Source organism: Candidatus Thiodiazotropha endolucinida, assembly GCF_001715975.1.
Taxonomy (GTDB): domain Bacteria; phylum Pseudomonadota; class Gammaproteobacteria; order Chromatiales; family Chromatiaceae; genus Thiodiazotropha; species Thiodiazotropha endolucinida.
In genome coordinates this window covers 115,344-230,686 of the sequence record NZ_MARB01000001.1, presented here as the reverse complement: position 1 = coordinate 230,686, position 115,343 = coordinate 115,344, and the positions used below count along the sequence as shown (strand labels likewise).

At 52.6% G+C, this 115,343-nt stretch carries 102 protein-coding genes and 1 pseudogene (2 of these 103 cut by a window edge); 44 read left to right on the top strand and 59 right to left on the bottom strand.

From position 1 onward, the window contains the following. The 8 genes from CODIS_RS01035 to CODIS_RS01000 all read left to right on the top strand — a co-directional run. Nucleotides 1-768, top strand: partial view of a c-type cytochrome gene (locus CODIS_RS01035; RefSeq protein ID WP_069120653.1) — the 3' portion only. It extends 66 nt beyond the left edge of the window; 768 of the gene's 834 nt are visible here — the last part of the coding sequence; the start codon falls outside the window, past its left edge; its stop codon occupies nucleotides 766-768. Further along, nucleotides 768-3,179, top strand: a complete 2,412-nt coding sequence (locus tag CODIS_RS01030) for a c-type cytochrome (RefSeq protein WP_083220471.1) — start codon at nucleotides 768-770, stop codon at nucleotides 3,177-3,179. Before CODIS_RS01035 ends, CODIS_RS01030 begins: the two co-directional genes overlap by 1 nt. 37 nt (nucleotides 3,180-3,216) lie before the next feature. After that, nucleotides 3,217-3,810 (top strand): SCO family protein, encoded by a 594-nt coding sequence (locus CODIS_RS01025; protein ID WP_069120645.1) that lies wholly within the window; start codon nucleotides 3,217-3,219, stop codon nucleotides 3,808-3,810. Nucleotides 3,811-4,163: 353 nt separating this feature from the next. After that, nucleotides 4,164-5,270, top strand: coding sequence for a cytochrome-c peroxidase (locus CODIS_RS01020; RefSeq protein ID WP_069120642.1), 1,107 nt, complete (start codon nucleotides 4,164-4,166; stop codon nucleotides 5,268-5,270). Between the two features lie 14 nt (nucleotides 5,271-5,284). Beyond that, nucleotides 5,285-6,529 carry a cytochrome-c peroxidase gene (locus CODIS_RS01015; RefSeq protein WP_069120924.1) on the top strand — a complete coding sequence of 415 codons (1,245 nt, stop codon included), beginning with the start codon at nucleotides 5,285-5,287 and terminating at the stop codon, nucleotides 6,527-6,529. After that, nucleotides 6,529-7,104, top strand: a complete 576-nt coding sequence (locus CODIS_RS01010) for an arsenate reductase (azurin) small subunit (RefSeq protein ID WP_069120640.1) — start codon at nucleotides 6,529-6,531, stop codon at nucleotides 7,102-7,104. The genes CODIS_RS01015 and CODIS_RS01010 overlap by 1 nt, the downstream gene beginning before the upstream one ends. 13 nt (nucleotides 7,105-7,117) lie before the next feature. After that, a complete protein-coding gene (locus tag CODIS_RS01005; RefSeq protein ID WP_069120639.1) occupies nucleotides 7,118-9,811 on the top strand; it encodes an arsenate reductase (azurin) large subunit in 2,694 nt (897 codons plus the stop codon). Nucleotides 9,812-10,151: 340 nt separating this feature from the next. Then, on the top strand, nucleotides 10,152-11,156 hold the full coding sequence (locus CODIS_RS01000) for a GGDEF domain-containing protein (protein ID WP_083220470.1): 1,005 nt from the start codon (nucleotides 10,152-10,154) through the stop codon (nucleotides 11,154-11,156). Nucleotides 11,157-11,406: 250 nt separating this feature from the next. Here CODIS_RS01000 and CODIS_RS00995 read toward each other — a convergent pair whose 3' ends face one another. The 3 genes from CODIS_RS00995 to CODIS_RS00985 form a co-directional block, all read right to left on the bottom strand. Further along, nucleotides 11,407-13,233, bottom strand: a complete 1,827-nt coding sequence (locus tag CODIS_RS00995) for an adenosylcobalamin-dependent ribonucleoside-diphosphate reductase (RefSeq protein WP_069120923.1) — start codon at nucleotides 13,231-13,233, stop codon at nucleotides 11,407-11,409. 68 nt (nucleotides 13,234-13,301) lie between these two features. Continuing rightward, on the bottom strand, nucleotides 13,302-13,979 hold the full coding sequence (locus CODIS_RS00990; RefSeq protein WP_069120632.1) for a protein-L-isoaspartate(D-aspartate) O-methyltransferase: 678 nt from the start codon (nucleotides 13,977-13,979) through the stop codon (nucleotides 13,302-13,304). Between the two features lie 67 nt (nucleotides 13,980-14,046). Beyond that, complete coding sequence (locus tag CODIS_RS00985) at nucleotides 14,047-14,547, bottom strand: BCAM0308 family protein (protein WP_069120629.1); 501 nt, start codon at nucleotides 14,545-14,547, stop codon at nucleotides 14,047-14,049. A 245-nt stretch (nucleotides 14,548-14,792) separates the two neighbouring features. Here CODIS_RS00985 and CODIS_RS00980 point away from each other — a divergent pair, with 245 nt between their 5' ends. Continuing rightward, complete coding sequence (locus CODIS_RS00980) at nucleotides 14,793-17,219, top strand: Lon protease family protein (protein ID WP_069120625.1); 2,427 nt, start codon at nucleotides 14,793-14,795, stop codon at nucleotides 17,217-17,219. Beyond that, nucleotides 17,216-18,010, top strand: coding sequence for a hypothetical protein (locus CODIS_RS00975; RefSeq protein WP_069120619.1), 795 nt, complete (start codon nucleotides 17,216-17,218; stop codon nucleotides 18,008-18,010). Before CODIS_RS00980 ends, CODIS_RS00975 begins: the two co-directional genes overlap by 4 nt. 41 nt (nucleotides 18,011-18,051) lie before the next feature. Here CODIS_RS00975 and CODIS_RS00970 read toward each other — a convergent pair whose 3' ends face one another. The 3 genes from CODIS_RS00970 to dsbB form a co-directional block, all read right to left on the bottom strand. After that, complete coding sequence (locus CODIS_RS00970) at nucleotides 18,052-18,837, bottom strand: DUF2189 domain-containing protein (protein WP_069120615.1); 786 nt, start codon at nucleotides 18,835-18,837, stop codon at nucleotides 18,052-18,054. 384 nt (nucleotides 18,838-19,221) lie between these two features. Further along, complete coding sequence (locus CODIS_RS00965) at nucleotides 19,222-20,169, bottom strand: acetoin utilization protein AcuC (RefSeq protein ID WP_069120611.1); 948 nt, start codon at nucleotides 20,167-20,169, stop codon at nucleotides 19,222-19,224. 257 nt (nucleotides 20,170-20,426) lie between these two features. Then, nucleotides 20,427-20,933: a disulfide bond formation protein DsbB gene (gene dsbB / locus CODIS_RS00960; RefSeq protein ID WP_069120608.1), complete on the bottom strand. Its 507-nt coding sequence runs from the start codon at nucleotides 20,931-20,933 to the stop codon at nucleotides 20,427-20,429. Between the two features lie 133 nt (nucleotides 20,934-21,066). On the opposite strand from dsbB, the gene CODIS_RS00955 reads away from it, so the two are divergent. Further along, nucleotides 21,067-21,438 (top strand): NifB/NifX family molybdenum-iron cluster-binding protein, encoded by a 372-nt coding sequence (locus tag CODIS_RS00955; RefSeq protein WP_069120605.1) that lies wholly within the window; start codon nucleotides 21,067-21,069, stop codon nucleotides 21,436-21,438. Nucleotides 21,439-21,461: 23 nt separating this feature from the next. Here the strand turns inward: CODIS_RS00955 and CODIS_RS00950 are convergent, their stop codons facing one another. The 10 genes from CODIS_RS00950 to CODIS_RS00900 form a co-directional block, all read right to left on the bottom strand. Further along, nucleotides 21,462-22,715: an OprD family outer membrane porin gene (locus CODIS_RS00950; protein WP_083220469.1), complete on the bottom strand. Its 1,254-nt coding sequence runs from the start codon at nucleotides 22,713-22,715 to the stop codon at nucleotides 21,462-21,464. Between the two features lie 878 nt (nucleotides 22,716-23,593). Beyond that, entirely contained in the window at nucleotides 23,594-23,791 is a 198-nt protein-coding gene (locus CODIS_RS20755) for a hypothetical protein (protein WP_154722958.1), read from the bottom strand. Between the two features lie 13 nt (nucleotides 23,792-23,804). Further along, complete coding sequence (sixA, locus tag CODIS_RS00940; protein ID WP_069120599.1) at nucleotides 23,805-24,269, bottom strand: phosphohistidine phosphatase SixA; 465 nt, start codon at nucleotides 24,267-24,269, stop codon at nucleotides 23,805-23,807. Nucleotides 24,270-24,351: 82 nt separating this feature from the next. Then, the gene (gene modC, locus CODIS_RS00935; RefSeq protein ID WP_201258995.1) at nucleotides 24,352-25,425 is read right to left on the bottom strand and encodes a molybdenum ABC transporter ATP-binding protein; all 1,074 of its coding nucleotides are present in this window, start codon (nucleotides 25,423-25,425) and stop codon (nucleotides 24,352-24,354) included. Further along, nucleotides 25,422-26,039 (bottom strand): molybdate ABC transporter permease subunit, encoded by a 618-nt coding sequence (gene modB, locus CODIS_RS00930; protein WP_235615101.1) that lies wholly within the window; start codon nucleotides 26,037-26,039, stop codon nucleotides 25,422-25,424. The genes modC and modB overlap by 4 nt, the downstream gene beginning before the upstream one ends. A gap of 145 nt (nucleotides 26,040-26,184) precedes the next feature. Then, nucleotides 26,185-26,943 carry a molybdate ABC transporter substrate-binding protein gene (gene modA / locus CODIS_RS00925; RefSeq protein ID WP_083220467.1) on the bottom strand — a complete coding sequence of 253 codons (759 nt, stop codon included), beginning with the start codon at nucleotides 26,941-26,943 and terminating at the stop codon, nucleotides 26,185-26,187. A 292-nt stretch (nucleotides 26,944-27,235) separates the two neighbouring features. Next, complete coding sequence (aac(6'), locus tag CODIS_RS00920; protein WP_069120593.1) at nucleotides 27,236-27,688, bottom strand: aminoglycoside 6'-N-acetyltransferase; 453 nt, start codon at nucleotides 27,686-27,688, stop codon at nucleotides 27,236-27,238. 186 nt (nucleotides 27,689-27,874) lie between these two features. After that, nucleotides 27,875-29,056, bottom strand: coding sequence for a C-GCAxxG-C-C family (seleno)protein (locus tag CODIS_RS21565; RefSeq protein WP_162420070.1), 1,182 nt, complete (start codon nucleotides 29,054-29,056; stop codon nucleotides 27,875-27,877). A 55-nt stretch (nucleotides 29,057-29,111) separates the two neighbouring features. Further along, nucleotides 29,112-30,092: a quinone oxidoreductase family protein gene (locus CODIS_RS00910; RefSeq protein ID WP_069120591.1), complete on the bottom strand. Its 981-nt coding sequence runs from the start codon at nucleotides 30,090-30,092 to the stop codon at nucleotides 29,112-29,114. Nucleotides 30,093-30,623: 531 nt separating this feature from the next. Then, nucleotides 30,624-31,283, bottom strand: a complete 660-nt coding sequence (locus CODIS_RS00900) for an ArsR/SmtB family transcription factor (protein ID WP_069120585.1) — start codon at nucleotides 31,281-31,283, stop codon at nucleotides 30,624-30,626. A 94-nt stretch (nucleotides 31,284-31,377) separates the two neighbouring features. On the opposite strand from CODIS_RS00900, the gene CODIS_RS00895 reads away from it, so the two are divergent. From CODIS_RS00895 to CODIS_RS00860, 8 genes are read left to right on the top strand one after another with little or no spacing between them, the layout of a single operon-like run. Continuing rightward, nucleotides 31,378-32,220, top strand: a complete 843-nt coding sequence (locus CODIS_RS00895) for a sterol desaturase family protein (RefSeq protein WP_069120578.1) — start codon at nucleotides 31,378-31,380, stop codon at nucleotides 32,218-32,220. Beyond that, nucleotides 32,192-32,569, top strand: a complete 378-nt coding sequence (locus CODIS_RS00890) for a DsrE/DsrF/TusD sulfur relay family protein (protein ID WP_305782069.1) — start codon at nucleotides 32,192-32,194, stop codon at nucleotides 32,567-32,569. Before CODIS_RS00895 ends, CODIS_RS00890 begins: the two co-directional genes overlap by 29 nt. A 35-nt stretch (nucleotides 32,570-32,604) precedes the next feature. Continuing rightward, nucleotides 32,605-33,474: a hypothetical protein gene (locus CODIS_RS21260; protein ID WP_069120567.1), complete on the top strand. Its 870-nt coding sequence runs from the start codon at nucleotides 32,605-32,607 to the stop codon at nucleotides 33,472-33,474. Further along, nucleotides 33,383-34,930 (top strand): FAD-dependent oxidoreductase, encoded by a 1,548-nt coding sequence (locus tag CODIS_RS00880; RefSeq protein ID WP_154722956.1) that lies wholly within the window; start codon nucleotides 33,383-33,385, stop codon nucleotides 34,928-34,930. The genes CODIS_RS21260 and CODIS_RS00880 overlap by 92 nt, the downstream gene beginning before the upstream one ends. After that, entirely contained in the window at nucleotides 34,927-35,460 is a 534-nt protein-coding gene (locus tag CODIS_RS00875) for a hypothetical protein (protein WP_235615095.1), read from the top strand. The genes CODIS_RS00880 and CODIS_RS00875 overlap by 4 nt, the downstream gene beginning before the upstream one ends. Beyond that, nucleotides 35,412-36,782, top strand: a complete 1,371-nt coding sequence (locus CODIS_RS00870) for a multiheme c-type cytochrome (protein ID WP_235615094.1) — start codon at nucleotides 35,412-35,414, stop codon at nucleotides 36,780-36,782. The genes CODIS_RS00875 and CODIS_RS00870 overlap by 49 nt, the downstream gene beginning before the upstream one ends. Continuing rightward, nucleotides 36,782-37,585 carry a multiheme c-type cytochrome gene (locus CODIS_RS00865; protein ID WP_069120556.1) on the top strand — a complete coding sequence of 268 codons (804 nt, stop codon included), beginning with the start codon at nucleotides 36,782-36,784 and terminating at the stop codon, nucleotides 37,583-37,585. The genes CODIS_RS00870 and CODIS_RS00865 overlap by 1 nt, the downstream gene beginning before the upstream one ends. Before the next feature lie 5 nt (nucleotides 37,586-37,590). Then, nucleotides 37,591-37,956 (top strand): carboxypeptidase-like regulatory domain-containing protein, encoded by a 366-nt coding sequence (locus tag CODIS_RS00860; protein ID WP_069120551.1) that lies wholly within the window; start codon nucleotides 37,591-37,593, stop codon nucleotides 37,954-37,956. A gap of 121 nt (nucleotides 37,957-38,077) precedes the next feature. Here CODIS_RS00860 and CODIS_RS00855 read toward each other — a convergent pair whose 3' ends face one another. The 7 genes from CODIS_RS00855 to CODIS_RS00825 form a co-directional block, all read right to left on the bottom strand. Next, on the bottom strand, nucleotides 38,078-38,659 hold the full coding sequence (locus CODIS_RS00855; protein WP_305782068.1) for a hypothetical protein: 582 nt from the start codon (nucleotides 38,657-38,659) through the stop codon (nucleotides 38,078-38,080). Nucleotides 38,660-39,020: 361 nt separating this feature from the next. Continuing rightward, nucleotides 39,021-40,796, bottom strand: a complete 1,776-nt coding sequence (soxB, locus tag CODIS_RS00850; RefSeq protein ID WP_069120539.1) for a thiosulfohydrolase SoxB — start codon at nucleotides 40,794-40,796, stop codon at nucleotides 39,021-39,023. Between the two features lie 319 nt (nucleotides 40,797-41,115). After that, entirely contained in the window at nucleotides 41,116-41,730 is a 615-nt protein-coding gene (locus CODIS_RS00845) for a response regulator transcription factor (protein ID WP_069120534.1), read from the bottom strand. Beyond that, nucleotides 41,730-43,892, bottom strand: a complete 2,163-nt coding sequence (locus tag CODIS_RS00840) for a PhnD/SsuA/transferrin family substrate-binding protein (protein WP_235615093.1) — start codon at nucleotides 43,890-43,892, stop codon at nucleotides 41,730-41,732. Before CODIS_RS00840 ends, CODIS_RS00845 begins: the two co-directional genes overlap by 1 nt. 55 nt (nucleotides 43,893-43,947) lie before the next feature. Further along, the gene (gene nfo / locus CODIS_RS00835) at nucleotides 43,948-44,784 is read right to left on the bottom strand and encodes a deoxyribonuclease IV (protein ID WP_069120530.1); all 837 of its coding nucleotides are present in this window, start codon (nucleotides 44,782-44,784) and stop codon (nucleotides 43,948-43,950) included. A 100-nt stretch (nucleotides 44,785-44,884) separates the two neighbouring features. Beyond that, the gene (locus CODIS_RS00830; protein WP_154722955.1) at nucleotides 44,885-45,508 is read right to left on the bottom strand and encodes a LysE family translocator; all 624 of its coding nucleotides are present in this window, start codon (nucleotides 45,506-45,508) and stop codon (nucleotides 44,885-44,887) included. Nucleotides 45,509-45,596: 88 nt separating this feature from the next. Then, a complete protein-coding gene (locus tag CODIS_RS00825; RefSeq protein ID WP_083220464.1) occupies nucleotides 45,597-46,835 on the bottom strand; it encodes a glycerophosphodiester phosphodiesterase family protein in 1,239 nt (412 codons plus the stop codon). Between the two features lie 113 nt (nucleotides 46,836-46,948). On the opposite strand from CODIS_RS00825, the gene cysZ reads away from it, so the two are divergent. Beyond that, nucleotides 46,949-47,689: a sulfate transporter CysZ gene (gene cysZ, locus CODIS_RS00820; RefSeq protein ID WP_069120522.1), complete on the top strand. Its 741-nt coding sequence runs from the start codon at nucleotides 46,949-46,951 to the stop codon at nucleotides 47,687-47,689. 233 nt (nucleotides 47,690-47,922) lie between these two features. On the opposite strand, the gene CODIS_RS00815 is transcribed toward cysZ, so the two are convergent. Together CODIS_RS00815 and CODIS_RS00810 are read right to left on the bottom strand one after the other, a co-directional pair. After that, nucleotides 47,923-49,083, bottom strand: a complete 1,161-nt coding sequence (locus tag CODIS_RS00815) for a pyridoxal phosphate-dependent aminotransferase (RefSeq protein WP_069120518.1) — start codon at nucleotides 49,081-49,083, stop codon at nucleotides 47,923-47,925. Beyond that, nucleotides 49,080-49,853: an HAD family hydrolase gene (locus tag CODIS_RS00810; RefSeq protein ID WP_069120513.1), complete on the bottom strand. Its 774-nt coding sequence runs from the start codon at nucleotides 49,851-49,853 to the stop codon at nucleotides 49,080-49,082. The genes CODIS_RS00815 and CODIS_RS00810 overlap by 4 nt, the downstream gene beginning before the upstream one ends. A gap of 283 nt (nucleotides 49,854-50,136) precedes the next feature. Between CODIS_RS00810 and dksA the strand changes: the two genes are divergently transcribed. Together dksA and gluQRS are read left to right on the top strand one after the other, a co-directional pair. Continuing rightward, on the top strand, nucleotides 50,137-50,577 hold the full coding sequence (gene dksA, locus CODIS_RS00805; protein ID WP_069120508.1) for an RNA polymerase-binding protein DksA: 441 nt from the start codon (nucleotides 50,137-50,139) through the stop codon (nucleotides 50,575-50,577). 101 nt (nucleotides 50,578-50,678) lie between these two features. Further along, a complete protein-coding gene (gene gluQRS / locus CODIS_RS00800; RefSeq protein ID WP_069120503.1) occupies nucleotides 50,679-51,614 on the top strand; it encodes a tRNA glutamyl-Q(34) synthetase GluQRS in 936 nt (311 codons plus the stop codon). On the opposite strand, the gene yjgA is transcribed toward gluQRS, so the two are convergent. Continuing rightward, a complete protein-coding gene (gene yjgA / locus CODIS_RS00795; RefSeq protein WP_083220463.1) occupies nucleotides 51,569-52,012 on the bottom strand; it encodes a ribosome biogenesis factor YjgA in 444 nt (147 codons plus the stop codon). The two genes, gluQRS and yjgA, sit on opposite strands and share 46 nt — an antisense overlap. Before the next feature lie 53 nt (nucleotides 52,013-52,065). Next, nucleotides 52,066-53,787, bottom strand: a complete 1,722-nt coding sequence (recJ, locus tag CODIS_RS00790; protein ID WP_235615092.1) for a single-stranded-DNA-specific exonuclease RecJ — start codon at nucleotides 53,785-53,787, stop codon at nucleotides 52,066-52,068. Nucleotides 53,788-53,872: 85 nt separating this feature from the next. On the opposite strand from recJ, the gene CODIS_RS00785 reads away from it, so the two are divergent. Beyond that, complete coding sequence (locus CODIS_RS00785; RefSeq protein WP_162420066.1) at nucleotides 53,873-55,660, top strand: BatD family protein; 1,788 nt, start codon at nucleotides 53,873-53,875, stop codon at nucleotides 55,658-55,660. 67 nt (nucleotides 55,661-55,727) lie between these two features. Here the strand turns inward: CODIS_RS00785 and CODIS_RS00780 are convergent, their stop codons facing one another. Both CODIS_RS00780 and CODIS_RS20320 read right to left on the bottom strand, forming a co-directional pair. Further along, complete coding sequence (locus tag CODIS_RS00780) at nucleotides 55,728-56,063, bottom strand: SET domain-containing protein (RefSeq protein ID WP_069120914.1); 336 nt, start codon at nucleotides 56,061-56,063, stop codon at nucleotides 55,728-55,730. Next, nucleotides 56,032-56,298: a hypothetical protein gene (locus CODIS_RS20320; RefSeq protein ID WP_201258994.1), complete on the bottom strand. Its 267-nt coding sequence runs from the start codon at nucleotides 56,296-56,298 to the stop codon at nucleotides 56,032-56,034. Before CODIS_RS20320 ends, CODIS_RS00780 begins: the two co-directional genes overlap by 32 nt. Nucleotides 56,299-56,587: 289 nt before the next feature. Between CODIS_RS20320 and CODIS_RS00775 the strand changes: the two genes are divergently transcribed. Next, nucleotides 56,588-57,211 carry a thiol:disulfide interchange protein DsbA/DsbL gene (locus CODIS_RS00775; RefSeq protein ID WP_069120481.1) on the top strand — a complete coding sequence of 208 codons (624 nt, stop codon included), beginning with the start codon at nucleotides 56,588-56,590 and terminating at the stop codon, nucleotides 57,209-57,211. Here the strand turns inward: CODIS_RS00775 and CODIS_RS00770 are convergent. Beyond that, on the bottom strand, nucleotides 57,208-57,867 hold the full coding sequence (locus CODIS_RS00770) for a glutathione S-transferase family protein (RefSeq protein ID WP_069120913.1): 660 nt from the start codon (nucleotides 57,865-57,867) through the stop codon (nucleotides 57,208-57,210). The genes CODIS_RS00775 and CODIS_RS00770 overlap by 4 nt on opposite strands. A gap of 532 nt (nucleotides 57,868-58,399) precedes the next feature. Here CODIS_RS00770 and CODIS_RS00765 point away from each other — a divergent pair. Continuing rightward, entirely contained in the window at nucleotides 58,400-60,232 is a 1,833-nt protein-coding gene (locus CODIS_RS00765; protein WP_069120468.1) for a hypothetical protein, read from the top strand. A 48-nt stretch (nucleotides 60,233-60,280) separates the two neighbouring features. Here CODIS_RS00765 and CODIS_RS00760 read toward each other — a convergent pair whose 3' ends face one another. Together CODIS_RS00760 and CODIS_RS00755 are read right to left on the bottom strand one after the other, a co-directional pair. Beyond that, on the bottom strand, nucleotides 60,281-60,715 hold the full coding sequence (locus tag CODIS_RS00760; protein WP_069120448.1) for a tetratricopeptide repeat protein: 435 nt from the start codon (nucleotides 60,713-60,715) through the stop codon (nucleotides 60,281-60,283). Nucleotides 60,716-60,816: 101 nt separating this feature from the next. Then, nucleotides 60,817-61,263, bottom strand: coding sequence for a PaaI family thioesterase (locus CODIS_RS00755; RefSeq protein WP_069120443.1), 447 nt, complete (start codon nucleotides 61,261-61,263; stop codon nucleotides 60,817-60,819). 143 nt (nucleotides 61,264-61,406) lie between these two features. On the opposite strand from CODIS_RS00755, the gene glcF reads away from it, so the two are divergent. Both glcF and CODIS_RS00745 read left to right on the top strand, forming a co-directional pair. Continuing rightward, entirely contained in the window at nucleotides 61,407-62,675 is a 1,269-nt protein-coding gene (gene glcF / locus CODIS_RS00750) for a glycolate oxidase subunit GlcF (protein ID WP_069120439.1), read from the top strand. Between the two features lie 323 nt (nucleotides 62,676-62,998). After that, nucleotides 62,999-64,984 carry a transglycosylase SLT domain-containing protein gene (locus tag CODIS_RS00745; RefSeq protein WP_069120434.1) on the top strand — a complete coding sequence of 662 codons (1,986 nt, stop codon included), beginning with the start codon at nucleotides 62,999-63,001 and terminating at the stop codon, nucleotides 64,982-64,984. Here the strand turns inward: CODIS_RS00745 and CODIS_RS00740 are convergent. Then, nucleotides 64,973-67,333 (bottom strand): hypothetical protein, encoded by a 2,361-nt coding sequence (locus CODIS_RS00740; RefSeq protein ID WP_069120430.1) that lies wholly within the window; start codon nucleotides 67,331-67,333, stop codon nucleotides 64,973-64,975. The two genes, CODIS_RS00745 and CODIS_RS00740, sit on opposite strands and share 12 nt — an antisense overlap. Before the next feature lie 220 nt (nucleotides 67,334-67,553). Beyond that, nucleotides 67,554-67,979: pseudogene (locus tag CODIS_RS00735) on the bottom strand (Rsd/AlgQ family anti-sigma factor); the annotation flags it as partial. A 252-nt stretch (nucleotides 67,980-68,231) separates the two neighbouring features. Between CODIS_RS00735 and CODIS_RS00730 the strand changes: the two are divergent. After that, a complete protein-coding gene (locus tag CODIS_RS00730) occupies nucleotides 68,232-68,900 on the top strand; it encodes a hypothetical protein (protein WP_069120420.1) in 669 nt (222 codons plus the stop codon). On the opposite strand, the gene CODIS_RS00725 is transcribed toward CODIS_RS00730, so the two are convergent. After that, nucleotides 68,889-69,704 carry a sulfite exporter TauE/SafE family protein gene (locus CODIS_RS00725; protein ID WP_069120414.1) on the bottom strand — a complete coding sequence of 272 codons (816 nt, stop codon included), beginning with the start codon at nucleotides 69,702-69,704 and terminating at the stop codon, nucleotides 68,889-68,891. The genes CODIS_RS00730 and CODIS_RS00725 overlap by 12 nt on opposite strands. 443 nt (nucleotides 69,705-70,147) lie before the next feature. Here CODIS_RS00725 and CODIS_RS00720 point away from each other — a divergent pair, with 443 nt between their 5' ends. Next, a complete protein-coding gene (locus tag CODIS_RS00720; RefSeq protein ID WP_069120410.1) occupies nucleotides 70,148-70,606 on the top strand; it encodes a thioredoxin family protein in 459 nt (152 codons plus the stop codon). Nucleotides 70,607-70,645: 39 nt separating this feature from the next. After that, nucleotides 70,646-71,155, top strand: coding sequence for a thioredoxin family protein (locus tag CODIS_RS00715; RefSeq protein WP_083220460.1), 510 nt, complete (start codon nucleotides 70,646-70,648; stop codon nucleotides 71,153-71,155). A 127-nt stretch (nucleotides 71,156-71,282) separates the two neighbouring features. Here the strand turns inward: CODIS_RS00715 and CODIS_RS00710 are convergent, their stop codons facing one another. Continuing rightward, nucleotides 71,283-72,488, bottom strand: a complete 1,206-nt coding sequence (locus tag CODIS_RS00710) for a class I SAM-dependent methyltransferase (protein WP_069120897.1) — start codon at nucleotides 72,486-72,488, stop codon at nucleotides 71,283-71,285. A gap of 62 nt (nucleotides 72,489-72,550) precedes the next feature. Between CODIS_RS00710 and CODIS_RS00705 the strand changes: the two genes are divergently transcribed. The 3 genes from CODIS_RS00705 to CODIS_RS00695 all read left to right on the top strand — a co-directional run bounded on the left by CODIS_RS00705 (nucleotide 72,551) and on the right by CODIS_RS00695 (nucleotide 75,657). Then, nucleotides 72,551-73,306, top strand: a complete 756-nt coding sequence (locus CODIS_RS00705; RefSeq protein ID WP_069120406.1) for a pteridine reductase — start codon at nucleotides 72,551-72,553, stop codon at nucleotides 73,304-73,306. Nucleotides 73,307-73,432: 126 nt separating this feature from the next. Then, entirely contained in the window at nucleotides 73,433-74,851 is a 1,419-nt protein-coding gene (locus CODIS_RS00700) for a Glu/Leu/Phe/Val family dehydrogenase (protein WP_069120403.1), read from the top strand. 410 nt (nucleotides 74,852-75,261) lie between these two features. Further along, the gene (locus tag CODIS_RS00695) at nucleotides 75,262-75,657 is read left to right on the top strand and encodes a bacteriohemerythrin (protein ID WP_069120393.1); all 396 of its coding nucleotides are present in this window, start codon (nucleotides 75,262-75,264) and stop codon (nucleotides 75,655-75,657) included. Nucleotides 75,658-75,743: 86 nt separating this feature from the next. Here the strand turns inward: CODIS_RS00695 and CODIS_RS00690 are convergent, their stop codons facing one another. The 5 genes from CODIS_RS00690 to mrcB all read right to left on the bottom strand — a co-directional run bounded on the left by CODIS_RS00690 (nucleotide 75,744) and on the right by mrcB (nucleotide 85,495). Then, nucleotides 75,744-77,660 carry a DNA repair helicase YoaA gene (locus CODIS_RS00690; protein WP_069120385.1) on the bottom strand — a complete coding sequence of 639 codons (1,917 nt, stop codon included), beginning with the start codon at nucleotides 77,658-77,660 and terminating at the stop codon, nucleotides 75,744-75,746. A gap of 298 nt (nucleotides 77,661-77,958) precedes the next feature. Beyond that, nucleotides 77,959-78,456 carry a hypothetical protein gene (locus CODIS_RS00685; protein ID WP_069120381.1) on the bottom strand — a complete coding sequence of 166 codons (498 nt, stop codon included), beginning with the start codon at nucleotides 78,454-78,456 and terminating at the stop codon, nucleotides 77,959-77,961. Between the two features lie 250 nt (nucleotides 78,457-78,706). Then, complete coding sequence (locus CODIS_RS00680) at nucleotides 78,707-81,946, bottom strand: DUF1631 family protein (RefSeq protein WP_083220459.1); 3,240 nt, start codon at nucleotides 81,944-81,946, stop codon at nucleotides 78,707-78,709. 28 nt (nucleotides 81,947-81,974) lie between these two features. Beyond that, nucleotides 81,975-82,388 (bottom strand): PilZ domain-containing protein, encoded by a 414-nt coding sequence (locus tag CODIS_RS00675; RefSeq protein WP_069120376.1) that lies wholly within the window; start codon nucleotides 82,386-82,388, stop codon nucleotides 81,975-81,977. Between the two features lie 782 nt (nucleotides 82,389-83,170). Further along, a complete protein-coding gene (mrcB, locus tag CODIS_RS00670; protein ID WP_069120365.1) occupies nucleotides 83,171-85,495 on the bottom strand; it encodes a penicillin-binding protein 1B in 2,325 nt (774 codons plus the stop codon). Nucleotides 85,496-85,704: 209 nt separating this feature from the next. Between mrcB and CODIS_RS00665 the strand changes: the two genes are divergently transcribed. Beyond that, the gene (locus CODIS_RS00665; protein WP_069120362.1) at nucleotides 85,705-86,388 is read left to right on the top strand and encodes a c-type cytochrome; all 684 of its coding nucleotides are present in this window, start codon (nucleotides 85,705-85,707) and stop codon (nucleotides 86,386-86,388) included. A 42-nt stretch (nucleotides 86,389-86,430) separates the two neighbouring features. Here the strand turns inward: CODIS_RS00665 and CODIS_RS00660 are convergent, their stop codons facing one another. The 5 genes from CODIS_RS00660 to CODIS_RS00640 form a co-directional block, all read right to left on the bottom strand. Continuing rightward, a complete protein-coding gene (locus CODIS_RS00660) occupies nucleotides 86,431-87,144 on the bottom strand; it encodes a L,D-transpeptidase family protein (protein WP_083220458.1) in 714 nt (237 codons plus the stop codon). Next, on the bottom strand, nucleotides 87,141-87,860 hold the full coding sequence (locus CODIS_RS00655) for a type 1 glutamine amidotransferase (RefSeq protein ID WP_069120350.1): 720 nt from the start codon (nucleotides 87,858-87,860) through the stop codon (nucleotides 87,141-87,143). Before CODIS_RS00655 ends, CODIS_RS00660 begins: the two co-directional genes overlap by 4 nt. Continuing rightward, nucleotides 87,802-88,500, bottom strand: a complete 699-nt coding sequence (locus tag CODIS_RS00650) for a class GN sortase (protein ID WP_069120346.1) — start codon at nucleotides 88,498-88,500, stop codon at nucleotides 87,802-87,804. Before CODIS_RS00650 ends, CODIS_RS00655 begins: the two co-directional genes overlap by 59 nt. Beyond that, nucleotides 88,497-90,659 carry a marine proteobacterial sortase target protein gene (locus tag CODIS_RS00645; protein WP_083220457.1) on the bottom strand — a complete coding sequence of 721 codons (2,163 nt, stop codon included), beginning with the start codon at nucleotides 90,657-90,659 and terminating at the stop codon, nucleotides 88,497-88,499. The genes CODIS_RS00650 and CODIS_RS00645 overlap by 4 nt, the downstream gene beginning before the upstream one ends. A gap of 135 nt (nucleotides 90,660-90,794) precedes the next feature. Then, nucleotides 90,795-91,487 (bottom strand): DUF456 family protein, encoded by a 693-nt coding sequence (locus tag CODIS_RS00640; protein WP_083220456.1) that lies wholly within the window; start codon nucleotides 91,485-91,487, stop codon nucleotides 90,795-90,797. Between the two features lie 292 nt (nucleotides 91,488-91,779). On the opposite strand from CODIS_RS00640, the gene CODIS_RS00635 reads away from it, so the two are divergent. The 6 genes from CODIS_RS00635 to CODIS_RS00610 all read left to right on the top strand — a co-directional run bounded on the left by CODIS_RS00635 (nucleotide 91,780) and on the right by CODIS_RS00610 (nucleotide 99,680). Further along, nucleotides 91,780-92,202: a substrate-binding domain-containing protein gene (locus CODIS_RS00635; protein ID WP_235615091.1), complete on the top strand. Its 423-nt coding sequence runs from the start codon at nucleotides 91,780-91,782 to the stop codon at nucleotides 92,200-92,202. Further along, nucleotides 92,168-93,373, top strand: coding sequence for a TonB-dependent receptor domain-containing protein (locus CODIS_RS00630; protein WP_235615090.1), 1,206 nt, complete (start codon nucleotides 92,168-92,170; stop codon nucleotides 93,371-93,373). The genes CODIS_RS00635 and CODIS_RS00630 overlap by 35 nt, the downstream gene beginning before the upstream one ends. Before the next feature lie 9 nt (nucleotides 93,374-93,382). Then, nucleotides 93,383-96,301 (top strand): bifunctional diguanylate cyclase/phosphodiesterase, encoded by a 2,919-nt coding sequence (locus CODIS_RS00625; protein ID WP_069120334.1) that lies wholly within the window; start codon nucleotides 93,383-93,385, stop codon nucleotides 96,299-96,301. A 153-nt stretch (nucleotides 96,302-96,454) separates the two neighbouring features. Further along, nucleotides 96,455-97,147: a proteobacterial dedicated sortase system response regulator gene (gene pdsR / locus CODIS_RS00620; RefSeq protein ID WP_069120884.1), complete on the top strand. Its 693-nt coding sequence runs from the start codon at nucleotides 96,455-96,457 to the stop codon at nucleotides 97,145-97,147. An 88-nt stretch (nucleotides 97,148-97,235) separates the two neighbouring features. Further along, the gene (locus CODIS_RS00615; protein ID WP_083220455.1) at nucleotides 97,236-99,305 is read left to right on the top strand and encodes an ATP-binding protein; all 2,070 of its coding nucleotides are present in this window, start codon (nucleotides 97,236-97,238) and stop codon (nucleotides 99,303-99,305) included. A gap of 132 nt (nucleotides 99,306-99,437) precedes the next feature. After that, nucleotides 99,438-99,680, top strand: coding sequence for a DUF6868 family protein (locus CODIS_RS00610; protein ID WP_069120325.1), 243 nt, complete (start codon nucleotides 99,438-99,440; stop codon nucleotides 99,678-99,680). A 72-nt stretch (nucleotides 99,681-99,752) separates the two neighbouring features. Here CODIS_RS00610 and CODIS_RS00605 read toward each other — a convergent pair whose 3' ends face one another. Further along, complete coding sequence (locus CODIS_RS00605; RefSeq protein ID WP_083220454.1) at nucleotides 99,753-101,834, bottom strand: EAL domain-containing protein; 2,082 nt, start codon at nucleotides 101,832-101,834, stop codon at nucleotides 99,753-99,755. 484 nt (nucleotides 101,835-102,318) lie between these two features. Here CODIS_RS00605 and CODIS_RS00600 point away from each other — a divergent pair, with 484 nt between their 5' ends. Continuing rightward, on the top strand, nucleotides 102,319-103,107 hold the full coding sequence (locus tag CODIS_RS00600; RefSeq protein ID WP_069120322.1) for a toll/interleukin-1 receptor domain-containing protein: 789 nt from the start codon (nucleotides 102,319-102,321) through the stop codon (nucleotides 103,105-103,107). Between the two features lie 296 nt (nucleotides 103,108-103,403). Continuing rightward, nucleotides 103,404-104,615, top strand: a complete 1,212-nt coding sequence (locus tag CODIS_RS00595; RefSeq protein ID WP_069120318.1) for a PEP-CTERM sorting domain-containing protein — start codon at nucleotides 103,404-103,406, stop codon at nucleotides 104,613-104,615. 102 nt (nucleotides 104,616-104,717) lie between these two features. Here the strand turns inward: CODIS_RS00595 and iscX are convergent, their stop codons facing one another. The 10 genes from iscX to CODIS_RS00545 form a co-directional block, all read right to left on the bottom strand. Then, on the bottom strand, nucleotides 104,718-104,912 hold the full coding sequence (gene iscX / locus CODIS_RS00590; RefSeq protein WP_069120878.1) for a Fe-S cluster assembly protein IscX: 195 nt from the start codon (nucleotides 104,910-104,912) through the stop codon (nucleotides 104,718-104,720). 21 nt (nucleotides 104,913-104,933) lie between these two features. Next, nucleotides 104,934-105,272 (bottom strand): ISC system 2Fe-2S type ferredoxin, encoded by a 339-nt coding sequence (gene fdx, locus CODIS_RS00585; protein ID WP_069120313.1) that lies wholly within the window; start codon nucleotides 105,270-105,272, stop codon nucleotides 104,934-104,936. 8 nt (nucleotides 105,273-105,280) lie between these two features. After that, a complete protein-coding gene (gene hscA, locus CODIS_RS00580) occupies nucleotides 105,281-107,152 on the bottom strand; it encodes a Fe-S protein assembly chaperone HscA (protein WP_069120310.1) in 1,872 nt (623 codons plus the stop codon). Between the two features lie 23 nt (nucleotides 107,153-107,175). Then, complete coding sequence (gene hscB / locus CODIS_RS00575; RefSeq protein WP_069120306.1) at nucleotides 107,176-107,724, bottom strand: co-chaperone HscB; 549 nt, start codon at nucleotides 107,722-107,724, stop codon at nucleotides 107,176-107,178. Nucleotides 107,725-107,780: 56 nt separating this feature from the next. Then, the gene (gene iscA, locus CODIS_RS00570; RefSeq protein WP_069120284.1) at nucleotides 107,781-108,104 is read right to left on the bottom strand and encodes an iron-sulfur cluster assembly protein IscA; all 324 of its coding nucleotides are present in this window, start codon (nucleotides 108,102-108,104) and stop codon (nucleotides 107,781-107,783) included. Between the two features lie 35 nt (nucleotides 108,105-108,139). Beyond that, nucleotides 108,140-108,523, bottom strand: a complete 384-nt coding sequence (gene iscU / locus CODIS_RS00565; protein WP_069120280.1) for a Fe-S cluster assembly scaffold IscU — start codon at nucleotides 108,521-108,523, stop codon at nucleotides 108,140-108,142. A gap of 33 nt (nucleotides 108,524-108,556) precedes the next feature. Then, entirely contained in the window at nucleotides 108,557-109,771 is a 1,215-nt protein-coding gene (locus tag CODIS_RS00560; protein WP_162420064.1) for an IscS subfamily cysteine desulfurase, read from the bottom strand. Between the two features lie 24 nt (nucleotides 109,772-109,795). After that, entirely contained in the window at nucleotides 109,796-110,299 is a 504-nt protein-coding gene (iscR, locus tag CODIS_RS00555; protein WP_069120271.1) for a Fe-S cluster assembly transcriptional regulator IscR, read from the bottom strand. A gap of 75 nt (nucleotides 110,300-110,374) precedes the next feature. After that, entirely contained in the window at nucleotides 110,375-111,199 is an 825-nt protein-coding gene (cysE, locus tag CODIS_RS00550; protein ID WP_069120268.1) for a serine O-acetyltransferase, read from the bottom strand. 143 nt (nucleotides 111,200-111,342) lie between these two features. Next, the gene (locus CODIS_RS00545; RefSeq protein WP_069120264.1) at nucleotides 111,343-112,068 is read right to left on the bottom strand and encodes an RNA methyltransferase; all 726 of its coding nucleotides are present in this window, start codon (nucleotides 112,066-112,068) and stop codon (nucleotides 111,343-111,345) included. Between the two features lie 443 nt (nucleotides 112,069-112,511). Between CODIS_RS00545 and CODIS_RS00540 the strand changes: the two genes are divergently transcribed. Further along, nucleotides 112,512-113,309: an inositol monophosphatase family protein gene (locus CODIS_RS00540; RefSeq protein ID WP_069120259.1), complete on the top strand. Its 798-nt coding sequence runs from the start codon at nucleotides 112,512-112,514 to the stop codon at nucleotides 113,307-113,309. Nucleotides 113,310-113,619: 310 nt separating this feature from the next. Next, nucleotides 113,620-113,814 carry a hypothetical protein gene (locus CODIS_RS00535; RefSeq protein WP_069120249.1) on the top strand — a complete coding sequence of 65 codons (195 nt, stop codon included), beginning with the start codon at nucleotides 113,620-113,622 and terminating at the stop codon, nucleotides 113,812-113,814. 23 nt (nucleotides 113,815-113,837) lie between these two features. Here CODIS_RS00535 and secF read toward each other — a convergent pair whose 3' ends face one another. Further along, nucleotides 113,838-114,776 carry a protein translocase subunit SecF gene (gene secF, locus CODIS_RS00530; RefSeq protein WP_069120246.1) on the bottom strand — a complete coding sequence of 313 codons (939 nt, stop codon included), beginning with the start codon at nucleotides 114,774-114,776 and terminating at the stop codon, nucleotides 113,838-113,840. An 11-nt stretch (nucleotides 114,777-114,787) separates the two neighbouring features. Then, nucleotides 114,788-115,343: the 3' portion of a protein translocase subunit SecD gene (secD, locus tag CODIS_RS00525; protein ID WP_069120243.1), read on the bottom strand. 1,298 nt of this gene lie beyond the right edge of the window; only the last 556 of its 1,854 coding nucleotides appear in the window; the start codon falls outside the window, past its right edge — the gene reads right to left on this strand; it ends in the stop codon at nucleotides 114,788-114,790.

Sequence of the window (115,343 nt, the reverse complement as noted above, 5' to 3'; positions counted from 1 at the left end):
TATATCCTGCCCCAGGTCGAGGGTGAGGCGCCGGTTGAAAAGGCAGTCGACCTCAGCGCACTGACCATGGATGACTTCATCGCCCTGGGCGAAGATCTGTTCAACAACAAAGGCACCTGCACCCTCTGCCACAAACCGGCGCCGCTGGGACGGGCACCCGATATTCAAGGGGCCGATATGGTCTCCCTGATCAATGAACGTCTCGCCGATGCGAACTATCAGGGAGAGGCAAAAGACGCTGCCGGCTATATCCTCGAATCGATGATCGAGCCCGGCCGTTACGTGGTCCCCACCTGGGGCAAGAAAGGCACCAACGACACCGAATCCCCGATGCCGGCTGTCGATAAGGCGCCAATTGAACTCTCCTCCATCGAAATGGACGCCATCATCGCCTATCTGCAAGCCAAGGATGGCAATGAAGTGACCGTCTCTCTGCCTTCGCCGGAGGAGGCAGAGTCTGTTGCAGGTGCAGAGGCGATAGCCTCGGGTTCTGCAGCACTTCCCACGCCGGCTGCAACCGCAGAAGAGGCGCTTGGAAAATTCGCCTGTAGCTCTTGCCATGCCCTGGACAGCGCAGACACCCTGGTGGGACCGGGTCTGGTCGATATCGGCGCCCGCCTCAGCAAAGAGGAGATCAGACAGAGCATCATCGATCCCAACGCGGTGATTGCCGAGGGTTTCCCGGCGGCCATGCCTGCTGATCTTGCAGAGAAGATGACAGTGAAAGAGCTGGAGTTGCTCGTCACCTATCTGGCGGAGAAAAAATAATGAAAGGGTTCAGGGTTACGGCATTCTGGCAGGCGGTGATTGTCGCTCTTGTCGCTTATCTGCTGTTCAAGTATGCCTTTCCGCCGGTACTGCCCAAGACACTGATGGTGCAGTACATGGTGATCACCCTGATCGGTATCCTGCTCTACTTCGCCTTCGACGATGAGAAGTGGGAGGAGTTCAAAGCCCCCCTGCTCGCCGCCCTGCGCGATGACAATAAGGCAGTCGTACGCTGGGCCCTGCTCATCGCCACGCCGCTGATCGTCGGCTATACCAGCTACGATATCGTGAAGCCCACCAACGATGCGCCGGTTGAGTTGAGGCAGGTCCATCCGGCACCGCCGGCTTCGCTGAAGGTCTTCGGCAGCAACCATGACCTGGCGACGCTGGAAAATCCGATCCGGGAGGAGATTCTCACCACGCTTGCCGGAGATGAGCAGGCGGGCTGGGATAAGTATGATGAGGTGGTACTCGCCGGCAGGGACATCTACTACCAGAACTGTTTCTACTGCCACGGGGACCTGCTGGACGGCCAGGGACACTATGGACATGGCTTCAATCCGCAACCGATCGATTTCCAGGATCCCACCATCATCCCACAACTCCAGGAGGCCTTCCTGTTCTGGCGTATCGCGACCGGCGGTCCCGGCCTGCCGAAAGAGGGGACACCCTGGAACTCCGCCATGCCTGTCTGGCATGAGATGCTCTCCGAAGAGGAGATCTGGCAGGTCATCACTTTTATTTTCGACTACAACGGCCAGGTGCCCCGTATCTGGGACCCGGAGATTTCCAAACAGGTCACCGGCATGAAGGATCGGGTGTTGGCAAAGCGCAACGACATGATGGGCAAGCAGCTCTATCAACTCCGCTGCGAGGTCTGCCATGGAGAAAGCGGTGCCGGCGACGGCATTGCGGCTGACCTCATGTATCCCAAACCGCGGGATTTTTCCCTCGGGTTGTTCAAATACAAGACCTCTCCGGGCACGCTGCTGCCCCGCGATGAGGATCTGTTCAATACCATCAAATTCGGGCTGCCCGGCACTGCGATGCCCGGCTGGGGTATGAAAGGTCGGGCGCTGTTGAGCGATGCGCAGATCGAGTCGCTGATTCCCGTCATCAAGGGCTTTGACATCACCGTGGCCTGGCCGCCCGAGGAGGCTGAAGATGAGGATTTCGACGATGACGGTTTCTATACCAAGACCGACTTCCAACAGATCACCGAGAAAGAACCCTTGACCGGACAGATTGCCTACAGCGAGGAATCCATCGCCATAGGTAAAGAGGCCTTCATCAAATCTTGCAAGGAGTGTCACGGCGAAGCGGGCCGGGGCAATATCACCTCCGGCAAGAAGCTGGAAGACGACTGGGGCAATCGCATCTGGCCGCGGGACCTGACCAAACCCTGGACCTGGCGCGCCAGCCAATCCCAATCATCCGAGGAGACAGAACGCGACGAGACCGTCAAGGCGATCTACACCCGCTTGTCGATCGGCATCCCCGGCACCCCCATGCCGGCACACCGGGCCATTGAAGAGGGCAATAAGGATCCCGTCAGCCTCGAGGATCGCTGGCATATCGCCAACTATGTCTACAGCCTTCGCTTCAATGGGGTACAACCGGAAGACGGTCCGGTGGTTACCGGGCTGAAACTGGAAGGCGCTCTGCCCGATTCGGTCAACGACGACCGCTGGCAGCAGGCGCCGGCCGCCACACTCCACCTGGTACCCAACATCATCAAAGAAGAGCGGCTGTTCACCCCTTTGAATGATGCCGTGACGGTACGTACGCTCTACAACCAAAAGGAGATCGCCTTCCTGCTGGAAGTGAATGACCGTACCGAAAGCCGTCCCGGCATCGACTACTTTACCGATCTGCAGGATGAGAATCTCGAAATGCACCCTGATGCGGTTGCGATTCAGTTTCCCCATGAAACGGCCTATGTGTCGACGCCGATGGTGGAGAAGCCGCTCTATCGGCATGGCGACAAGACCCACAACACCACCATCTGGTACTGGAACACAGGCAGTATCGATCCGCCTCGTGAGCCTGCAGGCATGCTGCTGGATGGTAAAGGGCCCAATCAAAAACTCGCGATGCGGCAAGATGACAAGAGCCTCGCTGCCAGCGGGAGCTGGAAAGACGGTCAGTGGAGAGTACTCATGAAGCGACCCCGCGATGCGGGCAATGGGGACCTGGTCTTCAACGAAGGCACTTTCATCCCGGTCTCTTTCGCCAACTGGGATGGCAGCAACGGCGAGATCGGCGCCAAACATACGCTGACCACCTGGTACTGGCTTGTGCTGCCGCCAGAACTCGATACCGCTAAGGTCTATGGGTTGCCCTCAGGCATCGCCGTACTCGTTTTCTGTGCCGGTTTGCTGTTGGTGAGAAGTCAACGAAAATCCGCCTGATAACGATTCACCCGATATCAGGAAAAAAAGCACCTCTATGTATAGACTTCCCCTCTCCAAACTTATTCTGCTGGTCGCTATCGTCTCATCAATGAGCGGACAGGCCGCTCAACAGGATAAAGTGCTAGATATCGGTGATATGCCGTTAGGCGGCGACTTCACACTGCACTCGAGCCAGGGGGAGTTTTCGCTGGAACAGTTGAGAGGACAGGTGGTTTTGCTTTTTTTCGGTTACACCAAGTGTCCCGATGTCTGTCCAACCTCACTCGCCTTTCTGACTCAGGCACTGAATGAACTGACCGACGATGAGTTGAAGTCAGTACAAGGAGTCTTTATCAGTGTCGACCCGAAGCGGGATAGTTACGAAGTTCTGGATGAATACGTCAATTACTTTCATACCAAGCTGATCGGCGTTACCGGCAGCGAAACAGAAATTGCCGCGGTGGCAAAGCTATATGGCGCCCAATACTATGAAGTGGCACTCGAGGATTCCGCTTTCGGTTATGTAGTCAACCACTCTGCAGTAACCTATCTGATCACACCTGAGGGAATACTTCGTTTTGTCTTTCCCCACGAAACACCTCCATCCATTATCCTTGAAGCGATTCGGCACGTGCTGTCGGGAAACTAGCCCGTCGGCTAAAGCGACATTTATATTACCCTAACCGGCCTGGCGCTGACTTAAGGTGGTCTGATAACTGACCAAAAGAGTTCACCGGAAACTGAACAAGCTGAGCAAATTGGGCGGCGAAACAAAGTACCAGTGGAACGAACCATTCAATCGATTCAACCCGGTCAGTTGACTCAGATCAGCAAACCACAAGTAACTTACGGTTTTTTAAAAGAATAAAAAAACGAAAAAAAACTGGCCTGCTTCATGCAATAAATACAAGCGGCTCAGACCGCTTCTGAAGAGAAAAGTTTCAGCGATCTGAATCATCTTTCGGAACACCGATTAAGTAAAACTGACCTGGAGGAAATCCAATGGGTGTACGAGTCACTACAGGGCGCACCCTCCTAGCCGCCGTGATGGGGTTTGGAGTCGCGCTTAGCGCTCAGGCTGCCGAGTATCCGGATATCGGACCACTGCCGCAGCTGAAAATAAATAATGCAAAAGCCGAACTGGGTAAACGCCTGTTCTTCGACAAGCGTCTTTCCGGTGATGCCGCCGTTTCATGCGCCACATGCCATGTACCGGAAAAGGGATACGCCAGCGAAGAGGCGCTCTCTCCCGGTTATCCAGGCAATGGCCATTTCCGCAACGCCTCCTCACTGATCAATGCTGCGCACCGAAAAGTGTGGAACTGGGATGGCCGTATCGGCACCAACCTGAACGATATGACCCGTGAAATGCTCACTGAAGACTATACCATGAACATGGATATGCGGATTATGCAGGAGCGGGTGAAACAGGATCCTGTCTATGTACAGATGTTCAAGGATGCCGGCTACGGCGAACCCTCCAATGGTTCCGTGCGTAAGGCGATCCCCGAATATCTCAAGACATTGACTTCGACCAATGCGCCTTTCGATTCAGGCAAGATGTCCGCCTCGGCCAAACGGGGCATGAAACTCTTCAAGGGTAAGGCGGGATGTATCCAGTGCCACAACGGCCCGATGATGACCGATCAAACAGCACATAACACCGGTGTACCCGAAAATTTCGATGTATTCATGGACCCGATGAATCATCAGGCCTTTATCGCCTTCACCATGTTTCAGGGGATCCCCAACTATATGAACCTGAAACGCGATCCCGGCTATTTCAATGTCACATTGCTTGAGGAAGATATGGGTAAATTTGTCACTCCTTCCCTGCGTGAACTGAAAGACTCCGCACCCTATATGCACAACGGCATGATCAAGACCCTGGCCGGTGTTGTTGATTTCTACAATCAGGGTGGTGGCAAAGACAGCAGAAAAAGCGACCTCCTGAAACCACTGAAATTGAGCGGCAAGGAGAAAAAAGACCTGGTGGCATTCCTGGAAGCGCTTTCCGGTGATCCGTTGACGAGCGACAAGCATGTCTGGAAGCAACCCTATCCGTCAGAGTATGAAGCCATCGCAAACTGGACGGAAGTCCGTAACTAATGGAGGTAATGACCATGCATATCAAGAAAGTTACGCTTAGCCTGGTTGCCACCGCCGTTGCGGCTGTATTTATGGGTTGTCAGGCGACTGCCGGAAAACAGGCTAACGCCGCAGCACCTGATAAGATGCCTGCCGCCAAAATGGCCATGAAGTCTTCTGCGCCTCCCGCATTGGCGCCACTGGGCAAAGCCCCGATCCCACCGGACAACAAATTGACCTCCGCCAAAGTGGAACTCGGCAAACTTTTGTTTTTCGATCCACGTGTAGGCGGTGACGCCTCAACCGGGTGCTCCACATGTCATGAGCCTGAACAGGGCTGGGCCTGGGCGGAAGACTTCTCCCGCGGCTATCCCGGCACGGTTCATTGGCGCAACAGTCAATCCATCATCAACAGTGCCTACTTCCCCAGACAATTCTGGGCCGGCTCTGCCTCATCGAATGAGAAGCAGGCCAAATCGGCTGCCAAGGGTGGTGTCGCGGGTAATGGCGAGGATGACATCATGGAAGCCCGCCTGGCACTCATTCCAGAGTACAGGAAACGCTTCAAAGAGGTGTTCGGCACCGAATGGCCGATCATCGATGATGTCTGGCATGCCATCTCCGCATTCGAACGCACCATGAACACCACCGGTGACTATGAAGTGCCTCTCGATAAGTATCTCAAGGGAGACAAGAGCGCCTTGAGTGAAGAGCAGGTGCGCGGTATGGCACTGTTCAACGGCAAGGCGGGATGCATCAACTGCCACAACGGTGAACTGACCACCGATTCCGATTTTCACAACATCGGCGTGCCTCCGAACAAGCGTTGGGAAGAGGACGGTCTGGCCCAGATCACCTTCCGCTTTGAGCAGTACGCCAAAGGTCAGACTGAAGAGGGTTATCGCACCGCCAAGTCTGACTGGGGATTCTACTACCGCTCGAAGAACAAGTGGGATAAAGGTAAGTTCCGTACCGCACCACTGCGTTACATCGCCTACACCGCGCCCTACATGCACAACGGCGTTTTCTACACCCTGGAAGAGGTCATCGATTTCTATAATCGTGGCGGCGTTGATGAAGAGGGTCGCACAACACTGTTTCCGGAAACCAAAACCAAGCTGATCAAACCCCTTGGTCTAACCGACCAGGAGAAGGAAGATCTGTTGGCGTTCCTGGAGGCCTTCTCCGGTCCTGAGATCGAGATGGAGAAGCCGGAACAACCACCCTATGCTCCTCTGTTCACCCTGGCTGAACTGAAAGCCGCACAGGAGGCAAAATAATGACTGATCTGAAGAAAAAAGATGAGACTGCGGCCGAGCATGGCAAATGCATGTTGAATCGTCGCCAGTTCCTGATGTATTCAGGTTCTGCCGCGGCAGCCGCAAGCACGATCTCAATCAGCCTGTTCCCGGGCCAGGCCCAGGCAAAGGCACGCGTCGTCGGCTACCCACGCAAGCTGGTCGCGAAGCTGAGTCAACTGAAGGACAACCAGCCGTTGGACTTCAACTATCCCGATGACGGTCCCAACACCAGTTGTTTCGTGGTCAAGATGGATGGCGCAAAAGCGGGCGGCGGTATCGGTCCGAAACGGGATGTTGTTGGATTCAGTTACCTCTGCACACATCAGGGCGGCTATCTCACGGGTAAGTATCATGCTGTGGGAGAACACCGAGTTTTAGGCCAGTGCCCATTGCATCTGTCCACATACGATCTGACTCGTCATGGCATCATCGTTTCGGGTCAAGCCTACCAGAGTATCCCTCAGGTCCTGCTTGAACTGGACGGCGATGACATCTATGCCGTCGGCATGATGGGCCTAATTTTCGGCCGTAACGACAACCTGATGGAAGGCTAGGAGGAGATAAACAATGGCAACTAAATATTACCTTCCCGAAGACAAGACACCGCTGCCGCCGAAAAGCGCTGAAGTCCTCACCACCTGCTGCGACTACTGTATCGTCGCTTGTGGTTACAAGGTCTATCGCTGGCCGGTGGGTGTGCCGAACGGGGGCATGAAGGCGTCTGAAAACGCCTTTGGTGTCGACTTTCCCAGTGGTCCGCTGCAGGCATGGGTCGCACCGACGCAACACAATGTCGTGATGCACAAGGGGCGCCCCCATAATGTGGTGGTTATTCCGGATAAAGACGCCAAGGTTGTTAACATTAGTGGTGACTCCTCCATCCGTGGCGGCACGATCGCGCAGAAATGCTACAACCCGGACAAGCCCACCAATGACCGTCTGATGTCACCGATGATCCGCATCAACGGAACCCTGCAACCGGTTTCCTGGGATATGGCATTGGATGTGGCAACGGATCTGATGAAGTACACCGTCAAGCAGTATGGCGCCAACGCTTACGGCATGAAGATCTACTCTTATCAGTTTGTTGAAAACACCTATGCCGGTTCCAAGTTTGCACGTCGTTCCATGAAGACGGCCAACTGGACTATGCACGACACACCGGCCAACGTAACTTCGACACCAGGATTCCGGGATGCCGGTTTCGATAACTTCGGTCCCGCCTATAAAGATTGGGGTGATGCCGAGGTCCTGATGATCTGCGGTACCGATCCCTACGAAACCAAGACAATGATCTTCAACCAGTTCATGAAACCTGCCATCGACGGTGGCCAGAAGACGATCTGGGTGAATGTGCGTGAGACTGCAGGCATCGCGTATGCCAAGAGCCGAGGTAATGCCCTGTTCATCCAACTCGATCCTGGCACCGACACGCCCGTCTTGGGCGCGATCGCCCGGGTCATTATGGAAAATGGCTGGGAGGATAGCGAGTGGATCAAGAAATGGGTCAACAACAAGTGGGAATCCAGCTCAGGCTTCGGCCAGGGTACCCGCAACACCCCATGGCAGTGGCGGACCACCTGGGGCAAATTCCAGACCAAGGGTTTTGAGGATTACAAAAAGTGGAATTTCGCTCAGGATGAGTTCGATCCCAAGAACGCCGCCAAGATCGCCAATATTCCGGTTGAGCAGATATACCAGGCTGCTGAGTGGATGGCCAAGCCCAAGGCCGACGGCACCCGACCGAAGACCTCACTGGGTATCGAAAAGGGCTTCTACTGGTCCAACAATACCGGTAACACCAATGCCGTAAGCTCGCTGGCCACAATCTGTGGCGCAGGCGGTCGTCCCGGTCAGGTGGTCGGTCGTTTCGGCGGACATCAACGTGGCGGCACCAGCGGTGGCGGTTACCCCCGCAACAAGTCGGCCCAGAAACGACCCGGACGTCGTCGCCAGGCATTGGATTGCGATCGTTACTTCTATTCAGGCAACACCCGCTTTGCCCATGTGGTCGGCACCACCTGGATTCAATCCATGTGTGGATCAGGGGGCTTGAACGCCAAGTTCGAAGAGTTGGTCAGCAACAACCCGCATCAGGTACGATCCTTCGACAAGGAGGAGATCGTCGAGACCTTGAAGAAGCGTATGGACAGTGGCGGTACCGTGGTGCTCAATCAGGAGATTTACCTGCACGACCCCATCGGCTCCCGTTTTGCCGATATTGTGTTGCCGGCCGCCACCTGGGGTGAAGAGGACTTTGTCCGCGCCAACGGTGAACGTCGTATCCGTCTCTACTCCAAGTTCTACGACGCACCCGGCGATGCCAAACCTGACTGGTGGATCTTTGCCCAACTGGGTAAGAAGATGGGCTTCGACGGTTTTGACTGGAAGAATTCGAATGAGGTCTGTGAAGAGTCATCCCGTTTCAGCCGCGGTAACCGCAAGGCCTATCACATGATCAAGGTCGCCGCCCACAAAGAGGGCAAGACCTTGCATGAAAAGCTGCGAGAACTGGGAACCGAGGGTATCCAGGGACCGACCTTCTTCAACTACAAGACCGGTGAACTGCTTGGCACCGTACGTCTCCACGACACCACCATGACAGAAGAACAGATGGTGGCGGAGGGCCGTACCCAGGGCGCCAACATGGTCAACAAAAAGAGTACCCACTTCAATTCCCAGACCGGTAAGGTGAATATCCAGAAACATCCCTGGAGCCTGTTCTCCGACTACTGGGCGTGGATGAAACCCAAGGATGACGAGCTGTGGCACACTAACGGCCGCATCAACGAAATCTGGCAGTCCGGTTTCGACGATGTGGACCGTCGCGCCTACATCTCGCAACGCTGGCCCGAGAACTGGACCGAGATCCATCCCGATGACGCCGCCAAACGGGGTATCGAATCGGGTGACCAGGTCCTGCTCTATTCCGACCGTGTTCCCAACTTCAAGCAGACCATCAAGGGTGTACACGGCAAGGACTTCAACTTCGCAGAGTTGTTGCAGAACGGCTGGATCAAGTTGGACAAGGCGGCGGTTACGGCCGTGGCGATCGTCACGCCGCACGTGAAGAAGGGAACCATGTACTCCTACTTCATCAATACCGCCCAGCCCTCCAATGCCCTGCAGGGCCGGGTGCCGGATCAGATCAGTGGTAACTACAACTACAAGATGGGTGTGGCGCGGGTCAAGAAGATCGGCGAATCGAAATACAAGGGCGAATTCCGTTCCATGTCTTTCGCACCGCGCAACGTGGTTTGATACCTTAACAGGCTTATATTGAGGAATCGGGGGGTGGCTTCGGCCATCCCCTTTTTTTGATGTTGATTTCCAGTCCTCAGGCAGTGAATATCTGGACAACAGGAGCATTACGGATTGTATCAATCTCACATGCCTACATCGTAAGACTGATTGATATGTTTTCAAACCCCTAGTGAAAAACATAAGCCCATTCCAATCCACAACGCATAGTTGGATCATCTTGAGAAGGCCATTCCTTATTTTTGTGAAAAACAAGAGTTTTGTTGATGATATTAAGTATAATGATCCGTATTAGATATTATCATGTAGTTCTTCGAATAAGACGCAAGTGGATCAGGTGATGTTAAACGACATTTGCCGAAGTCTATTGAAGAAGGGATTCCAGACAGACCTAGAAAACACTCGCATCGAGTATAACGAACTCGGCACTCTATTTCTTCTTGGTATCGGCGTGATCGGTGCAACTTCCATGTTGCTGTTGCCTTGGTTCGAACTCAAATGGATGGTATATCTGTTTGTCGGTTATGCATTCATAATACCTGCAATAAATCTGTTTATCTCATCCGGCCTGGTATTGTGGTTTTCAATGCTGCAATCCCCGGTGAGTTATGCATTGCTGCTTGCATTGCAATGGATACTACCAACTGACATGGTCTATTTAACGGGCTTTATTTACCCCATTTCTTTCGTTTTCACCTTCCACTTTTATCGCCCTGCTTACTATTTAACAAATTTGATTGTCGTGTTCGGATTGACCGCCTGGGTACTCTTTCTACGTCAAGTACCCTACTGGGATGTATTCGTAATTACCACGTTTGGAGGTACACTGACAATTGGACTGGTTGTAAACAACCTGGTCACCAAGATCCTTAAACTGGCCAACTATGATGCACTGACGGGATTGGCAAACCGCCGCCATTGGGAAGCGATAGTTGCCCACCTGATTGCCCTGGCAAGACGCGAGGAGCATCCGTTAAGTATTGTGTTTTTCGATCTTGATGACTTTAAAAAAATCAACGATAAATTGGGCCGTATGGCCGGAGATAAAGTATTGATAAAAGTCTCCAGGCAGCTAATCAGAATTTCTCGTGATGCCGATATGGTGGCGCGTTGGGGAGGCGATGAATTTGCCTTGGCCCTGCCGAACACGGATAAACAGCAAGCCGAGGCAATGATGTCACGATTAACGACAGAACTCGGTGACATCAGCGTCTCACACGGAATCGTTCTGCTTCAAGCTGACGATACACTTGCAACACTGCTCGCCCGCGCCGATAAGTCCATGTACTCGGCCAAGCTCGAAAAGCACAATGGTAACAGGCAAGTACAACTGTTTGGAATATAGCGTTGCTTCTGTATCCTGTTTAAGTCGCATTCTTAAACAGCCATCACAGCAGTCCCGCCTGGTGAGCTTGCAGTGAGTCCGGCCGCGTTCTTACTGGCGTATGAACGGATCATGGACGAATCACCCCTACCCCATCTGAATACCGGTTGTCGGGATTGTGAGTTCAACCGCTTTTATCCTCTCACCAGTGTACTACTGGTTGTGATAAGACAACCTTACAGACCGACGGCAGTCACAAAGCGTAAGGTATCTAGCCGGCTTCCCGCTCGATAGAACAGCAATGATGACTGATATCAGGTTCGACCGAGAGGATTTCACCGGTCACCGGGTTGGGCCAAAAAGTCGTACATCCTTTCAGGCCCAGCACATAGGCCCGTTTGTAGAGTGACTTGAACTGTTCAAAGGGATAATCGGCAGGCACGTTGATGGTCTTTGAGATCGCATTATCCACATAGGGCTGTAGTGCCGCCTGCATCAGCAAATGATCGTCTGGCGTCAAGGTGTTGCAGTCGACAAAATAATCCGGCCGTGGTTTACCGGGACATACTGTCTGCCATAGCCGCCAGGCATAATCGGTTAATGTATATGTCTGATACTTTCCATCCGGCTGCAGAATCTTTCGCCGGTAATAGAAGTCGAATACCGGCTCCAGGCCACTGCTGGTCGTGTTTGCAAACAGACTGATCGTACCGGTGGGCGCGACAGCAGTCAGATGACTGTTACGAATACCATGCTTCTCTATACCCTGTTGTATCTCATCAGGTAGGGCACGGATAAACGGACTGTGCAGATAGTCAGCCTGATTAAAATAGGGAAATGCACCCTTCTCTTTCGCCAACTCGATGGAAGCCCGGTAAGCCGTATGACAGATTTGGGCCATAACCTTCGCGGCCTGATGTCTGGCCTCCTCATGCCCATAGTTTAAACCCAGCATCATCAAGGCATCCGCCAATCCGGTCATACCCAGACCAATCCGCCTTGTACCCTGCGCCTGCTGTCGTTGCGCCTCTAAAGGAAATCGCGACAAGTCGACCACATTATCCAGAAACCGGACGGCATCGGTAGTGGTCTCATCCAATGTGTGGAGATCCAGTTGTGCTCTTTGAGTGAAGGGTTGCTTGACGAAAGTTGTCAGATTCAGCGAACCCAGATTACAGGCGCCATATGTCGGCAGGGGAACCTCCCCGCAAGGGTTGGTCGCACTGATCCGTTCGCGGTAGGCGAGGTTGTTCATTCGATTGATGGAGTCGATGAACAGCACACCGGGCTCGGCGTACTCATAGGTAGCACGCATGATCCTCTCCCACAAATCACGCGCACGAACACGACGCAATATCCGACAGGGCTCGGTTTGGTGACGATCGGACCAAACGCGCTGTACGACATCATCACTGCATTGATCATTGCCCTGCAATGCCCTGACTGGAAACACAAGAGGCCATGCATCATCCCGGTCGACTGCCTGCATAAAATCGTCGTTGACCTGTACAGATAAATTAAAATGGCGCAGTTCGCCGGGATGCCGCTTGGCATCGATAAAGCGCTCAATATCGGGATGATCGCAACGCAGGCTCGCCATCATGGCACCACGCCGTGCTCCGGTCGATATCAGGGTATCACACGCGGCATCCCATATACGCATGAACGACACAGGTCCGGATGCAATGCTGCCGACACGCCGCGCGGGGAACCCCCGTGGACGAAGGGTCGAAAAGTCATAGCCGACCCCGCCACCCTGCTGCATGGTCAATGCCCCTTCCTTGAGGGCATCGAAGATTGCCTCAAGGGTATCTTCGATACGCCCCATTACAAAACAGTTAAACAGTGTGACATCGTAGGGCACACCTGTACCCGCCAGGATGCGCCCACCAGGCAGAAAGCGAAAACCTCTCAGGATATTCAAAAACCGGTTGGTCCAATCGGATTGCCGATGCGGTTCGATACCGGCAATCCCTCTCGCCACGCGATGCCAGGTATCATCTAGGGTTTCGTCAACAGGCCCTTCATCATCACAATAGCGATATTTGCTATTCCAGATATATTGGGAGACGTCTGATTGAAAAGGGTCGGGTGGCATTTGCTTCACCCCTGTCGAGTCATGGTTGTCATCGTTTCCGGTCAATCAGGATCTAGGTCTTGTCTGATTCATTCCGGATACTGTGAAAAATGGTTGTTGCTGCGTGTCAGTGGCACAAAGGCCACACCTAGGATCGTTTTTTCACTGACCTCCCCAGTCTGACTCTTTTCCACCACAATGAGATCCTGATAGCCATAGGGTTGTCCCACCGGAATCACCAGACGGGCACCCGGTTTTAACTGATCAACGAGCGGTGCTGGCACATCCACTGCGGCCGCGGTGACAAGGATACCGTCGTAGGGCGCATGCTCAGGCCATCCGTGATAACCGTCCGCGTGGCGACAGGAGACATTTTCGTAAGCCAATTTTTGCAATGTTTCCGTAGCCTGCAACGACAGTGTTTCGATTACCTCGACACTATAGACCCGCTTAACCACTCTGGAGAGTACCGCGGCCTGATAACCTGAACCTGTACCCACCTCCAGAACCACCGCGTCCTCACCGACCTCCAGCAGATCGGTCATCAAGGCAACAATATAGGGTTGAGAAATCGTCTGTCCGCAACCGATCGGCAGCGGGCCGTTGTCATAGGCAAAACGGCGTTCTGCTGCCGGCACGAAGGCCTCCCTGGGCACTTCACGAATCGCTTGCATGACCGCCCCACTCAATGCGGAACGGCCAATCATGTGCTGCGTGTAGGCAACTTCCCGTTCGATATCACTGATCATCTGGAGCTGATTTGACATTACTGCAACCCTTAGCCCTCCATAAAGCATCCCTGTTCACCGTACGACCCGGTCATCACTCAGCACCTCAACGCGACCAACTGGCACGCACCTGCCCGGATGCTTCCGGAAAATGAATCTGGAGTTCTCCCTGGTAGGCATTTTTAACTGCCTCGCCAACCCCTTTCGGCAGATGAAACTCCGTGAATGAGATCTCCATATCGCCGGATTCCTTGATATGTGTATCGATGATGCGCTGCAGTGGATGACGGGTCCGCTGTCTTTCAACATGATTGTGAATCAGCCGCATGATCTCCTTTCTGTGTTCATTGAAAAAGGTGCCACTGAGGGTTAGATATCCGGCAGGCACCCTGTCATGGATGCGCTGGCAGGCAGGACAGCGGGTCTCTTTGGCCTCTATGGGGAGGGCCTCACACCACTGCCAACGTCCACCTGTAAACACCGCACCGCATATCTGGCATAGCGTGGGATCTGGCAGTTTGCGTTCACTTCGGTAGGCATCAATACTTCGTTCCTTGATTAGTCTGTCCCTTCTCTTGACTGATGTGTAGCTTGTATTTTGAGACATTATGGCGACCTCCTGGTGAGATGGCGTGAATGTGCTCTTTTTTTTATTGTTCTATCTTAATTGTAGCTCGTGGCCGGCGATCAACCTCCCTATCAATGTCAATGTGACCGGTAAGGTTGAACTGCGCCAGGTCATGTTGCCACCTCAGCATGGGTCTACAATTTTTATAGGGACTGGAATTCCAGACTGGTTGTGAACCGTCTCGTTCTCGCCAAAGATGATTGTGTGCCACAAGGAGTCTTGTCATGACCACTCGCGCACTGCCCCCCGAAGCCCTGTGCCGCCATTGCGACCCGGATCAGTTCAACTTCGACACCACCGATGAACTGGAGGATCTGGAGGGCTTTATCGGCCAGGAACGGGCCACCGAATCACTCCATTTCGGCCTCGGGGTGGAACATAAAGGCTACAACCTCTATGCACTGGGTCCTGCCGGGGCGGGAAAATCCGCCATGGTCAGGAAATTTCTCAAGGCCCTGGCAGCGGAACGTCCCATCCCGTCCGATTGGTTTTATGTCAACAATTTCAGTGATGCCCGTAAACCGCATGCAGTCGCCCTGCCCGCCGGTCAAGGGGTGATGTTCAAGGAGGACATGGAACAGCTTGTCATCGACCTGCAGGAAGCGATCCCCCTGGTATTCGAAAGCGATGAATACCATACCCGCAGACAGGCCAAGGAAGACCGGCTCGAAGAACGCCAGGAAAATGCCATGGCTGCAATGCAGAAAAAGGCGGAGGAGAAACACATCGCCCTGATCAATACCCCGACAGGCTTTACCCTCGGGCCAAAACAGAATGACAAGATCCTCGGTCCGGAACAGTTCCATAAACTCCCGGAGAAGGAGCAGGAGGCGATCGAACAGGATGTCAAAGCGCTACAGGAGGAGCTGCGCAGAACCCTGCACGCCATCCCCCAGTGGCAGAAAGAGGCGCGGGAGGAGATCAGCAAACTGAACAGGGAAATGACCACTTCGGCGGTACACCATCTGATCGATGCAGTGCGGGAGAAATACCGGGATAACGAGGCAGTCATCGCCTTTCTGGACCGGGTAGAGGATGACGTGATCAATAACTATCAGCAGTTCCTCCCCCATGATGAACGCAAACCCACGCTGTTCGGCCTCCCCTTGAGCCAACAGGAGGAAGGGCCGCCCTGGCACTACCGCTACCGGGTCAACCTGCTATTGGCTCACGAGGCCAATGGCGGCGCACCAATCGTCTATGAAGACCTGCCAGGCTACAACAATCTGGTGGGCCGCATCGAGCATCGCGCTCACCTGGGTGCGCTGGAGACCGATTTCACCATGATCAGGCCAGGAGCCCTGCATCGGGCCAATGGCGGTTATCTGATTCTCGACGCGCTCAAGCTGCTGTTCCAACCCTTTGCCTGGGAGACACTGAAACGGGTTTTGCAATCGGGTGAAATCCGTATTGAATCCCTGGCCCAGATCACCAGCCTGATCAGTACCCAATCCCTCGAACCCGAACCGATTCCACTGCATGTCAAGGTTGTGCTGCTGGGGGAACGGCATATCTATTATCTGCTGCAGGCCCTCGATCCGGAGTTCGACGAGCTGTTCAAGGTCGCGGTGGATTTCGACGATGACCTGGTGCGCGACAGTCACAACGAGCACCACTATGGGCAACTGGTCGCCACCCTCGCGCGACAGCACAAACTGCGCCCGTTGGACAGGTACGCGGTGGCGCGGGTGATCGACCGCAGCATGCGGCTGGCAGACGACAACGAACGCCTCAGCAGCCACATGCGCTCCCTCACCGACCTGATCCAGCAGGCCGATTTCTGGGCCGGCGAACAAGGGCATAAACTGATCTCCAGGGACGATGTACAACAGGCCATCGAGGCCCAGATCCACCGCGCAGACAGGGTACAGCAGCGACTGCAGGATGAGGTTGTCCGAGGCACCTTGATGATAGCCACCGACGGTGAAGTCGTGGGTCAGATCAACGGTCTCTCTGTGGTGCTGCTGGGTGATCAGCGCTTCGGCCACCCCAACCGCATCACCGCCCGCGCCCGACTCGCCAAAGGCCAGGTCGTGGACATCGAGCGGGAAGTGGAACTGGGCGGTCCGATCCACTCCAAGGGTGTCTATATCCTTTCAGGCTTCATCGCCGGACGCTATGTGCCGGATTACCCGCTGTCACTCTCCGCCAGTCTGGTCTTCGAGCAGTCCTACGGCGGGGTCGAGGGCGACAGTGCCTCGTCCGCCGAACTCTACGCCTTGCTCTCGGCACTCTCAGGCCTTCCCATTAAACAGCAGTTTGCCATCACCGGGTCAGTCAATCAAATGGGAGAGGTTCAGGCCATCGGTGGGGTCAATGAAAAGATCGAGGGTTTCTTCGACATCTGCCGGACGCGGGGTTTGAGTGGTCACCAGGGGGTGTTGATCCCCTCTGCCAACACCAAACACCTGATACTGCGCGAGGATGTGGTGCAGGCGGTGAAAGCGGGCGAGTTCGCCGTCTATCCCATCGAGAACATCGACCAGGGCATTGCGTTGCTGACCGGCACCCCCGCCGGCACGCGGGACGAAAATGGCGAGTTTCCCGAGGACAGCGTCAACGGCCGCGTGGAGGCGAGTCTGATCCGCTTCTCGGAACGCATGCAGTCAACGGATGAAATGGCCGTCATGGTAACCGGAGAAGATCAATGAACTCCCCTGCCCGTCGCCGCATCACCGTTGTGTTGCTCGATAAACCACAGAGCAGGGAGTTGCTGTCGCTCGGTACAACCATCGCCTCCTTGCTGCAGGCAGAGCTGGAAGGGGTATTCGTTGAAGACGATGCGCTGTTCCGGATCACCGGCCTTCCCTTTCTGCGCGAACTGCGGATAGACAGCCGGAATGAGGCGCGCCTCGACCCCGCCAGGCTGATCCAGGAATGGCGGGCGATTGCGAAACATGCCCGCGAAGACCTGGAGGAATCAGCCAGACGTGCCGGATTGAACTGGAGCTTTCGGGTCTGGCGTGGTGAGTACGACAGCGATCTGCAACAGCTGGCAACAGACTCCGAGATGCTGTTGATGGGCAACCAGGGCGCCCTCGCTTCACGCCGCCTTTCCACCCAGCCGCGACAGACCTTTTCGGTATCCAAGCCCCTCAGGGTTGGGGCCATACTCGATACCGGCATGGCCAGTCAAAAGTTGCTGGAAACGATCACCGAACTTGGGAAGAGTCCCGATATTGGATTAACCCTGTTTCTCACTCCGGATGAAGAGACACCCCAGAAAGCAGCCCTGCAGAGTTACCTGTCGCAACAAGATCCACATCAACTCATCAACGTTGTGTATATCAATGACCTGGAGCCTGCAGCCCTGGCCAATCAACTGAAGAGATCCGCATGCGACTTATTGATGATCAGCGAACAGAGTCCATTGCTGCAGGGACCCACCATCAAGCAAATACTTGAGCGTTTGCCCTACCCCACAGTGGTGGTACGCAAATAACCGATGCACAGATCAAACCATCTAGGGCCTGCCTGTTAACACTAATCCGATGGTACCAAAGAACGATAGGCATGCCAGCTTGCGTGTCCGACCCAGGGTAATGCAATAAGCAATCCCACGAAGTAGGTCATCAGCCCCAATCCTACAATCACTACAATTATAAATGCCCAGAGCATCATGGCAGGCATGTTTTGCAGAACGGATTTGACACTGAGGCGAATCGCGGTGAATCCGTCAATCTTGCGGTCGATAAGTATAGGCACCGTTATTACGCTGATCATATAGGCCCACCAGGCAAAGAAAAAACCGACCATAATGCTTGCTATGGTAAAGTTCCTTCCTTTTTCGGAAAGAAAAACATTACTGAAGAAATTGTCCAGTGGCGGCGAAAGACCCTCATAGAGCAGGGAAAAAAGAACATAGTTCAAGGCTATCCATAGCTGCATCATGATGAAAAAACCTGCGGTGATCATGCTGATCTGGGTATGATTGCTTTTCCACGCCTCCAGTGCGTTACAGGTTTTAAGTGGCTCCCCTTTTTCCAGGTGGGCACTCATCTGATATAGACCGATACCCAGGAATGGAGCAACCAGAAAAAAACCGGCAACGAGAAATGGCAACAGAAACATGCTGTCTGTTGAAAACAGCACAAATGTGAGCAGACCGCTGATCAGTACAATAACGGCACCATAGGTAAGACTGTATCGTGCCGCGTCAATCATATCCCTCCAACCTTTCGCCAACCACTCGAAAGGTTCGGAAAATTTTATTTTATTGACAACGAGTTCGTGCCACCGGGTACTGCCTGTATATGCTGTGGTCTCCATCTTGTAGCCTCCGAGAAAAGCGCTAATGCTTAAATTTTTATTAAATACAGGCATCGACAACGTGCCTAAAAAAAGCCTACAAGGCTTAATATTAGTAATTGATTATGCTGATCCGTAAAAAAACCACGTGACTGAATGGTATTTAACGAAGCTATTATCTTTATTGGTCGTGCGTCTAGTTTAGCTTGTTGTTTGTAGGTTGTGTAATTATATCTCGGCAAGGGTGATTTCAGTTGGCTGCCCTGAGTATAACCAATCGATTATTACCTTTTAACAAGAGACAGATATAAGACATTCTTGTTATACAAAATGTATAAGGCTCAGCAACCATCCACACTCCACTCGCTGACTGATCCGGTATCCAAATGGGATTCAATGTAGGCTTCATGTCAACATTGCCTTGACAACGCCATTCCATCCCAACGCCAGATTGGAACGGTTATACCCCCCTCCTCCCAGTGCAATCATACGACCGTTACAGTATTCATCGGCAAGTTTACTCAGCCGGGCTGCGGCATATTCATGCGCGGCAGGCGTAAACTCCATATGCGTGATCGGATCACCCTGAATGCTGTCGGCGCCCGCCTGAAGTATGATCAGCTCCGGTTTCCCCTGTCGAATAAATGCTTCGACAGAGGGCCAAACACGATGAAAATGGGCGTCATTGGCCAAGGGCGGTAAGGGGACGTTCAGCTTTTTACCTTTGGCTTCCCCCTTGCCGGTCTCTTCCACCGCCCCAGTGCCTGGATAGAGATAACGGCCATCTTCATGGATATCGGCAAAGATCAAATCGGGGTCTGATTCGAAGGCGTAAAACACGCCATCGCCATGATGGGCATCGATATCGATATAGGCGATACGACGAATGCCATGGTTGATCCTCAGGTTTTCGATCAACACCCCGGCATCGTTAAAGACACAAAAACCGGCAGCCGAATCCCGCCGGGCGTGGTGCAGGCCTGCGATGGGAACAAACACCTTTGGGTGTCTCCCGGAAAGGATGGCTTGCATACCATCCAATACGGACCCAACCACAGTACAGGCAGCCTCGTACACGCCTTCAAAGGCAGGGGTGTCACCGGCATCGAGGTAACCGTGGCCGCTCTCCGACTGGATCTTCACCCGATTGATATAGGCCTGGGTATGGAATGGGAGTAACGCCTGCTCACTGCACAGTTGTGGCGTAGCGATAGATACCTGTTTGTCCAATCCCTGCTTGAGCGTCTCTTTCCAGAAGGCCTGAATACGGTCGGGCCCAAAGGGATGCCCGTCACCAAAACCGTAGCGACCCAGGGTCTCACCAAAATAGATAGTGACCGGTTTATCGCTCATAGAAACCACCCACTTTGAGATTCAGCCTCCTATGACGGTCTGCCTATTTCAAGTATAGGCAAGATAACAAATGACTGGCTCAAGCAATGGATGAATTGAAATAACTCATATCAATCCCGCATGCTTTAATCCACCTCATAAATACTCTTTCGATGCCAATATATTATGTAAATGGGCAGCGATCCAAGGATCACCCATGTAACGGGCTGCACGATATGTGGCCATCCAGTTAGAAGTGAAAACCAAACATGATTAGTTTATCTGTTCAGCATAGCTCGCAATTCAATGAACACCACCACCCCCAAAACAATCAATTGCAACACCATGATAACAACCATCCATAGCGGCATGCTCAAACCGAGAAACTGCCATTGAATATCGCCACAGAAACCTGTCGGCTGAAACACCGCTGGCAGCCATCGATCCAGCTTGAACCAAGCCGGAAACTTGGCATTGACATCGCAGCTCAGCGAAGGTTGAACAATACCCAGTTGCAACCCGGACAGTTCCAGTGCCAGATAGAGACACCAGCCGGCCGCCACACCCCAGCCGATATAGCCGATCCATCTGGCGATCGACGAAGTCGGGGCACTCATACCGATAAGCGCCGAGACGAAGATCCCCATCACCGCAGCCCGTTGATAGATACAGAGGACACAGGGATCGAGATCCAAGCCGTATTGAAAATAGAGCGCCGCAGCCTCCAGGATAAGTGCGCTTACCGCCAGTAACAGCCATGGCAGGCGTTTTTGAATGACCAACATATACTTTTCAAAACAGTGAGTGGTGTGCTTATCTTAGCCCATCCAAAGTACTATCCATATATCAATCCCAGAAACCGACGATTGATCATTTTCAATGCCAGGGAGATCGAACAGGCAGTATGTTGATTGTCATATGAAAATTGCAGTCACCAGTCAAAACTTCCGCACCATCACTCAACACGCCGGCAAGACAAGACGCTTCCTGATCTATGAACAGGACCCGGAAACAGGCCAGGCCCATGAACTGGCCCGCCTCAATCTGCCGAAGCAGATGTCGATGCATGAGTTCAGGGGGGATGACCATCCAATCTTCAAGATGAACTACCTGATAACCGGCGGTAGCGGACAGGGATTTGTCCGACGCATGAGGGGTGCTGGTGTCGTAGTCATTGTCACCAGCGAACAGGACCCTCTGACTGCAGTCACGGCGGTGATTGAAGGCAAACCCCTGCCGCCAACTGAAGCGCATGCCCACGGCCAGCCCCATCCGCCAATCATGCCTTGAACAGGATAGGCGGCGGAGCGAATTCAGAAGCCGTAGTTGGCCATCAGCCTGACGAAGTCACCGTCCTCGTGCATGTCGGTGTAGATCAGTTCGAGACCCAGATGATCGTTCAAATCGTATACCGCGTAGTAGTCGGTTTCGTTTGCTCCCTGATCGAAATCCACATGTAGCACACCCACTGCCAGCGCCTCGACACCCGCATACTCGATACCGAATGCCGTTGCCTCCTGATCCTCGATACCGTCAATGGTATGGTCGTCTGCCGATGTAAAATAGGGACCGCCACCGAAACCATTGGTCACCCTACCCGATACATCGTTGTACGCGGCGGTGATTGTGAAATCCGCCAGATTATAGCTGCCGGTGATACCCCAGACATCACCGTCAGGCCCTGACTCACCGCCGGAATCATCCGATTGGGAGCCGATCTGCAGACCGATACTGAAGGCATCGGTCTCATACATGCCTTCCAGGTAGAACAGCTCGGCAAAATCGCTACCCTGGTAGTACCATCCCTGCAGCGTCAGTTGTTCGATGCCCTCGAACACAGCACCGACCGCAGTCAGGCCGTCGTCGCCGTTCAACTCCCGGAATCTTTCCGGAATATCGGCATCGACACCGGCCCATTTATCGAGATGGGTCAGATAGAGTGTGGTACCGGCAATATCGTTATTGCTCAGTAACAGCCCCTGAAATGTATTCGGCACCATGCGAATATCATCGGTATCGGCGTGGGGTGTATCCAGCTCGAAGCGACCGACACGTAGCGCGGTGTTGCTGTATTCTGCCTGGATGTAGGCCTCGCCCAGAATGGCGTAGCTGGCGTTTTCCGATGAGAAAAAATCGCCGTTCTCATCATCGAACAGCTCCCCGGTGGTATAGAAGGTTGCGCCGGCGCTCAATCCCTTCCAGGTCGGACTGATATAGCCGAGCTTACCGCCAATGGCTGAACCGTCCGTTTCATTGCCGGTTTCATCCTCGGCATGGATAACGCCTAGCCTGAGGTTGCCGAAGACACCCTCTTCGGCCAGTGCGGCGGTCACCCCCGAGTGACCAAACAGCACTCCGGCCAGCAATCCAGCCTGGACCATCCTCTTTAGTAACGATCTTTCACTATCAGGCAATAAGGTATTGCGGTGACAGCTCACAGGTTGGGTCACTCTATTCTGGCTGCCAACCACCCGCAAAAGGGGATTAACATCCCGTTTCCGTTCAACAAAGGAGATCCCTGCCGGCACTCTCTCTGCACCGAACGTAGTCAGTCTTGCTTTTTGCATAACTCAATTCCCACTCAGAGTTTAAATTAAGGCTGGCTGGCGTCTGCTGGCAGGCCGAACGGCTTAATGTAAATAAAGAACTGTTTGTCTAGCGATGCTCGAGGTGTCTTATGAAGCCTAAGGATGTACGCAGTTTCATCCCTTTCTCATACCACCGTGAACAGCTATACTCAATAATCGGAATCTTAATACGAATGATTATCGTTTGCAATATGTTTCGCGCTGCTTACTACACACTGATCAGTGCTATCCTTTACATGATCTGTAATACTCGACACCTAAGGCCGAGCACCGCATGGCAAGCCGCTCCCCATGGAAACTTACGATGACCAGTACCAACTATGAATAAACCGCTTGTCTTCCTTGTCCCTATATTGTGGCTCTTTGGCTGTTCCAATAGCAGTGAAGAAGATACTCGTGCAGGTCCAGGTACTGACGAGCGGAAATACAGTGTCTGCGAATGTGTAAACGAGCCCATCAGATCGGGCAAAAAAGCCCAAGCCTGCGGAAAACTTGCGCAGACCCTGCCCGACCACGTGAATCGGGTGATGGCATGTAAAGGCGAAACAGTAAAGGATAAACAACAATAAAAATGATATTTGTTACTGTTTCAGTATTGTTCGCACTTACCACTCCGGTATCGGCAGCCGACCTTGTCTAGCCGTTTTCCGGGAGTATCCCGATCGGCGAATAAAAAGCCGACTTCGTAAAGTACCCTTACCTATCTTCCGCCGCGAGATGCCAAACCGGCGACCGTTGACGGCCGGATCAATATTCGCCTGTATAAGAAGCCGGATGAAAAAAGCAACTTCGAGGTGATCGCGCGTCCTTACTCCGGCAATAGCGGTAAGACCGGGGTCGGCACTGTCGTACAGATCTCAACCCAGGCATAGGAATACCTTGTCGCATGCAAGACGATCGACCAGACCGGTGTGTTGATTGCCGTCTTTACGAGCCGTAGCGGTGGTTATGCGATTGAACAGATTGAATTCGCGGTGATGGAACAGGGCACAGTGTCTCTGAATCTCGATGCGATCCGCAACAAGATGGCAAACTAGGGACGTGTCGCGGCTCAAGTAACCCGCCGGTCTACCCAAGCAACTCCGGTCTTAACATCCAATTGACCCGCCAACTCTCATTATTCACGCGTTCCAAACAGACGACGCTGCCTGGCTTGTAGGCAATGACCGGCTTGTCTCTATCCCCGAGAAGCAAATGCGAAACCAACTTCGCCATAAATGGCAGATGACCGACAACCATTATCTCTTTACCTCCGCCTTTCTTATGCGAATCAAACGCCTTGGGATCGTCATTTAGGTTAATGCCGCCATTTGCTTCCAGCGTTAATCCCGGCGCAATCGCATCGGTCAAACGCCCAGCTGTTTGCATAGCGCGCAGTTTTCCACTGTGGATCACCCTGTCTGGGCGAATGCCGGCCTGTTTAAGAAAAGCGGCGAGCCGATCAATATCCTCCCTGCCCTGGTCGGTCAGGGGTCGATCGGGATCGACCTCTTTTTTGCATGCCTCACCGTGCTGTACGAGATATAGTTTCATGACACCCCCAACCCATAGGCCTCGTGTGATTCGATCAACACCCATCCATCCGATATTCCTTGTTCATTTTTTCAAAACCATTTCAGGTCAGCAATGCCACACTCTTGACCTGCGCATAGAGCTGCATCCCCTCACGAATCCCCATGCCCATGGCGGAGCGGCGGGTGATGCGTGACAGCAGGGTCTGGCCATCCTCCAGTTCCAAGCGCACCAGCACCTGGGTGGGGCTGATGTCGCGGGTGTCGATGACCCGCACCGGCAGGATGTTGAGGATACTGGTATCGCTATGGGCCCGCAGCGACAGACTGACATCCCTGGCCTGTATCTGTACCCTGGCATGCCGGCCTACCGGCAGATCCTCCCGGGGTACGGCAATCCTGTTGCCCTGCAAAGTTATCCAGGTCAGATGATAGCTGTGGTCGTGGGAAGTAACCTTGCCCACCAGCAGCGCGGAGGCGTCATCGTAGCCGGACAGGGGCATATCAAGCCGGGTCAGCAGTGGTGCGGCATCGCCCTGTGCGGTGACTCGCCCACTATCCAGCACCACCATATGGTCAGCGAGCCTGGCCACCTCATTGGGGTCGTGGGAGACATACAGGGAGGGGATGGCGAATTCGTCGTGCAACCGCTCCAGATAGGGCAGGATGGTCTGTTTGGCCGCATGATCGAGGGCGGAGAGCGGCTCATCCATCAGCAACAGTCGCGGGCTGGTGAGCAGGGCGCGGGCGATGGCGACCCGCTGGCGTTCACCGCCGGAGAGCCGGGCCGTAGACCGTGGCAAAAGGGCTGATATCCCGAACAGTTCCACCACATCGTGAAAGGGTATCTGTCGCTGTGCTTCGGGCACTCGTTGCATGCCATACTGCAGATTCTCCCGCACCGATAGATGGGGAAAGAGACTTGCCTCCTGGAACACATAGCCGATGGGCCTCCGATGGACCGGCAAAAACCGGTTCTCATCCTGCCATGTCTCACCATTGACCCGCACCACGCCCTGGGTTGTGCGCTCGAGACCGGCCACGGCACGCAACACACTGGTTTTGCCCGATCCCGAAGGACCGAACAGGGCTGTGACACCCTGTGCCGGTGCGGTGAAATCCACCTCCAGGTCGAAGTCACCCAAACAGTGCTTCAGATTGACCTCGATACCACTCACGGCTGATGACTCCGGGTAATACGTCCATTGACCAGGTAGAGGGTCATCAGCACAAGGAACGAGAAGGCGAGCATACCGGCAGCCAGCAGGTGAGCCTGGCCATACTCCAGGGTCTCAACCTGTTCGTAGATCGCCACCGACAACACCCTGGTCTCGCCGGGGATGCTGCCGCCAATCATCAGCACCACGCCAAACTCGCCCACCGTGTGGGCAAAGGAGAGGACCGCAGCAGTAAGAAAGCCGGATCGCGCCAGCGGTATCACCACGGTCGCAAAACGGTCCCATGGCGAGGCCCGCAGGGTGGCGGCCACCTCCGCCGGACGCGGCCCAAGGGCCTCGAACGCATTCTGCAGCGGCTGTACCACGAAGGGCAGCGAATAGAGCACCGAGGCAAACACAAGCCCCTCGAAGGTAAAGGCCAGGCTACCGATACCAAGGGTCTCCGTCAGGCGTCCCACAGGCCCGTCAGGGGCGAGCATGATCAGCAGGTAGAATCCGAGCACGGTGGGCGGCAACACCAGCGGCAAGGCAACCACCGCCGAGAGGGCCTGCTTGTACCAGGTGTGGGTGCGCGCCAGCCACCAGGCAATCGGGGTACCGACGATGAGCAGCACCAGGGTTGTGGTGCTGGCCAGTTTGATGGTCAGCCAGACGGGTTGCCAGTCGAATGCCATGGTCAGCTCCGCATTGATGAGTTTTGAGTGCTAAGTTTTTTGTTTTGAATTAGATATGTTCGCGCTATTCACAAGTCTCGCTGCATTATTCCACACCGTAGCCATAACGCTCGATTACCTTACGCGCGGTGTCGCTCCTGAGGAATTCCAGATAGGCGATGGCTGCCGGGTTCGCTTCCCCCTTTTTCAACAACACCGCCACCTGATCGATAGGGGCGTAATAATCCGGCGGAATCTCCCACAGTGTACCGGCCCCGCCCTCCCACTCCTTGATCTGGGCCGATGCGACAAAACCCAGTTCCGCGCTGCCGGTGGCGGCAAACTGGAAGGCCTGGGCAATCGACTCCCCCCTTACCAATTTCGGAGTTAGGCTATCCAGCACCCCCATTCGCTGCATCACCTGCTCCGCCGCCAAGCCGTATGGGGCGGTTTTGGGGTTGGCAAGAGCGAGATGATCGAAGGAACCATGTTTGAGATAGCGGTCAGCATCGGTGAACAGATCCGGTTTTAAGCTCCATAGCACCAATTTGCCTTTTGCATAGATGAAACGTGAACCGGGCACTGCCAATCCCTCCTCTTCGGCCATGACTGGCCGTTGGCTGTCAGCCGCCAGGAAGATTTCAAAAGGCGCACCGTGTGCAATCTGTGAATAGAGCTTTCCGGTAGAACCATAGCTTATACGGGTAGCATGCCCGGTGGCCTTTTCAAACAACCGCGCAAGCTCACGATTGGCATTGATAAAATTGGACGCCACAGCTATCTTCACCTCTTCAGCCTCCACACGGGTACCGGGTACCGAGAGGCCTATGATGGCGGCGAGAATAATGCGGATAGCTGTTTTCATGAAGCCTATATCTACCACGTATACTATCTTATGGCTATGCTGCGGAACCTTGACAATCGCACTGTCTAAACCCGCAATGCAATATAGATACCTGCTAAAAATATCATCATCGTCAGTATATTGAGAGATTCATACAGGATTGTTTGTTGTCAGGGTCACGACAATTATCATGCTACGCACATGAATACACACCAGGTGAATTAGTTCATCTTTAATGAGGTGCCTGATCGTTTGAAAGTTTACTCACTCGAAAGCGGGTATCTATAACGGAAATCAGTAACCATCCGAATATCTAATCAATCGTGTTCAGTTTCTTCAGAAAACAAACAATACTTTCTGTCTCTTCGAATCCCAGATGACGGTGCATGGCAATACTTTGATGATTAGTTATTTCGGTATCGCTGGCCAACTCAGTACAACCCTGTGCCAGGGCCCACTCTTCTGCCTGTCTCATCAACGCCTTGCCGTAACCCATACCTCTATGTTCCGGTTCCACATACCAAGCCTCCACATATGGGACCAATGGATGACGGCTTCCCTCGGCAAAATTTCTCAAGTTCAGTTCAATAAACCCGACTGCCTGCTCATCAAATACTGCGACGTACACCTGATCGATGTCTATTGATTCTCCGCTGAAAAATTCATTGATTTCCGATAAATGGTTGTCCTGCGTGTTTGGCCAAAGGGAAGTTCTCATCTTTGACCACTGTTTTAAATCACTCTTTACTATCTCTCTAATCGCCATAATCCAAAGGATGAATTTCTCTTGGCTGATTTGCTATTAAACTAACCACAACGCCGGCATTTCCTGCCCTGACAGAGCCGCGTAAGGGAATTTTATTGGCACCATATTTACCGCTATATTGAAACTTTGTGTCTCAGGCTCCAAATAGACTTGTCGAAACAGTGATACAGAGGGTAGCCCAATCAATCACTCTGCGGGGTAGGCGAGCTCCAACTGGCGATAGACCTCATCGCTGAAGTCCGCACTGTTTGCATCGAGCCTGCTCAGAATCTCCGCCAGATGTTCGTTGTCTTCGCGCCCGTTCCACATCTTGATGTAACTTCCCTCCTTATAGCCGTGATCCTGGCGGAAAAAATTGAGTACATTCTTACCCACGTAGGTCTTGAAGAGCTCGTCGAAATCCAGCTCGGCCGCCTGCATAACCGCCGCGAAATGGCTGATGTCAGCGGATTGGGTCTGGATGCTGGCCATGGCCAGCTGCTCGATGGAAGTCCTGAAATCAACCGCCTCAGAGGGTTCGCCCAATCCCTTCATGGCCAGTTCCGCGGCCTCCTCGAGGGTGGTGTTATGCAGGATCAGGTCACTCAGGGCAAAGTGCCAGATATCGACGATCTCCAGGTGGACCTGTTGCATGTCGGGCTTCTGATGTTTCCACCACTTCCAGCCATAGTGGTCCAGCATTTCGGCACATTCGGTCCAGATCGCCCGGTACCAGGGATAGCCCGCATCCAGCCAGTCGCTGTTCACCTTGCGATTCATGGCATCCTGCAGTTCAAGCATGGTTAGGATTTTCTGTTTCATATTGGTCTTCTTTTCGTTGAGCAAATCGTCAAGCAGGGTCACCACCGTCTCCACATAATCGGGGCAGCGGGTTTTAAACAGATCCAGTGCTTTCGCCTGCTGATACTCCTCCGCGATACTCAGATCCTTCTCCAGCAGCTCCTTGCACCGGCTACTGCCGTGACGTTCGATAAAACGTTCCTGCAGCTGTCGGATCGCCACATAGGTCGCCTCCTTGGCATCAGGCTCCTCCCGTGTCTTGGGCCCCAACTCGAGACCCAACACCAGCGCCGCGCCGGTGAGGGTACCACAAACATCCCCCATGCGGCCTACACCGCCGCCGAGACCGGACGCGATACGCATCGCCAGACCCTCGTCGAGATCGTAACGATCGGCAAACGAGGTCAATACCGCCTGGGAGCAGTTACAGCCGTCACAGAAGCGCTCGACGGCAACCTGGATCCTGTCAGCCCCCTGGCAGACCTGCTTTAGTGTTGATTGCTTGTCGGACATCATCTTGATCGCAATGGAAAGAGTGGTAACGCTGAACCAGTTCACACTCAAGGTCAAGTCCCGACCTTCAATCAAGCAAGGCATATCCAGCAACAAACTCAAGCTGAACTATCTATTGTTGTCTCTTCGCTCAGTCAGGCAGAAGCAGAGTGCTGCCCCTGGTCATACGTGACTCGAGTGCCTGGTGAGCCCTCGCCGCCTCCCTGAGGGGATACTCCTGGGCAATCTCCAGCTTGATCTCTCCCCCCAGGATCGCGTCGAACAGCGCACCTGAACTCTGCAACAGCTGCTCCCTGGTCCTGGTGTAGTCGAAGAGCGTAGGGCGGGTCAGATAGAGGGAGCCCTTGCTGCTCAGCTGGGTGATATCGAAGGGCGGCACCTTGCCGGATGCCTGACCGAAGGAGACCAGGGTTCCGCGGGGCGCTAACGCAGAGAGGGATGCCTGGAAGGTATCCCTCCCCACCGAATCATAGACAACCGGCACACCGGCGCCGTCAGTGATTGCCCGGACCCGATCCACGATATCCTCGCTGCGGTAGTTAATGATGTGGTTGCAACCAAGATTACGCACCACTTCCGCTTTCTGTTCGCTGCCGACGGTAGCGATGACTTCAGCACCGAGTGCCACCGCCCATTGGCAGAGCAGTTGCCCCACGCCGCCCGCAGCCGCATGGACGAGTATGGTCTCTCCCGCCTGCACCGGGTAAGTTCGCCGAATCAGGTATTCAGCCGTCATGCCCTTGAGCATCATCGCCGCGGCCTGCCTCTCACCGATACCATCAGGCAGTTTGATCAATCGCTCTGCAGGGAAATTCCGAGACTCCGCATAGGCACCCAAGGGACCGCCCGCATAGGCTACCCGGTCACCTGGCGCAAACCCCGTAACACTCTCTCCTACCGACTCCACGGTACCCGCCGCCTCGAGTCCTGGAATAAAGGGAAGCTTCCCTGCGGGGTAGAGACCGGTGCGATGATAGACATCGATGAAGTTGAGTCCGACGGCGCTATGTCTTATGCGTACTTCACCAGAAGCAGGTTTGGCGAGTTGAACCTCCTGCCATTGCAAAGTATCGCTACCACCGTATTCATAGACCATTAATGCATGGTTCATTGGATTCCCCTTTTTGATGGATAGACTCCGCGAGCCTCAACAGCCCCAACTAGATCGCAAATGCAACCGCATATTAACCCCCCATACGGATTAGTCATGTCAGTAAAACAGTGCCTTTCATATCCAGCCAAGCGATCAGATAACGTATTTAACCTGTGATGAGTGTCTATCCACGCCGGATAGGGACAGGCTATGATACAGGGCGCTCTTGGAGGGCGTCTGCAGGCCAGTTGTGTATCAGGCCCATCATCTGGCAATGCCGCATAACTGATAATTTTAGCCTGGAATGATGCAATGGAAATCTTACCCAAAAGGATCTATGAGATTCTCAAGGAAAAAGGCGTTTCTTCAATACTGCATGCAAACAGTGTTGAGAATGCATGTCTTTTCTTAAGAAATCGATGCTTGATGTCACGTGAAACCATTGAAAAGAGAACCTGCAATCAAGGGTGCGGTTGTTTGGATAGCTACAGAAACGGGAAACCTGAACCCGAGAAGATGTTTACCCTGTAGCCAAACAGCACGCTTGATTCACTTCTCCACCGGCAGTCCCTCCAACATCCACTCCGGCAGCCCACCCTCCAGACGGCGTGCGGTCAATCCCTTCTGTCTCAGCTTGGCCACGGCATCGAAGGCAAGTACACAATGCGGACCACGGCAGTAAGCCACGACTTCACGCTCAGGATCCAGTTTATCCAGATGTGTCTCCAGCTCATGAAGCGGGATGTTTATGGCACCCGGCAGATGTCCCGATTCATACTCCTCGCTGGGACGCACATCCAATACCGTGACCAGACCCTGTTTAGCGCGCTCAAGCAGTTCGCTGGCGGGGATGGGCTCCAGACTGTCCTTGACCTTCAGATAGTCATCCACAAGACGGTCCACCTCGGCCAATCGACGTTCCGCCACTTCTCGCAGCGATGCGAGCAGGGATGAGACATCCATGCCACTCAATTGGTAGAAAACCTTGTGCCCTTCCTTGCGGTTAGTCACCAGGCCTGCCTGGCGCAATTGCTGCAGGTGCTGCGAGGTGTTTGCCACCGTCAGCCCCGATACCTGGGCCAGGGCATCCACGCTGCGTTCGCCCTGAGCCAGAAACTCCAGCAGCTCAAGTCGGTAACCGTTGCTCATCGCCTTTGCGACCCGAGAAAATTCATTGAACAGATCGTGCTTGAAGTGCGTGCTTGACATATTGGCTCCAATGGATTTCAATTATTCAAGAGATCTATTGAATAATTGAAATATAAAAAATTATAGCAGAAAAGGCATTGGAGGATAGCTGATCATGAATTGGAATGAGTGGGTACTCGGCAACGAACTCCCGATCCGTCTGATTTTCTTTTTCGGCGTGTTTGCGATCATCGCTCTGTGGGAGATCCACTCACCGCGCCGTCAGCTCACTGTTCCCAAGGGTGCGCGCTGGATCAATAATCTCGGGCTTGTCGCGCTCAATACAGTGATTCTGCGCCTGCTCTTTCCGGCAGCCGCGGTGGGCGTGGCGCTGCTCGCCCAGAAACAGGGCTGGGGACTGCTCAACTACGTTGCGATCCCTTTTCCGCTCTCGGTCATCATCGCCGTGGTGGCGATGGATTTCGTCATCTACCTGCAGCATGTCATGGTCCACGCCGTCCCCCTGCTCTGGCGCCTGCACCGGGTGCACCATGCCGACCTCGACTACGACGTCACCACCGGCGCACGCTTCCATACCATTGAGATTATCCTCTCCATGCTGATCAAGATGGCTACCATTATTTTGCTTGGTCCACCGCTTGTGGCGGTGGTGATTTTCGAGATTCTGCTCAATGCCACCGCAATGTTCAATCACGGCAATATCTCGATCCCGGAAAGGATCGACCGGGTATTGCGGCTGTTTGTGGTCACCCCGGACATGCACCGGGTTCATCACTCGGTTCACGCCCCCATGGCCAACTCCAATTTCGGCTTCAATCTGCCTTGGTGGGATCGCCTTTTAGGCACCTATGTTGCCCAGCCACCTGAAGGGCATGTGGAGATGGAGATCGGCCTGAATGAGTTCCGCGATCCTCAACAGGTTGACAGGCTCCCGGGCATGCTGATGCTGCCGTTTGTGCGCGAGCTGGGTGAATACACCATCAACCGGCGCTGGTGACTCCATGCACATCCTCATTGTTTTGAATGATCCCCCGTACGGCACCGAGCGTAGCTATAACGGACTGCGCCTGGCCAAGGCGCTTGGCAGGGAAGAGGCCAGAGTCACGCTGTTCCTTCTGGCCGACGCCGTGGTTTGTGCAAACCGCGGTCAGAAAGTACCCCAGGGTTTTTACAACGTGGAGCTGATGCTCAATTCGGTCATCCGTAAAGGCGAGGTGCTGCTTTGCGGCAGCTGCATGGATGCTCGCGGTGTCGGCGATGACGATCTCGTGGCCGGTGCCCGCCGCAGCAGCATGAAAGAACTGGGTGAAAAGACGTTGATGGCGGATAAGGTGCTTGTCTTTTAGTTTTCACGGCAGAAATGCCTCTCCTTGGAGACAGCGTGAACACAACCCATCCTCTGAGCTACCGGGCAAGACCGAATCAGGCGACGCAACAGTCTGTTCTGCCGGGACGCTATCGTGGCTGGGTCATGGCGCTCGCCATGGCGGGTTTTACGATCGCCTTCCTGGGTTGGCTCAACGAATCCTGGCTCTATCTGTTCGAGAATCCGATCTGGCTCAATCGCTATACTGAATATGCGATTATCCTCGCTTTCGGTGTCTGGCGCATTCGCGCCGAACAGAATTCCTATACACGTAAGCGGCTGATCATTCTGGTAACCGTTGTAACCCTGTTCTGGTGGTTCATCCCGTGGCTCACACCGGTATTCGAACCTTATGTGGGCTATGTCTGGAGTCAACCGGTCTTCCCCGCCCTGCACACCCCGGGCACCATCACCTTCTTCCTTACGCTGCTGCTGGTGTTGCTTTTTGGACGCAGGATAATTTGTGGATTCGGCTGTCCCTGTGTAGCTGTTCGCGAGACCGTCGGTTTTCCCTTTCGTCGCTTCACCTTGCGAGGCGACTGGGCCTGGCGCCTGCGTCATACCAAATGGTTCTTCTTCATATGGTACCTGGGGGGTATTGGTCGCCACCCAATTCCCGCCCAACACCTGGACCACAACCCTGGTCGGACTTTTCGCCCTGGTGGTGGGGATCACCTATTTTGGTTCGTTTTTCATCATCCCCATTACCGGCAACCGCTTCTATTGCCGTTACCTCTGCCCCTACGGCTCGACATTCGGCCTACTCAATCATGCCGGCTTTTACAGCATAAAAATGGACACCCGACAATGCATCGACTGCCGGCGCTGCGAACAGGCATGCGACATGGGCATCCCGGTATGGAAGCAAGGCAGGACGAGCGGTGAGGTCACCGGTCTTGAGGACTGCATGGGGTGCGCCCGTTGTATCGTCTCCTGCCCGACCGATGCCCTGGCGATTCAAGACGTGCGCAATCTGTTCCGCCCTGCGCTTCGTCAGAATGCGAGCCATCTGCTCAAGCGCGAACCAAACGGGTCAATACCCCGCGGGGAAATCGTTTATCGCCCCCCCGTAGAACGGAAACATGACTGGCAAGAGGTGGCGCAACCCTTTTCCCAGCAAGCGTTGCAGCTGCAGGCGGACCGCTGTCTGGATTGTGGCGTTCCCGGCTGCCGCAACGCCTGTCCACTGGGTAACTTCATCCCCGACTGGTTGGCGGCAACCGCCAGGGGGGATTGGCGGCAGGCCGCAGAGCTGGTCCATGCGACCTCTCCCCTGCCGGAGGTGTGCGGCACCATCTGTCCGCAACACCGGCTGTGTGAAAGTGGCTGCACCCGCGGGCGTCTGGAGGGGGCCGTGCACATCGGAATGGTTGAAAAAAGCATTGCCAACCAGGCGCTGGAGGCGGGCTGGCGGATGCACGAGCCGATCCGACGCAACAGTCACAGTGCCGCCGTCATCGGCGCCGGTCCGGCCGGTTTGAGCTGCGCGGAACGTCTCAACCGCGCGGGTATGTCGGTCATCGTCTACGATCGCTCGGACAAGATCGGCGGCTTGCTGCAGAGTGCCGTACCCAAGTTCAAGCTGGACAAGCGGCTATTGCAGCGCCGGCAGGCAATACTTGAACAGGTCGGTGTCCGTTTCTCCCTCAACACATCCATCGACGCTGAGATGCTGGCGGATCTGCTGGAGAAACATGATGCTGTCTTCCTCGGCCTTGGTGCACAAAAATCCCGCTCGGTTGATCTGCCCGGGAAGGATCTACCGGGTGTCGAACAGGCGATCGGCTGGCTGCATGAGACCAACCGTGGCGCTAGGGCGTCAATGAGCGGCAAGCATGTGTTGGTCCTGGGTGGCGGTGACAGCGCCATGGATTGCGCCCGTTCAGCGATACGTCTGGGTGCAAAGGTCAGCATTGCCTATCGGGGTCCTGAGGAACATCTGCGCGCCTCGCCCCTGGAGACAGATCTGGCACGGGAAGAGGGAGTTGAATTCTACTTCGACCACACACCGCTCGAATGCACGGGCAGTGGAGCGGTGTGTGGTGTACGCTTCAAGACCCCCCGGGGCAACCCGCACATTAGTGCCGACAGTATCATTCTCGCCATGGGGCAGCAGGCCTCCCCGCCCTCCTGGCTGAGCGGGTTCGGGATAGCCACTGAATCGGATGGCCGGATCCGGGCGGATGAGCGGGGCCGTACCACTCACCCGAGCATCTGGGCGGGGGGGGATAATACACATGGACCCGATCTGGCGGTGATGGCCATGGCGGCAGGACGCAAAGCGGCTGAAGACATCCTGGCTGGCATCAACGGCTTTGAAACCATGCGGAGGCAGGCATGATGCAACCGTCTACCCTGTTCCTTCTCCTGATCCTGTTCATGCCAATCCCGGTTGCCGCCGGTCATGCCTGGGCTGAGATCGACCTGTGCGAAGCTTATAAGGATAAGCTGCCACCCGACCTGACCGCCGAACGCCTGCCCGAGGCCCATTCTCCCGGCGCAGAGCTGCTCGATCGCTACTGTACCCAATGCCACAACCTGCCGGGACCTGACCGCCATACCCTTGCGGAATGGCATGACGTGACAACAAGAATGTTTACCTTGATGGATGTCGCGCATCGTTTTGGCGGTGTTATGGGCAGGGTGGAGACCATGCAGCCGCAGGCGCGGGCAACCTTAGTGGCCTATCTGCAACGCCACGCCGGGGATTCAGGCATCAGCCATAGATCCGGCAGAAATGAGGTGGACGGCCGGTCATTCCTGAAACGCCTTCAGGCCCTGATCCCCTTGCTGCTGCTGGTCGGGCTCGGCCTGGTACGCTGGTGGCGAAAAGACCTCAGCGATCATCGACCATGGGTTATCGAACGCTAGCAGCCACGCTCTCGGGTGTTGCCGTATTTACCCTATCGGTGAGTGCCGCTTATGTCATTTGGAGCAAGGGAGGCAACGGATCCGGTCTCTACTCCCGTCACTGGTCGCCGGACAGTGTTCAGGGCTATTGGGACCCGGATAACTTCTATCAACCGAGCAAGTCGGTCGAAGGAGTATTCGAGGCCACCCTCTGTATTCAGTGTCACGAGGGAATCACGCCCGGCATTGTCAACGACTGGCGCGCCAGCCGTCATGCCAGGATCGATGAACCGGTCTACTGCAACGACTGTCATGGCAGCAACCATCAACAACTGCACCTTCCCACCCCTGTCGTATGCGGCAACTGCCACGAAAAGCAGCATGGCGAATTCCGTGATGAAGCCCGCTATGGTTTTCCCAGCCATGTGCTGGCCATGGAACGGGCAGTGGATGCGCCCCATTTTGCCGATAAGCCGAAGGCCGAAGTCCAATCCTGCGTACAGTGTCACTCGGTGGCCACCAAGTGCGACTCCTGCCATACCCGGCACCGTTTCAGCGCCGCCGAGGCACGCCACCCCGAGGCCTGCATCACCTGCCACTCCGGTCCGCCACACCCGGACGATGAGAGCTACTTTGCCTCCGCCCACGGCAAAATCTATCGCGCCGAGGGCAAGGATTGGGACTGGTCGAAAAAACTGGTGAAAGGCAACTACAAGGCCCCGACCTGCGCCTACTGCCACATGGATGAAGGACGGCATCAGGTGGCGCATAAATCGCTGTGGAAATTCGGCCTGCGTGAAGTCAATCCCCACACCTCCAAGAATCAGCTGCTGCGCGAGCAGTGGATTGAGCTATGCAGCGACTGTCATGAAGCGAAAAAGGCCGCACAGTGGTTGAGTGAACTGGACCGGGAACGCAAATCGGCCTGGGCCAAGCTCTATAGAGCTGAAGATGTGCTCAAGAATCTGCGCAGCAATGACCTTTTGCGTCCCGCTGCCGACGAGCGCCCCGACTACCCAATGGGCAGTTTCTGGCGCATGGAACGTATAGGATTTTTCGAAGGTCAGGCATCGGCCTTCTACAATGTGTCAGCCTTGGAGCGTGACTACTTTGAGATGTGGTACTTCGACAATCTGGGCGCTTACAAATCGGCGGCCCATGGAAACCCACAGGGCGTCGATGAGGGTCACCGACGAATGGCGGCCACTCTGGAGCGCATTGAAACCAAGGCGCAAATATTGCGCCATCGTTCAGAAACCGAGCAGAGCGTGATCGCCAATCCCGCGGTGACAGACCTCTGGATGAAGGGTAAGTACACCGACTTCAACAGGACACACAACTAATGCAAAGCATAGAGACCATGCGAGCAAAAGTCGGCATGTGCATAATGTTCATGCTCACTCTATGGCTGACTCCCCTATTATCGGAAACACAGGTTGATAACGGCCCGTTTATCGATAGTGAATGCATCGCCTGTCACACCGAACGGAATCCGAAGTTGATCGAACAGTGGCACTCAGGGCGTCATGCAATAACCCATGACGTCGGATGTATTAGCTGCCATGGTGATCAGCATGATGATTCGAACATCAAAGCAAGGAGTGATCATACCTGCAAGGGCTGTCACGAAGGCGCCGTCAGCCACAGCTATACCACATCCAAACATGGCGTCATCAACCACCTTGAGGAGACAGAGCATGGCTGGCGACAACCCTTGCAGCGCGGTAACTACCGTTCACCGGGCTGCAGCTACTGCCATTTTCATGATGCCAGCCATCAAGACACGATGGCACAGGAGCGCGGACCCGAAATGCGTCAGTGGATATGTTCCGGCTGCCATAGTCCACGCTATGTACGCGAGCAGTTAGCCAATGGAGAACGTCAGTTGGAGATCGCCGACCTCAAGGTTAGCGAGGGAGAGCGATTGGTCACCACTGCTGCTGAAGATCAGAGCAATACACAACGGGCTCTGCGGCAGAATCTGATCCGACACCGTAAAAATGTCCTCTATGGGGTAGGACATCAGTCACCGGATTACCAATGGTGGCACGGTCAACCGGCGCTGGATGGCGACCTTATCCGTATTCGCGATAGTCTGTTGCAAACCTATCAACAGCAGTTGCTGTCGAATAGCTCCAAGGAGTGAAGTAGATGACGAGACACTATTTTCGATGGACCCTAACCCTGCTGTTATGCATCTGCTGGCACGGCTCTATCCTCGCCGTCACCCTATCGGGTTTTGTGTTCGAGGAGTCGACTGCGCTTTCGGATGTTGAAGTGATGCTGGTGAACACCGATAACGGGGTCATCGAAAATCGCGACTATACCAACAAGAAAGGTGCATTTCAGTTTGCGGTAGAACCGGGAACCTATGATGTTGGCGCCTTCAAATTTGACTATACAACTAGCTGGAACAGGGGGATTGTTGTACAGCAAGAGAGCACTTCAATAGAGATTATTCTTGAACCGGCGGTGTTTTCCGAGGAATCTCCGTCATCTACCGATGATTGTGAATAGTATGCAAGGTGATGTCTCATCAGAAGTGGTTGGCAATAATCGCAGCACACCCTGAACCAGTAATTTTTTTACACTACCCTTAATAATGGAAAAGTCTATTACTATCCAGGAGTTGATAACACTATCCCAATCGAATGGTTCGTCTCTTATAGACGATCAACACGATAAAAAACAAGCATACAGTCGCAATCACCGCAGGAAAGAGCATTGTTGCTATGGTATAGCGTTCTAGCGCCATCACTACCAGCAGATTTCGCAACGCGAATAAGGCAAAAAACTTCAAGTCCTCATCGTAAGGGTGGGCGAAGGCTTTTCTAATGGTCGGTCCGAACCCGATCACATCGATGGTCGTCAACAGGATGACGGCCCAGGTCGGATCCGATGTGAAGTACCAGATTGGTATGGAAGCCATGGCTGCCGTGAAAAAGGCCCAATCCAGATTGGTGATTGTGATACCCGCCTTTTTTCGATAGGCAAGTAAGGCGATATAGAGCGTGATCAATCCGGATATACCGATTGGCCAGGCCCCTGCCCCGCCGCCATCTTCCAACTGCGCCAGAAACACAATGAAGGTGGTACTTCCCCAGATCACCCAGGAGAAGACATGGGGCTTTGTCCGCCCTGTCAATATGGAGTGTATGTAGGGAAAGAAGGCGATAAAGGTTACCGCTACCGCCAATCCGCTAATTAACTCTTTAACCACAATCGTCTAAGCCGCGAATGGACGCCAATCACCGCAAATTAATGCAAATATAAAACTGTACATAGAGGCTTTATATCTCTTGATTGATCCGACTTGCTTAATAGGCAATCGATTGGCTCATTTCTATGGAGAACAAAACAATCGATATATCAATTTGCGTTTATTAGCAGTGATTAGCCTCCATTCGCGACCTCCTTACACGCATTACCCACTTGACCGGTTCCGCTTTTAACCAGTTATGTAGGGTGCGGCTTGCCGCACCGTCAATCCAAATAGATACACACGTGCTGATGCATGTTTGTTGGTGCGGCAAGCCGCACTCTACGCATAGAATAAATATTTGCGCTCATTTACGGACTCTTTATCCAAGATAGTCTGCGAGACCGGGATTATCCTTCACACCTACCAGTTTCGGTGTATTGATTTTCTTGAGCTTGACCGTCTTCTGATCGCGCAGGTATTTCGCTACCGTATCCCAGATGGGCTCGCCGGGAGCCTTGGAGCCAACGGTTGCCCAACCAGATACCACGTAGTTCTTATCCGCCTCGACCTTGGTACCATCATCTAGTGTCATGTTTGAGATGCGCTTACCGAAACCGGCGCCGGGTTCGCAAACATAATCGAGTCCACCGACCCGCACCATGTCTCCGCCCTGCTGATAGTAGGGGTCCTTGTTGAACAGGTTGTCACTGACATCCTCGAGTATCGCCTTGATGTCGCTGCCCTTCATTTCACGGCGATAGGTCTCAGGATAGGTGATACAGGTCTGGTCCATGACGTTGTCCATGGTAATTTTCTGACCCGGGAGTACTGTGGTGCCCCAACGGAAACCAGGAGAAAGGGAAATCTGCGCATCATTGACCGTGGTCAGGGCATCGCAGATAACCTGATCGAAGGTACCGTTGAAGTTACCGCGGCGATAGAGGGTCTCTTCCGTAACCGCCAACTGCTCCTCCAGCTTATCCTTGTAGGGTGCGCGCACCTCATCGATGTAGGCCTGCATCGCCTTATCCGCCGGCAGCAGATTGGAGAATATCGGTAGCAGGCGATAACGGAAATCCCGCACCTTGCCGCCCTGGACGTCGAGATCCATGACCCCGAGAAACTTGCCGTTGGAGCCGGCGTTGGTAACCAGGGTCTTGCCGCCGGGATTCTTCACCACGGTTGGCGCCGGCATACCGTCATGGGTATGGCCGCCCATGATGACATCGATGCCGGAGACCCGGGATGCCATCTTCAGATCCACGTCCATGCCATTGTGGGAGATCACCACCACCACATCGGGTTTCTCATTCTCGCGCACCGTATCCACCACGCCCTGCATCAGCTCGTCCTGAATACCGAATGTCCAGTCGGGGATGAAGCGTTGCGGATTGGCGATGGGAGTATAGGGGAAGGCCTGGCCGATCACCGCCACCCTGGCGCCGCCCACCTGTTTGATCACGTAGGGCTTGAAGGCGTTGCCCTCATCTTCGTTGAAGCCGTCGAAGTCGGAAAATTTATAGTCGAACAGCGCCTCTTCGCGGACCATCACATTCTGGGCCACGAAATCACCCTTGAAGTCGGCGATGTTGGAGATCACCTCTTCGTCGAGGTAGGTGAACTCCCAATGTCCGGTCATGACATCGACACCGAGCCGGTTACAGGCACCTACCATGTCTTTGCCGCGGGTCCAATAGGCGGTACCTGAACCCTGCCAGGTGTCTCCCCCGTCGAGTAGCAGGCTGTTGCCGGGACCCCTGTCGTCACGGATACGCTGTATCAGGGTCTTGAGGTGGGCAAATCCGCCAACCTTGCCGTACTTACCCGCTGCGGCATCGAAATCGAGATAGCTGAAGGCGTGGGCCTCGATGCTGCCGGGTGCGACGCCAAAATGGTCTAGGAGACGCTTGCCCACCAGATGGGGCGCCTTATTGAAGGCGTAGCCGATTCCCAGGTTGACATTCGGTTCGCGAAAGTAGATCGGATTCAACTGGGCATGGGTATCTGTGATATGCAGCAGTGACAGATTGCCGAACTTCGGCACCTCATAGAGATCGGCCGGCAGCTTTTTGGCTGCGAAGACGGATGAAGGCATCATACCGGCAGCACCCGCCAGGCCCATCAGGCGAAGAAATTCGCGTCTCGAAATACTCATTCTCTCATCCTCCAGTTATTGGATACCGGATCATATCAAACCGCCTGATACCTCTCGGTAGGGTTCTCAGACTATTTTTTATTAAGTTCGTTTACCGGTGGGTTACCGTATTGGCTTGGCCCCGGTAACAAGAATTTCTAAGGTGTAAAAAATACCAGCTGAATCACCGGAAGGCGCCTGTTTCTTATCAACCTTCCAGCCATCCAGCTGGCCTATCCCCATTAAGCTGCTCCGGGCATGGTATGGGGATACTTTATTATGTAACTCTTTGTGGGAGCATTAAAATCCCGACATACGCGAGTGTTGGTTATGGTTTTCCTTAATCCTTTTCAAGGGTAAGCATCATACGCATCAAATGGGACAGCGAATCGGCCTGCATCTTCTCCATGACCCTGGAACGGTGGGCCTCAACGGTGGAAAGGGTGATACCGAGTTGTTCGGAGATGTTCTTGTTACGCATACCGCCGATAACCAGATCAAGGACCTCTCTCTCCCGTGGTGTGAGCTGATCCAGATGTTCGCGTATCTCCGACAGACGGGAGGCTTCACCACGCCGCTCCGCATCCTTCTCGATGGCGCGATGTACACTGTCGAGCAGAATCTGGTCGCGGAAGGGTTTCTCGATAAAGTCCACCGCACCGGCCTGGACCGCGCGTACCGCCATCGGCACGTCCCCATGCCCGGTGATGATGATCACCGGCGGATGGATGGGACGCTCGGCAAGCTTCTCCTGCATATCGAGTCCGCTCATACCCGGCATGCGGATATCCACAACCAGACACCCCGGCAGAGACTCATCGAACTGTTCAAGATAGTCGCCCGCCGAAGGGTAGCAGACAACAGGCAGGCCAACCGATTCGAACAGCAGTTTCAGCGCGCCACGCACCTCCTCGTCATCATCAACGACGAATACTGTCGGCTTTAACTGCTCCATTAGCTCGCCTCCGCAAATGGCAGGTAGAAGTTAAACTCGGCACCCTCCTGGAAGGCCGGATTGAGTGAGAGTTTACCACCGTGCGCCTCGATGATCCCGTAGCTGATGGAAAGACCTAAACCCATCCCCTGCGGCTTTCCTGTCACGAAGGGGTCGAACAGGGTATTAGCCAGCTCCGGATTCACCCCGGGTCCGTTATCACGAACGATCACTGCGATCGATTTATGACCCTTGTTCTGGGTACCGATATAGAGCTGACGCTCACCGCTTCGTTTTTCCGAAAGGGATTCGATGGCATTACGCGCCAGGTTCAGGATCACCTGTTCAATCTGTATCGGTTGCAGTGGAATCGAAGGCAGGGATTCTTCCAGATCGAGTTCCAATCTAACCGATTCCCTTCTGATATCGGGCCAGATCAACACCGCCACCGCATTCACCAGGTCGTTCACATCACCCTCGGTGCGCTCCAACGGCTCTTTGCGGACAAGTCGTCGCAGTTGACGAATGATCTCACCTGCACGATCAGCCTGAGAGGCGATACGCTCCATCACGTCGACGCAGACATCGACATTCGAGCTATCGGACTCGAGGATGCGAATACTCGCCTGGGCGTTAGTCGAGATCGCTGTCAGAGGCTGGTTGAGTTCATGGGCGATGCCCGAAGCCATCTCCCCCAGGGTACTGAGACGTCCCGCCCTGGCCAGCTCAATCTGATGCTGGCGCGCCTCCTCCTCTGCCCGTTTACGCCGTGTGGTATCACGAAACACCACCACGCTCCCCACTGTTTTGCCGCTGTCATCCCAGATCGGCGTGCTGCTGTACTCCACCGGAAAACTGTTGCCGTCTTTACGCCAGAAAATATCGTCGGAGACATAGCGGGCCTGGTTTTCACGGAAGGTTTGGTAGACCGGACACTCCTCCGCCTTATGGGGTGATCCGTCCGCATGGGTATGATGGAGAATCTCATGCTGATTGCGCCCAATGACATCGACAGCCTTCCAACCGGTAATCCGCTCCGCCGCCCTATTGAAAAAGGTGGAACGGCCATGCAGGTCGACACCGTAAATACCGTCCGCCACCGAATCGAGAATCAGTTCGTGCTGCATCTCCAGGCGGTCCTTTGCCTTCTTGATCACCTGATTCAGGCGCATCACCCAGAGGGTCATGACGACCATGAACAGCAGCATCATCAACCCGCCCAGAAACCAGTACCAATAGCGACTGATTGCATCTGATAAGGTGAACTTGCCCAGATTCTGGTAGGGCGGCAACTTGAGGGTCATGAACAGATCATGCACCGGCTGGTAGTCCAGCGGGATGGTCCATCCGGCATAGTTACCAGCCAAAGCCGCTGCATGGTCATGGGGCATATTCATCAATGCAATCGCCACGTCCTGTGCCAGGCTGTCTGCAGTATGCGCTACTTTACTGAAGGGCCACTCAGGATAGAGTCGTGTACTCAAAGCAAAGGGAAACTCTTTTACAGTTTGTGGATTGACAATACGGAAGTCATCCAGATTGATCGTGCCTGCTCTGGCCATGCGTTCCAATATATCGGTACGCACGGTGCCGATGTCAACTTCGCCATTGCGCACCGCCATCACCACCCGGTCGTGAATACCGCCAAAACGCAATGCCTTCAAATCACTATAGGGATCGACTCCATTCTCGACCATCTCTCGCATCGCCATCTGAAAGCCCCCCAAAGAGGTGGCATCCACCGCCATCATGGTGTAACCACGCAGGTCTTTCAGGGTATTGATCTCCGGATGGTCCTGCCGGGTGAAGATGACTCCGCCGAAAATTTTGTAGGGCACATCGTTGCGCCGGTTATAAAGCGTGGCGATGCGGGATACGCGATACTTGACTTCGAGATTGACATAGATACCCGGATTGACCAGGACAAAATCGATATTCCCCCCCTCCACGGCGGGATTGACCTCATCGAACTTCAGGGGTTTGATGATGAAATCGTAGGATGGAATGTGATAGGAGAGAAAATCAGCGGTAGGTCCCCACATTCTCAAGGTGGCTTGATCGCCACGGTGACTCAACACCCCAATGCGCACCACTTCGGAGTCGGCCTTCAGCGGTGTGACGCAGAGTGACAGAATAATGAGAATAAACAGCCATAATTTGTGGTTATGCTGATGAATCGCCATTCAGTGAGGGTATGTGAATTCCATTTCGCTGACAAGGGACAGATATAATGAAGAATCAAATCGCATAGAGGGCGGCAATCTCCTCTTTCCAAAGGGTATCGTCAATGGTCTCCAATACCAACGGTATGTCGTCAAAGCGCGCATCGTGCATGATATAACGGAAAACCTCCCAACCGAGCTTACCCTGTCCCAGACTGTGGTGGCGATCGACCCTGGCACCCAAGTCGGGCTTGCTGTCGTTGAGGTGCATACCACGTAGATATTGAAAACCGACAACTTGATCGAACTCGGCAAAAGTCTTGTCGCAGGCCTCTCCGGTTCTAAGGTCGTAGCCAGCCACAAAGGTATGACAGGTATCGAGACAGACACCAACCCGGCTTTTGTCTTTAATTGCATCGATGATCGCCGCCAGGTGTTCGAAGCGATATCCCAGGGTACTTCCCTGCCCTGCCGTGTTTTCTATCACCGCAGTCACCCCGCGGGTCTGCTCAAGCACCAGGTTGATCGAATCGGCAACCCGTTGCAGGCTCTCCTCCTCGCCGATCTTCCTCAGGGTTGCGCCGGGATGAAAATTAAGCAACGACAGACCAAGCTGCTCACAACGCTGCATCTCATCCAGAAAGGCCGCTCGCGATTTTTCCAGCCCCTCCGTTTCGGGGTGCCCCAGATTGATCAGATAGCTGTCATGGGGCAGTACATGCCTGGGAGAGATACCGGAACCGTCGAGATTCTCCCTGAAAGCCAGGATCGATTTTTCACTCAAGGGTTTGGCACGCCACTGGCGCTGGTTCTTGGTAAACAGGGCAAAGGCCCTGGCACCTATCTCCTGCGCGTTCAATGGCGCATTCTCAACCCCACCCGACGCACTGACATGGGCACCAACATACTTCATACGAACCTACCTTAATTCTATGAAACCGGACAGCACCTTCTACATCAAACAGCCGGCGACCACAAATCGATCTGAAACTGTGGACTCATGCTTGATTTTTTTAAAACTGCTCCGCCAACAACAGTTTCATGGCGAGAATACAAAAGATCACTGCAGCCATACGATGCATAATCCGTTGAGCCGAATCAGATTGTTTGAGCCAGGGGCTGATCACGCCCGCCAGTTCGGCAATTGCACCAAAAACCAGGAGTGTGGCCACAATGAATACTATGCCAAAACTGATCATCTGCAGCACTACCGGACCGGCATCAGGCAGAATGAACTGAGGCAGCAGCGCAAGAAAAAAAAGCGAGACTTTGGGATTGGTCACATTCATGATGATCCCACGGCGATAGATCAACCAGGGTGTGAGTACAGGTTGATCCTGCAGCGGCAGCCGGCTGTTGGATCGCTGGATAAAACGCCATGCCAAGTAGAACAGATAGGCGGCGCCAATCAGCTTGAGGAGGTTGAATGCCACTTCGGATGTCTGAAACAGTGCGGCAACCCCCAAGGATACCGCTGCAGTATGCACGATCAGCCCGGTGGAGAAACCCAGGGTTGCATACCACCCCGTCATCCGGCCATGCAGTGCCGAATGGGTCAGTACAAACAGATTGTCTGGCCCCGGGACCAGCGCCAGGACCACCGCCGTGACAAACAGTGCAAGCAGGTTTTCTAGCATGGGATGTATAATCCAGGATCGGTTGAAAACAACGATACATCCATTTGGCACGGAGCATTTGGAGCGAACCCAGACCTGTTGACATACCCTAACGCAAAAGAAACCGGCGCTTTGCCTCGACACCAATATCCGGCAGATTGAAAAATATGCCATCCACACCCTGGTTGAAAAGATGGATTGCTTCTGATTTCAATCCCTCCCTCCATGTGCCATCTCCTGTTTGTGGCGTGGATGAGTGCTCACACAAAGGAAAGACATGCACATGCATTCCTCTATTGAGAGCATGTTCAATGTAGGCTGGAACCGCGCTTCCATCAACCGAATCAATATACCCGGTTGTATCACTCCCTTCACTATCGATGTTGTATATAGATAGAGTCGGCTTAAGACTCCCGAGCCATGTAGCTATTCCACTTGCATAGCGGTTTGCCATCCAATCGATAGCAACAGGGGAGGTGAGGAGTTGGTAGTTTAGTTGGGATACAACCGCTGCTATCGAGGTGAGATCGCCATAATAGCGCTCGAGGTCGTCCTCCCGATTGTGATGGTAGACAAGATCATAGGGTCTGGAAAAGTCGCCCTCCGGAAGTGTCAATTCTCCTTTGATATCGCCGAACAGTTGAATCAACGGCAGTGCCAGATTATACGATGGCATGATCCGGTCATGTAACTCGATCAGATTGGCGATTTCAAAGGATTGTATGAATACCCGGTCTTTGGCGGTAAACGCCTCTCGCTGCAAAACCTCGATCAAAATACGGGAAATCGATTGATGAATCGGTGATCCATCCAGATAACCACCTTCAAAGGCGTAGTAGGTTGGATATTTGGTTTCCGGATAGATACCGATCTTCAATCCATGCGGCAGTTCCTCCTGCCTGACCAGGGCAATCACCTCCTCGAAGGTGGGTATGCCAAGCTCCGCTTCATTCAACTCCCGCCATTCGCGGCTGTCGGAGTCACTCCAACGGATACCCAGGGTTTTGATTTCCGAGAGCTCGAAATCTTCACAAAACCACCCCTCCCTTTGCACCCCGTCAACCCGCTTGATGGTGTAGCGATCTGCAAATTCGGGATGTTGCGCGACATCCGTGGTAAGACTCAATTCGTTGTCATGTCGAGCGATGAGTCGATGATCCCTCGTCAGGACCAGGTCGGGCTCGATAAAATCGACCCCCATTTCGATCGCCAACCGATAGGAGGCCAGGGTATGTTCCGGAAGATATCCGCATGCACCACGGTGACCGATAACCAGGGGGCCGTCAGCCGCCGTATTCACGTTCCGCCGCGTTGTGCGAGTATCGCTATCCTGTGTTGAAAGCGTCATGGGCTGACCAGGTTAAATTTGGTTAAACCCACACTACCCGTGCGCATCATTCATGACAATAGGTTATATTTCGGAGTTTATATCTGTGGATCGCGAGGTTTAGGATTTCAATCATGGTGAAAAACCCGCTTGCAGGCGCAAGCTACTTATTGAGAGGGCTCGCTCTGCTGACCAAACCCGGTTTGAGACCCTTTGTACTGATCCCGCTGACTATCAATATTATCGTTTTCAGTTTACTGATCTGGCTCGGTGTCGATCAGTTCGAGCAACTGATGGATCGTTTTCTTCCCGGCGACGAGAGTTGGCTGGCCTGGCTTAGATGGATATTGTGGCCGCTGTTCGCCATCACCCTGCTATTGATCATTTTCTATACCTTCACCGTCATTGCCAACCTGATCGCCGCTCCGTTTAATGGGCTTCTGGCGGAAAAGGTCGAACTCCACCTGGGGGGGAAGATCCCGAATCAACCAACCGGCGCAAAACAGATCGTCAAGGATGTGGTGCCTTCAATTGTCTCGGAGTTACGCAAGCTGCTCTATTTCCTGTTGCGCGCCATCCCTCTGTTGATTCTATTCCTCATACCTGGCCTGAATATCGTCGCACCCTTTCTATGGATGGCATTCAGCGCCTGGTTCCTTGCCGTGGAGTATGGCGACTACCCGATGGCCAATCATAATTTAGCCTTTAAACAGCAGCACATGCGACTCAAGCAGGCCCGCTACTCATCCCTTACCTTCGGTGCCGGATTGACCCTGATGATGATGGTGCCCATCCTCAACTTCATCGCCATGCCGACGGCCGTCGCCGGCGCCACCCTGTTCTGGCATGAACGCCTGCGTCATATCGAGGGTTAATCGATTAAAAAAAGTCTGCGAATAAACGCAAATGCTGCCAAGGGTGAGGCTTGCAGTACCAGTACTCATTCATTGACACAAACAATATCAATACGGTTTCAGGGTGCCACAATCCGCACCTTACTCACGAAATAAAAATTACTTTCATTTTCTGTTCCCACGTTCTTACGTGGAAACAAATGTGATTAGAGAATATTTGCGTTCATTTGCGGACTGTGCTTCTTCAAATTCATTTAATCCGCCAGAAAGCCCCTGATTCTATCCACGCCTTCCTGCAAACGCTCCAGGTCGGTGGTGTAGGCGAAGCGCAGATGCGATTCCGGTTGATTGAAGCCGAAGTCGAGTCCTGGTGTAACCGCAACACCCGCCTCGTGTAACAACCTCTGGGCAAAGACCCGGCTGTCATCGCACAATTCACTACAACCCGCATAAAGATAGAAAGCCCCCCGCGGCGTCACCGGTATGGAGAATCCCAAATCACGCAACGCAGGCAGCAGGAAGTCGCGGCGCTGCCGGAAGGCCTGGCGGCGTTGTTCCAGAATCTCCATCACTGCCGGTGTGAATGCACCGAGAGCGGCGTGTTGAGAGAGTGTCGGCGCCGAAAGAAATATATTCTGTGCCAAACGGTCGATGGGATCTATCAAGGGCTCTGGCGCAACCAGCCAGCCCAACCGCCAACCGGTCATACCGAAAAACTTTGAAAAACTGTTGATGACAAACAAATTATCAGCAAACCGAAGCGCCGTTCCGCCTGCTTCGTCATAAACCAACCCTTGATAGATCTCATCGACAATCAAAACCCCGCCCAACCGCTCCACGGTGGCGTGCAGCATCCGCATCTCCTCATCGGGGATCAGGGTGCCGGTCGGATTGGAGGGTGATGCTACCAATACGGCCTTGGTATCTTCCCGCCAGGCCTCCTCCACCAGCTGAGCCGTCAATTGATACCCGGTCTCCGGTCCCACGGCCACGGCTATGGGTAGACCATCGACCAACTCCACAAAGTGGCGGTTGCAGGGATAGCCGGGATCTGCCAGCAGTACCGATTCTCCGGGATTGATCAATACGCTCATGATCAGCTGCAGCGCACCGGAAGAACCGGGTGTAACAACCACGCGCCCGGGATCGATCTCGGTTGTATATTGGTCGCGATAGTGGTTGGCGATAGCCTGACGCAATGCCGCCAGACCCTTCGCGGGGGTATAGTGAATATCACCCGATGCCAGAACAGCCTGCCCCTCGGCAACAACTGGCGCCGGTGTATCGAAATCGGGCTCCCCTATCTCCATGTGGATGACCGATCGACCCTCGGCCTCCATACGGCGCGCCTGGGCCAGTAGGTCCATGACGTAGAAGGGAGCGATACGCTGCATACGCCGGGCGATGGGATTCATGGGTCTGCTCTGCCATGCAGTGCCCTAAGCAGGGCAAGATCGACGAAATGGCGCCCCCCAGTCTCGCCAAATTTCACCTCAAAGGGTTGCCCGGGCTCGCCAAACTGATCGACCACGAGCCTAGCCCCGTTAAAGTCATCCTCGGCGGTGTACCCATTGGTGGTAACCAGAATCGAGGAGATCGAGGCTTGGCTGGCTGACTGTACGCCATTGTGTGAATCCTCGAAAGCGATACAGGCATCCCCTTGCAGGCCCATCTGATCAAGTGCCCAGAGATAGATATCGGGCGCCGGTTTTTTTTCCGCTACGATATCCCCCGCCGCTATCACCTCAAACCAACGCTCTGCATCGGAGTCAAGACTATGTTGCAGCAGTGCACTAACATTGGCCGGCGTGGTTGTGGTAGCAATCGCCAAACGTAGTCCGGCCTGGCGGGCCTCCTGCAACAGCCGTTTTACCCCGTTGCGCATCGGTATCAATCCTTGCGACAACATTCGGGTATAGTGATCGGTCTTACCAGCGTGAAGCGCGGCGATGAACCCGTCCAGATCCGCGGGCCTGGGGAAATCGGGATTATAGTGGTCGAGATAGTAACGGATGCGTTCCTTGCCTCCCGTAACTGCCAGTAACCTGCCATACAGCGCCGCAGACCACTCCCAGTCTAGCCCAGCCTCTTCAAAGGCCTTGTTGAAAGCCACCCGGTGACCATCTCGCTCGGTATCCGCGAGAGTACCATCCACATCGAATATCAATGCCTCTAGATCTGCCATTACTGCACCTTGGTATTATATAAACCCACTCAAGCTATGGTTTTTTCACGACCAGGGCACTAGCTTACCCATTGCAGGGTAGTGTGCAAAGCCGGCTGGAAAGGGAAAAAACCGCACAATTAATGAGCTGTGACAACTGTTATTCAGATATCTACCTTTAATTTCAGTCGAATTGAACCAATCTTATGTATTGGGAAAGCGATTAACAAAGCCGACCCGGTTTTGTTGTTTCGTTCTTTCCTTTCTGGTATAGATATGCGCCTTCACTGAAGAGGTACCATGAATGGCCCAGAAGAAAGCCAACACCCAAGGGGCTAAAGCCTTTGGTATAGAGCCCTATGAGTCCGCCAAGGGCGAAGAGTATATGAATGAGGGACAGGAGGCTCATTTCCGCGCCATCCTGGATGCATGGAAATCCAACCTGATGCAAGAGGTTGATCGTACCGTGCATCATATGCAGGATGAGGCGGCCAATTTCCCTGATCCCAACGATCGTGCGACCCAGGAATCGGAGTTCAGCCTTGAGCTGCGAACCCGGGACCGGGAGCGTAAACTGATCAAAAAAATCGATGAGGCCCTGGAGAAGCTCGATAACCATGACTATGGCTACTGTGAATCCTGCGGTGTGGAGATCGGGATCAGGCGGCTCGAGGCCCGTCCGACCGCCACCCAGTGTATCGACTGCAAAACGCTCGATGAGATTCGCGAAAAACAGATGGGATAGAGCCATCTTCAATTTGCCTCACGAAAAACCGGCAATAGCCGGTTTTTCTGTTTATGACGGCTGCCGCTTATTCCACAAGCCATCGGAAAACAGAGGCATAGATGCCAGATACGGACAAAAATAGAGGTTATCGGGGTCGATTTGCCCCCTCTCCCAGCGGCGAACTCCATTTCGGATCACTGGTGGCGGCAATGGGCAGCTATCTGGATGCCCGCAGCCATCAGGGTGAGTGGTTTGTTCGAATGGAGGACCTGGATCGGACACGGGAGGTAAAAGGCGCCGCCAAATCTATCCTGCAGACCTTGGAAAACCTCGGCTTTCGCTGGGACGGTGAGATCATCTACCAGAGCCGAAGAACAGCCGCCTATGCCGAAGCGGTCGACAGGCTCATCCAGGCACGGCTCGCCTATCCCTGCGGCTGCTCCCGCAAGTTGATCGAAGAACAGGCAAAATATGGATCAGAGGGGACGATCTACCCGGGCACCTGCCGCAATGGTGTCCCGCAAGGAAGAGCGGAGAGGAGCATTCGCATCCTTACCACCGATGAGATGATCACGATCGCGGATAGCGTACAGGGCCGGATCGGCCAGCAGATCAACAGAGAGATAGGGGATTTTGTGATTCGGCGGGCGGATGGCTTTCATGCCTATCAGCTGGCAGTGGTTATCGACGATGCCTGGCAGGGGATAACAGACATTGTTCGGGGCGCGGATCTACTCAGCTCCACCCCCAGACAGCACTATCTGCAACGGCTGCTGCGGATACCCCACCCCACTTACGCTCACCTCCCGTTGGCCGTTGACGATCAAGGCCGAAAGCTGAGCAAGCAATTCAAGGATGCCCCGGTGGATCCCAATCAGCCGATGGATATCCTCTTGCGTGCCCTCGATTTTCTCAACCAGCCACTGCCCCCTCAGCGTCCCGAGACGATCGAGGCATTCTGGCAATGGGCTGTGTCGCGCTGGTCACTGAAGCCGATTCCGGCACAACTTCAAATCCCCGCCACATCTCGTAAGAATTTGAATAATTTACGGTAAGATGCGGGTGGACGCGCCTGCTCGCGTTCTCTGCGGGCAGCCTGGATCAACTGTCGCAATCTTTGACGATCCGCCTCCGGGTAGGCCTGCATGAATTCACCAAACGCCTCGCTCTCCTCGTCCAACAGCCTCTCCCGCCAGCGTTCCAGGGTATGGAACAGGTTGACATCAGCCTGGCGTCTGTCATCGATTTCACCTATCACCCGCCTGATCGTGTCAAGATCCTCTGTGCGCAGCAACTTACCCAGGCGTCGGTAGTGCCGACGCAGGGCGTTCAGTGATTTGATCCGCCTACTCTCTTCCAGCGCATCTTGCAAGGCAGCACTCAACGGCATGCGCGCCAACACTGTCGGCGGCAGTGTGGTGAGACGTTCACCAAGCTGCTGCAGAGCCAGCATTTCACGTTTGATCTCGCTCTTGCTGGGCTCTTCGAATCCCTGTTCTTGTTCATCTAGGTTGTCGATTGGATTGTCTCCACGATCAGTTGCGGTGATCGTTTGCCGCGAAACTCATTCACATCCAGCCGATAGGTCAATCGTATCGGTCGATCAGGATCGGATAGCAGCGGCTGGTTGAAAGCGATTGCATCGATTGTCCAGGCGCTGCTTGAAGATGACAACTCCAATTTGAGATGATGTTCACCCACCACACGTTGCTGCTGGAGATCGAAGCTGCCCTCAAACAGCGGCTCTGGGAATCCCTGCCCCCAGGGGCCTCCGTTGCGCAGGATTTCCGCCATCTCCAGGCTCATCTCGTCCGGTAGCAACTCCCCGTCTGTGAGCACCACACCTTGCAGCATTTCCGGGCTCAGTTGATCGTCTGCCGCTTGCTCGAAAGCCTTTTTGAAGCGGGGATAATCCGCCTCAGAGAGGGTCAGTCCGGCAGCCATCGCGTGTCCCCCAAAGCGGGTAATCAAACCGGGGTTACGACTGGCGATGCCTGCCAACAGGTCCCGCATGTGTAATCCGGCGATAGAGCGCGCGGAACCTTTCAGCGTACCTGCACCCCCGCTGGCAAAAGCGATCACAGGACGGTGATACTGCGCCTTGATACGGGACGCCAGGATACCCACTACCCCCTGGTGCCACGCCTCATCATAGAGACAAAGTCCTGCCGGCAACCCGCCATCGGCATTGAGATGCAATCGGTCAAGCAACGAATCAGCCTGGATTTTCATTGCTTGCTCAATTGCGCGGCGTTCCTGATTGAGCCGATCAAGCTCCTGGGCCATTTGCCGGGCCTCACTGAACGAGTCGGTGAGCAGGCACTCGATACCAAGCCCTATATCATCGAGACGGCCTGCGGCGTTGAGACGCGGGCCGACAGCAAATCCGATATCCGAGGCGATGATATTGGGCAGGGAGCGTTTGGCGACCTCCGCCAGCGCACGTATGCCGGGTCGACAATTTCCGGCGCGAATCCGCTTCAAACCCTGGGCCACCAACACCCGATTGTTGTGATCAAGAGGTACGAGGTCACAGATAGTGCCGAGTGCGACCAGATCGAGCCATTGGGCGGGATTGGGCTCACTCAATCCCTGCTGTGTAAACCACCCGATACTCCTCAGTTTTCTGAAAAGAGCCGCCATAACGTAGAAGATCACACCGACCCCGGCTAGATGTTTGCTGGGAAAACTGTCACCCGGCTGATTTGGATTGACGATGGCGGCCGCACTGGGCAAGCGGTCAGGCGGCAGATGGTGGTCTGTGATAAGCACAGGAATTCCCAAATCATTCGCTCTTTCCACTCCAGACAGGCTGGAAATGCCGTTGTCGACGGTAATGATCAGCCCAGCCTCCTTGCCAGCTGCCAGATCTACCAGTTCCGGAGTCAATCCGTACCCGTAATCGAAACGGTTAGGCACCAGATAAGAGACCCGTGTCGCACCATAGGCACCCAGGGCCAACATCGCCAATGCGGTACTGGCAGCCCCATCCGCATCGTAATCTCCGACGATCAGAATCGATTTATCGAGATGAAGCGCCTCAAACAGCAGATCGGCCGCATCGGTGACCCCTTTCATCTGGCCTACCGGCACCATGTGGGCCAGCTCGAGCTCGAGTTCGCTATCCCTGGTCAACCCCCTGGCACTGTATATTCGCTGCATGACCGGATGGATTGAGGCCGACAACAAACTGGCTTCGGCCGGAAGCGGACGTTGCAGAATCTTCACAATACCAATTACCCCTGGAAACTTATGCTTGTTGCCCCCATCTAATGGGATGGCTCATTATACAGTCCAAGTAGTCAAAAAAACGATGCATAGTCATATACTGTTGAATGCAATGCTGCCGACAAAACCATCACCTACATCGCCGTTGAATGGTCTTTTGGTCATTCTCCTTTTACTGCTCTCATCCCCTGTCGATGCAAAGGTGGGCGCCAGCCTCTCGAGCAACGCCACCGGACTGGATCAACCGGTTCGCCTTATTCTGCAGATGGAGGGTGAGCAAGAGATGACACCCGACCTAAGCGAATTGGAGCGGCTGTTCGAGATTGTCGGGCGCTCAACACAACAGAGTATTTCAATCATCAACGGCAAGATGTCGGCTAAACGCTCTCTTACCCTGACCCTGTTGCCCAGACAGGCCGGCAGGCTCGAAATCCCACCCATCAGAATCGGTAACGAGTCGACAGAAGCGCTTGTGCTGGAGGTTACTGAGCAGCCCCAAGGCGATATTGATGCCAACAGAGAGCAGGTTTTTGTGGAACTGAGTCTGAACAAATCCCGGGCCTATATCGAAGAGGAGGTCATCCTCACACTCAAACTCTTTCAGGCGCCCGGTATCCGTGCCGAATCCCTGGACACACCCCAGCCTTCAATGCCGGACACACAGATGAAGTTACTGCATGAGGAGCGTTATTCCAGCGAACGCGACGGTATACAGTTCAATGTAATAGAACGCAAATATGCGGTTTTCGCCTATCAAAGCGGCAACCTTGAGATCGGTGGCGTCAAATATCGCGGTCGCACGGGTAGCGACAGGCTTTTTTCGTTCTTTAACGATCCGTTCAGGGCACCACAGCAAGCAACGCGCATCTTCAGAAGTGAGTCGAACCAGGTTGATCTTGAAATCATGCCGATTCCCGACAATTTTACCGGCGATCGCTGGCTGCCTGCGAAAAACCTTCAGATCGTCGAGAATGGTCTCGATCAACAGACACCGATACTGGCCGGCAAGCCTCTCGTCAGGCGTATCATGGTCCTGGCAGACGGCCTGACATCAGCTCAGCTGCCGAGCATTGAGCAGACACTGCCGAGCGGCATCAAACTCTATGAGGAGAGGCCGCAGCTGCAAGAGACACCGACCAGAACAGGGATCAGCAGCAGCCGCCAAAACAGTATGACACTCATCGCAACCGAATCAGGCGAATACGATCTCCCGGCAATTGAAATCCCCTGGTGGAATATCGAAACCGACCGCCAGGAGACTGCCCGTCTGGCCGCGATTTCGATAGACATCATGCCAAACCCTGGCGCCACACAGGGTGTGCAACAAACACTAAATCCACCATCTACCCGGGAACAGGCAATCCAGAGCGATGCCGGCGGGACGATCACTAGCGTTAATCAACCCGCTGCCACCACCCACAAGGTCCATTGGCTGGTTTGGCTGTTCGGTACTGCCTGGGTTTTGACCCTGTTTGCCTGGTGGTACTCGCGACGCGGTGATCCTGATCAGTCCCGGCAACCCATCCCCGTTGCAGAAGATGAAATGGAAGCACCAGACAAGCAGGCAATCGGCGAGGCATTGCAGCGGCTGGAACAGGCCTATGCCGATAAAGACGCCCCAGCTGCAAGGTCCGCCTGGTTACAGTGGGCAAAGCTGCATTGGCCGGATAATCCCCCGCATAATCTAACCAGACTGGCCGCACGCTGCGATCAAGCGTTATCTGAGGCGGTATACAGTCTGGAGCGTACCCTCTACAGTCCAACGGATGAGACTGAATGGACGGGTTACGAGATACGACAGCTGATCCAACAGACGCAACAGCAGAAGCGATCTGACAAGCGTTCCGAAAGACTGGTACCATTGAATCCCTAATGTAGCGTCCTACACCGGGCCCTGTTGACAGGTCTTGATTTTGCGGGAGTCGGGTAAGGCCTGATCGTTAAACCTCGTCCCAACCACCATAGTCGAAGGTAATCTCTTCATGGGGTTCAATATCCTGCAAAGCGAAGAGATCGAAACCGTCAAACTCCGCATTACCTTCATCCTGATGATTGAGATAACGTAGCAGATTCCGGCCGCTGCGACCTTCCGGTTCCTTACCATCCTCGAACACCCAGAGAACATAGGTACCATCCCGTCTAGCGGTTGGGCCCTCATAGGTACCTATATACTCCCCTTTATTGATGGCGACTTTGGCAAACAGGCCATTCCCGTGGATCCTGGAAGGCGCCCGATAGACAATATTACCGAGACGTATTTTTCTTTCTGTACTCATGTTGTATTTCTTCGTCTTTCTCACTGGTTGCAGGATGTACGACCGGGCATCCATCGCCATAAACTGCCATAATCGATCGCAACTCCTTGAGCACCATCTTTCGGGCCATCTCGTCCAAATCCTTCAGTTCAGGCAGAACAATCCCTTGACTCAGCAATCGCATATCCTCCCGCACCGATTGGCACCCTTTTTCGCAGATGGCTTCGACGTACGGCTCTATCGATCTGCTTCGCATGGACTACATATACCTCGTCATAGGTTCCGTATTGTTCAGAATCGCCCCAATGCACCGGATCAAGGCATGCTTGCGGCTGACTCCTTCCAGGTTCACTGAATGATGAAGAACCTATGGCAAGGTACACTAGCTCACATAGACTTGTTACAAATCTGAGTTAGTATATGCCTTCACAGGCCAGATCTGAATCCGCTATACCGTACCGGGAACCATACTGCTATTCAAATTTCTAATAGGTTCCAATAGGATTCAATCCTGAACTTTTTCTTTATTGACTGAAGGACATAACATGCCCTGGAACTATCGAATCTTAATACTTCTGCCCCTGTTGATATTCCATACAGCGTATGCCGATTGGGGAGAGGGCTACGACCCTATAGATCCCCCCATCGCCACAACCGCTCCTGACGGCAAGATAGAGGTGATCGAGTTTTTCTGGTACGGATGCCCCCACTGTTATCAGATGGAGCCTCAGCTCGAGGCATGGCTGGAGAGCAAACCGGAAAATGTATCATTTATTCGTGTACCTGCACCATTGAACAATAAATGGACAGTTCATGCCCAATTTTTCTACGCAGCCGAGATTCTGGGATTGACGGAAAAGCTCCACATACCGTTATTCGAGGCACTTCACGATAAAAAGCGTAGACTTTACGACAAAGATTCACTCATCGGGTTTGCCGTCGAACAGGGTGTGGATAAGCAGAAATTTATCGATGCCTTAAACTCATTCGGCGTCTATGTGAAAGTGCAAAATGCGAAAAAATTGGGACAACGCTATCAATTGGACGGCGTCCCGGCTATCGGCATCAATGGGAAATACAAAACCAGCGGAAGTTTGGCTGGCAGTTATAGCAAGATGTTTGAGATCGTCTCTCAATTGGTTGCCGAAGAGTCCAAAGCCACACCTTAGGGCCTGTCTGCCATAACCAACCAGGCCCCCTTTTTCTCCAAGTAGCCTCTATACTGTTGGGGAAAATCATCGACTACAGACTCTTTGACACATGGCAGAGAGGAGAGCCTCTCTGCCCATTCGGCCACAGGCCCTGGATATTGAATGTTCAGCGATGGATTGATTCGTGCTAGCAGATCGAGCCGCATGAAGAGTGGTGCATAGGCCGCGTCAACCAGGGAAAAACGGACTGCATCGCCAAACAGTCCCTGTTCCAGGGGTGGCAGCAAGTGCCGCAGCTCATCTTCCAGACGATCCTTTTTCTCCAACATTGCCTCCTTATCCTGAGCCAATGCCATACCATGCTGTGCCACCAGCAAGCTGGAACCGAACTCTATCCAGGCCTTGTGCTGTGCCCTTTTCAGATTATCGCTCGGGTGGAACCTCGGTGAAAAGCTCTCGTCGAGGAAATCGAGAATGACTGCCGATTCAAACAGCACTGCACCGTTGATCATCATCAGCGGCACCTTCCCCATTGGTGAAAGCCGGCGAAACCATGCCGGCGGCTGCTCAAGATCGATATACTCCAGCTGATACTGAATCTGCTTTTTCTCGAGCAGAATAACGGATCGTTGTACAAATGGGCATAAAAGGAAGCTGACCAGTTTTATGTTCACTTGGTTGTTCACCTGGAGATGTTGGTAGGAACGGGCTGATTATTCTGGCACAAGAGGGTGGACCCTGGGTGAAAACACCCAATCCCAGCGACCCAAACAGATGCGTTTTTTTTCTTTATCAATTTATATAATTAATTACTATTTATCAACAAGATACAATATCCGAGCCAGAACAATCCAGGATTACAAAAAAAATAATAACCTAAACTACTTAAGGTATTTTACAATTTGACACGAATTCTGTATTTTGTTGTCGAATCAGCAGTATACGTTAAGTAATGGATGTTCATGTTTATACAATCACACGATGTGATATACCGCCATGTGATACACGCTCTCACTAAGATCCTCGGATACAGGATAGGGTTAAACGACCTTGAACTTGATCCGATTCGTGGCAATTGAGCTGTGACTTCCAGCGCCGATCACACCAGTCTGCAGATGGAGAATTCGATCTATCGGTAGTACGGATGAAAAAAGTGACTATTCTCTACCCTTATTAGCAACAGATAAGCCCGGCAGTACGATCAATATGGCAAAAACCAATCCGACAGGTTTATGGGTTCCCGAACAGAAGGCCCCATCCGGTAATCCGATTTATCTCGATGACAAAAAGCTCGCAACCTGGGCCAAGGAACTGCCGGTTGCGAATGTCGGTGAAACGGCTCGCAAGCTATTTCAGACATTACGGTCATTCAACCGGACCCAGCTGGAGAGTTCACAACGAATACGCAACGCTGAACGGCTTAGGGAACCCTTGAGCTATGTCAGCACAAACCTGAACAAGCACTATTTAGGCGTACGCTTTCCCTTGAGCGACAAGGCACATAAGATTGCCAATCTCAACCGGGAACTGCACAGCGGTATGGCGACCGCCTATAAAGCGGCCATCATCGATCTGTTGATGGAGAGCCATGGCAGTCCTATTCAAGACCAACTAACCTTGGCTATCCACCGCTGCATCAGCTATCTGTCTCGGGTTGTCCTGCTCTCTGTTGTGGTCTATGACGCCTACCCGAAACGAACCTGGCAGGAACTCCATATACTCCATCGGCTGGCCAGCCGCTATGCCCTCGGTGCTTATACGGTAGAGGATGATCTTGAACAGGATACGATGCGGTCGAGCATTGACGAAATGTATCGCCGTTGTCTGCTGTTTTCATTATCGTCCCCCTATAAAATGAGGCAAAAGGATAATATTCAGCTTTTCGACGCACTACTTGAATGGAGTCGATATACTCTGATCTACCCCTATGACGAAGCGCCCGAATACAATACCATCACAATACACCAGAATACCGACTTGGCCCCCAGTCACGAGGCAAGAATAGAGCAGACCGACAGCAAATATTTGCTGATCATGGACGTATCACCCCTGCTGTCAGGCCTACGGGAATTGTTTGTCGACACACCGGACAGCTCTCTCACTCTGTCTGGCGCGGACGAGTTGGATAAAAGTTTGATACGCCAGTTGATCATGCTCTGGTCCAAGGCTCAGAAACGGGCATTTGTCAGAACAAAACTCAATTTTGAGCTAAGAATCGCAGTCGGCCTGCGCTCTGTATACAAACTGATCATGCTAGGGGATGAACCCTCATCGCCAGATGATACATCGGCCGATGACGGCACCTGGATCGAAACCCAGTTCGCCCATGGCAACGAACTCAAGGTTTCAGAGCATTTCTCGCTGATGCCGATGGATGTGGCAGCCTACAATCCTCGCCGTGGGGATTTCGAGGAGTTCGGCCCTAATTCAACAGATATCAGCAGTTTTGAAACACCCTTGGAAAGCGAGGTGAAAATCTGGGAAGATGACGACAAGAGCCAGTTAGACAGCGCTACAAGCCTGCTTCATACCATTAATGAAAGTGCGGGGGGCTACTGTTTGGATTGGCGAGGCAAAAGGATTCCTAAGATACAGGTCGGTGAATTGATAGGTGTACAGTCCGCTATGTCCGCCTCCCAATTCGGCGTAGGCGTTGTGCGATGGATGCGCAGTACCGACAATGATTCTATGAAAGTGGGCATCCAGATGATTGCCCCCAATGCGCTGGCAATTACAGCTACGGACAGTGAAAAAGGAAAACGGAAGCAGGAAGAGTGCCTGCTGTTGCCTGAGGTAGGCACGTCGGGTCAGCCCACCAGCTTTATCTGCTCCTCATACACCTTCGAGTTAGGTAATGTGCTATCGGTGAACGATGGTGAAAATAACAAGCAGATAAAACTGACCAGGCTGCTGGAGTCGAGCGGTTCCATATCCCAGTACCAATTTATCTACCTGGACAGCACTTCGACTGCAGCCGAGAGCGAAAATGACGACGATAGCGATTCGGATTTCGATGGTTTATGGTCGACATTGACATAAGCAGACGTCGATACGTCATTTACTAACTAACCTGTGGTCATAGAGGATTTAAAATCCGGCTTTCTCATACCAGCGTTTGGCCTCATCCAGATCCTTCTCCACCCCACGGCCCTCTTCGTACATCATGGCGAGTGTCGTTTGTGAACCCGCTAATCCCTGCTCTGCCGCTTTCTTGAACCAATCGACCGCTCTGGTCAGATTTTGCTCGATGCACTCCCCTTCAAGGTACATGAATCCGAGGCCGTGTTGAGCCATCGGATGACCCGCTTCAGCGGCCGCTTTCATGAATTTATATGCCATCAGTTCATTGACAACCATGCCAAGTCCGCCCTGAGCCATGATAGCCATCCGGTATTGCGCCTCAGTATCACCATTCTCCGCCAATGGGGATAACAGGGTGGCCGCGCGTGAGAAGTTCTTTCCCTCAAATGCGGCGATACCGCTACTCAGTTCAAACTCCATCTCGTTCATAGAATCACTCATACAGTTTGTCTCGCTTCAGATTTATCGATGTGAATCGCAATATGGAGTACACCTATCCTTTTACCCTTCTGTCGACTCGACCTTGGCTCAGTCTCTTCGCCTCAAGGCCTGATAGCAACACGGTTGCAGACCCAGGCCACCACTCGATCATCGGTATCGTACAGGCCGAAATTAAAAAGTGGAGTACTGCGTCCTTTTTCCCTTAGTTCCAGGGCTATTTGCTCGATTGTCGAATCGGGAAAATCAAAACGGAGTTCCAAGTCGCTGCGGCCCGGTTTGCGGAAATCCACACTCATTTCACGTGTCCAGACGGAATTGCCCGGAAATTTCCGATTTGCAGCCAACGCCGGGATAGGATCGGCCAAGGCTGATATACTGCCCCCAAACATGCTGCCGCCAGGATTCATACTGGATCTGCTCAATGGCAACAATAGCCTTACCCGGCCCCAATCTTCACTCAGTTGCAATACCTTCACACCAAGAAAACGGAATGGAGGAAATTGTTCAAGAGCCTTTGCAGCGCTGGCATCGTCCATATAATCGAACATGTCCTTAGCCTGTTAACCCCGATCAAATTGAAATTTTATATCATTCACAGAACAATTAACTCCCTTGAGGATCTCATGGAATATGTTGGTTTTCCTGCTGAACCTCATCACAATACACAAAATGCCTGAAACAGTGTGGTGCCATGCAGACCCGTATAAGCAATCGGATACTCACAACAGAAACAGGACGTAAAGCGGAATCAATTCTGCGAAACTGCGTCCATTGCGGCTTCTGTACGGCCACCTGCCCGACCTATCAGCTTTTAAGTGACGAGTTGGACAGTCCACGTGGGCGAATCTACCAGATAAAGCTGCTTCTTGAGGGCGCACAACCCTCCGCCAGTGTACAGCAACATCTTGACCGTTGTCTGCTGTGCCGAAGTTGTGAGACAACCTGTCCTTCAGGTGTTGAATATGGGCGGCTTATAGAGATAGGCCGTCGCCACATGGCGCAAAACTACCAGAGACCGTTGAGGGAGAGATTACTGCGTTGGCTGTTACGCAAAGTGATACCGAACAAAAGTTATTTCTCAACCCTTTTGCGGCTTGGTCAAACATTGAAACCCCTGCTTCCAGTAAGCGTTGGCAGCACCATTCCGGACAGAAACAGCATATCCCCCACGACCTGGCCGACACGGGATCATGCGCGAAAAATGTTGATCCTCGACGGTTGCGTACAGACGTCACTGGCACCATCGATCAATCTTGCCACAGCCCAGGTACTTGACCGTTTGGGCATCAGTCTCATTCGCACGCCATCTGCGGGCTGTTGTGGTGCTGTCGAGCATCACCTGGATGATGAGGATGCCGCAAAACAGGCGGCCAGACACAATATCGATTGTTGGTGGCCGCATTTGCAGGCGGGTGCTGAAGCCCTTATCGTTACTGCCAGCGGGTGTGCTCAAATGATTAAGGATTATGGCTATTTACTGGCAAATGACCCCGAGTATGCCGAAGCGGCCAAGCAACTGGCGAATCGCACCCGGGATATTGCTGAAATCATCGATAGCGAGGAGCTTGAGCCACTGAAGGAAGGGATCGACAATCAAACCCGAATCGCCTTCCATTCTTCATGTACCCTGCAGCATGGTCAGGGTCTGGCAGGCTGTGTCGAGGGTATCCTGGGCCGTCTTGGTTACCGTCTGACTGTGGTGCAGGATCCCCATCTATGCTGTGGCTCAGCGGGCACCTACTCGCTGTTACAACCCGGACTGGCTGATGAGTTGGGCCGGCGAAAGAGCCAATCACTGCATGCCGGCAAGCCTGATATCATTGCCACCGCCAACATCGGATGCCTAACCCATCTACAAAAACACTCCGCTCAACCCGTTGTCCATTGGATTGAGCTTTTAAACAGTGGCAAATTGACACATTCCGATAATATCGAAAACCGTCCCATAAAAGTCGAGTAGCTGCTACTATTTTGCTAGGACTTATTGACACTTATCCAACCGGTACTGTTGCGCCAGAACAATCATCAATCAAGACATGAGGAGAGTGTGGTTTGGGTAACCCAGCGAAACGACAAACGACGTGGAGTGGCGTTACGTTCAAGAACAATCCAGATGTATGGAGCTAGTGTAGGTTTGACTGTACATTGCTTATTTGCCTTGCTGGAGAAAAAATGGTCCCAGCGGAGCCGATCGGATCAGTATGAACATGGCCCGGGATTGAATCAAACACCTATGTATTGGTTAACACATTATTACTACCGAATCATATATCTCCAATAAAGATGCGCGCCCTTACTCATGTTTTACTCCTGATCCCGCTATGCTGGTTTGGCGGCAACTCGCTGGCCGGCATAGCCGCTATACAGCAGGATGAATCCCTTCTGCTCCAGCAAAGAGCTATTTTTGTCGCCGCAGAAGAGGCGCTGAGAAATCGGGAAACAACAACCTATCAACAACTCAGAAACAAGCTACTCGACTATCCGCTACTACCCTATCTCGACTATCAGGAAACGCTGGAAACACTCGAGCAACAGTCGATTGAGAGTGTTACAAACCGACTTAAATGGCTGGAAGGAACGCCGCTTGCAAAGAAACTGAGAAGTCATTGGCTGGCTCTGCTTGCAAAAGAGAAGTTGTGGGTCAGTTATCTCCAGTTTTCTTACCAGGGTGGAGCTGTTGGACAGCAGTGCAACCCCCTTCAGGCAATGATTGAAACCGGTAAAGCGCACGAGGCATTCAATTCTGTTGAACCGATTTGGTTGAGTGGACGCTCACAACCCAAGGCATGCGACCCTGTCTTCAAGGCCTGGATAGCAACGGGCAATCTCACAACATCACTGGTTTGGCAGCGAATCAATCTGGCCATGTCAGTGGGACGCACTCGCCTTGCACGATATCTCAAACGCTATCTTCCACCCGCAGAAAAAAGTATGGTCGATCGCTGGCTGAAGATCTACCGTCATCCGGAGCAGGTTGTGACCCTGCTGAAAAACACCCATGCAATGCGGGATGAAATGGTTACTCAGGCTATTCGCAGGTTAGCTTGGCGGGATCTTGACGCTGCCTACATCGCCTGGAAAAAGTTCCACAATCAAGCCATTTTCTCCGACTACCAGCAACGTAAAATCGTATATGCCTTGGCAAGTCGACTGGCACGAGAACCCAACAAACAGATCAACCAACAGCTTATTTCACTGCTCCCGAGCCACCTGCAACTCGATAGTACACTCTCAGAGAAACTACTTCAGGCTGCGCTCCAGGAGAATGACTGGCAATGGGTATTGCAAACGATTGACACACTATCCCCGAAGGAACGTCAGCAGGAGCAATGGCGCTATTGGCACTCCAGGGCGTTGATAGAACTTGGCCGAAAGCAAGAGGGTAAAACGCTCCTGCAGAGCCTCGCAACGGAGCGCAGTTATTACGGCTTCCTTGCTGCGCAACGTCTTGGAGATGAACCTAACCTCGATCATATGGCGCTACAGGCTGACCGGCAACTTGTCGAGACATTGGCGAAGCGTCCCGGACTCATACGAGCCCGTGAATTGATACGGTTGGATCGCCCGTTTTTGGCCCGTCAGGAGTGGAATCTCGCGCTTAAGGATGCAAATCAGGATGAATTGAAAGCCGCCGCCCGACTGGCACAACACTGGGAATGGCCCTCTCAAACTATCCTGACCCTCGCCCGCTTGCGCCATTGGAACGACCTTGAGCTGAGATTCCCACTGGCCCACAGGCAGGCAATTGCCGATCAGGCCAGGGATCACGGTATCGACACTGCCTGGATCTACGCCATTCTGCGCCAGGAGAGCGCTTTCATAAGTGATGCAAGATCAACAGCAGGCGCACGTGGACTGATGCAATTGATGCCTAAAACAGCAAAACAGGTTGCCAAAGAGCTGAAACAGTCACCGGTCAGGCTCGAAGATCTCTACCAGCCGGAAGTCAATATCAAACTGGGCGCAGGCTATCTCAACAAGGTCTACCGCCAACTACAAGAGAGTCCTGTACTCGCCACAGCGGCCTATAATGCAGGTCCTCATCGAGTACTCAGCTGGCTGCCCGAGCAGTCGCAGGCAAGTGATATCTGGATAGAGACCGTACCCTTCAAAGAGACCAGGGAGTACCTCAAGCGTGTTTTCGCCTATACGGTGATCTATAGCTACCGCTTGGGTAATTTGCCGAAAACCCTTCCGCTCGAATGGCTGAGACCTATCAAGGCTCCGAAAACGGAAGCCGATAGAGGCAGGTCCGCATCAGATGTCTGACTCCAGTGAAAGCGGAGTTTCCCCTTGTGTATCGTCGGATTGCCTGTTACGAGAGCTTCGTGAATGCAGTTTATCCTTAACCCGCCCGATCAGATTCGTATCGGTTATGATCTCATAGAAGTAGCTGTCCAAGATATCTCCATTATCCTCAATCTTTCCGGCATCCCAGACTTTTATCGCACCCTGCCGGATCACCAACCAATGAGAGCTTCCCCGCATGTCCACAAAGCGTCCGACATGGTAGTAGTGGGATCCACCTGAACGGCTGTGAATCTTCATCTTGTGTAGTACCATTTCGGATTTGAGTTTTACAAATGCGGCTTCGGTCAATTCGATTCCATTGATATTAAAGCGAAGACGATTGGGAGCATTTGCCTTGTTATCCTGGCTAATCTCCTGGAACACCTCTACCCGATGACGCTTACTTCTTCGCCAACTCTTATCATGGCGTAATTCTGCAGAACATGAGGAGAGTCTGTCCGCCTCATTGATAGCAGGAGAAATCATGATCTTCTGTTGCTCGTCATAGAGATAGGCAGGGGCATCATTACTGAAGGCTATGCCGAGCCCCAACTCCAGTTTGGGTAAGTTGTGTGCCTTGTTCTGACTGTTTTGAGCCTCCATGACGGCCAGGATCAATGCGTCTCCCTCCACAAACACCTTTTGCGCACCAAAACGTTCCAGCAACTTTGTGATCGGTCCAAAAAAGTTCATGCTGAAATGGGTTGCGGGATTGAGTTTTTTCTCTATCAGTTGACGAGTGATTTCAGTTGAACCTCTGATATCAGCCTTCAATATGACATGCGCCTTTATCTGCTGTTGGCTGTCAGGGTCCTTGCCAAGACGAAATTCGTAAAGACTGCCATTGTCACGGGATAGCTTGATGCTCTCACCATCCTGCAATACACGCAAACGACTCATCTGCTGGTAGGTGTAATAGGCCAGCTTGAGATCACGGCGAAATGTTATGAAATCCTTCACATAGCGAATGACATAATCCTTTTTTTTATTGGCCGGCATGCGACGAATGTAACCCGATACAACATCCAGCGCCTTGAGTACCTCACTACCCTTGTCCGGTGTATTAACCAGTCGTTTCACCAATGCCCGGCGTGGCAAATCACCCGCAAGAAAGCGGTAGATATCCTTTACCGATACCTGTCCATTTAACTGTCGATAAAGCCTTGGCGTACGATATGCGGCGATGGCACGTGGCACCAATCCAGCTCTATCTATCCTTTTCAACAGTTGCGACTGAAGCTCTTCACGTAGGTTTTCACACTCAGAATTCTCCCAAATCGACCTTTTACTGCCTTTTTTTGAACGTGAGAACCACCCACCGCTCTCACCAGAAGAATGCTGTAACAAGAGGTCAATATTTCTAGGTACGTCCAACCAGGAGACATCGATCTGTTTGAACTCTGCTTCAGAAAGGTTTCTTTCCAACATCCTCTGTCCATCAAGAAACTCCGAAAACCCGCTACGCAATTCCCGGTTACGTATCTGGAAAGCCTGTCCTTCACTCACACCATTGCTCTCGATACCATCCCTATCCGGTGCTTGCGCCCAACTTGGCAGGTAGTCCTGATAGGTACTGGTAATGATTCTATTGGTGATATCAAAGTAATTCTCATGATCCCGATCCACACACAGCAAGGGATAGTGATTCATGATGTATTCTTCACTGGAAAGGTTTGGCAGATGCAGCAAGGGATTGAATAGGAGCTGCTTGGAGAGAGTCCACGAGGTCCCCACCACGGACTTTCTCAATTTACGCAGCTCCTTGGATTCAAGACGCTGGACGATCTTGAAGAGTCTGCGCAGGGTGAGATAACGGATGCCCGGCTCCAGCCGTGCCAGAGTTACAATCCGTTCATGCAACTCCAGTGCGTGTCCACTGCTGGTACCCTCCGGCAAATTACCATCCTGATCCAGCTTGTTACGTAACTCTGCAACCGTTGCAACAGGCGATTCCAACAGCAGTTTCAGCAGGACCAGGTGCAGCAATTGCAAAAGATCCTTCACCGCCGCATCCCTGTGAACCTGCTCCAGCGCACCCTGCATCATACTCCGGTAGACTGACTTAAAGTTCTCAACATCGTTTCCGCTGGGCGGAGCATCCATTTTTACCCAGCCATGTTTGGTAAGCTCTTCATAAACAATCTTTTTGACGAAATTGGCGAGAGTTGAGCGAAACTGATAGCTTAGCGCGACATCGATATGATGGTTATCAACACCTATCTGGAAAAAATCCAGCTGACAATGCGGGATGGCACTGCTCCGAAGCGGTGCTACAAAGTCTCCAACATCCGGTTGAATATGCAATAGCCTACTGACCTTTGTAACCATAAAAAATGACCATCGGCATTATCGCCTTTTCCAGGCAACCGTAACATGCTGGCTGTGTTGCCGATATAAAAGTAAAAAGTCTTTTGTAACTCAGTGCGTTACACTATCTGAGTCTAGATCATGATCAGACACAGTAAAACTTTTCTGGGTAGACCCCGATCTCAAAGATCAAAAATTGTGATCTGTTTTGAAGAAATTTTGCCTGAATTGGAAAAATACATCATTTCCTGTCGAGCATGGCGGAAAGCAATTGATCTTCCAACTCAATACGTACGGCCAGCTCCTCTCCCAGTTGAGAAAGGTCATCCGACAAGTGATCCAGCTCCAACTGATGATCGGAGATATCATATTTGTCGTTAAAATTGACTGCCACTTCGCTCGCTTTGACGAATTCAGGATAGATTTTCTCCGCCACCCTAATGACACCGCTACGGCGCTCACTGCCATTGCTGATTCGCCCGAAGACCTCGAAATGGCCAAAGGCGGTGTAATCGACGAGTACCTGGCAAAATGACTGAAGCAGTTGGTCAAGTGATGTCGAACGATGGTAGGGTTCAAGCCCTGCAACCTCACAAAACCGAACCAGCATCTCTTGACGCTCTGCCAGCAGCTTATCAATCAGGTCTTGCGTGACCGTTCTACGCTCCTCGACGCTCCTCGACGCTCCCTTCTTGAGAACTCATCAGGATCCTCCCACAAACCATAGTTCTAATTATCGATCGATACGACGATCAGGACATTGCCAGATGAATTCTATAATCCCGTGAAGCAAATGTCATTGGGAAGCTAACTGGCGCAGAAATAAATTCGACAAGTGTCGAAACTGGTAGCCTTATTCGGCTATTATTACCATTCACTATGGCCCCAGCAGACTGGCACGTATCGGAAATTTCTCATCATGCATCGATTTAGACGCACTACCATCCATTCATGGATTTGGCTGATACCGCTGCTTTTTATGAACCTTCCGGATAGTCAGGCAGCGACATCGCCAGCCAATATCATGAGCAAGGCAATGATTGCCATGATGGACACTATGGGCGAACTTGCACACAGGTTCAAAGGAGACACTGATTGGGATTTCGATATAAGTTCGTCCCCCGACTGGTACGGTTGGGGCGGATCACCCTGGGATAAACCTGGAAGGGGCTATTATCCAGGCTATTCAGCGCCGGCACCGGGTCTCGGCCCATACACCTACTCGGCACCGGGATTTGACGGACACCCGATGCGGCGCCTTGCTCCACGACCTAAATCCCCAATGACCAGAAAATCGATTTTGGATGGCATCTGGATAGGCCGGGGCGGTGAAATCGTCTTGGTTATGTATGGCCATTTTCGGATCTACGCCAATGCGGAAGTCTATCGTGATGGCCGCTATCGTATTGTGGGAAACAAGCTGCTCATGCTCGATCCGGAAACGGAGCTGGTCCAGGAATATGATTATGCGCTCGACAACGGTCGGATGATAATGCGCGGCGAATCGGGCGACTTCCTCTATTTCAAGCAACTGCCGATCCCGATACCGCCATACATCTTGATTGAAGGCATCAAATCACCCAAATAGCAGTTTCACCCCTACCAAAATGAGAAATAGCGCGAAGACGCTTTTCAACCGCCGCTCCGGCAATCGATGAGCCAACGCCGCTCCTGCAGGCGCGAAAAGAGTACTGGTGACGATGATAATAAGCGCCACCGGCCAATAGATGTACCCACTGCTATAGAGCGGCAAACCCTCTAATCCCCAACCAACGACAATGAAGCTGGCAGCCCCCGACAATGCAATCGGAAGACCGCAAGCACTGGATGTGGCAACCGCCCTTTTCATCTCGACACCGGTGGCATGCAGGAAAGGCACAGTCATAGAGCCGCCACCAATCCCCACAATGGCGGATATGCCACCAATTAGCGTGGCTACAGACACCATACTCAAGGGGGGCACTTGTCGTGTTTTACTTCGAGCCTTGCCCGTGCGAATCATTCGCAGACCGACAAAAACGGCAAATATACCAAAGACAGTTCGCAGTACATCACCATTCAACAAGCTGGCAACGACACTGCCGAGCCAAGCACCGATTAGCAAACCCGGAGCCAGAATCCAGAAATCACGCCAATTTACACCGCGACGTTTGTGGTGGGCATAGGTAGAAGAGAGCGAGGTAACCACGATAGTTACCAAGGAGGTTCCCACTGCAATATGAGTGACATGCTGAGGAGCCACATCAAGCAATGGCAATCCCCAAATCAGTGCAGGAACAATCACCAGCCCCCCACCGATACCAAAAAGGCCGGCCACAAGACCGACTAGGGACCCCAACAGTAAAAACAACAAGAGCGATTCAAGACCGATGGAGAAGATCAAAGCATTCATCGGGAAATATTTCAGTCTCTCCTGCAGAAGGTAAGCATCAGGTTTGCGAGTTTACACTATGATGCCGAGAAACCGATGATATCTGTACTCAACAACTATTCACCTGCCCCCCCTGGATGGAATGGTGACTGGGCTCAGCCATCTCTGGATCACTGCCTGTGTGAGGCCTGTACAAGGATCCTGTTCTAAACAGATCGCTTTCCAGGTCTTTAGATCACACTTTAAAACACTTTTAGGTTACTGATATAAAAAGGGATTATCAGATACCCTTGATGATGCCACGATAGTTTGATGATACAGGTCGAGAGGCTCCACTATATCTGAGATCAACCTCACAAAAATGGTAGAAATTTAGAATAATTAACAGATTTTAGCCTGGGAATTTGTTGCTATATTAGAGAATTTTGATATACTACTACTTATCATCTGGTAAGCAGTAATTAATGATGATCAAGCAGTACCTTTTTGTAGCACTTCTACTCTTTTCCGGCGCCAGCTCTGCCGATCCCGCATTGACAACCGATGACTGGTCCGATCTCTCCAACATCGCTCGCAAGACACATTTACCCATTCTCGTTGTCTTCAACGCCGACACCTGCGGCTACTGTCAGCGGCTGAGAGATGAAGTCATTGAACCATTAGCCCACGAAACAGACCACAAATTGCCCCTGATCCGCGAATTTGATATCTATTCGAACGGCAAGATCATCGATTTCAACGGTGACCCGATCCGCAGCCGGCAGTTTAAGAGCCGCTATAATATCTATGCGGTTCCAACGCTGATGATACTCGATCCAGATGGAAATCCCCTGGTAGATCCGATCGTGGGGTATAATTCCCAGGACGAATACCTGGAGTTGCTGCGAACATCCCTGTTCGCCTCTTTCCAGGCCCTTGAATAAAGAGCCAAAGGATTTGCTCCATTCCCGGGAGCCAGAAGCATGCTTTCGCTTCAACCTCAGGCCGACAACCTGAAACAACTTGCTCACATTTTCGTTCTCTACCTCTTGAGCGGCTCATACGTCGCCGCCGATGTTGGCAAACTGCCCCCTCTCGAGGATATACAGCAGCTGAGCAGGACGTCCAAACAAAACCGGATCCCCATCCTGTTAATGGTCTCTCAGTACCATTGCGGCTATTGCGACCGGATGAAAGAAGAGGTGCTGCAACCCCTGCAACTGGACCAAGCGTATCGGCATCGGGTACTGATACGAGAACTCTCCATCGATCCCGGTGAAATGGTCACCACCCTGCAGGGTGAGCGGCAGGCAGCTGATGATTTCATCACTCAATACAATGTTTCGGTAACACCCACACTGCTGTTTCTCGATGCCGAAGGCAGAGAGGCTGCTCAGCGTATTATAGGTATCAATACCGTGGACTTTTTGTTTCTCTACATCGAGGCCGCGATCGACCAGGCCACTGCTAAAATCCTATCGGCAGGGGATTGACCTGCTCTTGCGCAGATAAAGTCACTTTTCAAGATAGTGCTGCAAGTTCCCAGGTAGCGGATAATCCGGATTGTGATCATGCATCAGGTTGACGGCGCCTGGTGGCTTGGCAACCGACACGGTTGTATCAGAGACGTTCACAGAAATCCCGAAGACTGAAACCCTGCAGATTGATATCCAACCCCTTCAGCAGCCCCAGAACCTTGAAACGCTCTCCCATTTCCGTGGGCAGGGTCAGACGTTTGACCCCCTGCACCAAGGATATATGCCGACTCAAGTCGTTTGGATCGGACTCCGCCAACAGACTATCGAGACCATTGGCAATGAGGAAATGGGCCTGGGTTGTATAACCACCCAATCTGAATCCCGCCTCGACCGCATCCCTCGCGAGTGCAGTGAAATCGACCTGACTGGTAATGTCCTGCAAACCAATCCAGCGAAATGGATCGCTATGGGCGCGATGACGATAGTGGCACATCAAGGTACCCTGGTTACGATGCGGGTGATAGTACTCCGCCCGGCTGTACCCATAGTCGATCAGGATCGCCACACCAAGATCCATTGCCATGGCCAAGGCCGATACCCAAGCGGTTTGACGAAGATTGATTTCCGAAATATAACCGGAGGGCAGATCACCGCAGGTTTGATAGATTTCTTTGACCGCAGACTCAAGGCCGGGGGTGGTGGGAGAATCAAAATGTTCCCGCAATTGATCCTCATCACATATCACGAAACACTCTTCGACTGCACCGTCATTGATCCGAAACCGACATGCCGGCATCGCATCCAACAGCTCATTGGCGATTACAACACCCTGAATACCGTTCGGCATCGTGTCCAACCAATTCACCCGATGGAGAAGATGGGGAACACGCGCCTCAAGCGTCTCATGTTGCCGCGCCTTGAGTTCAGGGCTGAGCTCCAGAATCTGATAGCGGTGCGGAAGTCTGCCCAGCTGTTCCAGCTCCGCCAACAGATCGGCTGCAAGCACCCCGGAACCGGCACCGAACTCCAATACATCGCCTGACTCAATTTCCGCCAATACCGGCTCTATCTGACGGGCAAGGCATTGTGCGAAAAGGGGTGAGACCTCCGGTGCGGTGATAAAATCGCCCTGTTCACCGAATTTACGGCTACCGGCCACATAGTAACCCAGCCCCGGCGCATACAGCGCCATCTCCATAAATCGATCGAAAGGAATGGCACCGTTCCCGTTCTCAATTGCGCGCTTTATCTGTCGCATCAGTCTTTCGCTGACAGCTTGGGAGGTGGCATCAGGCAACGGCACTGTTCTTCCGGATGGCGCTGATTTATCGCTGAGACAGTCGGGCATATATTTTGAAACCTTGATGAATCCGTTAGAGTAGACGCGACATTCAACCACGGAGTTCCTCAATGACGCAAAACCGGAATGGTCTGACTGGAAAATGTGCGCTGATCACCGGCGCCGCACATAGGATAGGTGCCGCTATCGCCCATCAGTTACACGCTGAAGGGATGAATATTCTACTCCACTATCGCCATTCCAAGGAGGCGGCAGAGCAGGTAAAGCACGAACTGGAGGAGAAACGCGCCCAATCTGTGTGGCTGTTGCAGGCCGATCTGCACCAAGCTGAAAGTTACGACTTTCTCGTCAATCAGGCCGAGACGCTGTGTCAGCGGCTTGACCTGCTGGTGAATAATGCCTCAAGTTTCTATCCGACCCCGCTCCAGGAAGCGACTGTCAGCGATTGGGACGACCTCATCGGCAGTAACCTCAAGGCGCCCTTTTTTCTTTCACAAGCGGCGGCTCCGCTGCTCAATCGAAGTGAAGGCTGTATCATCAATCTTGTGGACATCCATGCCAGGCGACCGCTTAAGAACCACCCCATCTACTCGATCGCAAAAGCAGGTAACGCCATGCTGGTAAAATCCCTGGCACGGGAGTTGGGTCCTGCAATCCGCGTCAATGGCGTTGCACCAGGAGCCATTCTCTGGCCGGAACAGGGCCTGACCGACCGGGAACGCACGGCTATTCTCGAGCGCACCGCATTGAAACGGGCGGGAACACCGGAAGATATAGCCCGCACACTGCTGTTCCTCTATCGTGACGCCACATATATTACCGGCCAGATAATCGCCGTCGATGGCGGCAGAACATTACAGCAGTAAGGCGGACCAATAGTACTATGGGACATACATCAACTACTCTGAAGGTGCCGCAACAGTATGACGGCATGCGTTGTAACATCAACAATCAAACATCGGAAACACTTCTTTAACCACGAGCTATTGACTATGACGGAAGTATCATCCGGCCTGACATTCAGACAAAGCGTCGACCATATGGTCGATCGTGCACTGGCTTTTATGGAGCTGGATCCCGGTATCGCCAATGCCATCAAATCATGTACTTCGGTTTTACAGGTTAGTTTCCCTGTAGACATAAGAGGCAAGGTTGAGCTTTTCACCGGCTGGCGAGCGGTACACAGTATCCACCGCCTGCCCGCCAAGGGCGGATTACGCTATGCGGAAAACGTGGATCAACAGGAGGTCGAGGCGCTTGCGGCACTGATGACTTATAAATGCGCCATCGTTGACGTCCCATTCGGCGGCTCGAAAGGTGGGCTGTGTATCAATCCGAATAACTACTCCAGGGATGAATTGAAGCAGATTACACGCCGCTTTGCGCGAGAACTGGCGGCACCGGGCTTTCTCAACCCGGCAACCAATGTGCCTGCACCGGATATGGGGACCGGTCAACGCGAAATGGCCTGGATAGCCGACACCTACAAACACCTCTATCCCGAAGAGATCAACGCCCTTGCCTGTGTCACCGGCAAACCGGTAGCACATGGTGGCGTCAACGGTCGAACCGAGGCCACCGGACGCGGAGTACAATATGCACTGCAGGAGTTTTTCAGGCACAAGGAGGAGCTTAATGCCGCCGGTATAGACGGTGGATTGGAGGGTAAGCGCATCATCATCCAGGGACTGGGTAATGTGGGCTATCACGCCGCCAAGTTTCTATCCGAGGAGGACGGCGCCAAGATAGTCGGCATCATTGTCCGGGACGGAGGGATTTTCAATCCCGATGGAATCCATGTGGAAGAGGCGTATTACCACCGCTGCTCCCATGGAGGGCTGAAGGGATTTGCCGGCGGCGAGTTCGTTGTGGAAGGCGAGAAACTTCTGGAAACCGAGTGCGACATCCTGATACCCGCCGCGATCGAGGGCGCGATCAATGAAGACAACGCACCTAATATCCGCGCCAAGCTGATTGCCGAAGCAGCCAACGGCCCGGTCACCTTCGAGGCCGACCGCATCCTGCGCAGTCGAGGCATCACCATTCTGCCGGATGCCTATGTCAATGCCGGTGGTGTAGTGGTCTCCTATTTCGAGTGGATTCGTAACCTCAGCCATATGCGATTTGGTCGTATCGAACGTCGTCTGGATGAGTCACGCGGCAGACATGTGGTTGCCGCGCTGGAACAAACGACGGGAAAACAGGTCCCCGAGTGGATTAAGGGCAGCCTGTCCCGGGGCGCAGACGAGCTTGACTTGGTACGATCCGGGCTCGATGACAGCATGCGACTGGCGCTGCAGGAGATTATCGACATACGCAGTCGCAAACCCGAGCTCGAAGATTACCGAACCGCCGCCTATGTTATCGCCCTGCAAAAACTGGCGCGCTCCTATATTGATATTGGCGTTTAAGAACAATACAAAAACACTTTACATTTTGAGGTATTTGTATAAGAATTTAATTCGTATAGCTACTCGGCGGGTTATCGTACGGATTGACGATTGAAGGGACACAGACGATACACACAAAGGTATCGCGCACAGGGAGGAGTGATCGTACATGGGTAATAGTAACAGCCTGATCCAATATCTCGGCACAATCATATTAACTGCCGAAAATATCCTACACCTGACATGGCGCCCTTCAACCTTTCGCCATTCCAGTGATTTCAAGCACAGCTTATTCTCACGACAAGCCTATGTAAGGAATGGATAGCCTTTAATCAGGTTGAATACCTGAACAACACCATAATGCTCATGATTTCACGCCAGCTGAATATAAAAGATCAGGTATACATCCAAACAGAAACAGGAGTTCATGTATGTCACTAATGCAATGGGTAGAGGAGAAGCACGGTACAAGTGTCGACCTCTGTGATAGTCAGCATAAAGAGCTGTTCGACCGTGTCAATGCACTTCATGATGCTGTCACCAGTAGAGACCAAATCGATATCGGCAATCGCTTGGACAACTTGATTGATTTTGTCGTCAGGCATTTTGAGACCGAAGAACGTTTAATGGAGGAGCGTGGTTACAGCGGATTGGACCATCATCGTCAAGAGCATGATCTACTGATCAAGATATGTACCGATATCCAGGATAAGTTTCATGCCGGTGAAATGGAGATCGAGGAAGGCACATTAACCTACATAAAAGAATGGCTCGATCACCATATCCCGATCATTGATAAACCGTACGGTCCTGCATTGAGTAATTGAAGACTACAAGTTTTGATGAAAAGCCAGGTTTGGCTTCATCCTCGCGGGACCTGCGAGTGCCCCCGACACGCCGGTCCCGCCTTTTTTCATCCTTCCGGCAGTGAGAAGAACCGCTCCAATACTGTAAAATCCTGTGTTTTGGTCATCGGCGGCAAGCTGCGAATAAATATCTTTCCGTAGGGTTTGCTCAACAGCCTGGGATCGCAGAGCACCAAAACACCCCGGTCTTTCTCGTCACGAATCAAGCGTCCTGCCCCCTGTTTCAAGGCAATTGCGGCTTGTGGCAATTGATACGCCATGAAGGGATTTCCACCACGCTTGCGTAAGGCATCGATGCGTGCCTGAAGTACCGGATCGCCGGGTGATGCAAATGGCAGTTTATCGATGATTACACAGGAAAGCGCCTCCCCACGCACATCGATACCCTCCCAGAAGCTGGATGTCCCGAGTAATACCGCATTACCGAGCTTACGAAACTGTTCAACCAACTCGGTTCGTGGTGCCGTACCCTGCACCAGCATTGGGTAGCTTAGCTTCTCTTTTAGATAATCAGCTGCCTCCTGCAGTGCCTTGTGACTGGTATATAGCAAAAAGGCACGACCTCCACTTGCCTGCAATATAGGTAGTGAAAGTTCGGATACAGCCCTATTGAACTCTGGGCTGTTGGGTTCCGGCAGATTCTTTGGCACATACCAGACCGCTTGATGCGGGTAATCGAAAGGACTGTCCCAACAATGAGTTTCGGCTTCAGATAATCCAAGCTGCTTTGAAAAATGCTCGAAACTGCCACCTACCGCCAGCGTGGCAGAAGTAAATATCCAGGATGCAGGATGTTCCTGCATGACACCCTGAAATATATCCGCGATCTCCAACGGTGTACGATTCAAACGAAAGCTCTGTCGGTGAGTCTCAAACCAACGGATTGACTCGCTATCATCATTCTGCCGTAGACCGTGCAGTCGTTGGAGTACCGTACTGCAGCGCTCACTACAGCTCTCCAGGCCCTTTCCCCGCCCTTCCACGGTGCGCAGCGATTGCGCCAGTTGGTCGATGGAATCCAGCAATCCGTCAAGATAGGCATTCACCGATGGATTGGCTGCAACTTCAGACCAGGCTCCCCGTCTCTGCTCCAGGCCAAAGGCCAACCGCATATCCCTGGTTGCTTGCTGCAGACGTTCTGCATGTTCCAGTATTTCGGGAGTATCCTTTGCCTCACGGTGATACTCCGCAACGGTATCCCGTGCCAGCTCAAGCAACTGGCGGCCGCTCACACTGTCGCCGAAGAAATTTCCTGCGATATCGGGCAGTTGATGCGCCTCATCGAGGATAAAACAGTCAGCACTGGGCAGAAGTTCCGCAAACCCCTCCTCCTTCAACGCCATGTCTGCACACAACAGATGGTGGTTGATAACCACCAGATCCGCCTCCTGGGCGCGTTTTCTCGCCTCCATGAGATGACAGGTACTATAGGCTGAGCACTCTTGCCCCAGGCAGTTTTCGGTTGTTGAAGTTACATAGGGCCAGATTCCCGCATCCTCAGACACCCGGGTCATCCCGGCTATATCACCGCTTTTGGTTTTGATCGACCACTCACGAATCCACTGCAACTGCTCAACCTGCTCCCTGGTGAGATGCAGCTCTTCATGTAGGGTATTCTCCAGACGGTGGATACAAAGGTAGTTGGCTCGACCCTTCAGTAATGCCGTTGCAACCGGACTCGACAGGCTTTGCCGCACCATGGGCAGATCCCGGTGGTACAGTTGATCCTGGAGGTTTTTGGTACCGGTTGAGATGATTACCTTTTGCCCGGACATCAATGCCGGCACCAGATAGGCGAATGTCTTGCCGGTACCAGTCCCAGCTTCACAGATCAGCACACCTCCCTGATCCATAATCCGGCCGACAGCCTGAGCCATCTCCTGTTGTTGCGGTCGATAGGAAAAACCCTCGATGCGCTTCGCCAACCAGCCATCGGGGTCGAAAATCTCAGCGATATCCGTCATAGAACTGCTGCAGGGAACCAGGGTCTGTTAACTAGGGCCTGTTAACACTAATCCAATACGCCCTGTTGTGCCTGAAAAAGCGCCAATCAAGGCGCGAGGAGAGAGGTTTGGTTATTCCAAATGAGCGACGAGCAACGCCGAGTGGCGCTTTTTCAGGCGCAACCCGAAGGGCTGGGGCTGTTTTTGCGCCCAGCGGCGTTATCATTCGCTCATGTAGCATAATTACACCTCGCTCATTCTGCCTTGCTGGACACAAAAACAGCCCCAGCAGGGCGTATTGGATTAGTGTTAACAGGCCCTAGTCAGCCTGATTATCCCAGACTTCGGGTTCAAAGCCATTTTCCCGGGTCCAGGCAAGGCGTCCGATGATCTTGAAACGCGCCACCGACATAGCGCCACGTTTAGCCCGGTTGCTGCTGCTCTTACCGACATACTCAATAATATCGTCCCGCTCTGCTTCATAGATCTCATAGGGTTCGTAATCCTCATCCATGAGTACCAGCACAACACTGTCCCAATCCTTATCGAGTTTGAGCTGACCAATCCTTTGGCCTGATTTGCTTTCATCGAAGATGGTTCTTGATTTGATCTGAATCAGTTTGTCGCCGCGCTTGGAATCTACCGCATCATAGCCACCCTCACCTGTTGGTTTGGGCTCGAGCTGGAGTAGTTTGATAGCATCATATTCCGCAATTTCATTACTGATACCGGGCAGGGGCTTACCCATGGTGCGACGATACTCAGCGGCCAATACCCGGGCCTGGGCAATCAGTTTGTCGGCGGCATACAGGGTCAAACCTCTGCTCCCTCACTATTCAGGAATGGAATTCTGCTCGGATTGTAGCCTATCTGGCGCCTGTCAAGAAACGCTTAGTGACTGTTGCAGTCACAGATATTCGTTATTTGCCCCCCGTTCGCCAACATGCGTCGTCATGTTATCGGGGTGGGGACTGGTTTTGCATAAGATATCCGATTTGCCCACCCTGTCTGCCCTGCTGTACATCAACACCGGCAATGGTTGCGGCCTCGAAATAAAAATGGATCGATCAGGCAGTGGAGATTTGTTGCCGATCTCCCGCAATCTCTTGCAAAACCTCGCTAAAGACCTTTGGGCGTCCAAAATGATAGCCCTGCGCGAAATCCACCCCCATCTCCTGCAGCGCCTTGCCGATAGAGGCATCACTCACATGTTCGGCAATCACCACTTTATCCATGAAATGAGCGAGTTCCATGATCGAAATAACCATCGCCAAATCGGCTGTGTTCTGGATCATCTCGCGCACGAAGATACCGTCGATCTTCACGTAGTTGACGGGAAAATCCTTGAGATATGAGAAAGAGGCGAAACCTGATCCGAAATCATCCAGATAACAGGAGCACCCCATCGATCTGACATCCTTCATGAAGGCCACCGTATCCTCGATATCTCTGGCGAGAGCCGTTTCAGTGACCTCGAATCCCAGTTGCTCGGCAGGAACGGGTGACTCACTGATACGCTGTTTCAGATAGCGCTTGAACTCGCTGTCGACAACAGACGTGGTCGACAGATTGACTGAGAAACTGATGTCTCCCAGCAGCCTGTCGCCATAGGGTGTAATTGCATCAAAGAAGTGATCTATCACCCAAAGATCAACGGCCCGCATCAGATCATATTGTTCTGCGATTTTGATGAAACGCTGTGGTGGTTGAGGTTCACCCTTGTCATCGAGAATACGTAACAGGATTTCATAGTGAGGCTTCAATCCCGCATCTTGTTTAAGTGGCACGATTGGCTGGGCAAAGAGCACCATTCGATCGTTCGCCAACGCCTCTTGAATAGCTGGAATCGTCTGGATGACCTGCATGTGTTTCTGATAGGCGGTATCGGAAGCCGAATAGAGCCGCGTACAGTTTCTACCACCCTCTTTGGCCATATTACAGGCAGACTTGGCAGCCTGTAACAGTTCACTGGTATCCGCTTGTTGCCGGGCGTTCACCTGTACTACGCCAAGACTGGCTGAAACCGGTATCAGACGACCATCCCAGTTGAAACGATACCCCTCGATTGCACGACGCAATGATTCAGCATTCAGAAATCCCTTATCCAGATCCGCATTCCTCATAAGCAGGGCAAATTCATCATCACCGATACGCGCCACCATGCCATCTTCGGTGAGATAACTGGAGACTATTGATGAAACCGTCTGCAGCAGTTGGTCACCCCCTTTGAAGCCGCACAGATCATTGACCACATGAAACTTGTCCAGGTCAAGCAATATCAGTACGTGCTGCGTCTCGTTGTTTTCTGCCTCAACTGACAACTCACGCAGATGGCGTTCAAATCTGCGGCGATTAAACAGCCCGGTCAGTTCATCGGTGGATGACTCATCCTTGATATGATTGAAACTCGACAACAGTATGCGGTCGATTGCCCTGTCAACAATCGGCTGCACCCGGTCCTGCATGACACTGTAGTTACCACTATCAAGAGATTTCGCCAATTCACAATCAGTGATATCCAATGCCTTCAATCCATCTCCATCCACAAACAGGAAACGGGATGAATCACTGTTTTTCCAAGCCAGAAACAGCATTCGTTCACCTGAACCCACAACCATCCAGGTATCGATCTTGAGGGATTTGATTCTCTCTAATGAGACCTGATCAATTGCCGACACTGCACTGTTATCAGGATTGTTTACCCTGTCGGTAAAAAATTGGGTCAGGTAGTTTTCATCAACCTCTATTCTCTGCTCACAAAACGGCGTCGCTGCATCGCCCCCCCTGATGAGCGCTGTCTGTAGTTCAATAGCAAAATTCCGGCTCTCTTCAGGATATACGGGATAGTCACGAAATCCCTTTCTGATTAGCGAGATCAGATCGCGAATTCGACTTTCGCTCATTTCGTGCGGTGACGATTGGTTGAGGAAAAGTTTCCCCATTATTTCGATGACACGGGAATAAGCCTTCCAGGCCGTGCTCTCTTCACCCTCAATCGCATAGGTCTGCACCAGCAGGTTGATCCATCCATATTGAAACAGTCTTGCTATCGCACCGGTTACCGATTTCCCCAGCAGCTGGTTACCTAAATAAGTTAAGACCTCGCGCTCCGCTGATATAAATTGCTCATCCTTTTCACAGTGCTTGATCGCAAGCAGGCGATTATGATGAAACTGCTCCAACTGGTTATGTTTTAAGGCCTCGAGCGCCTGCGTCACTTCAGAAACCGTATCGAGCTTATTGCAATCTATGGCATCGAGAATCTGTGATATCTGCGCCATATCGCGTATCTGTGTCATCTGATTCCCCGTTGTGAGATAGGGGGCCAGAGACTCTATCGTGGCAAGGAGCTGCCTGATAGGGTGTTTACTGTTTTCCAGTAGTGAAGGGTCATTCACCACTTCCTGAATAATCTGAATCTCCATCCGATTCAGCAGATCTTTCAGGTCTGCCGGTATAAGCGGATCGTTACGGAGTGCTGAGACCAATTCCTCACCGGTCCTGATCGCCGCACTCACCACAGGATCTAGTTTTTGATGATCGGATGGTTGATTCTGCAACTCATGCTCGAGCTGCTTGAGAACGGATGAACCAAATCTCAAGGGGAGGCTATTCAGGGATTCTATAACCCGGTTTTTGTCAATCCATACAACATCCGGACCCAGATCGTCATGCTCATTTTGATGTTTGGCATTGAGTAACGTCGATAGCTGCTGTAAAACCCTGCCCACGTTTGGATGGGATTTCTTTTTCGCTGGATGACTTGTATTGGCGCTTGTCTGATATTCAGAAGTAAAATCGATTCCTTTCTCCTTCAACAGCCCCACGATCTCTTCGTATAAATTATCGAGCCCCTGCAGCACCGTCCTCTGAAAAACGCTCAGGATCAAGTGAAAGCAGCTGATTTCCAAATCGAACCTGTTCAGTGCATGTTTCAGGGCATTGAGCAGACTGATCGGTGAGAGAGGATTGTTCTCATCTTTGATCGTGTATTCTGTCAGGTAGGTGAGCGCCGTTTCTATATGATAGAGGTTAAGCGCCGATTCCGCCTCAATCTCTCTGGCAATATCGTTGATTACAACCCAGTGGTCGATCTCAACCTTCTCCACCAGCTCGAGCTCCTGGTTGACCACTGACGGGGCAGAGGGATTGACGCCAGACAGGCTGGCCAGACCATCAAACGCCTTTTCAATCTGTTTAAGGAAGGCCGCTGAAATCTCTGCTTGTTCCCTTTCCAGGGCTGTCATCATCAGGATCATCGTTGATTCCTGTTGACTGCTCTGGGGTTCATTGGCGCGCGACAGCAAGGCTTCTGTTGATTGAGTGAAAAAAGAACTAAGCAGCGGATTGAGATAATCGACTCTGGAGTGTTTCTATCACAGGCTTCACTGCCGCCTTATCGATAGGGGTCTGTTCGATGTGCTTGTTCTCGCGTTGAGACTGAAGATGGGTATACAGCGCCTCTGCTTCCTGATGATCAATAATGCTGCCACCCACTCCATGATCATGCTTATAGACCAAGGAAATACGTACCTGTCTGGAGGCAACGCTAAGGACCGCATCCATACGATCAGGTTCCGCGATGTAACCATTGGGCAGCAGTTCGTCCAGCCTTTCATCGTCACACTGCAGATAGATACCACCCTCGGAAAAGTTACAAATCCTGCACTCCTCGAAGGTCTGCCCCCGAAAAGCCAGATCTGCCGACAGATCGATCTCCAGCCGTTGATGCCTTCTACGATTATTCATTCATTGGTCCGCTACAAAGGTTACTCCCAGTAGAATAATAACCTTTTGATTTCCAGATTATTCCATTATCGGCGATCGGTTGTAGAGCTTGAAATTATAATGGTGACAATTTGTTAAAAGTGTTAATTCCACCATAACCCTGTAAATCTCATATCAGGGTACAAGGCAGAGCATGTACCGTCTCTTGGACAAGAACACTGAGCGGTCCTAAGGTATGAGAAGCCTCCGAATTGAGTCAGAGGTTTATTCAGCGGTGGAATTGTTGTACCACCATTTCCGGCCACTATAAGTAATTGAATTAAATAGCATAATGGTTGTAACACCTGTTTCCAAGATCTGTTTTTGATATGACGGATAGATATCGGACCTTACTTAGGCCCTGTGATTTCAAACAATGCGGGAGGTTCGTAGTGCATTACACCTGCAGAAGCTACTGTAAAGCCGCTGGAGAGATACAGCAGTGTGGTAGTGACAATCAAATCATCATCCTAGGGCCTGTTAACACTAATTCAATACGCCCTGTTGTGCCTGAAAAAGCGCCAATCAAGGCGCACCCCAAGGGCACTTCCTTCGGGGCGCGAGGAGAGAGGTTTGGTTATTCCAAATGAGCGACGAGCAACGCCGAGTGGCGCTTTTTCAGGCGCAACCCGAAGGGCTGGGGCTGTTTTTGCGCCCAGCGGCGTTATCATTCGCTCATGTAGCATAACTACACCTCGCTCATTCTGCCTTGCTGGACACAAAAACAGCCCCAGCAGGGCGTATTGGATTAGTGTTAACAGGCCCTAGTTGAAAAAACGTTGAAACCAGAGAATTCCGTCTTCCACCACTGATCCAGAACGGGCACAGGCTGCCCGTGATGCCGGACCGCTACCACTAATGAAAGGATATTCAAGGACTTGGGGGCATCCCTCTCCCAGAAGTCCGGTTTCGGGATCGATCGCGAGCATCTCCACACCTACTGGCAGATTCTGCTGTAATGACGTGATGCCTATACCATTCATCAAGCCGGCCCAGATCCGCATGGCGCCGCTGGAACCTGTCAATCCAGTCGGTTGGTTGTCATCGCGTCCGACCCAAACGACCGCGGTATGTTTCTGGTCAAATCCGGCAAACCAACTATCGCGTAAATTATCCGTAGTTCCAGTCTTTCCCGCCACGTCCACTTCACCCGGCAACAGCCACTGGAGCGCCTTGCCTGTACCGCTACGGGTCACTTCGTTAAGTGCATGCCGCAGCAAATAGACTGCCCGGCTATCCACCCTTGACTCAACCGTCAGCGGGTATCGCGAGAGTGGCGTACCCTGCGCATCAGTCACGTCACGGATCGATTTCAGGGTAGCGCCGTATCCGCCATTCGCCAGTGTCTGGTACATCTGCGTCATCTCCAGGGGCGAGAGGGAGACCGCACCCAGAAGCAGCGACGGATAGGAATGGAGCGGACGGCGTATCCCCAGCCTGTAGAGATTGTCGATTATCGATTCAAGTCCGACAGAGAGCCCGAGACGGACCGTTGCCTGATTGAAAGACTCTGTCAGCGCCTGCTCCAGTGTCACCCCCTCATGACTCTGATTATCATAATTCCCAGGGGTCCAGATTTCACCGTTCATTCCCTTGATCTGAATCGGACTGTCATCGAGCGGTGAAAGCAGATGATAGTCTCCTGACTGAGACAGGGCTGTGAGGTAGACGGCGGGTTTGATCAGTGACCCAACCGGTCTTACCGCATCCAGGGCACGATTAAAACCTGCGTAGCGTGGGTTTCTGTCTCCCACAACAGCCAACACCTCTCCTGTCTCCGTATCTGCCAGGGTGAGCGCCCCTTGAAGGGTGCCGGCTTGGATGCCCTGTTTACGCTCCAATTCACTGAGCTGTTGTGACAATGCTTGTTCGGCACGCTGCTGGAACCAGGGATCAAGAGTGGAGAAAATTCTTAAGCCACCGGCACTTAAATCCTCCTCTTGATAATCCCTGCGTAACTGGCGTTTGACCAGATCCATAAATGCCGGACTACCTGAACTGTGCAGGCTGCCCTGCTCTACCCCCAGGGGTTGATCTCTCGCCGAATCTGCCTGTCGCGGGCTGATCACACCCTGATCCGCCATCAGCTGCAGGACCAGACTCCGTCTCTTTTTTGCCTGCTCCGGGTGGCGTCTCGGATCATAGGCCGAAGGCCCTCTGACCAGGGTGACTAGCAGCGCCAGGCGAGGCAGGTCCAACTCATGCAAGGGTCGATTGAAGTAGAAACGACTGGCCAGGGCAAAGCCATGAATTGCCTTTCCCCCTTGCTGTCCCAGATAGATCTCATTTGCATAGGCCTCAAGAATCTCATCCTTGCTGTATCGCAAATCCAGAATCAGAGCCATCGCGATTTCATTGATCTTTCGCCACAGTGTACGTTCCAGGCTGAGGAAGTAGTTCTTCACCAACTGTTGCGTCAGTGTACTGCCACCCTGCACCACACGCTTCGCAGCCAGGTTCGCCCACAGTGCACGCCCGATCGCCATCGGATCGATGCCGATATGCTGATAGAAGCTGCGATCCTCCACCGCAATCAAGCCCGCCACCAGTAAATCAGGCAGCTCCTCTCGTGTCAGCAGAATACGGTCTTCACCTTGTGTCGAGGAGAGACTGCCGATGAGTCTCGGCTCAATACGATAGTAACCGATCGGATCTCCGTTACTCGCCCGCTTCAAAGTACGCACACCCTGCTTATCCAGAACAACTTCCAGATAGTCGCTTGGACGATTGATATCGGGAAAATGAAACGGGCGCGTGCGTATAAGATAGCGTCCGCGATAGCTGGAGTACTCTCCGGGTCGATCGGGATGTTTAACCCGTCGATATCCCAGTCCGTCGAGTGTCTGTTGCAGATGGCTGGTAGACAATAAGGCACCCGGATAGAGGTCCAGGGTTCGGCTGTATACCTTGGCGGGCACATCCCAGCGACGTCCCTGAAAACGATTTTGCACGACCTGGTCGAGATAGAGGAGATATAGAATTACCGCCAGGAGAAGAGTGACTATCCCAAGCAAAAACCATCGTTTCCATCTTTGATTTCTACTCCGATTGGACTTGGTTATTCCCCGTTTTGCACGCTTCTTCGCCATACTCGTTTACAGTTCTACAGACCGGGGCCAATCGCTCGTAATCTGATACGGGCGGCCAACTGCCTATCACATAACCTATTGGAAACCACCGCTTTATATCGCATCCTCATGCTTTAAATTCCTAAAAACCCAATACGTGAATCAAGTCTCAAAAATCTTGGCCGCTATGTTGGTTTGAAATGCACATGATAGCAGGGAGTTGAAACCAGATGCGATCCATAGTTCCGATTATAAATTGGCTGTTGACAATCACACTCATCGCGATTGCCACAATGCTGATGGGTCAGAATGCAATGGCGGATGACATGGAAGAGGATCTGAAACTGCGTAAAAGCCTTGAAAGCCGCATTGAAGCGATATCAAACAACGGCAAACTGTACAAACAGATGGTCAAGGAGGGGCGTGAGAGGACAATATTATGCAATTCCTGCCATGGTAAGGATGGCATAGCAATACAGCCCCTTGCGCCTAACCTGGCCGGACAGAATCCGGTCTATATCGTTGATCAGTTCCAGCGTTTTGGCGATGGCCGTCGTAACGATTATCTGATGAGCAATCTGGCCAAAACCTTCAGCTTCGAAGACAAGATAAAGATCGCCCTCTACTATGGAGACATGCAAATGAAACCCTCTGGCGGAGGCAATAGTTCGCTGCTAGCGGAAGGTGAAAAGATCTTTAAAGACGCCTGCGTCAAATGTCATGGTGAAAATGGACGCGGCCAGGAAGGTTATGCCCGTCTCGCCGGTCAACGCCATGACTATGTCGTTAAAATGCTGAAAGAGTTTCGCGACCGCACCGGCAAGCGAACCAATGTCTGGATGTCCGGTGTTGCTATACGCCTTAGCGACAGTGATATGGACGCGGTGGCAACCTACCTGGCGAATTTGAAATAGGCCCGGTTCATATCCATGTATGGGCTAAGCTTCAGCCATGCCCTATTTATTTGACGCTTCTCTGCAATCATAGGCGCACTTAAACCTCTTTTCCGTCAACGGGAACTGTACTAGACGCAGTTTCAGATAGGCATATAACTCCCCCAGCCAGGCAGGTCCGTTCTCTGTCACTGTTATCTCTCTTTGGCGGAAGTCATACGGAACGATGAGTACTGCTGAGTGTTCCAAGCCCACTTTTGCAACCAGTTTGAAAAGCTCTTCGATATAGCGATTGCCGATTGCCAGACAACCCGCTGACCAAGCACTGCCATGAATAAAGATATTCGAGCCCGGCGCCACCCGGCCCTCTCTGTTCGCATTCAGCCAATCAAATCCGTTCGGATAGTTGAGTTTCATCGACAGATGGAAATGACTATTGGGATTGAGCTCGGTAATGCGATAGAAACCTTCCGGTACCTGCTTATCCCCTTCACGCAGTTTGGGACCCACACCGCCGCTGGCCGCAAAAATGGCATAGTCGTGGATAAACTGCCACTTATCGTGCTGAAAAGCCCACAACTCGAGTCGCCGACTCTCTTTCAATGCAATCAGCTGAATCCGTTGAGGCGGGTAATCGACTCCGGCCTGTTCAAAACGTGCTTTCACGCGCCGCTCCACACTGACACTCAAATGCTCCAGGGCCACTTCGAGCTCGGCATCCTGAGAGGCCCAGGCACTGTTCAACATCAGCACAAGCAGCAGCAGGAGCTTTCTCATGCCTGACCCTGCCTCGCCAGTACACGCTCCACCCATCTGCCATAAATAAGATCGGAGATTTTATGCAACGTCTCAATCCGCTGGTCAATTGAGGTCAGTATAGCCTCGGCTGACTGACTACAATCCGAATCGAGCAACAGATCGCTGCCATATCGCTCTATCCAGTTCTCTACCATTTCCCGGGTCATCTCGAGATGAAATTGCATTCCCAGATGATCGCCCATGACAAATCCCTGCTGATCAAAACAGTTGCTTTTCAACAGATGCCTGCTTTGCCCTGGTAGCGTGTAGGTGTCCGCATGCCAATGAAAGGCAGTGAACTGTTCCGGGATATCCCATAACCAACCGTCACTGCCATGCTCGACCAGCGTCTTTACGGGATGCCAGCCAATCTCCATTCCCCTGCCACGGGTTATCTCGCCTCCCAGTGCCCGACTCATAAGCTGAGCGCCGAAACAGACCCCCATTACGGGTATATCGAGATCGAAGGCCTTGCGGATCAACTGAAGCTCCCCTTCAATCCAGGGCAACTGGTCGTTGACGCTGACACCGGCCCCCATAAAGACCAACGCGGAGACATCATGCGTCTTTTGCGGGATGGGATGATCCTCATCAATGCAGACCATCTCCCAGGGGATGGAGCGCGCCTGCAGATAATCACCCAGATAGCCGGGGTGCTGACAGACGAGATGGCGAAAAATCCGGATTGGCTTCATTCAGACTTCTAATTATGTAGTGACTCAACATCGATTCTAACCCGAATGTCTGTCTCGATTCAGCTTCTGCCCATACCAGATAACGTGACTCGCCTCCAGGTAGGAGGTCATCAAAAGGATAGCAGGTCACCAGCAGCAATCCCTGCCCCCCCTGATCGGACATCAACCATTTCTCCTGCTGATGCACGATTGCAGTAGCGACTACACGATAGATAACTTTACCGCTACCCGGGGTATCCACAACCAAGCGGTCTCCATGCCTCAATTCCTTGAGAAAGTGGAAGTGAGTATCCCTGTGACCGGCTATGAGGCTTGCTCCGGCGCGACCCGGCCGAGCTGTCTGCATGGCCCAGCCCGGCCCGAATGCCAGCGTACGACCGCTGACACCCGCCAGGATATAGCGTTCGACACCCAGCCTGGGCACCTCCAAACGAGCTACCGGCCAGGTATCGGCCCAGGGCCAGGGAGGGATACTATCTTCGTGAGAGACTGTCTCTTCCCAGGCAGCCGCAATCAGTCCCTCCGCCAGCCAGGCCTTTGCCTCAATCCACATCCCCTCTGCAAGCAGGTAAAAAGCGAGCAGGAACAGCGCCTGAGACAATCGGGTGATGGTCAAAACATTACTGATCAAGGTCTTCATTCAGTCAATAGTGAACCTGACCGCCCCCGGGTCTTGAATCGTCCAAGTACGATCCAGAACAGCAGCAGCACACTCCCTGCACACAACAGCAGCGGGGCTGGTGATGCGGTTTGCGGTAACCGACCGAAGACCGACTCAGCATGCCAACCAGCAGGCAGGTTGACCGGCATCATACCCCCCACCAAGCCCTCGTTATGGGGACGGGCAACAGGCTTTTCCACCGCCACAAGACTTGTGTAAGGGGAGACGATTTGATGTTTCAACGCCAGGTCGACCACACGCTGTCGTTTCATCTCCTCAGCCAGCTCATTGTCCGGCAATGCCATCAGGCCTGCTATGCGCTGCCTGGCCCAGAGAGTGTGGATACCCGTTGCCCGACCATTAGCCTGTATCTCAACGCTCTGTTTCCAGGTCTTAGTGCCTCTTCTGCCTTCGAGGGCCAATCTGCCATCGAGCCGTTCTCCCTTAAGGGATATCATCAATGGCTCGCTCAAATAGAGGTCAGGCAATCGTTGCGGTTCCACGTCAATATCGCCGGGACCCTGCCACATAACGCTGATATGACTCATGGCAGGAGACCCGAGTTTCTCAAACAGGCCCTGCATTCGACTTGCCACTTCATTCAAATCACCGATATAAGTAAAACTACCGCGTCCATATTGAGCGGCTCGTTGCATGAAGAGCGTATTCGGCGCCGATCCTATACCCACTGTGAAGAGACGGCTTGCACCCAAGCGTTGCCGTATCAGGTCGAACAACGCCTGCTCATTGCCGACACTACCATCGGTGAGAAACACTATCTGGCGAAGTCGATTCTCTTCGTTCCTGTTATTCAGGGCTTTCTCAAGTGCCGGGTACATCTCCGTACCACCCTCCGCGTGCATGGAGTCGATGAAGCGGAATGCCCGACCCAGTGTGATTTCGCTGGCAGGCCGCGGCGAGGAAAACAGCATCCGACTGCGATTATTGAAGCCGATCAGGTTGAATCGGTCTGTCGGTTGCAAACCGGCTATTGAGAGTCTCAGGGCAGCCTTCGCCTGTTCCATCGACGGGCCATGCATCGAACCTGAATGATCGACGACGAAGATTACGTCACGGTTCAGCCCCATTTCGTAGTGTTCCGGTGCGGGAGGCAGAATCATCAGCAGCGCATACTCTTCATCCTTCCAACGATCGGTGAACAGCACGCTCCTCGGCGCGAATCCCGGCTGGAGTCGCCAACTCAACAGGAAATCCCTGTCTGCGGGCACCTCCCCATCACCCAGCCGCAGATGGACCACGCCCTCACCGTCCACCCTTTGCAACATCGGGTGGTAGTGACTGGTGACGGCCTGCAGTGGCAGACCCGCATCGAGCCTTACCCCCAGAGATACCGGATTGATCGATCCATTGCGGGGATCCATCACCGGCGGTGTGATCTGGCTCGCATCCTCGACCTGATCGGTATCCAATGCCCACCCGGTATGGGTGTGATCTGCCAGGGTGTCTGACGAAAGCGCTTTCCCGGGTATATATCGAGGGGCGATCACCAACGGCAGGCGCAGTTCAAAACGACGCTCCGTATAACGAGCCTGTTGTTGAAATTCGATCACGATCCGAATCTCTTCGCCGGGAGCTATATTGCTTAGGGAAGCAGAGAAAATATTGGCCCGCTGTTGTTTCAGAAGACTTGCGCGTTGACCGTTATCACGGGCCTTCCGATAGATCTTTTTTGCCTCTCCTTTCTCCTCGATCCGCCCCTCGATAACCCGTTCACCGATCTGCATCTGGAGCCGCTCGACTGCCGATGTTTCAGGTAGTGGAAACTGATAAACACCCTCCATCCATGATTGGCTGGGATTCTTAAAAAGGTGCTCAACACGAACCCTGGCCAGCATTCCGTTAACATCGATCTGGACATCGCTTTTTAACAACGGGGCCTGCTGCAGCAGTTGACCATTCAATGATCTCAGCTGTAACTCGGCGGCCGCCTTAGGCTGGCCGTCAGCCGCAGCTTCACTCCAACCAAACACCAGTAAAATCAATAACAATCCACCGGATAATCCTGTAAATACCGCTGCCAGCAAGGTCAATACCAGATCACGAATAAATAACCTGTTGCTGAAACAGTCGGCTCCCGCTTCACCTGCAGGGGTATTAACGGCGCTTTTTTTCAACACACCGCACCTCCCCTCTGATCCGCGACTGCCGAGGTGGAATTACCGATCCGCTAGGCACCCAACGGAAACTATTGCCGGTGGGTTTCTCCGGAGAACTGTAGAAAAACTCCTCACTCAGGGGCTGCCGACGAAACCTCATGACTCTTCACCATTGACCAAGGTAAGCTGGACCATTCTGTCGTATGCCAATCCCTCAAGATCCTGTATGGGATAGCGTGCTTCCGCCTTACCGACATAGTGGACTTCCATCCGATCTTCCGATAATCCCGAATCCATCAACAGATTGGCGACGGCATCTGCCCGTCGTTTGCTGAGGGTCTTGTTATAGTCGTCACTTCCCCTCGCATCCGTGCCTGCCCGAATCTGCAGTTTCAACTCTGGGAAGGCCTGCAACATAACAACCAGGGCTTTAAGTTGGTTGCCGATCCCTGCTTCAATCTCGGCACTGTCACTACGAAACCCAAGGCAAAAGGTATACCCCTGCTGCAGTGCCTCGACTCTGGCAGATTGCAATGCCCGCTGCCGCTGATAAAGCGCCTGGTGTTCCGCGGCAGCCAGCTGTTCTCTCTGCTGCATGACCCGGACCGCCGACAACGCTGAGTCCATTGCATCGACCTGATCTTTCCGCACCGCCAGTTCTCCGGCCATCGCACCACCGGTCAACCCCAAAACAACCCCAGGCGCCCCACCGAGGAGAGTACCCACCACCACTCCGATCATGGAGCCTGTGAATACACCTTTTTCCGCTTTTTGGTCCCGCGCTTGCGCCACCAGCGGGGATTGAAACAGGAGACTGAAAATTGCCATTGCCACTAACGTTTTCTTCATTTTCTGAACCTCTTAATGTTGACCCAGCGTGCCCTCCTTGGCGAACCCGTCCACTCCTGTGCCGCGCCGGTTTGCGGTACTACCGATAACAATTTCAGTTCAGTCAGATGGCAATTTGCTCACCAAAATGAGGCCGGATGGAAGCAGAAAGTGGCGACAATCTGTCAACCTGAGGGTAGTATTGCAGTGAGTGGTGGGAATTAACCAATGGACAGCTGTGATTTGAGCTAAAGTAACTATTTATGGATGCCGCAAAGCTGTAGGAAAAGCAAGGAATCTCCCGTAATCAAGAATGAAAACTGCCTACTTCGCATTTTTTCTAGGATTGATGATATGTTTCAGCGAAACGGCACACTCGGTCGACCTCGTCATCAATCTTGACGTCACCCAAGAGACGCTTTCACGCCATACCTTGCGCTCCATATTCAGCATGCGCAAAACCCAATGGTCGGATGGTAAACCGATTCATGTCTTCGTGATGGGTGACAAGAGTAATCTGCATAGGCGCTTCACCAAACAAATGCTTGGCCTGTTTCCCCATCAATTGCGCCGTGCCTGGAACAGACAGATCTATTCCGGTATGGGGCAGGCGCCCATCAGGGTGGGATCCGAGCGGGAGATGCGGATAAAAGTTGCAAATACTCCCGGTGCAATTGGCTATCTTTCTGAAGGATATACTAATGAGCATGTACGGACGATCAGCATTGAAAAGTAGCCGGACTGTTTGCCTGTTCGCACTGCTCTGCGTACTTGGCCAGAAATTATTGGCTGCCGAAACTGACGTATTCGAAGGTATGTTCCAAGTCCATGGTTTCTTGACCCAAGCCTATGTCAAGACAACGGAAAATCAATTTTTTGGTGACAGCCAAGACGGTAGTTTCGATTTTCGCGAATTGGGTATCAACGCATCCTATCGGATGTCGCCACAGATAATGCTGGCAGCACAGATACTCTCCCGTAAAGCCGGTGAAATGTATGATGGCTCTCTCGACTTGGACTATGCGCATTTCGATTACACCCTTCATATGAGCGAAGATGATCGTATCGGCTTTATACTCGGTCGCAGTAAAAACACCTTCGGATTCTATAACGACACTCGTGATGTGGCTGCAACCCGTCCAGGTATATTTATGCCCCAGGCTATATACTGGGACCGGGTACGAAACATGGTACTCTCAAGCGACGGAGGACAGCTATACGGCGAAATCCAGTCAGAGTCCCACCTTTTTCAGTTGAGGCTGATCGGTGGTACAACTCCCATCGATGAAAATGTCGAGAACTCCTATCTCAGCCCGAACCTGAACCCGAAAATGGACAATGACGGCATCACACTGGGAGGGAGATTGCTTTATGAATGGGATGGGGGACGCTTCAGACTGGCTTTCAGCACTGCTTCATTGACGCTGGATGCAGAGACGGACCTGTTCCCACCCGGTGAGATCAAGATCGATTATCGGGTATTATCCGCACAATATAATACCGGCCCCTGGAGTCTCACCATGGAATACATGGAAGAACCGATTGATTATAAAGATTTCAACGGCCTGCTGAATATGGCGGATACAACCGTAGATGGCTATTATTTTCAAGGCAACTATCGTCTTGATGCAGATTGGGAGCTTTTTGTTCGCTATGAGGAGAGCCACTATAACAAACACGATAAAGAGGGTAAGAATAGCAGTGCCATACTTGGCCCTCCGGAGCATACCTTTTTCAGTGAATTATGGACACTGGGGATACTCTGGGAACCTACTGAACAGCTGATGCTGCGCGCAGAGTTCAGTCAGGTCGAGGGTGCGATTTTCCTTTCAAACCTGGAAAATGCACCCGGCACCACTGAACGGGACTGGAATCTGTTTTCCTTGCTTGCCTCATACAGTTTCTGAGCAGTCACCATGGATTCAGTCAAAAACAAGCCTGAACAGGACCGCGGTAACGCACAATCCAGCAAGGGTTTATTTCTCAGCCTTAAATGGAAGGTGGTACTGCTGTTCAGTCTGGTTTTGTTTATCATCAATGCCGGCCTGGCCGGCATGGGTTATCTGCAACAGCGCAAGTTATTCGATACCTATCAAGCACAGATACTTGACCAACATCACCGACAGGTCAGGTCACTTCTGGAATCCAGCATTTATAGACTGGAGCAGATAGCTTTGATGATTCCTGCATTGTCTGAAGCCGCGACAACTTCTAAAAAATTAGCCTTAACGGAAAAACTGGAAAGATTTTTCAAGCACAGCGAGACGACACTGCAAATTGACTGGGGGCTTGAAGAAGCAGCCTATTACAGTAGTGACAACAAACTGCAATTCAACTGGCAGACCGGTGCACTCGATGACTCTTTTTTAGAGCTGGTCAAATCAGTCAATCGTCTTGAAATACCCTCCAACACCATTTACTGCGATGTCCGTTGCAGTCAATATGTTGCCGTACCTCTGTTGGACAGAGGCCAGCATGCTGGCGTATTGCTGGTTGGACAATCATTGGCTGACCTGATTATCGATTTCAATGAACTTGCAAAAGCTGACGTAGCCATCGTAAACCGCCCCAAACAACATGAACAGCTACAAGGCAGAAATCGCTACCTGACCAATTGGCGGCGTTACATAATCGCGTCAAGCAATTTAGACCGTTCGATACCCCTTTTGCAGTCTACCGCCGACGCAATCGAAATGGAAAATCTGTTACATAACAGATACACAACGATTTTGGATAGAAACCATTATGCTTTAAGTCTGATTCCCGTGAGTAGTGACATATCCGCATTTTCTGCTGATTTCATAATAGCCAGCAACATTACCCCGGTTGTCAATCAAATCCAACAGGCAACCACACAATCAGTGATTATCGGCATTATCGGTTTCTCGGTCTCCGAACTGCTATTGGCACTGTTCCTCTGGCAACCTATGAAGCGATTGTTGATGATTTCTGACAGTCTGCCTCTACTGGCCAAAAATGCATTTCGTGAAGTAAGAGACAAACTCACTGTCAAGCATCCGGATCGATATAGGGACGAGATCGACATTGCCGGCGATTCAGCCATCCAACTGACGTACACTCTGGAAAGACTTCATAATGAAATCAAAACCAATACTGACAACCTTATCAAACGCGGCGAAGAGTTGGCGGTAGAACGTGACTTTCTCAATACCATCATGGACAGCGCCCAGGCGATCATCCTGACACAGAACTGCAATGGAGCCATACTCACCATCAATACAGAAGGGGGAGAATTCATCGGGATCAGGAATTATGAGCGCGGCACCCGCCATTTTTGTGATCTCTTTATGAATGTTGAGGATATTAAAGAGATGAAACATGTTATGTTACGACTGCGTGACGGCATGATAAGCTCATATCAACACGATGCGGGCTCTCTGTCTGCAGATGGTCGAAACAGAACCATTTCCTGGGTTCACTCTCCATTGACCGGTATAAATGATGACAATGAACCCGTCATACTCTCAGTGGGGCTGGACATTACAGATCGAGAGGTTGCCGAACAGCGACTTGCCTGGATGGCCAGTCATGACCCCTTGACCGAACTCCATAATCGGCGCAATTTTCAGGTCGAATTCGATAAAATACTGACTCTTGCGGAACGTTATCACCATAGTACGGCATTGATCTTTTTCGATCTTGACCAATTCAAATACATTAATGACACAAGTGGTCATCAGGCCGGCGATGCCCTTTTGCAGATCGTTGCCAAAAAGCTGCGGGAAATCACCCGCAGTACCGAACTGCTCGCTCGCCTGGGTGGAGATGAGTTCGCCATAGTAATACCTGAAACCGATATATCGGATGCAACACAATTCGCTGACAAGCTGTTGTCTGAGCTCAAGCAGATCACGATACCGCTGAAAGGCCACAGTCATCGTATATCGGCAAGCATCGGCATCGCCACTTACCCAGAACATGGCAGCAATTCCGATCAGTTATTGTCGAACGCCGACCTTGCCATGTATCAAGCAAAGGAATCCGGCAGAGATCAATGGCATATCTTCTCCAGCCAGGATCAAACTCACGAGGAGATAAAAGCGCGCGTAACCTGGAAAGACAAGATCGAGCAAGCCTTGGCTAAAGATAACTTTATTCTGTTTTTCCAGCCCATCATGGAGATAGCAAATGGCACTATCTCTCACTACGAAGTTCTGATCAGGATGATCGAGAGTGATGGCACACTTGCGCTACCAAGTGAATTTATCCCTGTCGCTGAGCGGACAGGACTGATTCACCAGATCAACCATTATGTTTTACGCACTTCGATTCAACGATTGTCCAGCCTGAACAAGGCAAATCATGACATCACTCTCTCGATCAATCTTTCCGGGCGTGTTATTGATGACCCAGAACTGCTCACGCAACTGACACATCTTCTCAACTCTAGCGGCATCAATCCGGAACGACTGGTTTTCGAGCTAACTGAGACAGCGGCACTCGCCGATGTCAACGCGGCGATCGATCTAATGAGTGAACTTCAGGCGCTTGGCTGCCGCTTTGCCCTGGATGACTTTGGAGTCGGGTTCTCATCATTTTACTATCTCAGAGAACTACCGTTGGATATAGTCAAGATCGATGGCTCATTCATTAAGAACCTGACCACGAGCACCAAGGATCAGGTTTTCGTCAAGGCTCTGACCGAAATGGCGAGCGCACTCGGTAAAGATACAGTCGCTGAATTCGTTGAGGACGAGGCAACGCTTAAACTATTGACAGAGCTTGGTGTCGCCCATGCCCAAGGATATTACATTGGCAGGCCATCCCCGGAAATTCCTGTCACTACCACACTACCTTCATCCATATCTATATGATCCAATCCCTTTGGCTCCTTTGATTCTTATGTGTTTTGAAAAAGCCGCCAGGGTAATAAAAAATGGATCGATACCTTGAATGTTTCACTCATTCCCATAAAACGTTCATAATCCCCATACCAGAGAACTGAGCATACAGGATGATTGATCAACGTGGTTAGAAAGCAGATAGCCGTCATTGAGGATGAACAGGTTATAAGGGAAAACTATATTGACTACCTAAGCCGGCAGGGTTATTCGGCAACTGGTTATGCCACGCGTCAGGAGGCTCTGGCAGCGTTCAACAAACGCTTGCCGGACCTTGTCATCCTCGATATCGGGCTGGCGGATGACATTGATGGAGGATTCGAGCTATGTCGCGAACTGCGCAACCGGTCCAATACTCTGCCAATCATCTTCCTGACTGCACGCGACAGCGATTTAGACAGTGTTTCAGGCTTCAGACTCGGCGCTGACGACTATCTCACTAAAGATATCAGTCTTCCCCATCTGATTGCTCGGATAGGCGCACTGTTCCGCCGTATCGATGCCATGCAACAAGAACAGCCAAGTGATTCTCAGCTGATTCGGGGTGACCTGCAACTTGATCGTGACCGGCTCACAGCACACTGGAAACAGAACCCGGTCAACCTCACAGTCACCGAATTCTGGATGCTGCATGCCCTGGTCCGTCATCCCGGCCATGTTCGAAGCCGGGATCAATTGATGGAGGAAGCCCATATCTATGTGGATAGTGCCAGTATCACGACCCATATCAAGCGTATTCGACGAAAATTCCAGCTGGTGGACAGTGATTTCATCCTTATTGAATCGGTCTATGGTGCCGGCTACCGCTGGATACAATAGCGCCACCGCAGAGCCGGCGTCGACATCGATCAGTCGAACGCAACGAGAATAAGCAATCGCTTCACCGTGACACCAGTATGGTTTACAGATGCCTCAAAAGATGAATCTGCCTTTCACCCAAACACTACGATTCAAACTTCTGCTTGTATCATTCAGTCTGATTCTGATTCCTTGGGCAGGTTACCACTATTTATCTGAGATGGAGGCTTCGCTTCGCCAGGCACAAGAGGCCTTACTACTTAACAGGGCTGAGATTGTAGCCAACATGCTTGCAGCAAACAGCAACAACTGGCTGGCTGGCACGACCTCAGAAAATGTAACGCACAATAATTCCCTCTATGTTCATCCGCTCGCCAACTCCCCAGACCTTGATGGCTATGATGAAGATTGGCTTAGCCTGAAATCTCAATCCCGCCAGTTCAGGGCCAGTGCGACAACCCCTGATGCAGTCAGTTTTGAGTGGCTTGCAGGATTTCAAGGCGAAAATATTTATCTGATGATAGAGGTCAGGGATCAGACCCTGATCTATCCTCAGTCGGAGCGGATCCTGAGTGTCGGTGATCACCTGATACTCGCGCTCCCGGGTCCCTCAGGAAAGAGCAGAAAATACCGCCTTGGCACCCCGGCTCCAGGCTGGGTCAACGTGGTTGAATACGAAAACAACCGCCAGCAGACAGCCATTAGGGGTGAATGGCAGGAAACTGCCCATGGTTACCGGGTTGAACTGCAGATACCCCGTTCAATGACTGACGGACATCTCTCCCTGGCAGTCGTCGACATCGATATACCCCAGGCAAAACCCGTTGGGATTGCCTCCACTTCAGGTTGGAACAGCAACCAAAATCTCTCCCGGCTGGTCATGCCTACCATTCGGGTAGACAGGCTTCTATCTGGTCTGGAAGAGAAAAATCACCGTTATACGATTCTTAACAGAAAGCGTCAGGTTATTGGACGGTATGGATCGATTCAAACGTCTATCAAACCGAACCACATCCTGTTAAGTCGGCTGATTTCATTACTCTCGCCCTCTGCTGAAGAGACAGGGATAGACGCCAGGGAGGGTATGGGAAAACTGGATGGCCCGGAGATTCGTCGATCACTCTCAGGTGAAGGTGCGATCTATCGCTATAGCATCACCGGTTCGAAATCAATGATCCTCTCTGCTGCGCATCCGATTGAAATTGGTCAAAATACTATTGGCACAGTGGTTGTTGAACAAAGCACTCAAATGATACTGCTGTTACAACAGAGTGCGCTCGAGCGACTATTTCTCATAAGCCTGATACTGTTCATCATCACAGGAGGAACACTGCTCCTATTCGCCTCCTCCCTGACTCGCCGTATTACCCGACTCAGCCATAAATACAACCAGGCTGTCAGTCCGGATGGCCGGATCATAGAAGAGGTCCAGTCAGGCAAAGACAAGGATGAACTGGGTGAACTTGATCGGAGTTTCAGTGCAGTTCTAAGACGTTCTGTCGCATATACAGGCTATCTTGAGTCCATGGCAGCAAGACTTACCCATGAAATCCGCACCCCATTGACTATGGTTCAGGGCTCTTTGGAGAACCTTCAACATGATAGTGACTCTTTCCAGAAATCACCCTATATCGAACGAGCGCTTGATGGTACACGAAGACTCAATCTAATTCTCACACGCATACGCGAGGCCACTCGGCTAGAACAATCACTACAGAACAGTGAAAAAGAAAAAGTCGATATCACTGCTTTTTGTAAATCCCTGTGTGACGGTTACGCTATTACCTACCAGCATATTGATTTTGAGTGCCATATACCGGCCTATCCCATTTGGATCCAAATATCTCCAGACCTGATCAGTCAGGCAGTGGATAAACTGATCAGCAATGCTATCGACTTCCACCAACCGAATACAGCCATACAGATCATACTGGACGACATGAACAGCAAAGCGCTCGACATTAAGATCAGGAACCGAGGTCCACAGCTAGCCGAAAGTGACATACCCAAACTATTTCACAATATGGAATCGAAAAGAATAGGCAACGACAACCAGATCCATCTCGGTATAGGGCTTTATCTAGTGCGCTTGATAGCCGAGTTTCACCAAGGAGATGCATGGATGAACAACGAAACTGACGGCGTCTGTTTTGCAATCACCCTTCCATATACAATTTAGTGCCCCGATTGCAGTCGAGATGGCGTAACTGACATCAAGAACGCATGCACTGAACAGATGTCAAAAGTACTGTAAACTCCGGTATGTCTATCATCCTGTCATGCCCTATAGGAAGCAACGGGAGTTAATATTATGAATATCCAGCTGATCACAGATTTCTTTATGTGGTGCACACTCATCAATGGCGGTCTGCTGATTCTGTGGACACTGTTTATTCTTTTCGCACCTGAGCTGGGTTACAAAACGCAGAGTCGCTGGATTGCAATCTCCAGAGCGAATTTTGATCAACTGATCTATCTTTTCCTGGGTATTTTTAAGCTCTTCTTTATTTTCTTTAACCTGATACCATTCCTTGCACTGCTGATCATCGGTTGATCATTGCCGTCGAGCACAGTGAACAGAGATACCAGGGTTACCAAATACGCTTTGAGAAACGAGTAAGTTCATTCAGCCTGTCGCCGGTACATCGGTGTGTTTAACCAGAAAATCGGTGAATGTGGCCGCTGCCATCGGCCGTCCGATGTAGTAACCCTGGGCATAGTCACAGCCACTCTCGTGTAGAAACCGCCATTGCGCCTTGGTCTCCACACCTTCCGCCACTACCTTGAGGCCAAGGTGGTGGGCCATGGCGATAATTGCCTCACAGAGCGCTGCGTCTTCGGGGTCGGTTGTTACATCGCGTATGAATGATTTGTCGATCTTGATCTTGTCCACGGGAAACCGTTTGAGGTAACTCAGTGACGAGTAACCGGTACCGAAATCGTCAATGGAGATGCCGATGCCTTGCTTACGTAAAACACCCAAACGTGTGCCGGGTTCCCGGTGTTCGTCCAGAAAGACACTCTCGGTAATCTCAAGGAAGAGCCTGGATGAGAGATGCGGCTGGTGCTTCATCAGATCAAGCATTTTTTCCAGGAAACCTTCAAACTGGAATTGGACAGTGGAAACATTGACCGAGAGCAATTCCATCTTCAATCCTGCCCGGTCCCAAAGCTTTAGATCCAACGCCGCCTGCTGCAGTACCCAATCGCCAATGGGCACAATCAGACCGCTCTCTTCAGCTACCGGTATAAATTGATCAGGCCCCACACGACCCTGTTCGGGCGATCCCCATCGGATCAAGGCCTCAGCGCCCACAATTTGACCATCAGCGATATCCACAATGGGTTGGTAGTGGAGTTGAAACTCATTCCCGCGTAGAGCGTTACGCAGGGCTGCACCCAGTGAGACACGCCCCTCCGCCACTTTATTCATCTCCCAGGTGAAGAAACGGTAGGTATTGCGTCCCTCTGCCTTGGCCTGATACATGGCGGTGTCCGCATTCTGCAACAGCATGCCTGTGTCACTGCCATCTTGAGGATAGAGCGTAATACCGATACTGGCGGAAACATGGGTCTCCTGACCACCAAGGTCGAACGGCCGTGACAACTCGGTCAGTATGGAGGTAGCCACCCTGGCAACAGCCTGCCCCTCACTGATAATGGGTAAGATAACCGTAAACTCGTCACCACCCAGTCTGGATACCGTATCCATCTCTCTGACGCACAGCCGCAGCCGCCGCGCCGCCTCCTGCAGCAGTTGGTCGCCTGTAGCATGTCCCAGGGCGTCGTTGACATACTTGAAACGATCAAGATCGATAAAGAGCAGTGCAAGTATGGAGTGTTGCCGCCGGGCAAAGGCCAGAGCCCGACCCAGCCTGTCCAGGAAGAGATTCCGGTTTGAGAGGCCGGTTAGCGAATCAAAATTAGCCTGCTGCCAGATCTGATCCTCATAGTCCTTGCGCTCCCGGAACCGCTGGCGACTGCGCCTGCCGTAGAACCAGATGGCACTGACCCCCGCAAACCAGATCAGACCCAGACCTGCCTTGATCTCCCGCTTCTGTTCGGCAGCCGAGGAAAAGTAGTGTTTCATTGGTACGGATATGCCCACTCCACCTCGTATATCCCCCACCTGATACCCCTGATTATGGTGGCATTTGAGACAGCCCGCCTTTGTCTCCATAGGACGTATCAAACGCAGGTAGGGCTCGCCGTTGATATCGGTGAGCTCGAACTGTTCCTTCTCTCCGCGCTCGAAAGATTCCAGGGCCGCCCGCTCCCACTCGTCCGGCGCGTTTTCCGGATTGAGGGTCTTGGTGCTGGTGATTCTCCCTTTGACCCCATAGAGTTCGGCATAATCCTCCATCATCTGGCGCAGCATATAAGCGGGATTCAGTAGCGTCAGCTGGCGGCCGGAGGGGGTTACCAGATCACGCTCAGGGATATGTCTCAGGAGTGGGCTGGGTTGCGTACGCTCAGTCACCGGCACGTAGACCCCTCCATGGGTGGTTGCCCAGACACGAAAGGCCTGGTCCTTGTTGAAGTTGTCGATCGCCTCCCGGCGAGCCAGCTCCAACATCTCGGCATACTCATTGCTCATCGCCCATAAGAGCAGAAACAGTACCAGCAGTGTCCAGCCGAAAAAGGCCACCCATAACTGAATCCGCAACCTAGATTCATCGCTTTGGACGAGAGGGATCAATTGATTCATGGACTTCCTAATCCACCTTGGGTTATTTCGATAACATGACCCGGGATAAACACAGACTTTATCGGCAGATATTCATAAAAACTTAAGATGAGGCATCCGATTTCCAACCACTACGGCATGCGCTTTGTAAAACACACGTATGGCAGCATATCCGGCCATAGAAGACACCGGCCTGGTCGATTTCTTCAAGTTTGAGGGAATCCTAAAACACAGTAAATACCCGCCCTTGCCCTGTTCACGCCGATTGGCTGATAAAGGACAATGCCTTTAGCGTGAGCAGAATAGGTCCACTCAGTCACAGTGGGATATCCGGCAACTCTGCGCATCCAACCGATCTGGCCAGACGGGATCGAATATGAAACCATGGGTTATCTGGTGCTAGGTGTCTGTTTTAGTGCTATTTAATGATCTGTGGATATAGACCTTCGCTAGCGTTACTCTGTGTCATATCGACTCGGTTCGCTACGCTCAACGGCTTAATGACATGGCAGGCATTTTTATCAGTTATCGACGGGACGACAGCCAGGGGTTTGCCGGCCGGCTGGCTGACGACCTGACCGAGATATTGGGCTCCAACCTGGTATTTCGCGATGTGGAGATCCCGGTCGGCCACGATTTCAGCTTAATCCTGAACCGTGCAATTGCAGCCTGTGATGTGTTGCTGGTGGTGATCGGCAGAAACTGGCAGACCACATCCCACAACGGTGCCAGATCGCGGCTGTTTGAGCCGACCGATTGGGTACGGGCAGAGATCAAGGCGGCATTTGAACAAGGTAAACGCATCATCCCGATCTTGGTCGGGGGTGCCAAGATGAGCACCGCGACGGAACTGCCAGCGGATATCTCTCAACTATCGAAAATCCAGGCCTTTGAAATGAGCGACCGGCGCTGGGATGAGGATATCGAAAATCTGGTGCAGTTGCTGCAAAGGGAAGTACCCGAACTGACCGGTTCAGTGTCCTCACCCCATAGGCAGGCCGATTCACCTGCGCAGGTGTTGCGTGAACTTGGTCACCGGGTTCTGGAGGAAGTCAGACAACAGAGAACACCCCAGGCTCCATCAAGGCGTACTGCTCATAGGTGGTGGCTGGGACCTGTCATGGCAATTGGCGGATTCCTGAGAAAACTGGCCATTACGGTTTTCGTCATCGCCATGGTCTATATAGGTTTCCGTTTATTCGGTGATGCCGCGGTATTGGAACAACTCGATCGCTTAGAAACCCGTTTGCTAGTCGGCTGGGATAGACTGCTTGACTATCTCAACATTCAATGATTCCAACCTTCAACGGGCTTCGCAGGGTAAGCCCGGTCGTTTCGATGCGTGGGCCATGGTTAGCTGATGTTTGAATTGCAGTCAACTCACCACTTCACAAAAAATGGAACCCGATATGTCGGGTTATTTTACATTCAAAAGACCAATTATTTTCATCGGCTTTTATAAGCCACTGATACCTAGTTATTACTGAAATATGGCATATTTATTGTATGAATTAAGTGATTATAAAAATGAATAGTACATCGAATTAAAACAGCGGATTTGAGTCCGACAACCGATAAGGAGCAGTATTGATGCAACTTAAATGGATGGCTGTAGCCCTTCTTGGCGCTATAACAACACACTCTCATGCGACACTAATTTTCAACGACGGCAGTACCCACCAAATCAGCAGCCCAATCTTCGAAGATGTACGCTTGGAGAATGGCTCTGATCTTGACATCATCCATGGCGGTTCCATTCATACGCCCGCCGACCAGCCCGCAATCTTTATCGGCATCGGGGCCGCTTCGACGATCACATTATCCGGGGATGCCACGGTATCAGGCGGGATCGACTATCAGGCTTGGGGCAGTGATGAGGATGCCGTCATCGTCAACGACACTGCACAGATTGTTGGCCAAGGTGAAAAGTTCAGCGGGCATGGCCGGGGGGCGGTGTCGGGCTCAAGGAGAGTAGAGGTAAACGGCAATGCCAGGCTCGAAGGTGCCGACAACGGTACCCAAGGCGGTCATGCCATCGACAACACCTCTTCCGGCGCACAACTCGCCTCCATTCACGGCGGCGAAGTGATCGGTGGTATGGGCGGACAAACCGGCGGCAACGGAATCGACGGCTGGATTGAAACCATCGGCTTGGACATGTCTGACGGGATTGTGCGGGGAGGTGACTGCGGCAGTCAGGGAGGTCACGGGATCACTACCTTCGGCACAATCTCCGGCACGATTTCAGGGGGCATGATCAGCGGCGGCAACGGCGCCAGTGGGGGAAATGCGATTCAATCACAAGATGGCACAGACCTGGCTATCTCAGGTGGCATATTTCAGGGTGGTAGCGGGGGTCTCTACGGCGGCGATGCCATAAACAGCATTGGCTTTCACAGTTCAACCATCTCCGGTGGATACTTCGATGCCGGCGCCGGCGTTCTGGATGACGGCTGGTTATTGCATCTCTCCGGCATTGGTCATTGGGGCATAACCGGTGGCTTGTTCGGTTATAACAACATCGGTAATGGATTTGGCATATTCAATAACGCGACTGTCGATATTCACGGTTGGGATCTTCAACTAACCGACAATTTACTGACCGGTTACCTCTTGGATGGCAACTGGATTGAGGCACCCGTATCCCTGGCGTACAACGAATTTGCACCGCTAGGTAATTTGAATATCTTTAATCATCAGAACGTCAGGGTTCCCGAACCCGGGAGCCTTATGCTGTTGGCGATCGGATTGGCGGGTATTTGGGGTGCCAAGCGAAAAAAGGCTGGCGGCGCTCCGATGTAATCTATCGGGTGTCGATGACAAATTTAGTCAAGAACAGCCTGGATGTTGAACGTGTGTAGCGATGAGAAAGGTGAATCGATAATGATAGGCGGTTCGATACCTTCACTCCCGTTCCTCTATCCAGGCAGCCTGTATCGCTTCCAGGACCCTTTCTCCGGAATGGTGGGGATCGTCATCAAATTCGTCGAGGACAACGACCCAGTCTCGTAAATCGACGAAATTGAGAAAACGCGGATCAACATCGGGGTGCTTCTCATCCAGCGCTATGGCGATATCCAGACTTTCGGTCCACTTCAAACCCATTGCCGCCTCCTCTCCTCAATGATGCTCTGCTACCATATTGATGGTGTATTTTGGGATTTCGATCACCAGATCCTCATCACCAACCACCGCCTGACAACTGAGACGTGATTCCGGTTCCAACCCCCATGCCTTATCGAGCATATCTTCCTCTGTCTCTTCCGCTTCTTCAAGGGATTCGAAGCCCTCGCGAATGATGACGTGGCAAGTGGTGCAGGCACAGGATTTCTCACAGGCATGCTCGATCTCTATACCGTTCTGTAGGGCTGCATCACAAATTGTGGTACCGGGCTCCGCTTCGATAACCATGCCTTCAGGGCAGATCTCTTCATGTGGTAAAAATATAATACGTGTCATACCGCCGCCTATTCGAATTCATCCACCTTGTGCCCTGACATGGCCTGTTTAATACTCTGATTCATCCGTCGTTCAACATAGAATCCACAGACACTTTCGAGCTGCTCAATGGCCCCTTTAATCACCTTTTGATCATCGGCCCGGGCAACCGATTTCAATGCACCAAGTGCTTGCTCCACCTGCTGACGTTCATCAGAATCGAGTAAACGATCGCCATCCTCGGTCAAAGCCGCCTCCAGCGCCTCAATCACCCTATCCGCTTCCACCTGCTGCTCGCGCAGGCTGCGCAGCTGTTTATCCTCGCCGGCATGTTCAATGGAGTCCCGCAACATCGATTCGATCTCATTGTCGGTCAATCCATAGGAAGGCTTGACCTCGATGCTGGACTGGACCCCGCTGCTCTGTTCCACTGCGCTGACATTCAACAGGCCATCCGCATCAACCGCAAAGGTCACCCGAATCCGTGCAGCACCAGCCACCATGGATGGTATTCCACGCAGTTCAAAGCGCGCCAGTGAGCGACAATCAGTGACCAGCTCCCGTTCCCCCTGCACGACATGGATCGCCATTGCGGTCTGGCCGTCTTTAAAGGTGGTGAACTCCTGCGCTCTCGCCACCGGTATGGTGGTATTGCGGCTGATCAGCTTTTCACTCAAACCGCCCATGGTTTCTATTCCGAGGGAGAGTGGAATGACATCCAACAGCAACATCTCACTATCCGGCTTGTTGCCGGCGAGAATATCGGCCTGGATAGCGGCACCAACAGCTACCACCCGATCGGGATCGATCTCCACCAGCGGTTGTGTCGCGAACAGTTCGCCCACCTTCTCGCGTACTCTCGGCACTCGAGTCGATCCACCAACCATGACCACCTCTTGTACCTCATCCGCGCTGATCCCGGCATCCCGCATCGCCCTGCGGCAGGCAATCAGGGTCTTTTTGACCAATGGATCGATCAGTTCATTGAACTTCGACCGCTGCAGTCTTCCCTGCCACTTGTCGCCCCCATCCAACTCAACACTCACGAGGGTCTCTTCGGCTTCTGTCAGTCTCTCTTTGGCTGTGCAACCTGCCAGCATGAGGCGTTTCATCTGTGCATGATCGGCATCATGTCCAATCCCGGCCTGTTGCATGATCCACTCAGCCACCACACGATCGAAATCATCGCCGCCAAGCGCCGAATCCCCGCCCGTGGCCATGACTTCGAAGACGCCCTTATTGAGTCTCAGGATTGAGATATCAAATGTGCCGCCACCCAGATCATAGATGGCATGCACGCCCTCGGCACCTTTGTCCAGACCGTAAGCCACGGCGGCCGCTGTCGGTTCGTTCAACAGGCGCAATACGTGTACTCCCGCCAATTTTGCGGCATCCTTCGTGGCCTGTCGCTGGGCTTCATCGAAGTAAGCAGGCACAGTGATCACAACGCCGCTCAACTCACCACCCAGTGTCGACACAGCCCGTTTTGCCAGTACTTTGAGTATTTCTGCCGAGACCTCAACAGGGCTGACCTCTCCCGCCATCGTCTCGATACGCGGTACGCTGGTGTGCTCCTGTACAAAGCGATAGGGAAGCCGGCTCCCCAGGGTTTTGATATCATCGATCCCGCGCCCGATTAGCCGCTTCGCCGATGAGATCGTATTCAATGGGTCATCCGTTTCGGTCTGTTTCGCTTCATGGCCCACCTGTACTGAGCCCTGTTGATACCTCACTACGGATGGCAACAGATGACGCCCCTCTTCGTCGGGCAGGGTATCGGCCGTGCCGCTGCGTACAGTCGCCACCAGGGAATTGGTGGTACCCAGGTCGATACCCACAGCCAGACGGTGTTGATGAGGTGCCTGCGCCTGGCCCGGTTCTGAAATCTGCAGCAGTGCCATCTATCTCTCTTCCATCCGATAAGTCAATTCAACTCATCTTCCATATCAGCTTCAACGCTCTCTGCTTCGGTGTGCAACTTCTGCAAAAAGCGCATTTTTCGCAAAATCTCGCGGGCGGCTTGCAACTGCTCTTCCGTCGGCGTTTCAAAATAGACGGCCAACTGAGCCACCAAACTATTGATCTGCTTATTGATCCGGCCACGCAGGTCCATGATTGCCTGGTAGGGATCGGCTTGTCCCCGAATCTCCTCCAGCTCTTCCCTCAATTCCATCTGCTGCATGAGAAAGGCCATATCCTGGGTTGATTCATTCAGGGTATCCATCTCAATACCATGCAACAACAACAGATAACTACCGCGTGCAATTGGGTCTTTAAGTGTCTCAAATGCCTCATTGATGAGTGCTGCACTCTGTACCGACAGTCTCCGCTCCTGTTCGGTTGCATTGGCAAAACGATCAGGATGAATCACCCTTTGTAACTCGCGATAGCGCTCGGATAGCGAGTTGCCATCAACAATATAGCTAATCGGCAAGCCAAAAAGATCAAAGTAGTTTTTCGAAAAATCCAGCATATCGAAAAAAACGGCTGCCTTAAGGCAGCCGTTTCATACCCTTTTTCAACCCATTCTTAGACGTTGAAACTCTCGCCACATCCACACTCGCTTTTCGCGTTTGGATTATTGAATTTAAAGCCTTCATTGAGACCTTCGCGGGCATAGTCGACTTCAGTGCCATCCAGATAGACAAGACTCTTGGGATCGATCACCACCTGGACTCCCCGGTCTTCAAATACCTGGTCATCCTCCTGAAGCTCATCTACAAACTCCATCTCATAAGCCATGCCGGAACAGCCTGAGGTACGCACGCTCAACCGTATCCCCAATCCTCTACCACGACTGGCGAGATACGCCTGAACTCTATCGGCTGCCGCTTCTGTAATCGTAATGCTCATGTCTGCTACTCATCGAGATTGCCGCACCATACCGTTTACTTCTCCTTTTTATCGGAAAAGTCTTTGATCGCCGCTTTTATAGCATCCTCCGCCAATACAGAACAATGCACCTTGACTGGCGGTAGCGCCAACTCTTCTGCAATATCGGCATTCTTTATCTCCTGCGCCTGCTCCAGGGTTTTTCCCTTAACCCATTCAGTCAGCAGGCTACTGGAAGCGATCGCGGAACCACAACCATAGGTTTTAAAGCGGGCATCCTCGATGACCCCGTCATCGTTGACCTTTATCTGCAGCCGCATCACGTCACCGCATGCTGGCGCCCCCACCATTCCGGTTCCCACACTGGTGTCATCTTTATCAAAGCTGCCCACATTACGCGGGTTTTCGTAATGATCAAGAACCTTTTCACTGTATGCCATGATCTACAACCTCTGAATGACGTTGAGCGCGCACTAGTGCGCTGCCCATTGAATTGATTTCAGATCGACGCCGTCCTTGAACATCTCCCATAGGGGCGACAGTTCACGCAGCCGCTCCACTTCTGTTTGAATTTTCTTGATGGCGTAATCCACCTCTTCCACGGTTGAAAAACGACCAAGGGTAAAGCGAATGGAACTGTGCGCCAATTCATCCTCCCGGCCCAAAGCCCGTAACACATAACTCGGCTCCAGGCTTGCCGAGGTGCAGGCCGAACCCGATGAAACAGCAAGGTCCTTGAGCGCCATGATCAGGGACTCGCCCTCAACGAATGCGAAGCTGACATTCAGGTTTCCGGCCAACCGCTGGTCTTCATCACCATTCAGATAGACCTCTTCAATATCGCTGATACCGGCCCAGAGTCGATTGCGCAGGCCCAGGATCCTTTCGTTCTCATTCGCCATCTCTTCACCTGCGAGCCTGAAGGCTTCGCCTATGCCGACAATCTGGTGAGTCGCAAGGGTGCCGGAACGCATACCGCGCTCATGGCCGCCGCCATGCATCTGGGCCTCCAGGCGCACCCTCGGCTTGCGTCTGACATAGAGGGCACCAATACCTTTCGGTCCATATAGCTTATGTGCCGAGAATGACATCAGGTCCACCTTCTGTCGCTGCAGATCGATCGGCACCTTACCGGCACTCTGCGCGGCATCCACATGAAATAGCATCTTGCGATCACGGGTCATCTCACCGATCGACTCGATGTCCTGAATCACGCCGATCTCATTGTTGGCATGCATAATCGAGACGAGAATGGTGTCATCACGCAGTGCGGCTTCCAGTTTGGCCAGGTCTATCAGACCGTTGGGTTCGGGATCGAGGTAGGTCACCTCATAATCGTGACGTTCGAGCTGTCGACAAGTATCCAGTACTGCCTTGTGCTCGGTCTTGCAGGTGACGATATGGCGTCCCTTTTTGGCGTAGAAATCCGCCACCCCCTTTATCGCCAGGTTGTCGGATTCGGTTGCCCCAGATGTCCAGACAATCTCCTTGGGATCGGCATTCACCAGGTCCGCCACCTGACGCCGCGCCGAGGTAATAGCTTCGTCGGCAGTCCAGCCAAAGGCATGGGACCGGGATGCGGCATTACCGAAATTGCCATCCGGGGTAAGATAGCTGCACATGATATCTGCAACCCGGGGATCCACCGGTGTTGTGGCCGAATAGTCCATGTAGATGGGTAACTTCATCTCAAACTCCGACATCGTTCGTCATCAGGCGCCAGCCAAGTCACCTGATCCATCCACTAATGATGAGACATCCAACCCCGGTTGCTCCTGATTGGGGTGATCCTGACGGTCCGCCACTTCCCGCACGGCCTGGCGGTCCATCAGATCCTGCAGACTGATTTTGTTGAGATAACCGTAGATCTGATTACTGAGATCCGACCACAGATCATGCGTAAGGCAGCGCTCATTGTTTTGGCAATTATGCGCTCCGTTACAGCGGGTTGTATCGATATTCTCATCCACTGCAGAGATTACCTCACCCACAAAAATCTCATCCGCGCCCCTGCCCAGGCTATAGCCGCCGCCGGGGCCACGCACACTGGCAACCAGCGATTTTTTGCGCAAACGAGAAAACAACTGCTCCAGATATGAGAGGGATATGCCTTGGCGCTGAGCGATGTCGGCAAGCGTTATGGGGCCCTCCCCGTAGTGGAGGGATAGATCCAGCATGGCTGTCACTGCGTATCGACCTTTTGTGGTAAGCTTCACTTCATGAGCTCCGTGAATATTTCCAATCGCTAATATACATTCCCAAGCAAATTAGTCAAGATTATCCCACCCGGTTTATTCGGTGGTTTTCTCTTTCTCAGGAACCTCTTCATCAAGTTTTTGCAACTCCTCAGCTGTCGAGACAATCTCGCAGGAATCCAATGCGGGCAGATTGGTCTCCTCTTCATCCACGCCAAGCCGTTTCATGGCTTCACACATCGACTCCATTTTCTTGTCCATGACATGGATATGGTCAAGCATGCAGTTGATGGCGTGCGCTACGGGATCCGCGGCATCCTTGGTCGCCCCATAGGCGTCGAAACCTATCTTTTTGGCAATCTTCTCCCGATGGCCTTCCTGCTCCGGCTTTCTGGCGGTGATCAGCTTTCCCGGAACACCCACCACAGTTGAACCGGCAGGTACATCCTTCACAACCACCGAGTTGGAGCCGATTCTAACGCCTTCACCAACAACGATCGGCCCGAGAACCTTCGCCCCCGCACCAACAACCACGTTGTTTTCCAAGGTAGGGTGACGTTTTCCCTTTTCCCAACTGGTGCCGCCCAATGTGACGCCGTGATAGAGGGTGCAATCATCACCAATTATGGCGGTCTCTCCGATGACCACTCCCATACCGTGATCGATAAAAAATCGCCTGCCGATAACCGCTCCCGGATGTATCTCTATGCCGGTGAACAGCCTGGCGATATTGGAGATCACCCGGGCAATCCACTTCAAGCCAATACCCCATAGGGCATGGGCGAGGCGGTGAAAGACGATCGCATGCACACCTGGGTAGGTAGTGATAATCTCGAAGGTATTACGTGCTGCAGGATCCCGATCGAAAACGCTCTGGATATCCTCTTTCCAACGAGAGACTTTATGTTCACCTGTTTCCAACTGCCTACCTACGCTTGCGTGAAAAAATCCGGTGCCACATCCTTAATGGTGGCATGAGGGTAGGAGATTATCCACAATCCCGCACAAAATACTAGGGTATTTTTTTATGGACCCATGATGGGTGCCGGAATCAGTCACATATGTCAGCGCCGCATCGACTTCCGTCCCTGCATGGCACTGAGGATCCCTCGCATGATATTGATTTCATCCTTATCCGGCCTGGCCCGTTGAAAAAGGCTCCGTAGCCGACGTAGCAGCTTCTGCGACTGGCGCGGGTCGGTAAAACCGATATCGTCAAGCGCCTGGGCCAGATGCTCGTGAAAGCCCTGCAGCATGTCAGCGGTCGCCAAATCCCTCTGAGAATCGGACTTGACGGTCGGATCCTGTTGCTGGGCAAGGTAGATCTCATAGGCCAGAATCTGAACCGCCGCACCCAGATTGAGTGAGCTGTAGTCCTCATTGGTCGGGATATGGACAAGAAATGTGCAACGGTCAAGTTCACTATTGGTCAGACCCGATCGCTCTCGCCCAAATACCAGGGCGACATCCCCCGACCTGGCCTCCTGTACCAGCTTGGCGGCCGCCTCCCTGGGGGTCACGATAGGCCAGTCGATGCTTCGGGTACGGGCGCTGGTACCCACCACAAGACGGCATCCGGTCAATGCTTCATCGAGGGATCCCGCTACGCGGGCGTTATTCAACAGATCATCGGCCCCCGAGGCACGGGACGTCGCTTCCTGATGAGGATAGTGCTGGGGTGTTACCAGGTGGAGTTGCCGCAGCGACATGTTCTTCATGGCGCGGGCAGCCGCCCCGATATTGCCGGGATGGCTTGTATCCACCAACACGATGCGAATGTTTTTCAACATAGACGAATAAAAATCCTGGTACTTCCCCAATCAAGTGGGAAATAAACTGCGATAAAACCGGCCGCAAATAGACGCCAATCACTGCCAATAGACGCAAAATTGTACACTATTAAAGATAAAGTCGAACAACGACTTACTACCATTACGCTGTGTGTTTTTTACAAACCTGAAGAGATTGACTACATCGGTAGATGAATAAGATACGGCTAGTGCGCTATCCATGTACATTGTCAAAGTATTTGCGATGTTTGGCGTTCATTTGCGGCCTAATCAATGGTTCTTTGTTAATTGCTTGGTTAGTCAATCAATCCACTCGAACTGGTGAAGAGCCAAAGTCCTTAGACGATAGTTTTTTAGGGTTCTCCTGAATTCTTCAGAAATGCCGGCGAAATCAAGTATGAAATAGTTTAACCTCCTCGCCACTTGCTGTATCCTCGCGGCCCATGAATCCGATGCTCACCATTGCCGTACGCGCCGCCCGCGAGGCCGGACGTATTATCACCCGTAACTTCAACCGGATCGATCGCCTGACGATCAGCGATAAAGGTAGTAACGACTTCGTCAGCGAAGTCGACCGGAATGCAGAAGCTGTGATTATCAATCTGCTGCGTGAGAAATATCCACATCACGCCATTCTGGCGGAAGAGAGCGGCAAGCAGGGGGCTGACGACTACATCTGGATCATCGATCCACTGGATGGCACGACCAACTTTTTGCATGGTTTCCCCCAATTCGCGGTATCCATCGCCCTCAAGATCAAAGGTCGCCTGGAGGTCGGTGTCGTCTACGACCCGGTCAGTGAAGAGATGTATACCGCTTGCCGTGGTGAGGGCGCGTTGCTGAATGACAAAAAGATCCGGGTCTCCGGCCGAAAAGGGCTCAATGGCGCCCTGCTGGGTACCGGTCTGCCCTATCGGGACTTCAGATTCACAGACAACTATATGGGTATGCTGAAGGCTCTGATCAAGGATAGCGCGGGTGTGCGTCGTCCAGGCTCTGCCGCACTCGACTTCGCCTATGTGGCTGCCGGCCGGATGGACGGTTTCTGGGAACTCGGTCTGCGTGAATGGGACTTTGCCGCAGGGGCGCTCCTGGTCAGAGAAGCGGGGGGACTGGTGACTGACATCGGTGGTGGCGAACGCTATCTTGAAACCGGTAATGTCATCGCCGGAAACATCAAGGTCCACAATGCCATGCTGAAATGCATCCTGCCTCATCTCGACAGCAAGCTGACCGCTTGAATGGCGATTGCAAATCGGGCAAAAAAAACAGCGGTATCCACACAGCGTAAATCCGTTAATTGAGTCCGGTTTCATCGCCCCAGTGCCTGTTGGTACCGGTTTAATCGTTCCTTTAAACCGCAAGTGTAGATTTGCATCAGCCTGTTAATTCCCATCCTCAAGAATCCGGTTCACAGATTCAATCAAACCACCTGAAAGCCCCTCAAGATTAGCCAAACGTAACCGTTAGCTGGTGTGAATGCACTGAAAAACAGTGCCTCTGCAAGAACTGATAATTGCGTAGTAACGCTATTCGTATGGAACGGCGAACATGGAAAAAGACCTAAGAAAGAGAAAAAAACTGAGTGACCATGCACTGGAAATGATCATGCGTGACGTATTACACGGTATGCGGGAGTTTTCACTTGAAATGCAAGCGGATACGGCGCCTGCAATGGCCTCCATGGATGACCATGGATTATCCTCGGACAGTATTGAGAGCGTACTACGATCGAAAAAGAGATAGCCTCCTGAAACGGAGGCCATCACTCATGGCACCTCTTCCTGAGCGCCCTCATCCTCTTTCTTCACCGGCATCAGATCCGCACGGCTTACACCCATGAAAAGCACTGAACTACTTGCAACATAGATTGAAGAGTACGTGCCGATCACCACACCCACGATCAACGCCAGGGCGAATCCATGGATGATCTCACCACCAAACAGGAACAGTGCGGCCAAAACAAGCAGGGTGGTACCTGAAGTTATCAGGGTTCGGGAAAGGGTTTGGTTGACAGATGTATTGATGATACTCACTGCCTCGCCCTTGCGGATCTTTCTGAAGTTCTCCCGAATGCGATCAAATACGACGATGGTATCATTGAGTGAATAACCAATAACCGCTAATACGGCAGCCAGAACCGGAAGATCGAACTCCACCTGGAACAAGGCAAAGAAACCGATTGTGATCAGTACATCATGCACCAGGGCGATCACTGATCCAACGGCAAAACGATACTCGAATCGCAATCCCACATAGATCAAGATGCCGATCAGGGCATACAGCATCGCCAGGCCACCATCCTCGGTCAGTTCATCACCCACCTGAGGGCCGACGAATTCAACCCTGCGCAGGTCGACATTCGGATCGATCGACTGCATGGCAGTAAAGGCGCGATCGCTGAGTACCGCACTCTCAATATCTTCCCGGGGCGCCAATCTGACCAACACATCCTTGGAGGTACCGAAGTGTTGAATCACCGCATCACCAAAGCCATCCTTGGACAGCGCCTCGCGCACAACCGGTAGCTCTACCGCCTGTGGGTATCCGACTTCCACAAGAGTACCGCCGGTGAAATCAATCCCCAGGTTGAGTCCGCGGACGATGATAGCGCCCAGTGAGATCAATAGCAGTATACCCGACAGTACCAGTGCAAGATTGCGCTTGCCCATCAAGTCGTAACGGGCCTCTTTGTTTAAGATCTGCATAACAAGATTCCTTATATCGCCAGCGCTTTTACACGCTTACGGCCATAGATCAGATTGATCACCGCACGTGTACCGATGATAGCGGTAAACATAGAGGTACAGATGCCGATTGCCAGCGTGACCGCGAAACCCTTGATCGGTCCGGTGCCAAAACTGAACAGCACCACGGCCGCGATAAGGGTGGTGATATTGGCATCAATGATGGTGGAGAATGCCTTCTCATAGCCGGCCTGGATACTCGTCTGGGGCGAGTTGCCGTTGGCAATCTCCTCACGGATTCTTTGGAAGATCAACACATTCGCATCCACCGCCATGCCCACGGTGAGCACGATGCCGGCGATGCCAGGCAGGGTCAGGGTCGCCTGCAGCATGGAGAGAATCGCCACAATCAGCACAAGATTCATGACCAGCGCCATATCGGCTACCAGACCGAAAATACGATAGTAGATTGCCATGAATACCATAACCAGAGCCAGCCCGATCATCACCGATTTAAAACCCTGGTCGATGCTGTCCTGTCCCAGGCTGGGGCCGATTGTCCGCTCTTCAACGATCTCGATAGGTGCC

Excerpts from the sequence above, each read along its gene's own strand:
- CODIS_RS00975 (WP_069120619.1), top strand. The coding sequence starts at position 17,216 with ATGAACTCCCCTGCCCGTCGCCGCATCACCGTTGTGTTGCTCGATAAA.
- CODIS_RS00775 (WP_069120481.1), top strand. The coding sequence starts at position 56,588 with ATGCCCTGGAACTATCGAATCTTAATACTTCTGCCCCTGTTGATATTC.
- CODIS_RS00810 (WP_069120513.1), bottom strand. The coding sequence starts at position 49,853 with ATGGCAGATCTAGAGGCATTGATATTCGATGTGGATGGTACTCTCGCG.
- CODIS_RS00665 (WP_069120362.1), top strand. The coding sequence starts at position 85,705 with ATGCGATCCATAGTTCCGATTATAAATTGGCTGTTGACAATCACACTC.
- CODIS_RS00675 (WP_069120376.1), bottom strand. The coding sequence starts at position 82,388 with ATGAATAATCGTAGAAGGCATCAACGGCTGGAGATCGATCTGTCGGCA.
- CODIS_RS00695 (WP_069120393.1), top strand. The coding sequence starts at position 75,262 with ATGTCACTAATGCAATGGGTAGAGGAGAAGCACGGTACAAGTGTCGAC.
- CODIS_RS20320 (WP_201258994.1), bottom strand. The coding sequence starts at position 56,298 with ATGCGAAGCAGATCGATAGAGCCGTACGTCGAAGCCATCTGCGAAAAA.
- CODIS_RS00965 (WP_069120611.1), bottom strand. The coding sequence starts at position 20,169 with ATGAGCGATAAACCGGTCACTATCTATTTTGGTGAGACCCTGGGTCGC.
- CODIS_RS00640 (WP_083220456.1), bottom strand. The coding sequence starts at position 91,487 with ATGAAGAAAACGTTAGTGGCAATGGCAATTTTCAGTCTCCTGTTTCAA.
- fdx (WP_069120313.1), bottom strand. The coding sequence starts at position 105,272 with ATGACACGTATTATATTTTTACCACATGAAGAGATCTGCCCTGAAGGC.
- CODIS_RS00610 (WP_069120325.1), top strand. The coding sequence starts at position 99,438 with ATGAATATCCAGCTGATCACAGATTTCTTTATGTGGTGCACACTCATC.
- CODIS_RS00830 (WP_154722955.1), bottom strand. The coding sequence starts at position 45,508 with ATGCTAGAAAACCTGCTTGCACTGTTTGTCACGGCGGTGGTCCTGGCG.
- CODIS_RS00690 (WP_069120385.1), bottom strand. The coding sequence starts at position 77,660 with ATGACGGATATCGCTGAGATTTTCGACCCCGATGGCTGGTTGGCGAAG.
- CODIS_RS00740 (WP_069120430.1), bottom strand. The coding sequence starts at position 67,333 with ATGGTTACAAAGGTCAGTAGGCTATTGCATATTCAACCGGATGTTGGA.
- CODIS_RS00760 (WP_069120448.1), bottom strand. The coding sequence starts at position 60,715 with ATGAGTGATTCTATGAACGAGATGGAGTTTGAACTGAGTAGCGGTATC.
- CODIS_RS00600 (WP_069120322.1), top strand. The coding sequence starts at position 102,319 with ATGGCAGGCATTTTTATCAGTTATCGACGGGACGACAGCCAGGGGTTT.
- CODIS_RS00625 (WP_069120334.1), top strand. The coding sequence starts at position 93,383 with ATGGATTCAGTCAAAAACAAGCCTGAACAGGACCGCGGTAACGCACAA.
- CODIS_RS00815 (WP_069120518.1), bottom strand. The coding sequence starts at position 49,083 with ATGAATCCCATCGCCCGGCGTATGCAGCGTATCGCTCCCTTCTACGTC.
- dsbB (WP_069120608.1), bottom strand. The coding sequence starts at position 20,933 with ATGTTGGTCATTCAAAAACGCCTGCCATGGCTGTTACTGGCGGTAAGC.
- CODIS_RS00545 (WP_069120264.1), bottom strand. The coding sequence starts at position 112,068 with ATGTTGAAAAACATTCGCATCGTGTTGGTGGATACAAGCCATCCCGGC.
- CODIS_RS00780 (WP_069120914.1), bottom strand. The coding sequence starts at position 56,063 with ATGAGTACAGAAAGAAAAATACGTCTCGGTAATATTGTCTATCGGGCG.
- CODIS_RS01020 (WP_069120642.1), top strand. The coding sequence starts at position 4,164 with ATGGGTGTACGAGTCACTACAGGGCGCACCCTCCTAGCCGCCGTGATG.
- CODIS_RS00700 (WP_069120403.1), top strand. The coding sequence starts at position 73,433 with ATGACGGAAGTATCATCCGGCCTGACATTCAGACAAAGCGTCGACCAT.
- CODIS_RS00705 (WP_069120406.1), top strand. The coding sequence starts at position 72,551 with ATGACGCAAAACCGGAATGGTCTGACTGGAAAATGTGCGCTGATCACC.
- glcF (WP_069120439.1), top strand. The coding sequence starts at position 61,407 with ATGCAGACCCGTATAAGCAATCGGATACTCACAACAGAAACAGGACGT.
- CODIS_RS00755 (WP_069120443.1), bottom strand. The coding sequence starts at position 61,263 with ATGTTCGATTATATGGACGATGCCAGCGCTGCAAAGGCTCTTGAACAA.
- CODIS_RS00785 (WP_162420066.1), top strand. The coding sequence starts at position 53,873 with ATGCATAGTCATATACTGTTGAATGCAATGCTGCCGACAAAACCATCA.
- CODIS_RS00845 (WP_069120534.1), bottom strand. The coding sequence starts at position 41,730 with ATGGAGCAGTTAAAGCCGACAGTATTCGTCGTTGATGATGACGAGGAG.
- CODIS_RS00765 (WP_069120468.1), top strand. The coding sequence starts at position 58,400 with ATGGCAAAAACCAATCCGACAGGTTTATGGGTTCCCGAACAGAAGGCC.
- hscA (WP_069120310.1), bottom strand. The coding sequence starts at position 107,152 with ATGGCACTGCTGCAGATTTCAGAACCGGGCCAGGCGCAGGCACCTCAT.
- CODIS_RS01010 (WP_069120640.1), top strand. The coding sequence starts at position 6,529 with ATGACTGATCTGAAGAAAAAAGATGAGACTGCGGCCGAGCATGGCAAA.
- CODIS_RS01015 (WP_069120924.1), top strand. The coding sequence starts at position 5,285 with ATGCATATCAAGAAAGTTACGCTTAGCCTGGTTGCCACCGCCGTTGCG.
- CODIS_RS00715 (WP_083220460.1), top strand. The coding sequence starts at position 70,646 with ATGCTTTCGCTTCAACCTCAGGCCGACAACCTGAAACAACTTGCTCAC.
- CODIS_RS00980 (WP_069120625.1), top strand. The coding sequence starts at position 14,793 with ATGACCACTCGCGCACTGCCCCCCGAAGCCCTGTGCCGCCATTGCGAC.
- hscB (WP_069120306.1), bottom strand. The coding sequence starts at position 107,724 with ATGCTGGATTTTTCGAAAAACTACTTTGATCTTTTTGGCTTGCCGATT.
- CODIS_RS00720 (WP_069120410.1), top strand. The coding sequence starts at position 70,148 with ATGATGATCAAGCAGTACCTTTTTGTAGCACTTCTACTCTTTTCCGGC.
- CODIS_RS00955 (WP_069120605.1), top strand. The coding sequence starts at position 21,067 with ATGAAAATTGCAGTCACCAGTCAAAACTTCCGCACCATCACTCAACAC.
- CODIS_RS00900 (WP_069120585.1), bottom strand. The coding sequence starts at position 31,283 with ATGTCAAGCACGCACTTCAAGCACGATCTGTTCAATGAATTTTCTCGG.
- modA (WP_083220467.1), bottom strand. The coding sequence starts at position 26,943 with ATGAAAACAGCTATCCGCATTATTCTCGCCGCCATCATAGGCCTCTCG.
- CODIS_RS01025 (WP_069120645.1), top strand. The coding sequence starts at position 3,217 with ATGTATAGACTTCCCCTCTCCAAACTTATTCTGCTGGTCGCTATCGTC.
- cysZ (WP_069120522.1), top strand. The coding sequence starts at position 46,949 with ATGGTGAAAAACCCGCTTGCAGGCGCAAGCTACTTATTGAGAGGGCTC.
- CODIS_RS00745 (WP_069120434.1), top strand. The coding sequence starts at position 62,999 with ATGCGCGCCCTTACTCATGTTTTACTCCTGATCCCGCTATGCTGGTTT.
- nfo (WP_069120530.1), bottom strand. The coding sequence starts at position 44,784 with ATGAAGTATGTTGGTGCCCATGTCAGTGCGTCGGGTGGGGTTGAGAAT.
- dksA (WP_069120508.1), top strand. The coding sequence starts at position 50,137 with ATGGCCCAGAAGAAAGCCAACACCCAAGGGGCTAAAGCCTTTGGTATA.
- CODIS_RS00970 (WP_069120615.1), bottom strand. The coding sequence starts at position 18,837 with ATGGAGACCACAGCATATACAGGCAGTACCCGGTGGCACGAACTCGTT.
- CODIS_RS00875 (WP_235615095.1), top strand. The coding sequence starts at position 34,927 with ATGATGCAACCGTCTACCCTGTTCCTTCTCCTGATCCTGTTCATGCCA.
- CODIS_RS00605 (WP_083220454.1), bottom strand. The coding sequence starts at position 101,834 with ATGAATCAATTGATCCCTCTCGTCCAAAGCGATGAATCTAGGTTGCGG.
- soxB (WP_069120539.1), bottom strand. The coding sequence starts at position 40,796 with ATGAGTATTTCGAGACGCGAATTTCTTCGCCTGATGGGCCTGGCGGGT.
- CODIS_RS00895 (WP_069120578.1), top strand. The coding sequence starts at position 31,378 with ATGAATTGGAATGAGTGGGTACTCGGCAACGAACTCCCGATCCGTCTG.
- secF (WP_069120246.1), bottom strand. The coding sequence starts at position 114,776 with ATGCAGATCTTAAACAAAGAGGCCCGTTACGACTTGATGGGCAAGCGC.
- iscA (WP_069120284.1), bottom strand. The coding sequence starts at position 108,104 with ATGAGCATTACGATTACAGAAGCGGCAGCCGATAGAGTTCAGGCGTAT.
- sixA (WP_069120599.1), bottom strand. The coding sequence starts at position 24,269 with ATGAAACTATATCTCGTACAGCACGGTGAGGCATGCAAAAAAGAGGTC.
- CODIS_RS00635 (WP_235615091.1), top strand. The coding sequence starts at position 91,780 with ATGAAAACTGCCTACTTCGCATTTTTTCTAGGATTGATGATATGTTTC.
- iscU (WP_069120280.1), bottom strand. The coding sequence starts at position 108,523 with ATGGCATACAGTGAAAAGGTTCTTGATCATTACGAAAACCCGCGTAAT.
- CODIS_RS00650 (WP_069120346.1), bottom strand. The coding sequence starts at position 88,500 with ATGAAGACCTTGATCAGTAATGTTTTGACCATCACCCGATTGTCTCAG.
- CODIS_RS00865 (WP_069120556.1), top strand. The coding sequence starts at position 36,782 with ATGCAAAGCATAGAGACCATGCGAGCAAAAGTCGGCATGTGCATAATG.
- CODIS_RS00995 (WP_069120923.1), bottom strand. The coding sequence starts at position 13,233 with ATGCCACCCGACCCTTTTCAATCAGACGTCTCCCAATATATCTGGAAT.
- CODIS_RS00535 (WP_069120249.1), top strand. The coding sequence starts at position 113,620 with ATGGAAAAAGACCTAAGAAAGAGAAAAAAACTGAGTGACCATGCACTG.
- gluQRS (WP_069120503.1), top strand. The coding sequence starts at position 50,679 with ATGCCAGATACGGACAAAAATAGAGGTTATCGGGGTCGATTTGCCCCC.
- CODIS_RS00730 (WP_069120420.1), top strand. The coding sequence starts at position 68,232 with ATGCATCGATTTAGACGCACTACCATCCATTCATGGATTTGGCTGATA.
- CODIS_RS00710 (WP_069120897.1), bottom strand. The coding sequence starts at position 72,488 with ATGCCCGACTGTCTCAGCGATAAATCAGCGCCATCCGGAAGAACAGTG.
- CODIS_RS00985 (WP_069120629.1), bottom strand. The coding sequence starts at position 14,547 with ATGTCTCAAAATACAAGCTACACATCAGTCAAGAGAAGGGACAGACTA.
- CODIS_RS00880 (WP_154722956.1), top strand. The coding sequence starts at position 33,383 with ATGGACACCCGACAATGCATCGACTGCCGGCGCTGCGAACAGGCATGC.
- CODIS_RS00630 (WP_235615090.1), top strand. The coding sequence starts at position 92,168 with ATGAGCATGTACGGACGATCAGCATTGAAAAGTAGCCGGACTGTTTGC.
- CODIS_RS00655 (WP_069120350.1), bottom strand. The coding sequence starts at position 87,860 with ATGAAGCCAATCCGGATTTTTCGCCATCTCGTCTGTCAGCACCCCGGC.
- CODIS_RS00660 (WP_083220458.1), bottom strand. The coding sequence starts at position 87,144 with ATGAGAAAGCTCCTGCTGCTGCTTGTGCTGATGTTGAACAGTGCCTGG.
- CODIS_RS00990 (WP_069120632.1), bottom strand. The coding sequence starts at position 13,979 with ATGTCAAATCAGCTCCAGATGATCAGTGATATCGAACGGGAAGTTGCC.
- CODIS_RS00725 (WP_069120414.1), bottom strand. The coding sequence starts at position 69,704 with ATGAATGCTTTGATCTTCTCCATCGGTCTTGAATCGCTCTTGTTGTTT.
- CODIS_RS00595 (WP_069120318.1), top strand. The coding sequence starts at position 103,404 with ATGCAACTTAAATGGATGGCTGTAGCCCTTCTTGGCGCTATAACAACA.
- CODIS_RS00950 (WP_083220469.1), bottom strand. The coding sequence starts at position 22,715 with ATGCAAAAAGCAAGACTGACTACGTTCGGTGCAGAGAGAGTGCCGGCA.
- CODIS_RS00560 (WP_162420064.1), bottom strand. The coding sequence starts at position 109,771 with ATGAAGTTACCCATCTACATGGACTATTCGGCCACAACACCGGTGGAT.
- CODIS_RS01000 (WP_083220470.1), top strand. The coding sequence starts at position 10,152 with ATGTTAAACGACATTTGCCGAAGTCTATTGAAGAAGGGATTCCAGACA.
- CODIS_RS00910 (WP_069120591.1), bottom strand. The coding sequence starts at position 30,092 with ATGAACCATGCATTAATGGTCTATGAATACGGTGGTAGCGATACTTTG.
- CODIS_RS00825 (WP_083220464.1), bottom strand. The coding sequence starts at position 46,835 with ATGACGCTTTCAACACAGGATAGCGATACTCGCACAACGCGGCGGAAC.
- yjgA (WP_083220463.1), bottom strand. The coding sequence starts at position 52,012 with ATGCTGGCTCTGCAGCAGCTTGGTGAACGTCTCACCACACTGCCGCCG.
- CODIS_RS00860 (WP_069120551.1), top strand. The coding sequence starts at position 37,591 with ATGACGAGACACTATTTTCGATGGACCCTAACCCTGCTGTTATGCATC.
- CODIS_RS00840 (WP_235615093.1), bottom strand. The coding sequence starts at position 43,892 with ATGGCGATTCATCAGCATAACCACAAATTATGGCTGTTTATTCTCATT.
- CODIS_RS01030 (WP_083220471.1), top strand. The coding sequence starts at position 768 with ATGAAAGGGTTCAGGGTTACGGCATTCTGGCAGGCGGTGATTGTCGCT.
- mrcB (WP_069120365.1), bottom strand. The coding sequence starts at position 85,495 with ATGGCGAAGAAGCGTGCAAAACGGGGAATAACCAAGTCCAATCGGAGT.
- CODIS_RS01005 (WP_069120639.1), top strand. The coding sequence starts at position 7,118 with ATGGCAACTAAATATTACCTTCCCGAAGACAAGACACCGCTGCCGCCG.
- CODIS_RS00615 (WP_083220455.1), top strand. The coding sequence starts at position 97,236 with ATGCCTCAAAAGATGAATCTGCCTTTCACCCAAACACTACGATTCAAA.
- CODIS_RS00540 (WP_069120259.1), top strand. The coding sequence starts at position 112,512 with ATGAATCCGATGCTCACCATTGCCGTACGCGCCGCCCGCGAGGCCGGA.